We start from the raw sequence: 115,343 nt of genomic DNA, 5'->3' as shown, positions 1-115,343 counted from the left end.
AAAATTGTAATTTTTTTATGGAATGATGAAACCGTAAGACTTCCTTAATCGTCTAAGGTTCATGAAGATACATAACGCGAACCCCCAGGCGCAGAGGTGAAATCATGGCCTGTGAGTACAAACCAGACGTCTTGCGGTCATCAAGCTATCGCCTGGCATATGAAAACAACAGAACGGGAAACATCCGGCTAATCACAGTAGTTGCCATGCTCGGATTGGTAGCAATTGGATGGCGCATGTCGCCTTACCGGTTTGGTATTGTTGTTGGCGACTCGATGACGCCGTCACTCAAGCCTAACCATCCATTTCTTATGGAAATACGTTCCTATAAGCATTACCCGCCTGCAAAAGGCGACGTAGTTGTCTTCGAATGGAACGGGGAAATGTGCATCAAGCGCGTAGTTGGTAGCCCAGGCGAAACATTATGGCTCCTTGAATACCCCAAGGATAAAAGTCCGTTGCATACCAGGTATGTGATTCCAGCTTCGGAGCTGTACCAGCTTCAAGAACTTTATGGCAAGCTTCCAAATGTGGCAAAATTCAAGAAAGTGCGTGTACCGCAGGGATGCGTCTATGTTGTCGGAGATGCTCAGGGGCTTTCACTTGACAGCCGATACTTCGGTCCTGTTGAGACGGAAAAGATTATTGGCAAAGTGCTCCTGCCAACGACAAGAAAGATTCCTTCGCTAATTGGGCGCGAACAATTAATGGCAGAAAATTCACGCACGTAACATTCTCGCGAATACCCTCTGTATGAATCCTTCAAATCATGGTATAATCCCATTCGTTCACTATTCCTAAGGGCTATGTTGCAACTGCAATGAATATTGTGCGTTATACAGAAAACCCATTAATCACACCTGAAGACGTGCCTCCATCGAGGTCTGATTTCGAAGTTGTATGCGTATTCAACGCGGGCGTGGCGGAGTATAAAGATGAGATAATACTTTTGCTGAGAGTCGCCGAGCGTGCAGTTGGAGACGAAAATACCGTCCGCGTGCCAATTTTGAAATGCAAGGACGAAAACACATGCATCGAGATTCTCGAGTTTAACCGCAACGATTCGAAATATGACTTCTCGGACCCCCGGGTCATACGCAGCTCAGAGCAAGTGTTTTTAACAACTATATCGCACCTTCGCATCGCAAGAAGCAAAGATGGCAAGCGCTTTACTGTGGATGCCAAGCCTGCAATTTTTCCAGATCGGCCTTCAGAAGTTTACGGTGTAGAAGACCCAAGAATTACAGAAATTGATGGTTTATACTACATTGCCTATAAAAGTGTCTCTCCAACAGGGATATGCACAAGCTTGGCGGTAACTCAAGACTTCGAACATTTCGAAAAGAAAGGCATAATATTCTGCCCTGAGAATTTAGACGTCTGTATCTTTCCAGAAAAAATTGGCGGCAAGTATGTTGCGCTTCACAGACCTGTGCCGCGATATATCGGCACACCAAATATTTGGCTTGCGCACTCACACGATCTTCTCCATTGGGGAGACCATCGCTTCCTTCTTGGCGTGCAGCGCGGCAGCTGGGACAGCGGACGCGTCGGCGGTGGAGCCATACCCATTCGAACAGAGCACGGTTGGCTAGAAATATATCATGCGGCAACCGAAAACCATTATTATTGCCTTGGAGCACTCCTCCTAGATCTTGACAAGCCGTATAAGATTCTTGCAAAAAGCGTCGAGCCCATCATGCGTCCGGAGGCGCCCTATGAAACACAAGGCTTCATGCCAAACGTGGTTTTCACATGTGGAGCACTAGCAAGGGGCGACACCTTAAGCATTTACTATGGCGCCGCCGATACCGTTGTTGCCGGTGCTGATGTGAGCATTAGCGATATACTCAATAGCCTTCAGCCGGTTTAAATGACTCAAGGCTAGGTTTAACAAGTATTTGCTTCTATTCTCAAAACGCCCAATCCAAACGAGCAGCAGCAAAGTTTTCAGTTACATCCAAACCGGCACCTCCTCCATTATCTACTTTTCGGTGGGAGTATTCAAGCTGGAGCATCAAATCATGCTCAATATGCTGCCTCATACCGATAGTTATGCGGCTTATGTCATGGTTATCCGACGATGGAGTGTTTACCCAATCATAACGGAGAAAATGCGCAGAACCCATCTGATAGTGATTTAGTTGGAGGAAACCGCCTGAGAATTTGTAGTCTCCAGTTCCCACCAAGTTAAAGGCGGAACCGTCTCGCCCTTGAAGATATTGAAATAATACATTCCACTGCCCTTTGTTTAGGTTCGCATCGAAGCCCACGCGACTAAAACTTTCTCTTTTATCTGTCAAGTTAGCATTATCCGTAGGCCTTGCTTTTCCAAAATAGGCAATCGCCCCAAACCGTTGGCCTGAACTCTGACCCATGCCAGGACCCAAAATGTACGCACCCCTGATGTACACATCTGCAGGCGATTGGTCATTTAGATTGGTACGTGAGCCGTTGACCCAACCAAAGGCATACTGCCACGGCTTCTTACCATAGCCTACTATCTCAATTCCATCTGTTGTACTTGCCAATGAAAACCGATTGGCCGAGCCCAAGCCACCATCAAACTCATATATCTCATATGGAGAAATAGTAATTGACCGAAGCACAGAAAATGGCAAAACTGCCGTTTCAAAACGACCGACTCTGACATTTAGCCACGTAGAACGCAGATAACTGAAGACCACGTTTGCCTGTTCTACTTCTGCATCCTGGGCTTCCACACCGTTAGTGGGCTCAATCCGCGGCAAATACGCAACGAAAAAACCTTTCCTAAAGCCGAGAACACCGCCTCCCAAAACATCGAGTCCGTTTATTTGAAACTGATTGACTTCGTCTCCAGCCCCGTTTGGTGAGAATGAATCTATTGTATAGCCAGCCATCGTCCTAAAAGCAATTGGTGGTCCTCCCAACTCCCATAAAGTTTTCTCCAAGTTCTCCTGCCCTGGTATGTTATAACCATTCCATCGAAACTTTTGTCCAAAATCGTTTAGTGCGGGCCATGAAACATGGCACATCTCGCAATTGAAACCATATTTGCGGGCGAAAGCAGGGATGCCAAAAGAGGGAGTCATAGCAATTAATATGAGGAACGCCAAAATTGTTGTTATTGTCCAACATCGCCGACTGCTCATTTAGTAGCCCCTTTCCACATTTCCCTAAGTTGCTGTGCAGTAATATTTGGATTTGGTAGCGCAGGCTGTTCCATTACGGGGTAAGGCCCAGTAAGCGCTTTCATAAACTCAATCAAATCTTCCTTCTCTTGCACTGTTAGACCGAGCGGCACCATTGCCGGGTCGAGATTTGGATTCGGTATTCCGCCCTTATTGTAAAGCTCAATCACAGCCTCCAGGGTCGGTTCCGAACCGTCGTGCATATAGGGAGGTGTGAGTGCAACAGCCCTAAGCTTCGGCGTAAGGAACGCACCCATATCCTTTGGATCGTTTGTGACGCCGTATCTACCTACATCCTTAAACTTTCCGTTTACATAACCGACCCCAAGGTTGTGGAAACGTGAATCACTGAAAGCTGGGCCGCTGTGACAAACATTGCAATGTCCCTTGCCATTAAACAGCTCCATACCTCGGATTGCAGACTTGCTCATTGCCGATTTGTCACCGGCGAGGTACTTGTCATATGGCGACTCACCTGTGACAATCGTGCGCTCAAACGAAGCAATGGCTTTTGCTAACAAGTCAATTGTTGGTTTGGCACCAAACACTTCCTCAAATTGAGTTACATAACCTGGTATGTGGTTCAGCCGGAACTCAATCTCTTCTTTGGTAAGATCCATTTCGATTGGATTTTGAACAGGCCCGACGGCCTGTTTTTCCAGATGCAATGCTCGCCCATCCCAAAATTGAGGGATAACATACGCTGTGTTTATAATTGAGGGTGAATTTCGCATCCCCTTCTGATGTGCCACTCCCTCAGAAACAGGAGTAGTATCCGCCCAAGCCTTGTCCGGACGGTGGCAGCTCGCACAGCTAATTGTCCCATCCGACGAGAGCCTTGCGTCGAAATATAATTGAGCCCCAAGCCTAATCTTTGCATCCGTCTGCGGATTGTCTGGAGGAATTGGCACTGCCGGTAAAAAACCATTTGCATAGATTTGTCCTATCTCGCACACCGCTGGCATACTAATTACTGCCAAAATCACAAGCAATACACCAATCCGCATGTTTTCTGGCCCCTTCCCATGAGAACGCATTACAGCACTAAGTGCAAGCAAATATACAAAACCCAAAATACCCAATACATTCAACTTTCAAACACGGAAAAAGCTGTAAAGCGGTATTTATGCTGCAAATGGGGAGGGAGAGGCCTTGCATATGTAATTATTGCGTCTACGCGGACACTTTCGCAAGGCCCCAGCACTTTTAGCTAGAAATTCACCTACTCAATTCAACTATCGCTTGCCTTCATACACAGGCTCATTGGGCCTCGGAAGGCGGTCTTCTACCGGCGGAAGCTCAGGCCCGCCACGCTTGGGTTTAGTTAGATAGTAGTACGCAGTGCTCGAATAGTCATTGCTTAACTTGTTTGCATGTCCATGCTCAATCGTCACCAAAATGCTCTTCCTAAATCGGATGGGGTCTTCTATGTAATAACGATAAACTGTGTTCTTCCCTTTCCAGCGCCAATTCTCATTTCCACTATAGAGGATAATCCCATGATATGGCGCATTATACTCCTGGGTTGGGCAATATGCGCAGTTAAACCAATCTTCCGTGCCTGTTCCATGAAGCGATGGCGGCCATTTTTCGCCATCGATGAAGACCATATCGTCTCCCTCGCCATACCAATCGTTGGGATTTCTTTGAAAGCAGTCAATATCGAGATGGGCGCCGCAGTAGATGCCATCGCCTTCGACGTCGCAAATGACATAGTTACCCTCAGCACTCGGATGCTTCATTCGAGGAGTCTCCGCATAATCCTCGCGCCTCAAACCCTCCTCGAACGCCCAACCATGTGTATCAGCCTCCCGCCGCCACTGAACATGAAAATATGCAAGACCTTCGACCGCTTCCTCCGATGGGTATTTTTCGTAGTCAATGTAAAAATAATGACTGTATGTTTCTGGCGATTGATTCTCAACCTCAATTATTCCCTTTTTCTTAAACGGCATTGGCCACCAAGAATTGAATCCCTTTCCATTCTGGGGACTCATTTGAAGTGGGAGGGTAACAAAGTTCTTGCGCATCCCATGTCCCATACCAAAAAAGTCACCAATTGGGCACTCAACGCTCGGCTCTGGGCAGTCATCCCAATACATGCGCAGCACTATCCGGCGAACGTAATCTTCTTGTTTGATGCCCAATGTCATCCATATGTGCTTAATGCACGCTGGTCCCTCGATTTCGGCTAGAATTCTCTTCTCCCCAGCGTCAATGCGCCACATGTCGGCATTTCCACCAGTTGTATCCCAACTTGATATGCGGTGGCTTGTATAATCACGCAGCCTTGGCAAGGAAGCTAGACTTGTCAGACCAATCATTGGCTAACCCTCCTAAAATCTCACAAATTCTTGCCAATAGGGTATTTCAGAGAAAGCAAAGCCAATTCCTGCAATAAAAAGTGGGCGGAGGCCGAGGCCTCCGCCCACCAAAAGCCCTAGAGATTTAGATTAATGGGTGTGCGGGGTTACGCCATAGTGGCTCTGCGTTCCATGCAGGTAAGCAATGCCTGCATAATCCTGATATGTCGAGCTTATGAGTTTGTTGCGGTCGGCGGTGTTGGTTATGAACGCAACCTCGCCCAGAATTGCAGGCATCGTTGTCCCGGTCAGCACTGTGAACGAAGCTGTCTTTACACCCCTATTTACCGTTCCCATATGGGAAACGAGTTCAGGGTTAACCTTGTTACGCAGGTCATAGGAATAGGTGCTGCAACCAGGGCAGCAGTAGGTCTCCGTGCCGTTAGCCGAGCTGTCGCTGAAAGCATTGCAGTGGGTGCTTTCGAACCTATTTGCTCCCCATGTGTTGGCTATCGAGCACCTGCTTGAGAGGGAAACGTAGACATCGCTTGTCCTTGTCATTTTTGTTGAAGCCGCATCATTAATGAAGCGGACATTCATCCTGTTACCAATTGCAAGGTTGATGTCTTCCTCTTCATAACCGCCACTTACTGCGCCTGGGTCCGAGCCACCATGACCCGGGTCAATGCAGATTTTCTTGCCCGTAAGGTGGGCGCTGACGCCGGAAGCAAGACAAATCACCAGCGACAGCATGCAAATTACAGTTAGCATCTTTCTCATTTACAAATTCCTCCTTTCCAGTTTTCCGTAAAATAGGTGCAGTGTGCCCTACATACGTTCTTTTAACTCATAGACCACCTCCTTTGCGTACATAGCTCCAAACCCCTTAGGGTTGGATTGGAGCAATATATACAACGCCGTCAACTACATAGGCGATGTACTTTCCATCTGGCGACCAGCTTGGCCACGATTCAATCCCGGGCGTGTTAGTGAGCTGATATCGCTCAAGTCCATCAACGCTTGAAACCCACAGGTCGGATGAAAGAATGGAATGGCCATCGTCAGATGTAACTTCATAAATTAAGTATCTTCCATCCGGCGACCATGAGGGATTACTTCCCGGACCTAGGTCAACTGGCAATCCGCCCTTCTTATCAACAACGTATATCTTGCCACCAAAACCTTCAACCGCGTACTTATCCCCATCGGGCGACTCCACCGGCGTGTTGAAGCCTGCTTCATCCTCACCCTCGAGTAACTTCTTGCGATTGCCGTTTTCATCAATAGCCCAAAGCTGGTTGTCAGAATCAACATACACTCCCACTGGAGGCTTTACTTCCGCCTGCTCCACGCTTAAAAGGGACCCATAAGCAGCGAAAGTAGCCCCTGTTACATCCATAAGCATGAATGTGCCAAAGATGTTTACGATTTTCGATAACAACCCCCGACCTTGCGTAAGGCTGTACGTGCTCTTAACATTTCCATCCTTATCAACCGTAACAAGTTCGTCACCTGAGCGATATGTTAAGCCATCCTTGCCCCACTTCGGCGGTAGTAAATCGTTTTCCCAAGGAGAAACCTGCTGAACTTTCCCATCCATGCCAGCTACCATAGCAGCCATTGCTACATCGTCATCACCCTGCCGCATTCTATACGCAAGCGCCTGGCCATCAGGCGACCAGGAGAATTTCCATCCCGAAAGCGATGCATCGGAGATTACCTTTAGATTGCCCATCAAATCAGTATAGTAAAGCCCTTGAAACCTGTCTCCGGCCAAAGCAAGACCTTCGCCGGTTGGCGACCAAACAGGGCTGACAAACTGACCTTGCAGGGGAAGTGCAACTCCAGTACCAAGCTGAAAAGCGCTAGCAGGTAATACAACCAAGCAAATCGCCAGACCAAGCATTAAAACTGCATGCATTGCTCTCATTCTTTTTCCTCCAAGTTTATGGGAAGCTCAGGATCAAATTTGGAAACCAATACATATTTGATGTTGAGGTCATGCCGCTCGTCGGCGGAACCTTCGTTATTTAGGGCAGATGTGGAATTGTTCTTATCCGACTCGTTACCTTCAGATTTAATATCGGCGATAAGTGTTATAGTAGCTTGCGCGCGCATTACTTTGCCTTCCTCATACGCAAAATGGGTCACATGCTCCCCTTTTTCAGTGCCAACAAGAAATCTCTTTGGCGCCTCTTTTGTAGAAGAACTTTTGGCTTCAGAATTTTCACTCTTCTTCATCTCAAACTTGAATGGCACTTCAAATGTGCTCTCAATTTTTGCGCAATCTACCCCATCAACCCGTTCAAAACCAACCAACTTTGAGACCGTCTTCACTGTTACCGACTGGTCAAGCGCCTCAATAGGGTATTCCTGTTCCCAAGTATCCCCGACGTGAAGTTCTTTTTGTGGTAAACCAAGAAACTTCAGCTGGCTTAGGATATTTTCTATAGTTCTATCCTTTGGCAAGCCGCTGGTTTTCAGCTCTTCGATGCCCTTAATTTTTCGAACTTGCCCATATTTATCTACTTCTAGGTCGAGTGGCGGGAAGGTCATCAAAGTTTCGCCAAAGTTAGGAATTGAAAGGGTTGCACTGAGAACATCCAATTCAAGCTTCCAAACATCTTCTTTTGGAAGGTAAGCCGTTGCATGTTGTATAACAGTCAGCCAAGTGTGCGTTTCAAACTCCGTCTCATTCGTCCCCTTCGGCAACGCAAAAACACCCGAGGCGTCTATCGTCATGTTGTATCTGCGCATCTCGCCTACCTTGAATTTGTACTCAAGGTTGACGCTAGCCGGTGGATTCTCCACCTTTTCTATCTTTTCATTTTTTGCACCAGTGTCTTCGGCTCTGATTGGAAGCAATGCAGCCGAAAGGAGGCAAAGTAACAATGTGCAAAAAATTGCGATAGCTCTTTTCACCTTTTATATCCCTCCTCTCAGCTTAAGTTATACGTGTAACTTATAAACTTATATTTTTAACACGTCCATGTGTTTTGGGTTCGCATCCAAGCTAATTGCCTCCCAGCAATTGAAGCCTAACCCTTTTAGCACTACTGCTTGCCTTAGGGTTCAATTGGAGCAATATAAATCTTGCCGTCCAAAATATAAGCAATATACTTACCGTCGGGCGACCAAGATGGGTCCGCCTCGATGCCAGGCGTACTAGTAAGCTGAAATCTTTGGCTACCGTCTATGCTAGCAATCCAAAGGTCCGATGAAGTAATTATATGCCCATCATCCGTTGTTACCTCAAAAATTACATATCTGCCATCCGGCGACCACGATGGGTTATGCCCTTCTCCTAAATTAACTGGGGTGCCTCCCCTTGGATCAACTACATAAAGGTTGCCACTATATCCCTCTACACAATATTTGTCTCCTTGCGGTGACTCAGTCGGAGGACAGTACCCTGGTTCGCCTTCGACGTCGATAAGCTTTCGACGGTTACCATTTTCATCAACAATCCATATCTGGCTCTCAGAATCCACATAGACACCGCTTCCTGGTTTGCCGTCTGCCGCCTCGCTGGAAAGCGCACAAGCAAAACTAGTGAAAGTCGCCCCCGTGATTCTGCCAAGCATAAGATTTGCCGCCACGCTCATAACCCGTGACATAACACCTCGTCCCTGGGACAAACTGTGGACTGAGATTACGTTGCCTTCCTCGTCTATTGTGATGAGCTCGTCGCCCGACCTATAGGTTATCCCATCCTTTCCACATCTTGGTGGAAACAAATCGTTCAGAAAAGGAGTGAGCTGCTTTGAACCAGCCTCTCCTCTTTTCGCCTGCATTAGTGCTAAACCCATCCCATCTTCGCTACGAATCCTATATATCAAGCTTTGGCCATCGGGAGACCATTGATAGCGCCATCCCGCAAGCTTCGCATCAGATATCACCGAGACGTTGCCAGCCAGGTCTGTGTAATATAAACCAGTATAGCGTTCGCCTGTGAATGCTAAGCCGCTTCCATCTGGCGCCCACTTTGGCACGTTGAACAAGCCTGGAACCGGCACCGGAAGAGCAACACCCTCACCCAGCTGAAATGCAAAAACCGGCACAGCCATGAAAACAAACAAACATAAAATTGGTAAAATTAAATTGCGCTTATAGACAGGCTCACTTCTCATTTTTTGTTTGCTCCTCCTCTTTATCGTCTTCAGGCACAAGCAAGCATACCGTCAAGTATCTCAAGTCTACATCGTGCTCTATTTTGTGGGTATCTGGAGATTCATCCCCTACTGGCACAATTGCTCTGCTGTCAATGGGTTTAACTGCGGTTGATTCTTCGTCATCTTGGATGTCTGCATGCAAGTCTACTTGTGCATAAACTTGAACTGTGAAGCCCTCTTTATATGCAAAGTAGGTCCAGACACTGCCTGTCTCCGTTCCAGAAATAATCTGCGGCTTTTCTGGCTGTTTATTCTCAGATTCGTTGGTTAATTTTTCTTCAGACTTGTCTTTTATTTCCGAAGTTTTTGCAGCCCTATCAGATTTTCGAAGCTTGCTCAAATCTAGAGTGAATGGTGCTTCGTAGGTGGTTTCAATTTTGGCACAATCGAAGTTTCGAATTCTCTCAAAGCCCATAAGCCTTGATTTTACCTTTATCCTAGTAGCTTGCTGACCTGGAATCTGAATCTCATACAAGTCTTCCCAAGTTTCATCGGGCTTTACTTCCTTCCGAGGAAATCCTCCAAAAGGCAGTTGGTTAAGAACATTGCCTAAGGTTTTCTGCTGAGGCAGTCCAGGGCAAACGGCAAGTTCGTCAAGGCCCTTTAGCTTTTTAACCTTACCATATTTATCCGCCTCATATTCGATATGTGGAACAGTCATAAATATCTCGCCGAACTCTGGTATGAGCAGTGTGGCTTTAATTGTATCCCACTCAATACGCCAGCCCCCATCTGAAGGGAGTTGAGCAATCACATGTTGAACGGCTCTCATTGTTGTTCGAGCTTCCAGCTTCGATTGTTCGTCTTGGCCTGGCAGCCTCATCATGCCTTCGCCATCAATGTTGATGTCATACTTTCGAACATCACCTACTTTGAACTTGTATTCAAGCTGGAGGCTCTCAGGCGGATTCTCGACAGCACCACCCTCTTCTTTGAGAAGCTCTACCCTTTGAGCACATGAGGGCATAATGAAAACATAAGTCAAACAACTTACTATCAAAAATAACCGTAAATATTTCATGCAAATCTCCCGCTTTTTGATTGGCGGCATATAAACTTTCGTCATTTTGCCGATTCTTTCCGCCCTAACCGATTTTGTAACATGCCCTATTCCGCTCCAGACAGAGTAGCCATGCAGATTAGGTTATGTCTTTTATGTGGGGGCAAGACAAAGCCTGCCCCCACAAGGCCCGGTCAAACTAGACTAGTTCTTATGCCACTTAATGGCGTCTGCTATAACAACATAGCCGGTGGATGCCCAGCAAGACTTCTTGACCCAATAACCGCCTGTTCCGAGGTCAAACGAGCCGAGCGAGTTCCACTGGCCGCCGTTGGTCTGCTGGTTTACGTAAACATTGACGGCGCCACTCGTCGTGTTTATCTGATAAGCCGAGTTTGGCGACCTGTTGGTGCCAGCTGTCCACCATGCATAAACCGTCCAGCTGCCTGCTACAGGTATGTTAGGCGTCCAAGTAGCTGGATCGCTGGTCGCAGCTGTGCTTCTCCAGCGATAGTCGCTTCCATACTTGTCTGCGGCGCTTGTGCCGGTAGCCCAATTGGCTGAACAGGAGAACGAGCCGGAGCTATTGTCAATTATAATATCGCTCACTGGGTCGTGCGGCACTTCGCCATAGTGGCTCTGCGTGCCATGCAGGTATGCCCGTGCGGCTTCCTGTCGCCATGTTCCGCTCGCAAGCTTAGCATTGTCTGCGGCGTTGGTTATGAAGGCCACCTCGCCCAGGATTGCCGGCATATTGGTATTTACAAGCACATAGAAGTCGGCAGTCTTCACACCTCTGTTGACGGTCTGCATATGGGAAACCAACTCCGGATTAACCTTATTCCGGAGATCATATGACGTGGCGCTACATCCTGCACAGCAGAAAGTCTCTGTGCCATTTGCGCTACTATCACTGGCAGCATTGCAATGGGTGGAAATGAACCTGTTCGCACCATTGTTGTTGGCGATGTCGCAGCGGCCCTGCAGCGACACATATACGTCTGACGTTCGGGTCATAATGACCGTAGCGCCGTCAAGCTGGAATAGATTCCGAGCCCTGAGGCCAATATCAAGATTGACATCCTCTTCCTCTAGCCCGAATCCTACAGCACCTGGGTCCGAGCCGCCATGGCCCGGGTCAATGCAGATTTTCTGCCCAGCAACGCCGGCAAATGCCACCGACGAGCAAAGCAGAGCGAAACAAATGATGCAAAGTGTCCTCATTTCTCAAATCCTCCTTCTAATTTCTTTTTGTTGAAATTACGTTTACTTTACAATTAATATCCCTTCTTCTCTAAACACCACCTCCTCTCCTTCCGGCTGTTAGCCGAGTGCATGATATTTCAATTTATTTCAAAGGCTTCGCCAGATTTGAAACCTAATTACCTCCGCTTTCAAACTGCTTGAAAAATAAGCTGCTCAGCGCAGAACCATTCGTACAGCATCTCCAATAACAACGTAGCCTGTTGTAGTCCAGCAGGAAAGCTTCACCTGATTGCTCCCGCTAGCGAACTCCCAAGCACCCAAGCTGTTCCACGTGCCGCCATTTGTTTGCTGATTCTTAACCACAGTCTGCGAGCCACCGCTGTAGTACACAATGTAAGGCGCAGTAGCCGACCTATTAGTGCCTGCCGACCACCAAGCATACACCTCATATCTTCCAGACACTGGCAGGCTGAACGTCCAAGTCGCTGGGTCACTCGTAGCTTGCGTTTGCCTAAATCTATAGTTTGGACCATATTTGTCCTTCGCTATCGTTCCAGTGCTCCAGTTGGCTGACGCACTAAATCCGGCATCTGAGTTATCAACTATGAGGTCTACGGGCTGAAGGCACATAAATCGCATTGCGTCGGCCATAACGACTTTGCTCGACTCGCCTGTGCCATTGCCAACTTTCACATAGCCATTTGTCCCTGTGGCGAATGGCTTGGAGCTCACCAAAACGTTCCAGCGTCCGCCATTGGTTGTTTGGTTAATGTTCACTGTTTGGGAGCCGCCGTTCCAATACACGGTATGCGGTACCGCAGCAGACCTATTACTGCCCTGAGAATGCCATGCGTAGACATCATAGTTGCCCGCCATAGTGATGTTTGGCCGCCAAATTGCAGTTGCCGTTTCACTCGGCGCTGTGGTTGCATACCGGTAATCCGAACCATATTTATCAGTGGCCAATGTTCCCGTATACCATGTACCGGTGAAAGTAGCGGATGGATTATCTACGATAAACTCAAGATTTCCCCAGGTACCCGCAGCATACCGCTGGTCGACCGCCTGCTGAAAAGCAGTGAATAGGTCGCGCGAATCTCCACTAGGGAAACCATGGTCCTTCCAATACTCAATTGCCCAATTGTTCCAACCACCACTAGCCTGCTGATTGCAATCGTAAACAAACCATGTCATGCCGATTATATCTCGATTACCTGGCGTCTGGTTCCATGCGTTTACGTCCGCAAATGCATCTCTAACAAATTGGGCGCTGTTCTGCTCATCGTTGTCATCGATGGTATACCGCCCAAATTCCGTAATCCAAATGGGTTTGTTGCCAAAGCCTTTTTGGTCAATGATTCGAATTTGGGTGCGATATTGGTCTTGAAACTCCGATAGGGTCCAACCATAAGCATGAAGAGCAAACCCATCCACTTCGTTTGGGGAGAGATTGTCGAGAGTTTGGGCAAGATAATCCTTGCCCGCCATCCACCGCACGCCCTCCACAGGACCATAGCTGGGTCCCGCGAGCAAAACTATATGCTGTCCAGGAGGACCAACGCTTGCGCTCTGGTGTATCGCATTCCGAACACTGCGGTATACCTGGGCATACTGCGCTGGCTGAATCTTCCTATCAGGCCACAAGCTTCCCTCTGCACACAGGATATTCGGTTCATTACCTACTATCCAGATATGGCACTGGTTTTTAAGCACATTAACCACGTTATTTACAACTACCAACGGCCAGCTAGAATAATTAGGGTCGCTTGGCGCAGGAATGGTATCATTCCAGGTATAATCAACCCTTGTAATTAAGCTCACGTTCCACCCATAGAGGGTAGAATAAAGATCAGCGAAATACGAAGGTCCCCACCAGTAATCGCTGTGAGTGAGAACGGTCTCTGTATCCCAAGCTGAATACGTCGGCACATCCAACAGGCTCCTTGGAGCAGTATCTACACCTATTCCTTGGGTATGTCCCCACCAATGAATTCCAAAAAGTTTATTAGCATCAGCTCCCAATCCAGCATTACCACACAAGCAAACAAATGCCGCCATCAACCACAGCGAAAAAACAACTTTCAAGGACTTGTTCCTATACATACTTGTCCTCCTTATTCCCGGGGCAGATCGCATGGAGTGGGGCATGCGATCTGCCCCTCGCGCCGTGCCGAGTACTCGGCGTTTATTCAACCTTAGTCCAACGGACAGCGTCAGCCATGACAACCTTTGAGCTTTCTCCGGTTCCATTGCCTAGCTTTACATAGCCTGTTGTACCAGTTGCGAAGCTCTTTGTAGTTATCAGATTCCACTTGCCGCCGTTGGTAGTCTGGTTTACCTGAATTGTCACGTTTCCGCCACTATAGTAAACCGTGTACGGTGCCTTGGTTGAACGGTTGCTACCTTGCGGATACCAGACATAGACATTATAGCTACCCGCTGAATTGACGGTTGGAGTCCATTTCGCAGTAGCGGTTTCGCTTGAAGCAGTAGAAGCATATCGATAGTCAGACCCATACTTATCGGTTGACGATGTTCCGGTCGTCCATGTGCCAGTATAGGTAGCCGATGGATTATCCAAGATAATCCATGTGGTAGCCGTGTCACTATTGCTAGCGGCCGACTCGTTGCCGGCAGCGTCATAAGCCTTCACATAATAGGTATAAGACGTACCTGCCGACAAACCCGTGTTGGAGTAGCTTGTTCCGGTTACAGAAGTTAAGTACGAACCATTGCGGTAAATCTTGTAACCGGTTACCCCAACATTATCCGTTGATGCTGTCCAACTCAGGTCAATCTGGCTTGTTGATGCCGACACAGCATTTAGATTAGTCGGAGCACTAGGCGGCTGAACATCTATCGCACCTGTGTAGACGAACTTAACCGCATCGGCGATGACCACCCGAGAGCTTTCACTTGTGCCATTGCCTAGTTTCACATACTGAGCGGTGCCTGGGTCGAATCTCTTGTTGCTCGAAATTAGATTCCACGTACCGCCGTTAGTCTGTTGATTAACGCTCACCGACTGAGAACCACCATAATAGTAGACGGTGTATGGAGCCATCGTAGACCGGTTAGTGCCTTGGGAGTACCACACATAGGTGTTGTAAGTTCCACGCACCAACACATTAGGTGTCCACTTAGCCCATCTTGTTTCACTGGTCGCCGTGCTGCAGTAGTAATAGTCAGAGCCATACTTGTCGGTCGCCGAGGTGCCCGTATACCATGAGCCGTATAACTCACAAGCCGGGTTATCTACAATGATATCATCAACAACCTCAGACGCAGCGGTAGCAAATGTGTAATCTCCTGAAACCGCCTGGTTGTTAGCACCATCTTTGGACTTGACCCTGTAGTGATAAGTCGTGCTCGGCGTTAGCCCAGTCAGTTGTACAATATGCGATGTAACTAGGGTCATGTTCTCGGTCGTTTGATAACCATATGTGGAGGTTGGCCCATACTCTACCTGGCTGGTAGAAGCTTCATCGGTGTCCCAAAGCACCTGCGCAATTGTTGCACGAACGTCATTTGTGCGAACGTTCGAGATTATCGGCGGCGCTGAATCTACACCAAGCGTGAGGTCTAATGTCGATACCTGTCCAGCAGTGATGGTTACCTGACCTTGGCCGTTTGTGTAGCCTGGGCTGCTCGCAACAACCGTATAGGTACCCGGGTCAAGGTCAACAAACCCATAAAAACCTGCCCCGCTATTCTTCGTGGACACGTTTGCCCCAAGGACGGTAACAGTTGCAGGATAAACAGGAACACCGCTTGAATTCTTTACAAAACCTTTGAGCATCCCCTTAGTCGGACTGCTAATCCACGACATTGTCGGGACACTTTGGTAAGTCGAGAACGGTCCTGAAAGCAACGCGTTCTTGAAGCCTTCCCTATCAACAGTGCCACTATTTGTCACACGGTAGCAGTAGCACTGCACGCCCGGGAAGCCCATACTCTGGACCGAACTTATCTGGGTCATAGAGTTGCTAATAGTATTAAGGTATGAACCTTGAGCAATATAAACATGCCGTCCGTACTGCCGTGTGATATTGTCCTGATTTTCGGCGTTGAACTGGTTATTATCCGTCAAGTAATTCATAGGAGCCGCATAATCGAGGAAATGGCTTGACATCCAAAGGTCCCAGTTCTGGAAATAATATGTATTTGCGGTTGAGGCAGTGCTCCATACTGCTGCACCTACCTTAATGCTAGGCCTAATTGCCTTAGCCTCCAGATAGGTTCTCTTGACAATGTTTGTTACCTGGTCACGCCGCCAGTTGGACCATTGGGTGTCATTTGGAGACGGATTTCCCTGCAGTCCATATTCGGCATTGTACCTAGCAACCGCGGTAGGGTTGTAGCCCCAGTTAGTGCCAGCGTATCGAATATAGTCAAGGCATATGCCATCTATATTGTAATTCTGTACAATTTCCTTAAACACATTGCTGTAATGATTCTCGACCTCTGGATGACCTGGGTCGGTCCAACTACAGCCGTCTTCCTGGAACATCGAACCTGAATCGGTCAGCGAGAACCATTCAGGATGCGCATTGAAAATATGCTGTGGGGTAGTTGAAGGCGGCGGTGTAGTGCTTGTCCACGCTCTGTTGACCACTACCCAAGCATGCACTTCTAAACCTGCATCATGTCCCTTCGTAACTATATCTGCCAGGGGGTCGTAGCCAGCTTGAGGTGTAATGCTCCAACCAATCGGCTCATAAGACGATGTATAATATGCATCTGCACGCTTTCGCACTTCTACTAGAACGACATTACAATTACAAGCATCAACGTAATTGATCATTGCCGTGGTGGCGGTTGGATTCTCGAATCCAGAACCCCAAGCATCGACCCAGAAAGCACGATGTTCTGCTGCAAAACCCTGCCCCGGATTAAAGAGCAGAATAGCAAATAAAAAGAGTATAGATGTTTTTAAAACTACGTTTGAGCATCCTTTCATCTCCATCACCTTCTCTCTTAACTGCCTGCTAGAGGAGCCTATCCATAGGCTCCTCTAGCAATTAGAGTGTTTCTTACTGCTTAACCCACTTCACGGCATCTGCAATAACCACATAACCCGTGGTGGTCCAACAAGACAATTGAGTCGGATAGCCTGTTCCGGTACCAAAAGTCTTAGTGGTCAAAAGGTTCCATTGACCACCGCTCGACTGTTGGTTTTTGTAGACGGTGGTGCTACCGCCGCTGTAGTAAACAATATAGGGTGCACTCGAAGACCTATTTGTTCCCTGACTCCACCATGCGTACACTGCCCAAGTACCAGAGCTAGGAATATTGGGAGTCCAAGTTGCAGGATCACTCGTCGCCGCAGTGCTCCTATAGCGATAATTCGTCCCATACTTGTCCGTGGCAGACGTACCAGTCGACCAATTGCTAGAACAAGAGAAACCACCGTCTGAGTTATCAATAATGATCTCCGTGCCACCTCCACTAGGAGTTAGCGTAAAGTCAACGGTCTTTACCTGGCCGGCGACGATAGTTACATTCGCACTGGCGGTGTTGTATCCTGTTGCACTAGCGGTAACTGTGTAAGTTCCAGTTGACAAATCAACGAAGCCATAGAAGCCCGTGCCGCTATTCTTAGTGCTCTTACCTTGAATAGTAACAGTTGCGGGATAGATGGGATTGCCACCCGAATCCTTCACCTTACCCTTTAGCATGCCATAGGTCGGGCTGCTAATCCACGACATCGTTGGAACTGACTCATAGGTTGCAAACGGCCCTGAAAGCAACGCGCTCTTGAAGCCTTCCCTATCAACAGTGCCGCTGTTCGTTACTCGATAGCTGTAACACTCTACACCAGGCATAGGCTTATTCTGGACATAGTTAATCTGGGTCATTGAGTTGCTTATTGTGTTAAGATACGACCCCTGTGCAACGTAGATGTGCCGACCATATTGCTGGTTGTAATAGGTGTTCACCCACGAGTTGAAGGTTGTGTTGCTTGATGTATAAGCCATTGGGCTGGCATAATCCAACCAGTGGTTGCTCATCCACAAATCCCAATCCTGGAAGTAGCTATTTTTTCCTGTGGTCGAAGAGTTCCAAACAGCCGCACCAATTTTTATGGAGGGCTTAAGTGCTTTAGCCTCCAGGTAGACCCTCTTTACCATGTTTGTTACCTGGTCGCATCGCCAATTGCACCATGTGGTATCCGACGTAGAGGGCGTGCCCGTCCTTCCATACTCGGCATTGAAGCGAGCAACAGCCGTCGGATTGTAACCCCAGGTCGTTCCAGCATAGCGGATGTAGTCTAAAACAAAGCCATCAATATTGTAGTTGTTGATTATTTCCCTGAAGACGCTCCAGTTGTAGTCCTCAACACTTGGATGGCCTGGATCTAGGAAGCTGTTATTTTCTGCATCGAATTTGGACCCCGAATAGGTAAGGGAGAACCATTCTGGGTGGGTGTTAAAAACGTGGTTCGGATCGGTCGTTGGCGGAGGAGTAGTGCTGGTCCACGCCCTGTAGACTACCACCCAAGCATGAACCTCGAGCCCCGCGTTATGCGCCTTGGTCACGATATCTGCCAAGCAGTCATAACCAGCTTGAGGCGTAACACTTGTACCGGTAGGCTCGTAGCTGGAAGTATAGTATGCATCACAACGCTTTCTTACCTCCGGAATAACCGCATTGCAGTTACATGCGTCAACGTAATTTATCATATTCGTTGTCGCTGTTGGGTTCTCGAAGCCTGAACCCCACGCATCTACCCAAAATGCTCGAAACTTTGCAGCATCTGTTGGTATTTGAGATGCCACCGCAAAAAGAACAATTAGGGTTAACATTAATAACGCTGTTTTCCTCAAAATATCTTCTCCTTTCAATTTCTAAAATTGATTCAGGCAAAACCCTTTTTGCCCTTTTAGACCCGTTTAGGACGGGTTATTTAAAACCAAACGCCCTAATGCATTTCCCACCTCCTTTTATTGCCGATAGGTCTTCGGTGGCCAACCGCCGCCTTCGTCCTAGTCCCAAAGAGCACGGTCCTAGTAGAGCGGCCGGGTTTTGAACAATTAACATTTTTCTTAATAAGAGTTTTGTCTGGCAAATGCTCCCGTCCTTGGCCCACGCGCTAAACCAAATGTTTTGTTTTACTAACGCATGGGCCAAGGACGGCAACCGGCTAGTAAGCCGAACTGCCAACTCCCAGCAAGGCGAGGATTCCCCCGCCTTAGCGTTAACGCTTAGTTCTTATGCCACTTTATGGCATCAGCAATTACCACATAGCCAGTGGTTGCCCAGCAGGACTTCTTTACCGGATAACCTGTGCCTGTGCCTAGATTCTGCGTGGTTAGCACGTTCCACTTGCCTCCGTTAGTCTGCTGGTTCACGTAGACATTGGTGCTTCCACCACTGTAGTACACCTGGTAGGCTGAGTTCGGCGACCTATTGGTGCCAGCTGTCCACCATGCGTAAATAGTCCAGCTGCCTGCAGTCGGAATGTTCGGAGTCCAGGTGGCAGGGTCGCTGGTGGCAGCGGTGCTTCTATAGCGGTAATTGGTGCCATACTTGTCGGTGGCCATAGTGCCGGTGGCCCAGTTTGCCGAGCATGAAAAGCCAGCATCTGTGTTGTCTATAATGATGTCTGGCGAAGGATACGGGTCATAACCATACTGCTGGCACACACCAACGTAAAGACCCTCTGCATAAAGATTTCTGCCGTTCGATGTCTTCAGCAACTGGCAGTCTTCGTAATTGGTGTGGAACAGACCCTCAATCAACACCGAGTTCATGTCGGGCGTATGAGAAAGCACATACAGGTTATACGTTCCGTAGAAGCAGTAGTCGCCATAGTAACCTGCCCCCCACTTGGCACCTCGGCCGGCGGTGGCAAACTGTGCAATGCAGTTGTCGACGCACTTAATGCAGAGGCTGCGGTCAATAGCATCATACTGGCAGCTACTGTTGCAGTAATACAAACCCATCGTGCCATGGTTGGAATCCCAACCTCCACTGCCAGCCGCATTGGTATGCTCGGATATGAAGCAGTTTGGGTTCCAAGCATCTGCATCACTGCACGCAGCAGAAAGGCTCAGCCAGTCGCTGTCTCTTGTTGAGAAGCCACGATTCGCGCACTTCGCGCAGAACAGGTCCGACACGCTCTGCATTGAGTAGCCTTCGTTGTAGGTCCCGTCAGGGCTCACGTTGTTAGTCTGGATACTCGGATTTGAGTAGACTTTCAGCGCATAGGTAGGAGCGGCTATAAGAGCCACTGCCAACACCAATAAAACAATGCTGAATCTCTTCACTTATTTTTCCTCCTCAACTTATGTATCACATTCGTGAATAAGTGGCCTATGAGCAATCGAATACCAATTCATCACCTCCTTCTTCCAGGTGCCAGTTTCCGGCTATTTGCTGCAGGGGTACCTTGGAGCCGGCTTCAAAACAAGTCGGCTCCAAGGCACAAGCCTGGCCCGCATCCAAAGCCAGGCCTAGCACCCTTATGGTGCCCAGCAGGGACGGCCACCAAGCCCCTGCTAGGCCCACCCTATCATCGCTATCCGATGATAGGTAAACTTGTATTCTTTTCAAAGATCTTTTTATTTAGCAGCGTTATTTTTGGCTTTAAGCCTTTCAAGTGCTTTCTCTGCTTCTTTGTTTTCAAAAGCACAAGCGTTGGTGTAAGCCTCTATCGCCTCTGACGTCTTGCCAACTTTCTCCAAAAGCTGTCCTAGCAAGTAATAGTTTTCAGCGTCGTGCCCGGATTTGCCAACAACCTTCTGCAAATGCTGAATTGCCAGAGCGTTTTGGCCAGAGGCGGCATAGAGCTGAGCTAACTTACATCTTTGCTCTATTGCCTCAGGGTCGGCCTCAAGGAGAGCTTCCAACGATTGGATTAAAAGCTCTTCAAGCTTATTTCGCTCACAGTAATCCACAAGCTCAAAGGCAACAGTTTTGTTTTTGGGACACTGCTCTTGGACTTTGCGTACTTTTGCGGCTATTTCCGAAGGCTTCAACCCTTGGAGCTCATAGGCGCCAATGAGCGCTTCAACAGCGGCCTCCCGCTCCAAGCCACTGTTCAACCGCTCGGTGAGATATTTAACTGCCTCACCAATACTGCCACGCTGCATTTCCAAATTCACAATCTCCGAGTACAGCTTATCGGCGTCTGGAAACCTCTCAAGTACCCATTTGTAACCAGCAATAGCCTCGTCCAGTTTGCCCTGTTTTGCCTTAACAGCAGATATGCGACTTGTTGCCCAGGCTTGAGCTTCTAAGTTCTTTTGGGGAGAATTCTGGTAGATTTTGATAGCTTCATCCAATTGCCCCAATTGCTCATAAGCTTCGGCAAGGCGCACATAGATTCCCAGATTTTCCTTGTCCTTCTCGAGAAGTTTCTGGCATTCGGCAATAGCATCCTGTGGCTTTCCAGCTAGCAACAAAAGCCGCGATATGTTCAGCCCAATCTGAACATTGTCTGGGTCAAGCATTTCCATGCTGCGCAATATGTCAACCGCCGCGGCATAATCCTTTTTCTCTTCGTAAATCTCGACCATCATCCTTTTCACAACGGGGTCCATTGGAAAGAACCTCGCTGCATCTTTTAACTCTCGAAGAGCGTTATCTAGCTGACCAAGGTCTTTCCAATAGATTTCCGCAATTGCTAAATAAGGATCTACGCTACCCTGTTCTGCCCCTTTGCTCCTTTCGTGCGCCCGCAACGCATCCTTGAACCGCTTTTGCTCCCTATAAATAGCTGCTTTTAGACGATATGGAGCCGCAGTGTTTGGATCGCTAGCTATCCACCTATCGGCTTCCTGAAGTGCTTTTTCAATCTGGCCCAAGTCCCTATATGTATTCACAAGGTTGGTCCACGCGCGTTCGTCTTTTGGGTCCTCCTTTACCAATTGCTCATATACTTTGGCTGCTTTGTCAAATTGCCTGTGTCTATGATAGAAGTTGCCAATTGCATTCTCGCCATCCCTGTTGCCAGGATTCTGCCGCACAAATCCCCTAAACGCCTCCAAAGCTTCATCCAAACGACCGCGTTCCTCGTAGAACTGTGCCAAGAGCTCCGTAGCATACAAATCTCCTGGATTGTCAGCCGCATATTTCTTTAAAGCCGCCTCAGCTTTCGGACCATTTTTCATTTCTAAGTAAATCTGCACAAGTGTCTTAACAGGAACCGGGTCTGATGGGTTGTTCTCCGCAATCTTTTCAAAAAGATTTGCTGCCTCCTCATAGCGTCCCATATTAAGCCACGCATATGCCAACCGCGATCTGATATCGGCGTTGTCTGGTTGGGCTGTAAATACAACTGCAAAATGCTCTGCGGCCTCCTTAAATTGCCCCCTTGCCTCACACAACAAACCAAGGCCGTAGTGAGCATCAACACATTTCGGGTCAACCGAAAGCGCCCTGTTGTACATAGCCTCTGCTTCATTGGACTGTTTTGCCAATGCGTAGGCTTTGGCGGCTTTAATTATTAGCTGGGTATTGTTGGGCTCAGTGGCAAGGGCTGTCTGGTAGTACCCAATGGCATCAGCGAATTTGCCTGCTTGGTAGGCTTTATCTGCGAAGTAAACGTTAGCCTCTACGTTTCCGGGGTCGTCTTTCAAAACCCGCTCATAAAAAGCGGTTTTCCCTTCGTCTTCTGCCCTTTCTGCGCCAATTACAAAGCCTTGCAGAGCACAAACAACTGCTGCACTTAAGATGAGTATAAATACTACTAAACGCAACTGCTAGACAACCTTCCTTACTACAACTTCCTATAAAATAGACCGATACCGAATTTTCAGTTTCCTTTGGATTATTTACTGTCAGACTAGCTTAAACTAAGCATTCACCAGCCCAGCGAATTTTGTCTCTGATTAGCCAGCAATCACTGGCCGGGCTGAAGAATTAACTCACCAACAACCTTGTTTTTATGCAACACCTCTCCGCTTTGGTAGCTTAGAATGTCTAAGTGGGGTGGGCTTTGTAACCCACCCCACGAATTACTACCAGGACTCAATTCCAAATTGGACAAAATCGGCCGAGCATGAAAAGCTAGACTTAACACCGCCGACATACTGCCGCAGCCTTATTTCACCACTTGACGAGATATAATTAGAAGGAGAAGTGGTGCTCCAATTAATCGTAACATCACTAGTACCGACAGTTCTGCTGTCGATTTGCGTCCATGAAGAGGTAGACCAGTTCCACAGATGCAAGCTTTGCGTCTGTGAGCTTGATAACTTGCCATCATAAGTGATGGTTAGCTTGCTTACATGGCTTGGAACCTCAGAGATAAAGACATTGCTGTACCAGTCCGTATAATACTTATTGCTGACTCTTTGTGAGTTGATTACCAAGTAAGAAGCATCGTTCGTTGCCAAGTTGCTCACCGAGCCAGATGCTACTGTGCCTCTTGTCAAGGTTATCGACGAAGGCGCGTAATTTCGATTTTGAATTGCGGGTGTAGAAACGACCGCAGGACTGCTCTGTGCTGATTCGTTTTGCGCTTCGTCGTAGGCACTCACTGTATATGTGTAGGTAGTGCCAGCCGTGCAGGTCGTATCCGAATAGCTAGTCGCAGTAATGGAGCCAATCTGGCTGCCATTGCGATACACTTTGTAACCAGCTACTCCTACGTTATCAGTGGAAGCTGTCCAAGATAGGTCGACTCTGGTGGGCGAAACCGCATTACCCGCAAGATTCGTTGGCACACTTGGTGGCTGAGTATCAGCACCAGCTGCAAATACGTACTTAACAGCATCCGCCATCACGTTAAGCGACGTTTCACCCGTGCCGTTCCCGAGTTTGGTATATTGCGTTGTCCCAATTACATGCGGCTTAGAGGTGACCAGCAGATTCCATTGGCCGCCGTTAATCTGCTGATTAACTTCAATCAACTGTGATCCGCCGTTCCAATACACGGTATATGGCGCCCTCGTCGAGCGGTTACTCCCCTGGGGATACCAGCAGTACACATCATAATTGCCAGCGACGAGAATGTTCGGCCGCCATTTTGCCCATTTGGTTTCGCTAGTGGCGGTCGTGCAGTAGTAGTAGTTCGTTCCATATTTGTCAGTTGAAGAAGTGCCTGTAGACCAAGAGCCATACAACTCACATTGCGGATTGTCAATGATAATATCATCTACAACTTCGGAAGAGGCTGTCACGAACGTATAGTCACCAGATACTGCCTGGTTGTTTGCAGCATCCTTCGACTTCACTCGGTAATGATACAAAGTGCTGGGCACTAGGCCGGTAAGTTGTACGGTATGAGAAGTGACGAGAGTCATATCCTCGCTCGTTTGATATCCATAAGTTGAGGTAGGCCCATATTCCACTTGGCTGGTAGCAACTTCGTCTGTATCCCATAGAATCTTGGCGATTGTTGCTCGAACATCCGAGGTACGTACGTTGGAAATTATGGGCGGTGCGGTATCTGAGCCGAGGGTTATATCTAGCGTGGCAACCTGGCCCGCTGTAATGGTGACCTGGCCTGAGCCATTAGTATAACCCGGGGCACTTGCAGTTGCCGTGTACGTTCCCGGAGTAAGGTCTACGAAGCCGTAGAAGCCTGTGCCGCTATTTTTTGTGCTCTTGCCTTGAATTGTGACAGTAGCCGGGTAAACGACTTCGCCACTGCTGTTTTTAACGAAGCCTTTTAGCATGCCATAAGTTGGACTGCTAATCCAGCTCATAGTTGGAGGATCCTGATAAGTAGCAAATGGACCGGCAAGCAGAGCACTCTTGAACGCTTCTCTATCAACGGTGCCGCTATTTGTAACGCGGTAGCAGTACAAGTGGACTCCTGGCATTGGTTTGTTTTGTACATAACTTATCTGGGTCATTGAGTTGCTAATTGTGTTAATATATGAGCCCTGGATTACATACAGATGGTGGCCATATTGCTGGTTATAGTATGTATCCACCCAGGAGTTGAACGTCGTATTGCTAGAGGAATAAGCCATTGGAGCGCCATAGTCCAGCCAATGGTTTTGCATCCAGAGATCCCAGTCCTGGAAATAAGTGTTTCGGCCTGTGGTCGAACTATTCCAAATTGCGGCGCCTATCTTGATGTTCGGCTTAACTGCTTTCGCCTCAAGATATATCCTCTTCACCATATTAGTTACTTGGTCTCGCCGCCAATCCGACCACTGAGAATCGTTGGCTGGAGGGTTGCCCGAGAGGCCGTATTCGGCGTTATAACGTGCTACAGCGGTGGGGTTATAACCCCAGTTCGAACCAGCATAGCGGATGTAATCAAGGCAAAAACCATCAATATCGTAGTTGGTGATGATTTCCATAAACACGTTCTTATGGTAATTTTCGACTTCAGGGTGGCCGGGATCCAGCCAACTTCCGTTGCTGGAATCATACATTTCGCCTGTGTCGGTTAGAGAGAACCACTCGGGGTGAGCGTTGTATACGTGTGGTGGAGTCGTCTCCGGAGGTGGGGTTGTGAAAGTCCAAACGCGGTTGACTACAACCCACGCATGTACTTCGAGCCCACGGGCATGGGCTTTCGGAACTATATCAGCAAGACAATCATATCCTGGGTCTGGGGTTACGTTCCACCCCGTCGGTTCGTAAGAAGACGTGTAATAGGCATCACCACGTTTTCGCATCTCGACTATGACGGCGTTGCAGTTGCATGCATCGACATAGTCGAGCATCGCCGTTGTAACCGACGGGCTTTCGAAACCTGAGCCCCATGCATCTACCCAAAAGGCGCGGTGCTCAGCAGACAGCACCGCTTGGGGTGCCCACAGTGCTGCTAACACAAACACTGTGAGAAGGATTAGTGAAATCCGTGACATCTCTGAAAATCTCCCTTCCTAGCGTTTGGCATGCAAACCTTCGGTAACTGACTTTGATGATTTGTTTTGCATTGATAACCTCGCCAAGCACCTCCTTCGACGGCAACTATTTTGATTTAAGAAAGCTTTATGAATTATGAATTATTGCACCAACGGGGGGTGGCCGTTTTCAAATAGTGCTTGGCATGTCATACCTAAGGCTGCATCCACCTAGGAAGGCATTCAGGATGTCATGCTGTGCGTATTACATAGTTCGTCTCCTTTCAAATAAAAGACTGCCGATATGGGGCTTTTATTCGAGTATAATAGTAAACGTTTTCACATAAAGAGCGTTGACCATCATTCGTTACTTTCTGGTGGAATCAAGAAATACTTTTGGTAGCTGCTGTTTGTTACGGTTGCCTTTCTAAAATGCCCCAGATTGCAAAAATGATGAGAGTGAACTTTGCTTCTACTGCGCGAATACATACCAACCATCATACTATGTCTGGCATGTCCAAGCTGTCATAGACAGCCGTTTGCATAGGAAGCATACGGTTTTATAGGGTCCCTCTACCTAAATGCTAATCGGAAAGGCGAACTTTGTCAAGTATTTTTAAAAATTTTTTTTGCAATTGCTTGACAAAATTCCTCCTCCTGAATGCTTGCGAAAAATACTTTAGCCAATGTATAGGGCCGCTTCGAAGTAGTGTATGACATGTCATAGACATCAATATTTTAAAAAGACGAAATAATATTTCATCTAAAAGGGAGTATATGCGTTTAGTTCATCCTCAATTTGACCCATTATTTCTAAAAACGTTCAACCTGCCGAACAACCGCTACTTGTAAAAAATACCAGTTTATCGCCATAAGGCACCTATCTTGAAGACAAATCTGGTACACTCCCTAGGAAATCATTGGCCGCTATTAGGGAATAGAAATCTTGACGGTAATGCGAGATTGGGCTGGTCTGTTGCACTATCATATGGGACAGGACACATGGGGATTTCATAGTTTTTGCGCATCTTCTTAGGAAAGTCTGGTTCAGCGGCCAAGCCATCCAGTCGCAAGCTAGACAATCCTAAGTTCTGGTGGCCTGTCTCTCGCGTGACAGCAGGTGAGGCAGGCCACTACATTTCTGTACAACGTTGTCATGCTTAGAAATTTCAAAACTCTTGAAAACCAGGAGGTAATCAATGAGATTCATAGGGATAACGCTTATACTACTCCTCTTGCCTATGCTTATTAGTGCAGGTTTTTGCACCTCACAGCCTATTGTTCCAGGAGAAATTCTCGTCAAGTTTAAACCAGGAACTCCTTCATCGGAAATAGCAAGCATTCATCGCCAAAATGGATCGGTAATGCGCGGAAGTATCCCCAAACTCGGCATACAGATAGTCTCATCGCCAAAGGGGAGAGAAATCAACCACGCAGCAAAGTATAAAACTAACAGGTTTGTGGAGTATGCAGAGCCCAACTACCTAGCTCAGGCGACATCGCTTAACCCAAACGATCCTTATTTTACAACAAATCAGTGGACCCTTTTCAAAATTAAGGCACCAGCAGCCTGGGAGATGAACGTCGGAGAAAGCTCGGTAATAGTTGCCGTTCTCGATACGGGCGTTGATTACAAGCACCCAGACCTGGAAGGCAAAATAATAAATGGATATGACTTTGTAAACCGAGATTCCGATGCCATGGACGACAATGGCCATGGAACTGCAGTGGCGGGCATTATTGGTGCGTGCGCAAATAATGGGATTGGCGTAGCAGGCATTACATGGGCGTGTAAGATTATGGCAATTAAGGTTGCAGATGCAACTGGTTATGCCTCGTACTCAAATATAGCATCTGGCATTACTTACGCGACGGACTACGGTGCGCGCGTTATCAACATAAGCATTGCAGGAGCATCACCAAGCAGTACGCTTCAGAGCGCTGTTGATTATGCATATAAGCGCGGCTGTCTGGTCATAGCAAGCAGCGGGAATAATGGCACAAATACTGTTTATTATCCTGCTGCATGCTCAAACGCCGTAGCAGTAGGCGCGACTGACCAATATGACCAGGTTGCCAGCTTCTCAAATTATGGCTCAGCGCTCGACTTCGTATCGCCATGCAATGCATATACCACTCTTAGAGGCGGTGGTTACGGCGGATTTGGCGGGACATCAGGTTCTGCACCGCATGTTGCAGGAGTTGCCGCACTCATAATATCTGCCAACCCCACTTTCAACTGTGCTCAAGTCTATGAGCTACTAAAATCGGGGGCAGAAGATTTAGGAACAGTTGGCTGGGATGAAAAATCCGGCTGGGGTCGGATTAATGCTTATAATTCACTATCCACAGTTACAGCTCCTTTACAAGATACATCACCCCCGACTGTTGCCATAATATCGCCAGCCGCAGGCTCTACAATCTCAGGTACAGTCATAGTTAGCGCTAATGCCGTCGACAATTCTGGCGTAGCCAAAGTAGAGTTTTTTGTCGACGGAGTTTCAAAAGCGGTTACATGGGGACCATTTACTTGGAATTGGGACACAACAAGCATAGCAAACGGTTTGCATACCATTGGAGCAAAAGCGTATGACATAGCAGGCAATGCCACCAGCCACACAATTAATGTGAATGTTAGCAACAACCTGTCCTCAATTGTTGTATTCTCTGGCTCGGTATCTACGAAAGTATCCAAATTGCATTTGTGGACAACAAACTCAACAACAGACATAAAGGCAAGCCTTTCCTGGAGTAGCACAGCCAGTCTCAAACTCCAACTTTATGATGCGCAAAATGTCTTAATCGCATCATCTACCTCCAGTACATCCCCTGCAACACTTTGCGTTACCGGGCTTCCTGCAGGTGAATACAATTTCAAGGTCTCTGCGGAGTCAGGCAAGACAAAGTATACGCTCACAGTAACCTCTACTCCTCATTAATGCAAACCCCAAAAGAAAGGGGCTATGCAATTGACATTTGCCGCAGCACAGTGCTACACTGAGCTGCGGCCTTCTTATTTAATTTTTAGGTCTGCTTAGCACAAACCGAACACCAGTTTGCTTGAAATGGTGCACGTAAAATATAAGCCTAAGATTCGCTAATAACTTAAACCCAAAATTAACGGGAGGTTATTCATGATACTCGTTACAGGCGGTGCTGGTTACATAGGTTCACATACAGTAAAGCTTTTGACTGAAAGAGGATATCAGACAATTACATTCGACAATATGGAGCTTGGTCATCCCGAAGCTGTAGTCGCCGGAATTATCGTTAAAGGTGACCTCGCTGATAGGGAAAAACTCGACAAAACCTTCCGTGAATTTCCAATTGATGCTGTTATGCACTTTGCTGCTTATGCATCAGTTGGAGACTCTGTAGCCAACCCCGATAAGTATTTTCGCAATAACATAGGGAATGGATTAAACCTTCTTGACGCAATGAGAAAACACGGCGTCAAGAAGTTTATATTCTCCTCAAGCGCCGCCACCTATGGTGAGCCAAAACACATACCAATAGAAGAAGACCACCCTCAGAACCCCACTAATCCTTATGGCGAGTCAAAGCTTATGTTCGAAAAGATACTCAAGTGGTATGACGTTGCATATGGTATTAAGTCAATCTCTCTGCGGTATTTTAACGCCGCTGGTGCTGACCCCGATGGAAAGATTGGCGAGGACCATAATCCTGAGGAGCATTTAATCCCCATTGTCCTCGAGGTAGCCCTTGGAAAGCGAGATAAGGTAAGAGTGTTCGGAACAGATTGGGATACACCAGACAGGACTTGCATTCGGGATTATATTCATGTTACCGATCTCGCTGATGCACACATTCTTGCCCTCCGCGCACTAGAGGAAGGGGCACAAACTACTGCATACAACCTTGGTAATGGAAACGGCCACTCCGTAATGCAAGTCATCCGAACAGCAGAGGAAGTTACAGGGCGAAAGATTACTTGGGAACCAGCTCCAAGGAGACCAGGCGATCCCGCTCGTTTGGTCGCAAGTTCTGACCGCATAAAGAAAGAACTTGGCTGGAAACCGAAGTATCCTGAGCTATCGGCGATTATAGAAACTGCTTGGCGTTGGCATTCCTCACACCCCAACGGATATAAGAAGTAGTAAGTAAAGAACATTTAGAACTGCAAACAATATCCCTGGCAACGACTGCTCCACAACTTGCAAGGGAAACAAGACCTTTATTTTCTTAAAGGATTTCTCGCTCCTTTAGTGTTATTATATTCTTCAGAGAGGAGATTAAAAACATGACACTTGAGGAACAATTCGCACGGCTGATAAAAACCCTTCAGCTAATAGAGAAAGAGCCATGGAAGTGGAACGTTGAGGCGCTGGAGGTGGAATTCGGAGTTGGAAGGGCTACAGTCGAGCGGGACATACGTATTCTGCGGCAGTGGGGCACAATCCAGCGGAAAAACGGCTATTTTGCCTTGAAGGAAATGAAATTTCTGCCCACAAGTTTTACCCCAAGCGAAGCCTTAGCATTAGTGCTTGCAGGAAACTTTGCCTGCGAACAGATTGGAATGCCGCAGGCAGATGCGATTCAAACAGCACTAAGAAAGATCAATACAACTCTTTCGGATCAAGTGGAGTCTTTGATAAAGAAGATGCGGAAGCGTATCTCGGTTGGCGTCAATCTAATTCGTGAATGCAATTCAGAAGTTTTGAACACCATCAGCCGTGCGATATCAAGCCATAATCCAATTGAGATAATGTACTACGCAGCCCATAGTGGCGAGACTACAAAGCGAAAAGTAGATCCTTATGGACTAACATTTCGCTTTGGAGCGTGGTATTTAATAGGGTTTTGTCACCTACGGGGAGACATTCGCACCTTTGGCGTAGATAGAATTCGATCAATCCGCGTGTTCAATGATCATTTTCGATACCCGGCAAATTTCGACCTAGAGGAATACCTAAGCCACGGCTGGCAGCTTCAGGCAGATGCGAAACCGGAAAGGATTATTCTCCGCTTTAGTCCAAGGATTACACGTTGGATATCAGGCTGTCGTTTCCACCCACATCAGAAAATCACAAAGGAACCGGATGGTTCGATACTTTTTGAAGTTACTGTTGCGGGCGTTGATGAAATCAAGCATTGGGTGCTGAGTTTTGGCGACAACGTGGAGGTTCTTGCTCCGCAAAGTCTCCGTGCGTCTATAGCCCAAACTGCACGTGCAATGGCGGAGAAATACTCAGGCGCCCGTTTGATTAAACAACTTTCAAGTGAGGATAAATCAAGAAAAAGATTTGAAAGAGAAAGGCTAACAGCCCGCTAAAAACAACTCCATTGCCTGCTCAGTATCCATGGCAAGAAGCTCACCCCTTGTGATTGTGCTTCAAGCAAATTCATCGACTCGTTGACAATGGAAAGTAGGGCAACAGCACCTCGGTTTAGACGTTCATATCCCTCGATCTCGATTCCGCTAGCCAGTACAATCACTGCCATACCTCTTAATCGCGCAATTTCCAAGACGCCGCCAATTGTTTTGCGTCGGAGCGCCTGAGCATCAACTCTACCCTCGCCCGTTATTACAAGTGCTGTTCCTACTATGCGCTCCGCAAATTGAGTTGCCTCAAGGACAATATCAATCCCAGCACGAATCTTGGCGCCAAAAACCGCCGATGGGCTCGGCAGGGCTAGCGCCGGACGATATCGCAGTCAGATGGCCGCTCAAGACAATGCCTATGCCCTCGACTTCTGACGCTTCGCCGTATCGCAACTTGCGTAGCTGATGAGCATCACCAGATTGGACTTCTGGAGCAGCTCAGCTACCCTCGAACCGCAGAGGTTCGACTGGGCTGAGTATGCGGGCTCGCAGCTTCTCCTGGGTCAACGGTAGAACAAGGTTACCTCTGAGAACCGCCGTGATGTCGACCCTGAATCCCATTATCGGTCCCATCTACGATGGCAGGGCTGTCTAAGAGTAATTCTCTGGTCGCCGTATCCACCCCACATTGGCGCAGCAGGAAGCTGGCTTTGTTCTGGCAAAGGCTTCTACCAAGGACGCGCGTCCTGGGACCGCACCGAAGCTATCCTTGTTGTATCAACCACACGGGGCCTAAAGAGCACAGCGTCCGCATACACGGGGCGCCAAGGTATGAGAGAAAACGTCCGAGCCCGGCTTGAGCGCAAGTCGGGCTCGGATTAATGACTGAGTAGCTCTCCCCATCAGCCGCATCACAAACTGTGAAAGGCTCACTTGGCAGCAGCACCCTGTACCCGTGAGGCGAACCTTCTGGGAGACTCCGGCTCCCAAGGAAGCACGAGAGCCATACTGGCTCGCCTCACGTATTCTTCCTTTTCGAGCTTGTAAATCTTAAACAGAACTTGCTTGCCGTCCGACCACCAACTCATGAACGAATACCAGTCCCATTCCGACATCGCGTCAGGCCCGTAGTGGAGCCCCCCAATTGCTGAGCTCCCATCTCTACTGATGCCGCTTCTGGTAGGTTTTGGAGCACTTTCTCCCTCAAACACCGGCAGATTCAACACCATCGAAGCCACTTGCTCCACAAATGCACCCACGTCGGCAAGCTCCCTATGGAAACGAGAAGGAGGACTAACGAGCAGGTAAAGCGCTTTTCCATCCTGAATGCGAATATGAATGCCTGACTTCGTCGTATATTCAAGCAATACATAGTCGCTTCCATCATTCCATAGGTCAACTAGACCAATACGCTTCTGTTTGACTTTCGCCTCCGATGGGATACAATCTTCCCGAAGAACTCTTCGGAGGATTTTGAGTAGATCAGCAACCTCCACGTCCAGGTTTCCATCGTACTTCTTGGCTCTAATCGTCTCCTCCGTGGGCCAGCAGGCGTGTCTTGCAAATAAAATGGATGGTTTAGACAGTACCTTTTTAATGTCCAAGGTGCCAGGCACGACGAACCCGTCTAGTTGTGCACACTGGGCATGTCCTGGGAAAAAGCCTCCTAGCAAAATAGCAACAAGGATTGTACTTGCTAGTCTCATTTCCGCTACCCTCTCTTTCTTGGTTATATTCCGTCTTTCTACTCAGCAAGAGATCTGAGTCTTCCACGTGCCACATCCGCCCATTGACTCTTGGGAAGCTCTTTGACGAGTTGCCGCAACGTCGCCATTCCTTCGTCCTTACTGCCCAACCGGATTTGACAATCACCTAGAATGTACATGATGTACGCCTTCCAGGAGGCCGGCGGCTGCTCGGAGAGAAGCGACTTGCACTGCGCGACAACGTCCGCATAGCGCTTCTCCGGTAGGTATCCGGTAGCCAGCTCTGCCTTCATCCACCATGTGAAGTAGTTATGGGGCAGGTTGCGGATAGCGTCTTCCAGGATCTCCCGACCTCGGGCCGGGTTGTTGCGCAAACGTTCGTTCTGAACGTTGCGACCCTCATGGATGTAGAAGAGGCCTAGCCTAAATCGCGACCAGGCGACGCCCTTCGTCTCCTTCGGAAACTGCTGCTGCACACTTTCCAGAGTGGTTATTGCCGCCTCCAGTTCGGCCTCGTCCCTGGTTTTGTACCACTTCTGCAGGTGCGCCATGCCCTCCAAAGCGGCGGCCTCGGCCCTAACCTCGATAGCAGCCTTAGGATTCTCCTTGACAGCCTTGAAGTTCTCGCATGCCAAGTCCAGTTCGCCAGTGGCGGTCTGAAGTCGGGCTACTCTGAACCTGGCTAGCTCCGCCTCGGGTGTACCCGGGTAGCGAAACGTAACCTGGAGGAACCAATCCAGAGCGTCTGCCCGCCCAGCTTTTTTTTGCCAGGTAGGCCAGGCGAAGTAAAGAGTCGGGCGCTCTCGGGCTAGATGGATGATTGTCCACAACCCACGAAAAGCGCTGTTCGGCGAGGGGGAGGTCACCCTCTTTGATGGCGATGAAGCCGAGCTTCCAACTAGCCTCGGCTGCCTGTAGGGTCTGCGGGTACTGGGAGATACACTGACCAAAGAGATTCTTGGCTGCGGCAAGGTCCCCACGGGCTACCGCCTCATGCCCTGCAGCAAGAAGTTCCTCTGCTGTCGCCGCGCCACAGGGACCCGCTGCCAGCACCGCAAACGCACTCCCTATTAGGAGCACGCAGTGGACGACCTTGCGAAACTGAATCATAGGTTCACACCCCCTCTGCGGAGGGGTTACGCGACGCGAGGCGTCCGTGGCGTAACCACTGCGCTAATTTATATTGCTAGTTTAGCAGAAAAAAAAGAGCCTGGCAAGTATTTTAATTTTTTTATTTTTGGCATTTTATTATAGTTCTAAAATTCTTTTACCCCGATTTCCCTGGCCGACATCCGTGAAGAAATACGATGGTCGGCAGTAGAACTCATCAGTGGATTGAAGACGCATTCCCTCCAGTACGGCTACGGAGGTGTTTCCACGGCGATACGAACTCTTGTCCTCATGCTCATCGTGCAGCTTCATCTCAGCCGTGCTTGGAAGGTGAGCTGGCAATAAACCCGAGTTCTCGCCCACTTGCATCCCTAAAACTCCCTTTAACTGCCTGGGTCGCCACAACTCTACCACCGGTTGCCTTTGCAAGCGCCTCTATGGTACCTTCTCCACCATCAGCAAGAGGAATAAGTATACACTCAGCCTGAGGGAACGCAGCATGTACCCCTTTTGTGCGCTTAAATTGCCTTCGAAAGAATCCGGAGCAACGATGACTTTCATATTCATTAATGGGTCTACCCAATTCAAACACATAGCAAGCCTCATAATAAAGGATTAACAACTTATCGCACTGGGAATATAAAAGCAACAGTTTGCATGATTAAAGCGCAAAATATAGCTAAGAGTAAATTTGGAGGCGATCATAATGGAAATACGAATTGGCCGCGTAACACATTACTTTTCACGGCTTGGCGTAGCAGGAGTACATATAGAAGCAGATGGGCTGAAAATAGGAGATATAATCCGCATAAAGGGGCACACGACCGACCTTACACAACCGGTTGAGTCAATGCAGCTAGAACATGAAACCATTCAGGAAGCCAAACCTGGAATGGATATCGGACTGAAAGTTCAAGACCACGTGCGCGAACATGATATTGTATTCAAGATAGTTCAGTCGTAAGTTTGCTTACCACAAAATAAAAATGGTGGGCGATAGTGGACTTGAACCACTGACCTCCTCGGTGTCAACGAGGCGTTCTCCCCCTGAACTAACCGCCCACTCGACGTAATTTGTTTGATGTTAGCCCGATATAAGTTCAATCAGCAAGGTAACATTATACAAAAATATCATGAAATTGTAAAGCCTTTTTATCCTGGACTAACAGCTTCTTTCTCGGCAACTTGTTTGCAAGAAGTAATCCGTAGATTTCATATTAAGGAATTCGCTGATTGCACAAGCGAATAACGCTAGCAATCGTCCAACGCCTCAAATTAAAGGACAAGTGCCACATAGGTTGCTATTATTTTGCTTCTTCAAGTTTGCCCTCGCGATGCGCTGAAAGGTATCCGGCGCAGAACTCGTCCTTCCCCAAAATTGCCTCCGATGCATATATTAATGCCATAAGTTGGCGATCGAGCGGGTCAATTATCGCAGCGTCAATTCCTGCTTCAAGACACATCACCGTAAAAGCTTGGTTTAGGAATTTTCGCGCAGGTAAACCGTGAGAAACGTTGCTGATGCCAGCTATCGTCTGAACATCAGGGCGCTCCGCCTTGACTGTGCGTATTGTGTCGAGAACCGCTTTCCCATATTGCGGACCCGTAGCTACTGGGTATACAAGTGGGTCTATATAGATATCCTCCGGCTTTATCCCAGCGCTCGTAAGTTTCTCAATCAATACACTTGCAATGCGGATGCGGCCCTCATAATCATGAGGTATGCCAGCATCATCCATGCAAAGCGCAACAATTTTTGCGCCGAATTCTTTTATCAGCGGTATGGTGCTTTCTAGGCGGGCGGTCTCCGCAGTAACAGAATTAATGAATGCTTGACCCTTGTGAACCTTAAGGGCACGCTGAACAGCTTCAAGGTTAGGGCTGTCAATTGAGAGCGGCACATCGAGTGCATTTTGAATTGTTGTAACAAGCCACTCCAGCGCCTCAGGTTCACCTTCGGTAAGCGTGCCTGCATTTACATCAATGTATGTTGCGCCTGCTTCTTTTTGCTTGCGTGCAAGGTCAATTATATACTCAGCGTCTCTTTCTTTTACAGCTTTTTCAATAACTGGCTCTCCTTTAATCTTGCGACTAGTGTTAATTCTTTCTCCGATGATAAGCATTTGTTAATCCTCCGACAGTTTTTGTTATTTGTAAAAATCTAGCTTTTCGAGAATCGAATGCTATCCCAACTTCAATTTAGACGCCAACAAAAGCCCACAGATACTTTTGGCATCTAAAATAGCACCTCTGCAAATCATTTCGACTGCGTCTTTGAGATTAATGGTAACAACTTCTAAAAATTCGTCGAAATCCCTTTTCTCCGAAACTTTCTGCAAATCCTCTGCAAGAAAAGTGTGAAGCATTTCGGTTGAATAGCCAGGCGACAGGTAAGAGTGAAACATCTCTGTCAGCTTCCCAGGATAGTATCCAATCTCCTCAACCAATTCTCGGCGGGCGCAATCGGCGGGGTCTTCACCGTCCTCAAGCGTACCTGCAGGAATTTCAAGTAGCTCCGACCCGACAGGCTGCCGAAACTGCCTGACCATCACAACCTTTTCGTGGTCGAGCATTGGAACAACCGCCACGGCACCCTTGTGTTCTACTACCTCTCGCGTCGTTCGCCGCCCATTCGGCAGTTCAATCGTATCAACGCGCAGGCTTACAATTCGACCCTCGAAGATCCGCTTAGACTCTATGGTTTTCTCTTTTATATTCATGATTCACCAAGAATTTCAGCCGCCACAACGCCCGCGGCTGATGCTGCAAGGAAAAACTCCATATCTTCATCAATCGACCGACCCATCGTTCTAACGTTGATTCCCAGCCTCTTAAGTTCCTCAACACCTACCTCGGCGTTAACTATGCGAAGCTCGTGTCCGACCTTCGAAAGCGCTGGTTCAATTGCCTTGCGGACGATTGCAAGGCGTTCAAGTGACATTTCTGGCAGTGGCACAAGTGCTTTGGTGAGAGCAATTTCACCGAGAACGGTCGCCGTGTGGTGGCTAAGTCCGCGGTGGCGTTCCCTGGTGTCGGCAAAACTAACCCGAGGCACAGCGATTGCTATCCCGCCAAGTATATTACACGCATTGATTGCCTCTCCCTGCTCGATTCCTGAAAAACCATATTTGCTACTTGTGCCCGCATTGCCAGGGCCCTGGCTGACGATTGCAACATCAGCCTCAGCCACTTGCTTGGCTATTATCAATGCCGTGAAGATATTAATTGCCTCGAAGTCGCCTCCAAACGCTTGCCCACAGGTAATTGTAACATCGAGCAGACCCTTGTCCTTCAATTCCGCCACCAGCCTACTCAGCGCAATTGGTATAGCGGCGCCATCTGTCATTACATAGGCAAGACGCATATTATAAGCCGTCTGTGCTTTAAAAGCAGCAGCAGCCGGTGCAATTTGACTGTGAAGCTCACAGCAGATAACTGGCATTCTTCCCAAAGTTTTGAACGCAAGAATGCGCTCACGGATATTAGGGTCATCCTCCTCGGCAGCGACTACAGAAAGTTGATGAGGCGTATATCGAAGCTTCATGACCCTGCCAGGCGAGATTACCTCTTCTTGCTCAGGACGGGTCAAGTTGCAAATAATGAAGTGAAATCCGCCTGTGCCAAGGTTTAAATCTACAGCTGTGGTATTAACCAGAACCTCATCGCCCGGTAAGACACGGCCAACTAGGTCGGGATAGCATATAGCTTTTTCATGCCTGCCGCCAATTTCGACGAGAAGCTCAACTGCTCCCTTGCGCTCAGAAATAACCTCAAGGACCCTGGCTTTTCTTCTATTCAGCATGGGTTAGTACTTTTAATCTCCGTTAGGCTTAAGAAAGTGCCATTATTATTTGGCAATCAAGCACCAGCCGCTACCTCAATAAGTGCAACCGTCATCTCAGCGGACTTTACAAAATCTGAAATATCGATGTATTCTTCAACGCTATGGGCTTTGTCATAGCCGATCCCTATGACAGTTGCTGGCAACCCGTGAGCGTTAAATATATTCGCATCGCTTCCGCCACCGGTTTCATGCATCTCAGGCTCAATTCCGACCCTACGCGCTGCTGTAACCGCGAGCCTTACCACTTCGTCATCGTGCGAAAGCCTGTAAGAATGATAAGAGCGGTCTATTTCAATTTCAATTCCTGCACCCATTTCCGCCGCTGCTTCGTGAAATGCCTCAACCATATGCTGAACTTGTGCATCCAACTTCTTCTCGTTTCGACTGCGAGCCTCGGCTTTAACCTCGCAATATTCTGGCACGATATTTCGAGCGGTTCCACCGCTAATAACACCAACGTTAGCTGTAGTCTCGAAGTCGATGCGCCCTATCCGCATATTGGCAATAGCCTTGCTTGCCGCTACTATAGCGTTGATTCCATCTTCAGGCCGAGCCCCGGCATGCGAAGCACGACCGTAAACCTTAGCAAGAATATTATCGTGCGAAGGTGCAGCTATCGTTACGCATCCGACAGGCTTCCCCATGTCATAGACGAAAACACATCTTGAGGATATGGCACTATAGTCTAAGTACTTCGCGCCCAAAAGGCCAATCTCCTCGCCGATAGTGAACGCTATTTGGAGGTCTCCATGAGGGATTTTTCTCTCATTTACAACATGCAAGCCCTCAAGAATTGCGGCAATTCCAGCTTTATCGTCAGCTCCAAGAATGGTTTTGCCATTCGAGCGGATGGTATCACCATCCATAATATATCCCCAGTTTTCAGTTGGGGAAACGGTATCCATGTGCGCGCTGAACATAATTGGCACAGCGCCTTCAACCGAACCTTTCTTTGTTGCAATTACGTTGCCGGTATTGCCTCCTACTTTCTCACCTGCTTTATCAAGCATAACCTCAAAGCCGAGACTCTTCAGCTCTTCGGTTAACACATCCGCCAGAGCTTTTTCATGCTTTGCTGGGCTACTGATTGCTGCAAGGCTCAGAAATTTGTTCACCAGCCGCTCTCTGTTTACCATTTGACTCCTCCGATTTCACTTCTTTCTCCGTCAAGCCACAATGAAGGAAACCTATTTGACGCTATGTCACATTTTTATATGTTTTAAATTTTGGGCGTTCGCTCTACATATCACGCATTGATTTACATAGTCCGCGTTACTTTGCTTAAGCCACGTGGGTTGTCGGGGTTATAGCCCTTCGCTAATGAAAGATACTGCGCAAATAGCTGGCCCGCAACTATATAAACAAGCGGACTAAAAACCTCATTTACGCTTATTGGCAACTTGATTGGTGTTTTTGCCTTTTCGAGAATCTCATCTTCTGTGGAAACAACAATCATTTCGGCTTTCTTCTCTACCAGCTTCTCCGATAGCTCAAACATCGAATCGTAGCCCCTGCCTTGCGGCGCATAAAGGAACACCGGAAATCCTTCTTCGATAACAGCAATTGGGCCGTGCATAATCTCTGCTGCGGACAAAGGATTAGCCACGACGTAGCATGTCTCCTCAAGCTTCAAGGCAGCTTCCTGGCACGTTGCTTGGTTTAATCCACGCGCTGTTACCATGCACTCAGACATATACCTATATCGCTCAACACACTTGGCGATGTCCCCTTCTATGGAAAATACAGATGCCATGGCAACCGCCGCAGACCGAAGCCCATCGAGCATTTCATGTTTTTCACCTAAAGCACTCGATATCAAATAGATTAATGCCAGAGTTGACGTGTAGGTCTTAGTTGCTGCTATGCTTTTTTCCTCACCCGCACGACATAGGAGGCAATAATCTGAAACATTAGCAAGACTCGACCCCTCGGCGTTGGTTATACCAGCGGTGAGTGCACCCATTTCTCGCGCCTGCCTCAATACTTCAACAACATCGGTTGACTCACCAGACTGTGAGATGCCAAGGATAAGATACCGAGATAGGTCGAGCTTTGAGCGATAGAGTGTAAAAACTGATGGAGCAATCAAGGCAACCAAAACGCCATTAACTATTTCGAACACATATTTTGCAAGGGTAGCCGCATTGTCCGATGTACCGCGTGAAGCGATGCCAATAGCATTGATGCCTCGTTCTTTCATTGCGCGGCAAAGGCCAAAGGCGTTATTAAGCTCCGAGCCAATAACCCTTTCGATAATTGCCGGCTGCTCATGGATTTCGTCGAGCATATAAGACATGGCGTTGACTCCTAGAAATGATCTGGCCCCCAAAACACTGGTTTTTGCTTTGGAAAGAGGGTTGAAATAATCTTATGTGCCTCCAAAGTAGTTTCAATTTGTAATTCATCCACCGATTTAAATCCAAAAATCAGGCTAAACAAGTCCTCTTGAGAAATTTGCACATGCATGGGGTCATATGCTCCGAGATTTACTTGACTGTCGCTTACCGTAAGCTCAAGGCTACCAAATTCAGTATCCAAGCTAATAGCCCCCGAAGAAAGCATATTGTTTCGAACACGCAGATTTAACTCGTGCATTAGTCGCGCCCCTAGCGAACGAATATCAATTAGCCGATACATTCCACTGTGATATTCTCGCACCTGTAAATCGTCTGAAACTCTCCGAAGAGCCTTTAGAATACGGGGTTCTTGTGGAACATTACACCATAAACCTTGAGCACCCATGTCTCTTGCTCTAGCCGCCGCACACGTGATTAGAAGGTCGAAGCATGCCTCCTGTCCTGGAAGGCAGCCTATCTCGCTGATTCTAAAAGTATCCTTGTCTGATGGAGAAAACACATAACCGATGATTGTTCCCCCTCTTTCGGCTACTATCGTATTATCCGGCTGCCCAAACCTAGGCTGAACATATCCTTTCCAATAATTTGTTGGCCGCCTAACGGTTAGCGGTCGAGCGTTATTGTAAGCTTGGTAAACCGCCTGAATGCCAGGGAAATCATCATCAGTACGTTGGCGTACGACATAGCCACGTACCTCCAACGGCTTGATATTCTGCTTTAGCTTGCCCATTAGGTAAGGCATCGGCATGGATTTCCAGCCAAGTCGCTCATAGAAGGGCTGGATGCCCGTAAATAACAATGAGAAGTCAAAGCCACAGCGTCTCATTACGCGTATAGAATCTTTGAGAAGTCGCGAGCTATACCCTTTTCCTCTATATTCAGGCAGTGTCGCCACATTAGCAATTCCACCCATAACAATATCTGCGACTCCGACGCTGACTAATCGCTCACATATCTGAACCGCACTCACTAGTTTCCCATCGACGACGCACACCCTTGTGTATTCTAGCTTGAACCAGGGGTCTCCATAGAAGTAGGGAAGGAAATAATTCCGCCCAACGCGCTCAAAAACTGTTGCCCATAAATTCAAGCACTCATCAAATTCATCTGGGCGAATTGCTCTGAACTCCTCAGGCATTATTTAACCTCTGCTTTGGGCGGCCATTCTCCTGATTTGATGATGTCCAGCCACTCGCGAATCATTCCAGCAAGTTCAGAACTTGGTTCAATGGCGCAAACAGAACGAAAGACTTGATCCAAGCCTTCTTCCTGAATCATTTTCTGGAGCTTTAGTGCCGCTTCGTCATCAGGATGGTCATATAACAATGCTGCCGCTGTGGCTAGACAAATATTATCGGGTTTAATCTTATACTCCATGCAGAGCTTGGCACTGCCAATCAATCGGTCGTCGGGGCCAAGCTTTCTAATTGGGTCGCGGGCTACACGTGCCACCTGGTCTCCAAGTGTGACATTTGAAAACCGACGAAGGAGATCATCAATGTGCTCCTTATGCTCCTCAGGCGTAAAACCATGTCTCTTGATTAACGCCTCACCTGTTTCCGCAAGCGCGCCTTCAACGACTTTCCGAACGATAGGGTCGTTCATAGATTGATAGATATACTCAAATCCTCTCAAATAGCCCAGGTAAGCAGATGCGGCGTGTCCGAGGTTATGGGTAAAAAGCTTTCTTTCGACGTAAGCCTCGAAGTTGTCATAGGGCTGCAAACCAACTATTGCTGGTATTTCGCCGACAAAACCTTTGCGGTCAACGGGCAGCTTTTTATATTCCTCCACAACAACAAGCAAAGGGTCGCGCTGTCGCTGCTCTTCAGTCATTACCGGAACCATTCTGCTAACTACCGACTCCACAAACCCCACGTGTTCTCGTACATAATCGGCATATGCAGAAGGCAGCTCCTCAAGGATATATCCTCTTAGGACGTCGGAGGCATGCAGGAGGTTCTCGCAGATAATAATATTCAGCGAATCGTTAACTTTGGCATCGGCTCGAAGCTTGATACCTTTGGCAATTGAAGGAGCGACATGGCGCAAGACATTAACGCCAACCGCTGTACAAACAATTGATGCATCGAAAATTTCACGAGCAACAGCCTCTCGATTGTTCCCATGAACTGCGCGAACATTGCGGATTATTACAGTCTCTGGATGGTCGCTAGCTATTTCGATGGGATACCAGCCGCGTTCGTTAATAAGATGAACGATTTCATCTACGACGTCTACAAATACTACCTCATAGCCTGACTCGGTAAATAATTGGCCTGTGAAACCCCTGCCGATGTTCCCTGCGCCAAACTGGACAGCCTTCTTTGCCATCTACCTACGCTCCCGCTTGTGCTTGATGGCTAGCTTGGCAGAGGAAGCAATGTCCGATGAAGTCATGCAGTACTTCGCCAAAAGTTCATGCGGTTTCCCAGACTCCCCGAAGGTGTCTGGGAGGCCAACACGCTCAAGGGGAACTGGGAAGGCATCAATCAATACCTCAGCAATTGCACTGCCAAGTCCCCCAATGACGCTGTGCTCTTCAGCAGCCACAGCGCATTCGGTCTTGCGAACTGAGCCGAGAATGGTCTCGGTATCAAGGGGTTTTATCGTGCTAACGTTCACAACTTCGGCAGAGATGCCCTCCAGCGCCAAACTTTCCGCCGCCTCCAAAGCCTCTGCTAGCATAATACCACATGCAAATATTGAAACATCATCGCCTGGGCGAACTACCACTGACTCACCGATTTGAAAGTCATAACTATCGTCAAACACCACCGGCACGGCAGACCGTCCAAGTCTCATATATACTGGCCCTTCAAAATCAGCGACTGCCATTACAGCCTTTTTTGTCTCAACAGCGTCCGCTGGAACAATAACCGTAATGTTTGGTAATGCCCGCATGATGGCAATGTCCTCATTAGCTTGGTGGGACGCCCCATCCTCTCCGACAGTGATTCCACCGTGGGTGGCGACGATTTTAACATTAAGTTCGGGGTAGCACACCGACATTCTGACTTGGTCCCAAACACGCCCACTTGCAAAAACAGCAAACGTACTTGCAAATGGAATCTTTCCACACGTTGCAAGGCCAGCCGCGGTTGAGATCATATTTGCTTCGGCAACACCCATATTGAAATGCCGATTGGGAAAAGCCTTGGCAAAAAGATTTGTTTTTGTAGATTTTGACAAATCAGCGTCAAGAACAACAACATTGGGGTTCTTTTTGCCCAATTCTACGAGCGCCTCTCCATATGCATCTCTTGTGGCGATTTTTTCAGGCATTTGTTTCTCCCTACTCTTTCATTACTCTAAAATCAATAGTTGACCTTAGAACTAAAAACACTGCAACTATAGTTTGAAAGCATGTGGCAAGAGATTCGCAAGAGTATAAGCCTCAACTCCTTCATCTGACACTAGGTAAACGTCCACATCCCCTTCAGCAGGCACAAATTCGGCGATTACCTGGCGGCATGCCCCGCATGGGAAAGCCCGTCTGCCAGCTGAATTTGCAACCGCAATTGCTTTAATTGTCTTTTCGCCTTCGGAAATTGCCTTCAGGACGGCAACTCTTTCCGCGCAAATAGTGAGCCCAAACGATGCGTTCTCCACGTTAGAACCGGCATAAACCCTGCCGCTTTCACCTAGGACTGCGGCTCCGACTTGAAATTTGCTATAGGGTGCATATGCCGTGTTTATGGCAGCTCTGGCTGCCTCTATCAACTTTTCACGAAGCATGTTTGAATTATTCAGCGTCTCCAGCCTCCAATTCGGCGAGGGCTTGGCGAACTTGTTCTTCGTTTGGGGCTTTGCCATGCCAATCACACACGTTCTCCATAAAGCTTACGCCTTTGCCTTTGATTGTGCGCGCAATAATCATTGTAGGCTTGCCATCTACTCGAGTATCAGGGGAGAGTGCATCCAAAATCTGCGTGAAGTCGTGGCCATCTATCTCAACTACATTCCAACCGAACGCTCGCCATTTATCAGGTAGCGGATTAACGTCCATTACCTCGCAATTAAAGCCGTCTATCTGCAAGCCATTAAAATCCGTAATGGCAGTGAGGTTGTCCAGTTTGTAATGGGCGGCTGCCATTGCTGCCTCCCATATTTGGCCCTCCTGGGACTCACCATCGCCAATCATACAGAAAACGCGATAGTCTTTCCCGTCAAGTTTTCCAGCTAGCGCCATGCCGTTTGCTCCTGAGAGTCCCTGGCCAAGCGAACCAGAGGTAAATTCTACTCCCGGCAGCTTACCCAAAGCGGGATGCCCTTGGAGTCGGCTGTTGATATTGCGAAAAGTGATAATTTCTTCTTTTGGAAAGTAGCCGCTTTCGGCGAGCGCGGCATAGAGCACTGGGCATGCATGGCCCTTACTGAGCACAAAGCGGTCGCGGTCCGGCCAATGTGGATTCTTCGGATCATGGCGCATGACATGGAAATAAAGCGCCGTTACTATGTCAGCAGCTGAAAGTGAGCCACCCGGGTGTCCTGACTGTGCTGCGCCTATCATTACTATGATATCTTTGCGAATCTCTCGAGCCTGATTTTTTAACTTACGAATTAAATCTTCAGGATAATTTCCCATTCAAATTGACTCCTTCTCACAGCTTTTTCTTATAGTGCTACTTTTCACGAAGTTTGACTATGGTTGCGCCCGTACCGCCTTCATCTTGTTCGCCAAGACGAAATGATTCCACCGCATGATGATTCGCCAAAAATTCCCAAACTGCCTTCCTTAATGCGCCGGTTCCTTTGCCATGAATTATTCGAACCGACGCCAAGCCAGCTAGATAGGCGTCGTCAAGATACTTGTCAAGATTTATAAGTGCTTGCTCAACCCTCTGGGCAATAAGCTTAAGCTCAGGCGAAATTTGGCCAACCTTCTCTGCTGAGATTTGAACTGCACCTGTTGCTTCCTCGATTTTCTTTGATATGCTCTTAGCTGGTCTAAGCGCACTGAACGGAACGCTCACTTTCATGCTACCCACCATGACCAATGCTTCTCCCTCTCCCGGGTCATTTAACAACTCGCCATCAACATTAAATGTAGTTACCCTGACCTGGTCCCCGGCTTTTAGAACGAATGGCTCCTCTGGCTCTTCCTTTTCTTCCGGAAGCAGTTCTTCCAATTCATCTCGGATTTCCTTTACCCGTTGCTTAAATTTCTTCCTATTTTCATCAAGTTTCTTCGGCTGACTACCAGTGCGCTTTAGATCCTGAATTATCTGCTCTAATTCTTCAATCTTCTTGCGCACATGTCGGTCAATTTCCTCAGCGAGCTGTTGGCGTATTTCCCGACGAAGGATTTCAAGTTCCTCAAGGCGCTTTTCGTAGCGCCTTTTCAGCTCCTCAACGTCCCTCGAAATCCGCTCTGCGATTTGCTCACGCTCCGCAGCAGCACGGTGGGTTTGCTCAATCTTGCGAATGATTTCCTCTGATGATTCCCTGCCGCCAATCATCTCGCGTGCTTCCTGGACAATTTGAGGCGGAAGGCCAAGGCGAGATGCAATTGCTAGAGCATTGCTGCTCCCAGGAACACCAATCATCAGTCTATATGTAGGCTGAAGAGTTTGGATATCGAACTCAACACTCGCATTTTCTATCCCTTTGCGAACAAAAGCAAATTCTTTAAGTTCGCCGTAGTGAGTGGTAGCTACAACCCTTACACCCTTCTCCATTAGATTATCAAGTATTGCCTTTGCAAGTGCGGCCCCCTCCGCCGGGTCGGTTCCTGCACCAATCTCATCAAGTAACACAAGTGAATTCTGGCTGAGATTGCGAATAATGTTCACGATGTTCCCCATATGCGACGAGAACGTGCTAAGGGACTGCTGAATGCTTTGCTCGTCACCTATATCTGCAAAGACCTTATCGAAGACCGCCAATTCGCTACCGGGATTTGCAGGAATGTGTAGGCCGCTTTGCGCCATCAGAGTGAGTAGTCCTATAGTCTTAAGCGCAACCGTCTTTCCACCAGTGTTTGGACCTGTGATGAGAAGAGCGGTAAAATCCTTGCCAAGACGAACATCTATTGGCACGACCTCGCCTTTTAATAGCGGATGGCGCGCCTTCGTTATGTCAAGGCGACCTTCTTTGTTAAGCAGAGGCTCGGTTGCATTCATATCGCAACTCAGCTTTGCCTTTGCAGATATAAAATCGAGTCTCCCCAACGCGCCAAGTGTTACTGTAATCTCTGATGCACTAGACTTTACCATGCCAGATAGCCGTCGGAGAATTCTCTCAATCTCATGCTGCTCTTTTGACGCCAACTCCTTTAGCTCATTCCCCATCTCCACGACCGACGCAGGTTCCATGAAAACAGTTGCTCCGCTTGCACTGCTATCGTGAACAATACCGGGGAAATGAGGACGGTGCTCGGCTTTGATAGGAATGCAGTACCGGTCGCCGCGTTGTATAATCACCGGGTCTTGTATCATTGTACGGAATTCGGCTGAGTGGATAATCGAATGAAGCCTATCTGTGAGGCGAGCATGAACGGCTTTCAATCTGCTTCGAATTCTGGCAAGGTCTGGGCTAGCAGTGTCACGTATTTCCCCGCTTTCGCTAATGCACTCGCCGACAGCCTGCTCAATTCGAGGGAATACACCGATATTTGCCGCAACCTCGGCTAGCTTCGGAAACATCTCTTGGCGTTTCTGAATGAAGCCCTTTAGTCTGCGGCCAGCCGCAAGTGTTTCAGCAACTTCAAGTAGGTCAGATGGACCGAGAACTCCGTCCATTGCCGCCTTACTTACATGAGGACGTATATCGTGAATACCGCCAAGAGGAAGCGGACCTTCTTCTTGAAGGATTCTCTTTGCCTCTGTTGTTTCCCTTTGGCCCTCTGTGATGGCAAGGAAGTCGTTAGTGGGCTCAAGCTGACGCGCGACATCATCCCCGAGTGCGCACGCAGTTCGCTCTCGGAGCATACAGATTATATCGCTGAACTCGAGAACCTTGAGGGTGTGGGCATCCATTGCCGCTCAATTCTAACAAAAACACCGCGCGACGACAAGCTTTGACGAATGCCTAAAGAGAGCTAAGAAGCCTGCAATCAATTTGCCCACATAATCGTCTTACCATTGCTTTGGATTGCAGCTGAGTTGTCCGCTCCTCGTTCGAATGAAACTATTACTGAATACATTCCCCAACCTTCTAAGTCTGCAATGCAAAAATCAGGTTCTTCGACGACTCCAAGGTCGAAAATATCGCGCCATCTAAAAGCCTCAATATACTTCGAACCGTTCCACTTATGAACTAGAATAATCATCCGCCCAGGTTCTCCTTGTTTCTCTCGCTCTCCGATTACCGTGAACAGTTCCGGTATAAGATCTCCATCCATATCTACGGGCACCATGAGGTGAATATAGCCAGCCTTTCCCAATGTCAGCGATTGCCTAACCGCTTTCTGGCCGTCAATGAGTTTCATTCTAACTTCGGAGGAAGGTGGAGTTGGTGGATTGGCAATTTGATTTTGGACTCTTCTTAATCTTTGGATTTTAAAGTCAGCTAATTCAGCGTAAGTAACATCCGGTGCAGAGCTTTCGTTAAAAGCATTTTGCTCACCATGCATCTTTTTCAGGAAACCCCACGTGTCAATAGCGAGTTGGAACTTCCCCATGCGTTCTCGAACACGAGCAAGCTGCTCAATGGCGTATGCTTGGTCTTTACTCTCTTTTTCAACTTCAGCTTTCCAATACTCTTCCTCTTTCTCAAAATCCACAGCCAGACAAGGCAGTAAAACAAATAAGATGGATACTATAGTAATAATCAAGATAAAAGCCTTAAGCCTCACGACAATCCCCTCCAATAAAGGTTTGATTGCTTATGCTTCTATATCTTACACCAATTTTGCATATATTTTACTCGAGCATTCGTTCCTGCCTCTATATGACGCAGAAAGCGTAGACGGTATTCGGATTTACTCGATGGATACTAAAGTGCTTGGGGAGCGAAGGTGAGAAGGAAGATTTCGGACCATTTCGCGCGCACCGGCTGAATTTGGCTCGTGAATACGTCTAGCAACCAAAGTCGCACCAAGAAGAAACAACGCCGATGTATAGAATGTGCATCTTAGGTCTGCATTAATCCCTAACGACTTCAACCAGCCAGGGAGATGACCACCGATTGTTGGCATCGGAGAGACCAATAGCAGAATGACGACGGAATAAATAGCAAATTGCATTGCCCTACCCGAACTTGGAGTAACTTTGTAAAGGAGTGCACTCAGAGCTACCGAAACCCCTGCCGCCGTAAACCCAGCTAAGATGTTGATTGCTGGAATTACAAAGTACACTGCTTTGGCGCTAGTTAACCATATCCACACGAGTGGCGCTGGTGTGATAGCAGCGGTGCACGCGATAAGCACTGGCCGTGAGCCATACATATCCACAACTTTCCCCCAAAACGACGATGAAAGAAGAACGGTTACTGTGGATACGCCAGTTAAAACACCGATACCCAAAAAAGACATTTTAAGGTCACGCAGCATGTACGTAGCGTAGAACGGCGCAGCTAAGGACTGCATTGACCATACAAGGCCATAAAGCATAACCATCATCAAACTGCGGTTCGAAAATGTATCGCGGATTAAGCGGAAATATTTCGTTTCCGAACCTTTGCTTTCGACTCTAACGTCAGGCTGAGGTACAAAAAGCAACACATTTAGCAGTCCAAAAACCATCCCAAAAAGGAAAAGCCAGTTGAAAGCAGCTATTCCGCGGCTTTTGATGTGGTCCAACACTGTTCCCTCAATTAGAGCCAGAACCGCTCCAACAATCCCCGCATACATCATAACTCGCCCAAAGAATATGCCCATTGTTCGCGCAGGAATTATGTCACCCACCCAGCTCGCCCTAGCATTTCCTGAAATATATGCAAACGCTGTGTTGAGAGTAATAATAGCAATGAGTGCGGCAATCTTTGCGTCAGAAGAAGCATTTTTTAAAATATGGGGAATTAGTATTATTAGCGCCCATCCAGCAACATTGAGTATTGAAGCGCTGATTGTCAACAAACGGCGGCTAAACCCACGCTCGACCAGTAGCGCCGAAAACAATTGTACGACAACACACAGCATTGGGACTGTGCTCATCAAACCAATCTGGACATTATCGGCGCCCAATTTGAGAGCATATCCAATTATAAACATTCCGCCTGTAGAGGCGCTGTAGACTGCGCCGAGCATTGACTGAATATACGACAAGCGAACCGACCGCTTTACCAAATGCTCTGGCAGTTTACTATGCGAATCACCTGTCTCATTGCCCTGCGGAGAATCATCCTGCCTTGCCACTCAAACCACCCGCCAAAGACTGCTTTTACATAATTCCCTTCAGCAATTCTGTTGCCTCTGCTATTGATTCGTCAAATATTTCCGCGACAACATCGAGTTGATCTTCATCAATAATCAACGGCGGCTCAAAACGAATTACTTTCGGGTTGTTAAGTGTATATGCTGCAATTACGCCGCGCCTCGCCAAGCCACCGATTACCAGCTCACCAATATCCTCATGAGTAAATTCCGCCCCAATCATCAAGCCGAGGCCCCTAACATCTGCAAGCGCATCAGGATGCTTTGCCTGCACTTCTCTAAGCTTGCCAAGGAAACGTTCGCCAAGTCGTGCGGCACGCCCTGGAAGGTCGTCAGCTCTTGTAACGTGAATTGCCGCAATAGCCGCTCTGCATGCCAGAGGGTTTCCGCCAAACGTTGAAGTATGCATAAGAGGGTTCTCACGAAACATCGCATCCCAGATTTCGGGAGTGCCTATAAAAGCACCAATTGGCATCACACCGCCGCCAAGCGCTTTTGCCAAAGTCATGATGTCTGGTTCAACACCCCAGTGCTCCACAGCAAACATCTTCCCAGTTCGTCCCAAACCCGTTTGCACTTCATCAACAATAAGTAAGGCACCATTTTGCGTACACAGCTCACGTAAACCAGGCAAATAATCTTCTGGCGGTATGTGGATTCCTCCCTCACCCTGGATTGGTTCAACTATTACAGCGGCTGTCTTTTCTGAAATGACTTCTGCCACTGCGCTGATATCGCCAAATGGAACATGGATAAACCCTGGGACAAGTGGCTGGAAAGGTTCACGGTAAATCTCGCGTCCTGTAGCGCTAAGCGAACCCAAACTCTTGCCGTGAAAACCGCCAAGGGTGCATATGAACTCCGAACGTTTTGTATAAATTCGTGCAGCCTTGATTGCACCCTCAATTGCTTCTGTTCCACTATTGCAGATGAAGCTATACTGCAGTCTGCCCGGCGTAATCTCTGCCAGCAGCTCACACAAATCCGCGAGTGGTTTGTTGAAGAATATCTTAGAGGATAATGGCATTGAGTTTAGTTGCTCTTCCACCGCCGCCACAACTGTAGGATGGCGATGGCCAAGACTGAAAACGCCGTATCCGCCTAAGCAGTCAATATAACGGTTGCCTGAGTAATCGGTAACATAAATGCCTTTTGCACTCGCCTCAACATCTCCAAACCCAGCAAATCGCATTAGATTTGCCAATGTCGGATTTACATAAGCAACATATTTCTCGATTGTTTCCTCAATAATCTGCTCGCCCTCGGACAATCCCGGTGTTTGCTCCATTTTGTTCATCCTCCCAGAGCTTTGCAATTAATCACGAACATGTCCATAAGAATTCCGTACCCATGTACATTCACACTAACCCAGGGGATTTTCCTTCAATTTTTGCCAACTTTCTTAAATTGAAGGAAACTTGCGTGAAGCTTGTTCAATGCTTCAGATGTTGCGCGAGGTTCTTGAATATTTCAATGCCATCAGAAGAGCCATGCCAAGGGAGCGTAGCACGTTCAGGATGAGGCATAAGGCCGAAGATTAAGCCAGTCGAGTCACGTATTCCAGCAATTCCTTTTGGAGACCCGCTTGGACAATAAGGATACTCTTCGGTTGGCTGGTTGTTTTTTGAATAACAAACCACGGGATGGATAATGTCATCGTTTTCCCAATAAAGGCGGCCCTCGCCATGAGCAACGGGCATCCGGAGAATGCGTCCGTGCAACCCTTTGGTCCAAATGCTTTTATCGTCTGTAACTATTAGCTCTACCCACCGACTTTCAAAGCGCGCAGACTTGTTTTGAAGCAGCGCTGCCTGACGCTCGCCAACAGTGCCCGCCGGAAGAAGACCTGTTTCGACAAGTATTTGGAAACCATTGCAAATTCCTAGTATCGGCTTACCTGTTTCCACAAGTTCACGAAGCTGGTCTGCAACACATGCGATCAGGTGCAAGCCAAAGATGCGCCCTGAACCAAGGTGGTCGCCCCATGAAAAGCCGCCGGGAATCACTATTGCCTGATATCTAGTCAAGCGCTCCTCGCCTGTCAGGATATCCTGAAAGTTGACGATTTTGGCATTAAGGCCCGCTTGCTCGATTGCAAATGCAGTTTCTTCGTGGCAATTAATGCCAGGGCCATACAGGACTGCCACGACAGCGGAGGTGTTTGGCGTGTGAATTCCAAAATTAAGAGCGTTTCTTTCCATTACCCAACTACCTCCGTGAAAGGTTTCTCCCAAATTTTTACTAGGTCACTTATTGAAACTTTGAGAAGCGTTTCCTGGGAGTCATTAATGACAAGTTCAGGGGTATCAATAACCTCGCCAATCTCGAACCACGGCAAACCTCCAAAAAGATCCATAGGCTCGACGTCCGGTGGCAACTCCAGCAGAATCGCCCCAACAGCCTCGCTAAAAAGTGCTCCATCTTTCCGTCCAGCAGGAAAATTGGAAAGGTCTACACGAGCGCCGAGTCCCGAACCCATTGCACCCTCGAAAAGGCGGAAGAGCACTCCACCTTCAGCAATTGCCGAGGCTGATTTTACTGGGTTGTCGTTCCAATAGAACTTGTGCAGGCGGCGGTAGGTAATGACGAGGTCCTTCGCCCATTCGTTCCCCCAATCGGAAAGCTTATCTCCTCGCTCACCAAACGCATCAAGATAAACCGACCCACCTAGTCGCTCTGGGTCTAGCTTGCCAAGAATAACAAGTTTATTCCCAGGCGTCTTGAAATTCTTTGTGACGATGCTCCTGACGTCGGGTATTCGGCATAGTGTTGAGACTACAAGAGTATAAGGCACATCAATTAGTTCGCCGGTCTCCGCCTTGAAAGTGCCAGAACTCGAATCTTTGCCAGATATAAAAGGCGTCCCAAATATCTCCGAGAGCTCAGCGACAGTCTCGACCATAGCCTTCAGTTCCCATGCAACTTCAGGGCGAATCTTCGGCGTGTAGAAATTGTCACACAATACGATATCATCTAAGCCTGCACCTACCGCCACTGCCTTTGCAATGGCTTCTATTACTGAAAGCCTTGCCGCCCCCGCGGGATCAACATCGGGATAGAATGGGTTGAACGCCACAGTAGTTACGACTCCGCAGGGCTTTCCTCGAATGGGAGCAGCAACCCAGGCATCGTTCCTCATTCTACCGTTCAAACCACCGTATGGACCCAGCACAGTACGTCCTTGAACGGTGGAGTCAAACTGCATGCCGGCTGCAGATTGGTCGCAACAATGATAGTGAGAAATTACTTTTTCCACGGCTTCTTTCCACTCTTTTGGGGTGGATGGCTGGGGCCGCTGGATGGGTTTTAGATTTCTTTTGGGTTTGACTATCTCGATTTCATCAATCGGACATTCACGCCACAAGAAAGACATATCAATGTCGGCAACCAGCGTCTCACCATGATATGCAGTAAGCCTGTGAGTATCTGTAAATTCGCCGATTACGGCATATTCCACGTCGTACCTTTGAAGAATTTTCAGAGCTTCGTCTAGCTTCTCGGCGGGGATGGCGGCTAGCATTCGCTCCTGGGACTCAGAGAGCAGGATTTCCCACGGCGCAAGGCTTTCGTCTTTGAGTGGAACTTTCGCAAGGTCAATGCGAACGCCGGTCTTCGAGCCCATCTCCCCAACAGCGCAGGAGATGCCGCCCGCCCCAAGATCCGTTATCGAGCGAATACATCCTGCATCGCGGAGAATCGGTACGGCAGTCATGAATTTCCGTTCGGTGATTGGGTGGCCTATTTGAACTGCGGCCGCATCCTTATGTATCGTTTCGCCAGTCATTTCTGCCGAGCTTGCTGTTGCCCCATGAATGCCATCGCGACCCGTCCGCCCACCGAACAGAACTACTTTGTCGCCAGGAATGGGATCAAGTTTGAGAGCATATTCTTCAGGAATTATGCCAACTGTATGACCCAATGCAAAGCACTTTGGATAGCCAGGATGTATACGATATACAGGATGCATCATTGGAATGCCCATAGGATTGCAATAGTATGCTGTCCCACGTATTGACTCCGTAACAATTATCCTGGGGTGTAGCGCTCCAGCAGGAACTTCGGAGTCTGAAATCCTTGGGTCCATTGTGCCCATTATAGTGGAGCCGCCGATGGGATATCCGCCTCGTCCAAAACCAATGGCGTCACGAATTACACCGCCATGTTTGGTCGCAATTCCACCAAAAGTGGCAATGGAAGACGGGAAGTTGTGGGTCTCACCTTTAATGAGGATAACCTGACCATCGTAAAACTTCATTCCGCCCGCATTATCTTTGAAGACAGAAACTACGAGCGGATGATTGATTCTCGCCGTTGCCGCCTGAAGCTTCTCTAATAGCTTCAGACTCCGCCATGTTGTATGGTAGCAGTGGTCGGACCACGACTGCACTATAATTTCTATCTCGGCATCCGTCAGCGGTCTGCCTATTTTTTGCTCGTAACCTTGGAGAGCCTTCAACTGCGACAAAGGGGCATACCAAGAATGTTTTTCGCTAAGCTCGAGCAATTCTTCATCAGTAAGCCCAGTCAGTCGAATATGCTTTACAGGCTCTGGCTCTCCATGGGGCCTTAACGAATCCCATGGTTGTTCGATGATTGTTTGTACGATTGGGTTATATAAGTTCTCTTTTACAATGCGCAGGGCCTCTTCGGTTGTTGCACCTATAAATTGGTATCTCTGGCTAAGGCGTGCCCATTGGAGACCTTCGACCCCCAGCGCCCGTGCGCCATCAAAGATGCTGGGAGTCTCAGGGTCTGTCACGGCTCGCTGATAGCCAATCTCAACTATTGGCCCATCTAATGGTGAAAGCCTCGAATTATAAGAGTACGTTTGATAAAGAGGATTCACAAAAAGGGGTTTGAGTTTCTCCAAATCACAATTGCCCTCAAGGCGAATGACTCTCTCAATGCGAAGTCCTTCCAATTTGTAGCCTAGTTCTTTTAAATGTCCTAGTAAATTATCAGCCTCAGGGTCTTGTTTGAATTGAATATAAACGCTGGAAATTGCCATGCCATGCCTCCCAAATACATTCTACTGGATATATGGCGGCCTTCGCAAGCAATTTCCAAAGTTGCTCATGGAGCAAGTTATCTTGCATTCAGCTGATTCTTTGAATTTCCTCAAGGACTGAGGTGGCGTACTCAAAAAACATTTTGTACGAGCTACAGAAGTAGCTCGGGTCGGAGGGGGAGCCGCCAAGGATGATGCGGTGTTTGATGCATCCACCATAACAAAATCTAAGCCAGGGGCACTCACGACAGGCATCGGAAAGCATAGTTTTCTGTTCGCCAAACTCCCTCAGTTTTGGTGAAAACCTCAATTCCGACAGCGGCGTCTCATTTAAGTTTCCCAGTTTCCATTTTGGGAGGACAAAGAAGTCGCAAGGGAACACATCGCCTGTATGTTCAACAAGCATATATCCCCCGCATCTCGGCTGGGTAATGCACGTATTCGATGGTTGGCCTTGGAGCATTAGCATAAGGTCGTCAAAATCGCGTACTGAGATGTCCATTGGGCTGTCCAGCCATCGGTCAAATATCCTGCAAAGAAATTCCCCGTATTGCTCCGGAGTGATAGAGTAGAAAGCCGGCATTCCTCCTGGCCCTGGTTCAAGACACGGCACGAATTGGAAGTATTTTACACCTGTTTCAAGCAAAGCGTCATAGACTCGATCGGGCTCACGAACATTACGGTCATTTAGCAACACAAGAATATTCACCTCTGCGCCTGCTTCGAGCAACATTCGAATGCTTTGAATCACACGCGCATAGCTACCGGTTTTCTTACTGTCTCGACGGTAGTGGTCATGGAATATTGCAGGCCCATCTAGGCTAACTCCAACAAGAAAATTATAAGCTGCCAGAAATTCCGCCCACTTGTTGTCCAAAAGCGTTGCGTTCGTCTGCAAAGCATTAGTTACAATTTGGCCCTCACGAAGATTCGCTGCCTGAAGCTCAACCACGCGCTTGAAGAAGTCGAGTCCCATCAGCGTTGGCTCTCCGCCTTGCCAAGAAAACTGGGCTAGGTCGCGTCCAGCTTCCATGCCTTGCTCGATTAACCGCTCAAGGGTTGATGCTTTCATCCGGTGCTCCTTTACACCAGGGAACATATCCGATTTTTGACGATAAAAGCAGTATGTGCAACGAAGATTGCAATCTGGGCCGGCAGGCTTAATTAGAAGCGAAATAACAGACGGGTTTACTGGCATCGGCAACTCCTTCTCTTCCAGGGAACATATGTATCTATATCATACGTCCCGCTAAATAAAAGGTCAAACACCATGGCTTGTTGCTTTAAATTGGTAACCTAATAGAAGCAAGGAGCCACATGACCAAACATCCGAAGTTTATAGAAAGCAGGAATAAAAAGAAACGCCGCTGAAGTGAATTTTGATTGGAATATTCGCTATGTCCAAATAAGTTCTTTTTCCCCCGAAGGTGAGTTATGAGGAGACTTCTGCCTATAATTTTACTGATAGCCTTGGCCATCTTAGGCATAAACCTTGGCAAGCGAATTCCGCAACCGCCAGAACGATTTCGGCGAGAGGGACAGCTGACCGTCCATTTTATTGACGTGGGCCAGGGAGATTGCACCCTGATTCGAACGCCAGATGGAAGAAATCTTTTAATAGACGGAGGAGACCAAAATGCCGCCGATAAAGTAATCCGATACCTAAGTCAACAAGGTATCAGGCGGATTGATTTGCTTATCATAAGCCATCCGCATGCAGACCATATTGGTGGACTGCCAGCAGTGCTCGACAATTTTGGCATATCGTGTGTTGTTGACCCTGGTTGTGAACATGGAAGCCCAATCTACGAAATGGTACTCAGAAAGATCGAAGAACGCCGAATTGATTACAGGCTAGTTGGCAAAGACCAGATGCCAATTATAAGCAAAGATATCCATCTTGATTTGTTTTGCACTGAATTTGGCGGGGATACAGATTCCGAATTAAACAATAGCTCAGTCGTCGCTCTCATCCGATACAAAAATGTGGGCGTGCTTCTAACCGGCGACATTCAATATCAAGCAGAGGCACAACTTCTAGCTGCTCATCGCAACCTAAAAGCCGACATACTTAAGGTTGCTCATCATGGTAGTGCAGACAGCACATCGAATGAGTTCCTAGAGGTGGTCAAGCCGGCTTATGCAGTTATATCCGTTGGCAGTGAAAACGAATATGGCCACCCCGCAAGAAGTACGCTTCGGCGACTGAATGCAGCAGGGGTAAAAGTCTTTCGCACGGACAGGGACGGCGATGTAATCTTTTCGACCGATGGCGAATGGATTGATGTGGTGACAAGCCGATGAGTAGCAGTGAGATTCAGGCTTTTGTAGACCGGATTGAGGGAGATAAGGCAGTTCTCTTAGTTGGGGAAAAAGCAGAAGCAGTCATTATACCTGCAAAATACCTACCCAAAGAGGCTGGCGAAGGAGCTGTTCTAACCATTGAAATCAGATTTGATGCTGAAAAGACAGCCGAGGCGTCGGAAAACATCAAATCAATCATCCAAAGACTTACTAAAAAGAACAAGTAATTAGCTACCAGGTCATTGCCAAATCATAGGTAGTTCTATCCAAGGGCAGGTGCAAATAATGGAGGAATTGTACAAGAGACCGCTTGGCGATATTCTCATACGAAAGAAGATAATAACTCCGGAACAACTCGAAATAGCTCTGGCGGAACAGCAGCGAACACATAAAAAGTTGGGAGAGGTACTTATCTCGCTCGAATTTGCCACAGAAGAACAGATAACCGAGGCGAGAGCTCAGCAGTTAGACGTAGGATATGTTAATCTTCAAGAGTTCCAATTTGACCCACAAGTCCTCTCTCTGGTTTCCGAATCAATATGTCGCACCTACCAGCTTATACCTCTAAAAAAATCTCACAACAAACTTACGCTGGCAATGGCTAACCCTTTGGATGTTGAAGCAATTGACCTCATTCAGTTTGAAACCAAGCTGAGGGCAGAACCCGTGCTCGCCACCGAATGGCGAATCCGAGAGGCAATAGATAGGAATTATGGTCAGTATGAAGCAGAAGAGCTTAAGGATTTTGTTCAGCAAGCAACGAGTGACCTCGAACTAACAAGCGTTGATGAAGATGAACATGAGGATATTGACGAAGTCAGGCGGCAAAGCCATCGGGCGCCGATAATTCGGATGGTCAATATGCTCCTTACGCAGGCTGTGCGGAAGAAAGCAAGCGATATCCACATTGAACCTCGAAGAAACACTGTTGACATTCGATATCGGATTGATGGTGACCTTCACTTAGTAAGAAGCTTACCTAAGTCGTTACATCCCGCTATTTCTTCGCGAATTAAAATTATGTCCGAGCTAGACATTGCGGAGCGGCGACTACCGCAAGATGGACGCATTACTCTCCGCCTAGATGGCAGAAATATTGACATACGAGTATCCACAAGCCCAACCTTATATGGCGAGCGAATCGTCCTTAGAATTTTAGATAGAAGCGAAGGCTTAATCCCCCTGGAAAAGCTTGGGTTTTCACCGCGTGACCTTGAAGTGTTCAAGTCGCTTATTAGCCAGCCTCATGGCATCATTTTGGTAACAGGACCGACAGGTAGCGGCAAGACGACAACGCTATACGCAGCGTTGAATGAACTAAAATCGGAACACACAAATATAATGACCGTTGAGGATCCAATAGAGTATGAACTTGATGGAATCAACCAGACAAATGTACATCATCGAATCGGTCTCACATTCGCAAACCAACTCAGGGCAATACTAAGACAGGATCCAGACATAGTATTTGTCGGCGAGATTCGAGATGCAGAAACCGCCGACGTGGCATTTCGGGCGGCGCTCACTGGTCACTTGGTCTTCTCGACACTGCATGCCAATGATGCACCTAGCTCAATTACTCGGTTGATAGATATGGATGTCGAACCCTTCCTAGTTAGCTCTGCGATAATAGGCGTTCTTGCTCAGCGTTTGGTAAGGGTGCTTTGCCCTGACTGCAAACAGCCATACGAAGCAGACGCACAAACAAAAGAACTGCTAGGTTTAAAACCGGACGAAAAAGTAAAAATATATCGCGCGGTGGGATGCAGAAGTTGCGATGGCACCGGATACAAAGGAAGAACTAGTATACGAGAGACAATGATAATGACAGACGAAATTCGCAGGTTGACAATAAACAAAGCTTCCGCAAATGAAATCCGACGCGCAGCCCTTGCCTCAGGCATGATTACAATGCGGCAAGATGGCGCAAACAAGGTGATTGCAGGGATTACCACAATTGACGAAGTTCAACGCAAGATTTTCGTCGAGACAGACTTGCTCTTCTTTGGAGCCGCTGAGGCAAAAGCCGCCTAAAACAAGAAAAACAGATTTTGGGTATTATGGGTGTGGGGTGAAGGAATATCCCACACTCGTTTTGTATTTGGAAACCGTGCGAAGCAGAGACAGGCTTATAGAAAAACCACATCTTTTGGGAATGACCTCGTCGGAGCTCGAAGAGTTAGCGGAGTCATTGGGGGAGCCAAAATTCCGAGGCCGCCAGATTGCAAAATGGCTCTACAAGCACAATGCCACTAGCCTTGATGAAATGACCGACCTTCCATTATCCTTGCGAGAACGACTGAAAGAAGCCGCCGTTCTCTATCGCGCTCGGATTGTTAACAGAAGTGTATCTCGCGACGGAACTACTAAGCTCCTTTTGGAGCTGGAAGATGGCCAAACAATAGAAAGCGTCCTTATTCCCTATGAAGACCGAGTCTCGGTTTGTGTCTCCACCCAAGTGGGATGCGTCGTAAGATGCATCTTCTGCGCAACAGGAATATCAGGCTTCGCACGTAATCTAACAGCAGGCGAAATTGTGGATGAAGTGCTTACATGCCAAAAAGAAACGCCACGTCGAGTCAGCCACGTAGTCTATATGGGAATGGGGGAACCCCTACTTAACCACGAAAATGTGCTAAAAAGCATCCAAATCCTAAATAAGGAAGTTGGAATCTCAATGAGGCACATCACTATCTCCACAATCGGTATAACTCCCCAGATAAGGAGACTGGCAGAAGAGAAACTACAACTAACGCTTGCAGTTTCGCTCCATGCGCCAGATGATATGCTACGCCGTCAGATAATCCCCTTTGCTGCTCGGTATCCGCTCCAAGATTTAATCGAAGCATGCAAGGAATATGCTGAAACCACTGGCAGACGTATAACCTTTGAGTACCTGCTAATACGAAACATTAATGACAGCATTTCCCATGCGCGAAAACTTGCAAATCTCCTCAAAGGTATCCTGTGTAATGTTAACCTTATTCCCTACAACGCAGTTGAAGGTCTGGAGCTCGACCGCCCTTCTCAAGCTCGCGTTCGTGCCTTCCGTTCGGTCCTTGAAGAATCAGGTATTACAGTAACCCAACGAGTTGAGAGGGGTCATGCTATATCAGCTGCATGCGGACAACTTCGACGAAGGTCACAACTGCCCAATTAACTTATGCGTTTGAGGGATAACGCGGACGTCGCGCAGATAGCGCTTGCAAAGCAATTGCCATTCGAGCATTTGTCTGGGCGACGGCGGCATTATCCCGCCAGTTGCTGTTACTGGCTGAAGGACAACCGGAATCTCATGGCGAACATCTGCTACCATTCTCGCCGCCTCCTCGATTTCTTCGGTCTTAGTACTATCAGCGACGACAATCTTCACGTGAATTGGCTTTGCAGACGCACATTGTAAAAATTGAGCGTGCTCTTGCATAAGGTTTGGCCCGCCTGTCGAGCTCGGAAGCTTTATGTCCATGGCAATTTCATCTAGGAACGGCAAGATATCTGGAAGAGCATTGGGGAGTGAACCATTAGTCTCCAGCATGATTGGAAAACCGGCAGAGTGCAACTCTGAGGCAAGGCTGGAGCAAAATTCAGGCTGGGCAAGCGGCTCCCCGCCGGTTAAAGCAACTGAGTGATGCAAACCACGAGGAACGTCGAGCCGATTGACAAACCGCAGAGCATCGTGGGTTCCTACGGGATTGCTCAGAACCTCGAATTTTCTAGAGCCGGGTTCAACTTCTGCGCGGAATGTCCCTTGCATTATGCGTGCATCTTGGGTGTCGCAGTACCTACAATTAAGATTGCAGACAGAAAATCTCACGAAAACCTGACGAGAGCCAACTAAGAGACCTTCCCCTTGGATTCCAGAGAATACCTCAAAAAGCCAACCTTCTGACGCTAGTTTACTCATTTGACATTCTGCCTATACGTGCTTCTTCATGCAGTAAATAAAATGCCGCTACTTTTGCCAAAACCGTCGCCTCATGCCCAAAAAGGAAACTTGAATTCCAGATTTTGATTCACTTATTTGCCAATGGAGTAGTAATTAGAAAACGAGGGCTAAGCTTCTTCCCAATAGCATGCGCTGGACGTTGGCGATTCCCAAATAGTGACTTTGTAGACACTTTCGCCGAGGAGCAGTCGCATCTTTTCAAATACCACTTTTGCAATTAACTCGGCGGTAGGATTCTGGTTTTGAAATTCGGGCAGTTCGTTCAGATAGCGGTGGTCAAGGTAAGAAACGACCTCAGCTAGTGCCGTTTTAATGCGACGAAAGTCGAGGAGTATTCCCATCTCGTTTAGTTTTTTGCCGCGAACACAAACCTGCACTTTGTATGTATGGCCATGCAGGTTCTCGCACGGCCCCTGATATTTACGAAGATTATGGGCAGAATCGAACTGAGATTCCACGCAAAGTTCGAACATTCGCCGCCTCCCAATGCCGCCTCATTATACTAACCTACCAACACAGCTGTCAACGAAGTGAGCCAGCTTATAACCACCAGCCGTATAACTGCCGCGTATAAAATGCTTACAATTCAGAGTTCATTTTACCCGAGGTTTGCGCCTTGTTCGCGAAGCCTGGATTGAAGAATGGAAACATCAAGATTGCGAGGCGAGACGCTGCTTGTAGCGCATAGTGCTGCTGCAGTACCTGCCGCCTGACCAATGGCAATGCAGATTGGCATGATTCTGAGCGAGGAATGGGCTTCATGGGTCGCTGAGATTGGCCTTCCTGCGATTAGGAGATTTTCGATGCCAAGCGGAACAATACAACGATAAGGAATGTCATACGACTCTCCTCGTGGGAGGTGCTTTATGACGGTGCCTGCACCAGTTGGATTGTGAATATCTATTGAATACGAGCCGCGTGCAATGCAATCATCAAACTTCTTTGCCCCAAGCACATCTTCTGCGGTGAGTATATACTCGCCTATAACGCGTCGAGTTTCTCGAACGCCGACTTGAGGACCACTAATGAGAATCTCCGCCTTCTCAAAACCAGGAACATCTTTTCTCAAGAATTCAAGGAATTCCCATGCTTGACGCCTACCCTCGATTTCAGCGCGAGTTAAATCCTCGGAAGAAGTGCCGTCGACATGGGTAATGCGAGTTTGGTTAAAATGGATTTCTCCTTCTCTGGTTGTATAGAAAAAGAGAACATTCTCGCGAGGGCACGTCAGCCTTCCCTCCGCCTTCGCTTTTTCATATAAACGATTGAATTCATCACCTCTAGAAGGCATCCGCGACTGGTCCACATTTACAACCCTAAAGTTGAGCGTCATTGGCTGTGTTAGCCCATCCTCCGGCCTCCCTTTTTCGCACCTGGCACCTGCAAGAAAAGCGAGGTCGGCATCCCCTGTGCCATCAACGTAAATTTTCGCTTTTGCCAGGAGTTTGCCTGACTTGCCGCAAGTCTCAACAAAGGTAATATATGAGGAATCAACCTCTGCATCGCTTAGGAAAGTATGGAGGAGCACACGCACGCCAGCTTCTTCACACATGCGGTCAGCAACAAACTTGTATGCTTCTGGGTCGAACGCTGTCCGGCTACCCTTGCCGTATGCGCCTAGGGCGGTAAGGCGGTCAATGATTTCCTGGTGGATGCCATGGATAATTTGCTCTTCTCCTGCCCAGTACGTCATATATGGATTTACTAGGCCTGCAGTTGCCATGCCACCGAGAAAGCCATATCTCTCAATCAGAAGGGTATCTGCGCCGTTTCGGGCGGAAGCAATTGCAGCAGCCAATCCTCCTGGGCCTCCACCGGCGACAAGTACATCACATTCAAGTATTGATAGTGGAGTTTTCATATTTCAAAAAGCCCAAAGTCATTCGCCAGCAAGGGATAAGCCAAAATAAAAACTTCGCAGCTCAAAGCTGCTTTATCTTTCTGATAAGCGCTGAGCAAGGAGCTTGTTGACAAGCTGCGGGTTTGCGCGGCCTTGGGTATACTTCATTACCTGACCCACGAGGAAGCCCATTGGCTTTTGATCGCCGCCTTTTATTTTCGCAACAACATCAGGATTTTCGTCGAGCACGCGGTCAATCACGGGAATGAGCTCTTCCTCGCCAGTAATCTGGGTCATTCCCCTAGCTTGCACGATTTCTTTCGGCGACTTACCGGTCGCAAACATTTCCTCAAAGACTGTTTTTGCAATTTTGCCGCTAATAGTACCATCGGAGATCATTTTAAGCAAAGTGGCAAGGTCTGAAGGCTTGACTTTGGACTCTTGTATCTCAATCCCAGCGGCGTTTAACATGCGAGTGAAGTCGCCCATAATCCAATTGCTGACAGTTTTGGGTTCGGGAAACATCTTCACAGTCTCCTCGAAATACTCTGCCATTTCGCGCGTATCGGTGAGGATTTCAGCATCATAAGCTGGAAGGCCGAATTCTTCCATAAACCGAGATTTCTTTTGGTCAGGAAGCTCCGGCAGAGCCCTCCTTTGCTCCTCAATGAACTCTGGGGAAAAGTACATTGGCACAAGGTCAGGCTCTGGGAAGTATCGGTATTCTTGTTCGTATTCCTTGCCTCGCATTACAGTTGTAATGCCTTGTTCGTCATCCCAGCGCCGGGTTTCGTGAACTATCTTACCGCCTTCTTTTAGTACCTCAATCTGGCGTTTTATTTCGTAATCCACACCACGATAAACTGCACGGAACGAGTTTAAATTTTTGAGCTCGGTGCGCGTGCCAAGCATCTCAGTACCTTTGGGACGGACAGATATGTTTGGCTCACACCGCATATGGCCCTCTTCCATCTTGGCATCGCTTACGCCAAGATAGGTCAGTATCGCACGAAGACGAACCAGATACTCCCGTGCCTCTTCAGCAGAATGTATGTCAGCCTCGCTAACAATTTCCATGAGGGGAACACCGCTTCGGTTGTAGTCTACGAAGCTTTCATTTCCGCCCGCGTGAATCAGCTTGCCAGTATCCTCTTCGAGGTGAACACGCCGAATGCGAATGCGCTTTGTAACGCCGTTGACTGTTATGTCGATGTGTCCCCTTCGCCCAATTGGATAATCATATTGAGATATCTGGTAATTCTTCACTAAGTCAGGGTAGAAGTAATTTTTCCGATGGAAAATGCTGTAATTGGATACTTCGCAATTAAGCGCAAGGGCTGTTCGAATGACGAATTCCACCGCCTTCTTGTTCGCAACGGGAAGCGATCCAGGGAGCCCCAGGCACACGGGGCAGGTCCGCGAATTCGGCTCTCCGGCAAAGGCATTCGGACAGTTGCAAAACATCTTGCTTTCGGTTAGCAGTTCGGCATGAACTTCCAAGCCGATTACAGGTTCGTACTCTATTGTCATGATGACTTCTTACTCCTATTTCTAAAGGAGTGGCTTCTTTGTATGGTACTCAGTATTCTGCTCAAAAGTATACGCTACGCGCAGAATGGTTTCTTCATCAAATGGTCTGCCCATAATCTGCATTCCGATAGGCAAACCCTCACTAAAGCCACACGGCACTGAGATTGCTGGAATTCCTGCCAAATTTATGGGTATTGTGCAAACATCCGCCAACTTCATTTCAAGTGGGTCATCAACCTTTTCACCAATTCCAAATGCAACTGTCGGCGAAGTTGGGCTGATTAACACATCGAATTCTTTGAACGCCTCGTCATATGCTTGGCGCACAAGAGTGCGAACTTTCTGCGCTTTCAGGTAGTATGCATCATAATAGCCGGCGCTTAAGACATAGGTACCAATCATTATCCTTTGCTTAACTTCGGCACCGAAACCCTCTTGCCTTGTCTTTGCAAACATAGTGAGCACATCAGGCGAGTGCTCGCTTCGATAGCCATACCGGACGCCGTCATAACGGGCAAGGTTCGAGCTCGCCTCCGCAGGCGCAAGGATGTAGTAGGTTGGGAGAGTATACTCCATTATTGGCATGGATAGTTCACGAAAATCGGCGCCTAGGCTGCACAATAACTCTACGCCTTTCATCACCGCATCTGCAATCTCGGAGCGAACCCCCTGCGCAAAAAATTCCTTAGGGACGCCAATTTTGAGTCCCTTAACGTCGTTTCTCAGTGCCTTTGTAAAATCGGGTACAGGCAAATCAACCGACGTTGAGTCAAGCGGATCTTTACCGCAGATAGCATTGAGTAGAATTGCAGTATCGGTGACATCCTTTGTCATAGGGCCAATTTGATCAAGAGACGAAGCGAAAGCTACTAAACCATAGCGAGAAACCCTGCCATAAGTTGGCTTCATTCCAACAATGCCACAGAAAGAAGCCGGCTGCCGTATAGAACCGCCCGTATCAGAGCCAAGAGCTAGAATCGCTTCATCGGCTGAGACTGCCGCTGCCGACCCTCCACTTGATCCGCCAGGAACTTTGGAAAGATTCCATGGGTTCCTTGTTGCAAAAAAAGCGGAATTCTCCGTCGAAGAACCCATTGCAAACTCATCGAGGTTCGTTTTACCGATTACAACTGCACCGCTGTCAATCAGGCGCTTAACAACGGTAGCGCTGTATGGCGGAATGTAGTTGTAGAGGATTTTAGAGGAACATGTTGTGAGGACCCCTGCGGTACACATGTTATCTTTGATAGCAGTAGGGATGCCAGCAAGTGGGCTAATCTCTTCGCCGCGAGCGATTTTCTCGTCAACAGCATTCGCCGCCTCGAGCGCCGATTCGCCAACAATTGTTACATATGCCTTAACTTTATCTTCAACCGCCGAGATGCGTTCCAATACTGCCCGAGCGAGCTCAACTGAGCTTACCTTTCGGGCTTTAAGCATTTCGTGCAACTCATGTGCTGTTAGAGTATGTAGGTGCAAATCGCTTTCCTCCTGTGTAGTACCGCTAGCTCTATGCCTCAAGCTGTCTTTATTTTGCATAGAAACTTTGGCTACACTTACGTCTCTACAACTTGTGGGACGACGAAATAATCATCGCGAGCCTCAGGAGCATTTGAAAGAGCCTGGTCCGCAGACAAACACTGTCCAACAACGTCCTCACGATATACATTCTGCACAGGTATTGAGTGCGACGTGGGAGCCACCTCATTGGTATCCAATTGTTGGAGCTTTTCGAAGTGGACCATAATCTCGTTAAGATGCCCTGTGAGCCGCTGTTTTTCCTCATCGGAAAGCTCAAGCCGCGCAAGCCAGGCAACATGTTCAACTTCTGCCTTGCTTAGCCTCATAACTTCGCCTCCTCACGAATGCGCCCATCCGCTACTTACGGACGGGCAGACGCGTGAATTATACCACTTGCCAACAGTACATGCAAGACCAGGAAGAAGGATTCATGAGACATCATTTAACAAAAAAAAATTAGTAAAATGCCTAGATATATCTAACTGCCGCTACCTACGTTGCCTTCCTGACAAATGCAATCTATAATGCAAATAAGGGGAATGAAATGATTGGGATATTAATGGGGGTGGCGATATTGGCAGCCTTACAGTCGGCAAGCGGGGCGCATATTACGCCTAGCGAGATTGCAACCGCACATCGCTGGGCGACAGCGAAGTTCCAAGGCATTGTAGAAAAAGCAAACAGTGGGCCTGGTTTGCTTGTTCTTGCAAACCATGATCCAGTGCAGAGAAATGCCAGAGCGGGCCGCCCTTTGAACATTGCTGGAACCCAGTACAGCCGAGGCCTTTATTGTCATGCTATTAGCAAGGTTGTTGTCCGCCTTCCTGGTCCAGGAGCAAACTTCACAGCATTTGTCGGAGTTGATAGTAACGAGCAAACCAGCGGCGGCCGTGGAAGCATAATATTCTCCGTTAAAGCAAACGAGAAAGAACTATTCAATTCTGGTGTCATGCGGGAGGGCCATAATTCTATCGCTGTCAATGTACCCTTAAATGGCTCAACTGAGTTCACGCTGGAGGTTAGCGACGCCGGCGATGGAATAGCTTGCGACCAAGCAGACTGGGCCGATGCAAAAGCCACCCTGGAGGATGGGTCCGAAGTATGGTTAGGTGATTTACCAATTGTAGGAAATGACCAGGCTCAAATGTTTAACTCAGAGCCTTCGTTCTCCTTTACCTATGATGGCAAGCCTTCCTCGGAATTCCTCAATACGTGGGCCGTTGAGCGAAAGTCCAAGAATCTCGACAATCACAAGGTTGAGCATACGACCGTCTATAGAGATGAAAAAACTGGTCTGGTCGTTCGGGTTGCGGCAGTAGAATATAAGCATTTTCCTATTGTTGAATGGACAATCTACTTTAAAAATACCGGCTCAGCCGACACGCCCATTATTGCAGACGTGAAAGCATTAGATTGTCCATTTATCAGAAGTGACAGTGAGGAATTTGTCCTCCATCATCACGTTGGAAGCCCATGCCTTCCCAACGATTATCAGCCGCTTGCTGATATACTCCCAGCTGGTGCGCATAAGCACATCGCTACCTCAGGTGGACGCTCATCTAATAGCGATCTGCCTTACTTCAACATTCAATCAGGCTCCGATGGAGTAATAATGGCAATAGGCTGGCCTGGACAATGGGCGGCGGATTTCATACGCGAAAGCGAAAATTGTCTTCGAGCAAAGGCGGGCCAGGAGCTAACGCACTTCAAGCTCCATCCTGGCGAGGAGGTTCGCACGCCTTTAATTGTACTCCAATTTTGGCAAGGTGACCGCCTTCGCGCTCACAACATTTGGCGTCGGTGGATGCTCGAACACAACCTTCCCAAACCTTATGGCAAACAGGTTCAGCCTCAGATGGCTGGATGCAGTTCCCACCAATACGGTGAAATGGTGCATGCAGACAGCGAAAGCCAGAAGTTTTTCATCGACCGCTACATAGAGGAAGGCATTCAAATTGATTATTGGTGGATGGACGCCGGGTGGTACGTAAACGAAACCGACTGGCCTAACACTGGCACTTGGGAAGTGGATACTAAGCGATTTCCAGGAGGGCTCCGGCCAATTAGCGATCATGCTCATGCTAAGGGTGTTAAAACAATAGTTTGGTTTGAACCTGAGCGCGTAACACCTGGAACATGGCTTTATGAGAAGCATCTTGAGTGGCTTCTAGGTCCCGATGGTAATCAGAAGCTCCTAAATCTTGGCAACCCTGAGGCTTTAAGATGGCTCACGGAACATGTGGATAAGCTTATTGTCGAGCAAGGAATTGATTTGTATCGAAACGACTTTAATATTGACCCACTGCCCTATTGGCGAGGAAATGATTCCGAAGATAGACAAGGCATAACTGAAATTAAATATGTAGAGGGATTTCTTGCATTTTGGGACGAGCTGCGGCGGCGGCATCCAAACATGCTAATTGACACTTGCGCATCTGGCGGACGAAGGAACGACCTAGAGACCCTACGGCGGTCCGTGCCCCTCCTCCGAAGTGACTATATTTTGGAGCCAATTGGTCAGCAATGCCACACGTATGGAATTTCGTTCTGGATTCCTTTCTACGGAACAGGTGTAAACCAGTTTGACGCTTACAGCTTCAGAAGTGCCATATGCCCTCATATAACAGGATGTTGGGATATGCGAGTAAAGGATTCTGACTACAAAATTGTCAGAAAGCTTGTCGAGCAATGGCGAAAAGTTGCACCGTATATGCTCGGAGATTACTATCCGCTAACATCCTACAGCTTAAATACCGATGTATGGATAGCTTGGCAATTCGACCGCCCCGACCTTGGCGAAGGTATGGTTCAAGCATTTCGTCGTCCAGCTAGCCCTTATGAATCCGCAAGATTCAAGCTTCATGGACTTGATCCAAACTCTGAATATATCATTACAAACCTGGATACAAAGCAATCATCAATTGAAAGAGGATGCGACCTTACTGAAAGGGGCTTGCAAATCTTTCTGAAAAACCAGCCAGATTCGGCAATTGTTCTATACAAGCGCAAATCTTCAAAATGAACGTTAAATCAAAGTTGGTTAGTATAATTTCTCAGAAAGTTTACGGTTAACACCTGAAGGAGGCTTTCCCTAATGGAAGACAAAAGAAGGCGAGTACAGGAAATTCTAGAAATCCTAAAACGCACCCACCCAAAGCCTGAAGTAATGCTTAACTTCACGACACCCTTCGAGCTGCTGGTCGCCACAATCCTTGCCGCCCAGAGTACCGACGTGAAGGTCAACGAGGTGACTGCAAGGTTATTTAAAAAGTACAGGTCGCCCGAAGACTTTGCAAACGCCGATCCAAAAGAGCTTGAAGCAGACATCCACGAGACTGGATTTTTTCGCCAAAAAGCCAAATCAATAATAGAAGCCTCCAAGGAAATCGTTAGCCGCTATGGCGGAAAAGTACCCGACACCATTGAGGAACTGACAAAGCTTCCTGGTGTAGGGCGCAAGACGGCAAACGTCATTCTAGCGCGTGCTTACGGTAAGCCGGCAATAATAGTAGACACCCATGTCCTGCGTGTCTCAGCACGATTGGGGCTGGTGGACCCCATACTAGCCGAGAAAAAGGAAGCGGACAAGGTTGAAATGGCGCTACGGGAAATAGTCCCCGAAGAGGATTGGGTTGCATTCAGCGATGCAATCGTAGCTTTAGGGCGTACAATCTGCACAGCCCGGTCGCCAAAACATAGCATTTGTCCCATTTTGCATCTCTGTCCCACTGGCCAAGCCGAGATTAAAGCGAAGAAGGATTGTAAGTGAGCTTTAGCCTTTTATTCTCTCCAAAAATAGGCGCATGAATCGGTGAGCGTCTACTTCAGTGCATATTCGTGCATTAGGCGGATTCTCAACCAAAGGTTGGGGACGAAGATCGCAAACAGTCATGCCCGTAGTGATATTTCCTGCCGTCTCAATCTGGACAAAACCCTCTCTCATCCCAACAATTGTCGGGTCAATTGCCACTCCAACAGCAAGCGGATCGTGAAGATAGCAACCAGGGAAACCCTCGGTCTTCATGTGATATTGGATATATTCCCTTGTCAAATCCGAAAGAAATTCAGACAACCTAGTGCCAAGCGGCTTTATTTCACGAGTAACGTGGCCCATTTCAAGGCAAACTTGCTCCGTAACGTCGAGCGGCACAAAGGTAATTGGAACACCTACATCAAGCACAACTTCAGCCGCGTGAGGATCAACAAAAATATTGAACTCGGCAACCGTCGTAGTATTTCCATAAACGCGAAAAGCACCGCCCATAATAATGATTTCCTTTAACGAAGCCATCGCCACTGGCTTGTCGAGGATTGCTTTTGCAACATTTGTCAGCGGGCCTAAAGTAATTAGTGTTAATTCGCCCGCATACTTTTCTGCAAGCTCAGGAAGCAATTGTACAGCTGGAGTTGAAATTGCCGTTCTAGAGGGCTTTGGATACTTATATTCACCAGTTTTGGCTATTAACGAATGAAGACCGCCAAGCCCATCTACTCCGTGGACTTCTGGCGCGGTTACCAGGCGCTTTACCAATGGCTCGGCCTCTCCCTTTGAGACAGGAGGAGGCTCATCTAGCTCTAGAACATCCAGCACGCGCAAGACGTTCTCAGTACAAAGATCAACATGGACATTGCCGCTCACCGTTGTTATTGCCTCAACGCAAAGCTCGGGGGATTTAAGTGCAAGTATGAGGGCTAAGGCGTCGTCGACCCCAGCATCTGTATCAATAATTACTCGCTTCATTTGAGAAGATGTTCTATGGTAGCCGGGGTTTGTCCTGCACCAATGAAGCAAAACCATTAGGTAGCAAAAATAAGGGCCCTGTGGCATTCCCCAGGGCCCTTGGAGACTTTCTGCCAGTTGGGAGACTATACCCAACCTCTTAGTTTCATTGCTTCTGCAACTCGCTGGATTGCAACCATGTAGGCCGCCGTGCGCATATCCACCTTACGCTCCAGCGATACAGTCAGCGTATCGTGGAACGCCTTCGTCATCTTTTTATCTAGCCGCTCGTGGATGTACTCCTCTTCCCAATAGTCGCCTGTAATATTCTGCACCCATTCGAAGTAAGATACAGTTACACCGCCGGCATTGCAAAGAAAATCGGGGATAACAAAACGGCCATTTTTATATAGTATATCGTCTGCTTCTGGGGTTGTAGGACCATTCGCCAACTCACCGATAATCTTTGCCTTAATTCGCTCGGCATTCTCGCCGGTAATCACGTTTTCCAAAGCACTTGGAAGAAGGACATCAACGTCTAACTCTAAGAGACCTTCGTTTGAAACCGGCTGGGTGCCAGGGAATCCGACTACGGAACCAGTCTTATTTTTATGGTCGAGCACTGCCCGCGCACTAAGGCCATCGGGCTTATAGATGCCCCCACGGGAATCGCTTACGGCGACAATCTTTGAACCGAACATCTCCTCGGCAAGGATTGCCGCGAAGGAGCCTGCGTTCCCAAACCCTTGGATTGCAACGGTTGCTTTTGAAAGATCAATGCCTAGGAATTTCGCAGCTTCACGAAGCGTATACATTCCGCCGCGTGCTGTGGCATCGCCCCTTCCCTCTGAGCCACCAAGTTCCAGTGGCTTGCCAGTTATGACGCCAGGACAATAGTAGCCCCTCAACTTGCTAAACTCATCCATCATCCATGCCATAGTCTGCGGATTTGTATAGACATCTGGCGCTGGAATATCCTTCTCGGGGCCAAGAATTCTGCCGACAGCATCGATATACGCTCTGCTAAGCTGTTCGAGCTCACGCTGAGACATTTCTTTGGGATTGCAAACAACGCCGCCCTTGCCGCCGCCAAGGGGAATATCTACAATTGCACACTTCCAAGTCATCCATGCCGCCAATGCACGGACGGTATCTATGGTTTCATCAGGATGAAATCGAATACCGCCCTTGTTTGGACCACGGGCGTCGTTGTACTGAACCCGGAAGCCTTTAAAAACCTTAGTGGTTCCGTCATCCATTTTAACAGGGAGGCTCACATGCAATTCACGCATGGGCTCCCGCAGCATTGCGTGTACCCCAGGCTCAAGGTTTAGCAACTTTGCTGCACGATCAAGTTGAGCCTGAGCAATTTCAAACGGATTTCGTTCCGCCATCCACTGCCTCCTGTTATTAAAGTTTAAAAATATCAAAAATTCTTCAGCTAGAATTGTATAAGCATGCTACGCGCAACCACCTCCTCAAACATTTGTGAAACACTAAACCACAGCACAAACAAAAAGCCCGCACGATTGCAATCGTGCGGGCTCCAGCGCCAACTATAGTAGGGATGCGGCTTTGCATCCTTCACCATGCCAACTTCGGCATCGGGATTATAACAAAACTTCAATTCTAAGTCAAGGCAGTGCTTACCATCCGGAAGGCCTGGTTAATAAAAACTCAACGCTTAGTTATAAACAACATAACTAGTGCGCCAAAGACGGTAATACTTTATGTAAAATTGGGCTTCAGAAACTTACTATTTTTTAATTCTGATAGCCCTTTGCTCTTGACGAAAAGAAAACTGTTTTTGTATAATGCGTTTGTCGAAATAATTACAGGGCATTGATGCCCCTAGAAAAATCACAGAAAGATTTTTTCACGCAGAAGTGGTCGCAGAGACACCAAGTGGTGTATCCGCGGCTTTTTTATTTTTTAGCCAAGAAAGGAGATTAAAATGAGCAAGAACGACAAAGAATCCGTACTAAGAATGGCAAAGGAACGTAATGTGAAGTTCATAAGGTTTTGGTTTACCGACATTCTCGGATTCCTAAAGAGCTTTGCCATTACGTTCAACGAACTAGAAACAGCACTTGAAGAGGGAATGGGCTTTGATGGCTCGTCCATCGAGGGATTCGTGCGCATTGATGAAAGCGATATGATTGCAATGCCCGATATCAGTACTTTCCAGCTTCTGCCTTGGAGGACAAAACCCGACATTGGCGTCGCACGCGTTTTCTGCGATATCTATCTGCCGGATGGAACGCCTTACGAAGGTGACCCTCGGTATGTGCTCAAGAAGGTATTAGAACGAGCCAGCAAAATGGGCTATACCTTCTACGTCGGTCCGGAGCTAGAATACTTCTACTTCAAAAACAACAAAGGCACGCCAGAGGGACTCGACGAAGGTGGTTATTTCGACCTGACTCCTGCTGACGTTGCTAGCGATCTTCGGCGGGAAACTGTAATGACGCTTGAGGAAATGGGCATTCAGGTCGAGTTTAGCCATCATGAAGTTGCCCCTAGCCAACACGAAATTGACCTTAGGTATACGGATGCACTCACGATGGCCGATAACGCAATGACCTATCGGTTGGTCGTCAAGGAAATCGCCATGAAATATGGCGTATATGCAACATTCATGCCCAAGCCAATTTTCGGCATGAATGGTAGCGGAATGCATACTCATCAATCGCTATTCAAGGGCTCGAGGAATGCATTCTTTGACCCAAATGATAAGTACCATCTTTCTAAAATAGCAAAGCATTACATCGCAGGTCTCCTAAGACACGCTCCTGAGATTACCCTTGTAACGAATCAATGGGTGAATTCATACAAAAGACTTATTCCGGGCTATGAAGCGCCAGTTTATATTTCATGGGCAGTGCGCAATCGATCAGACTTGATTCGAGTACCAGCCTATAAACCAGGCAAGGAAAAGGCAACTCGAATTGAGTATAGGGCACCAGATCCAGCCTGCAACCCATATCTTGCGTTTGCTGTCATGCTCGCAGCAGGTCTCGAGGGAATCGAAAATGAATACCCGCTCCCTGAGCCAGTCGAGCGCAACGTCTACGAAATGAACGATGAAGAACGAAGGGCACTGGGAATTGGCCAACTACCTGAGAACCTACACGATGCGATTGTCTGCGCAGAAAAAAGCGAACTCCTGCGAAAAACGCTAGGGGACCATGTATTCACAAAATTGATTCAAAACAAAAAAGTTGAATGGAATAGGTTCAAAGCTCAGGTAACGCAGTTCGAATTAGATGAATATCTGCCCGTGCTATAAAGCCTTCTTTGCCTAAGCAGTTAGTCGGTATGTTGGTTGGCAAGTTGCCGAAAGTCATTGCAGATGCACTCTTGCTTTCTAACATACTGACTAACTGCCCTTTACATTCGCCTCAACCGCGCTCCCAAAAGAAAGCTCTACAAAGAACTTCTACTCCTCCCTGCTTGAATATTCTCAGCTTCCCTTTGTAGAATTAGAACGCTAACATGGAGGCTGAGGAGAAATGCTTAGACTGTTTGTACTACTCATACTAGTAACAGCAGGGTGTATTACGATGGTGCGCGCCGATTTGACAATACAACAGATCCCAGGCCAAGCAGAACTTGGGACAGTCGAGATTTTAGGCGTAGGATCTGATAAGTTTCGTCCAAAGCTTTGGAAAAAAGGAAACCTAAATTTTGTGCCCGATATTCGCCATCCTCTTATCGAACCTAGAAAGAGGGGATTGTTTCGCAATATTTACGCTCCTTCAGTAGTTGAGACTCCTAATGGCTGGCGTATTTTCTATGGGGCATGGGACGGCGTTGATTCGGGCAATGATAGGATTTACTCTGTGTTCACCCAGGATTTTCTTGATTTCCAAGACCGTCAAACAATTATTGAACATGGAAGATTCATACATGTCTGCAATGTAAGCGCCATCAGACTACCATCAGGTGAGTACCGCTTGATGTGCACTGTATACCCGGACGCAAAAAAGTTAAATAAGCCAGCTACTTTTCACAGTTATGATGGCATCTATTGGAATGGAAAACGTATGCCTTACCATGCCCAGCTGTCGGATATAATCTCAATTGACGGCTATGACAAGTACGCCGAAGCAGATATAAACGGAATGAATGTGCTTCTTTATGAGAATAAACTTTTTCGCTTGTACTTCAACAATTTCAAGGACTTCGGCAAGGTATACCGAGCAACATCACGAGATGGGAAACATTTCGAATTCGATGGAGCCGTGCTTGAAATACCTGCAGTTGTGAATGATGTCAAGAAGTTTGCTGTTGGTAAGCGAGTCTACTATCTAATGGGGCTCCATATGAACACCGACAAGCTATGGTATAGCCTATCTCGTGATGGCATTAACTTTGAACCAGCAAGAGTTCTCGCACAGAACTTAGGTGATTCCGATAGATATATAGTTGCAATTGGATGGGTTGTGAAGGGGCAGCGTGTCCTAGGCTTCCTTTACGGCGCAGGCGCAGTTCCGAGTCTGAACCGCAATCGTATATTTGCGCGCTGGTTGCAAAAGAAAGTTGTTTTTATCGCAGAAGATGGAACTAAATACGAACCATCTGGAGCACTCGGCCCGGACCGAGCAATAATTAAAGTTCCTGCCGACAAACAAGTAAACGGGCATTTTACGGTTTATGATGAGGATGGTTTCAAAATAATTGTCAGCAAGGCGCCTGCTAAACTGATATCCGGTGCAGTCTACGTTTTAAAGAACGACGACTAGCAGAGAATTCCCTTACTAACGGAGAAATTTATCTATCCTCAAGACCATTCCTAGCTACCGTCCTGGGATTACCTGCACTAGAACATTTCGACTTCGGGGGCCATCGAACTCGCAAAAATATATTCCTTGCCAGGTGCCCAAGGCAAGGCGAGAATTTTCTATAAAAACGCTAGCCGAGAATCCCATCAAACTAGCTTTCACATGTGAGTCGGCATTTCCCTCAATATGGCGGTATCTTGCATCGCGGGGAACTAATCGCTCGAGAGTATCGATTATGTCGCGAACTACGTCGGGATCACCATTTTCGTTAATTGTAATGCCGGCAGTCGTGTGAGGAACGTAAACAATGCAAAGTCCGTCTGAGACCCCGCTTGACTTAACTACATCTTGAACTTCTCGCGTTATGTCAACAAACTCTGTTCGGGCCGATGTACGCACGCTGATGCGTTGAATCATACTGCCTGCCTCCTTTTTCGGTTTTGCAGAGTCAAAAGTTAATCTGGGCTGCAAGCTACCTTCGGCCCCCATTGTAGCAAGTTTATCCGCTTGCTTATTTCTTTCTCGGCTGACCTGATTTATTGATACATGTTCGAATTTTGACAGAAGATCAAGCGCCTTACTAAAAAGTGGCGTTATGCTTTCCGACCTAACGCGATATTCACCTTTGATTTGCTTGGCAAGTAGCTCACTATCCGTGGTGATTTCGACATCCCGAAAGCCTAGTTTTAAGACTTCCTCAAGCCCCCTAATCAAGGCAGTATATTCAGCAAAATTATTGGTTGCTATGCCAATGTGCTCGCTAATCTCGCACAGCACATTGCCTGTTTCGTCGGCGATGACGACTCCGATGCCTGCAGGGCCAGGATTGCCTTTTGCTGCTCCATCAATGGCAACGGTGGCACGTTTCATCTGCTACTCTTCCAAAAACAGCAAGCGGCCGCAGTTCTCGCACGTTCTGGACTCGTCGCCTGCCTTTATTTCGCGAAGGACACCCTCCATAATCTGCATACGGCATGCAGAGCATAAAGAATCTTCCACCTTGCTAATATATACGCCACCGAATCTTCCGCGCATAGCCTCATATTTCTTAAGGAGTGCTGGGTCTACCTGACCAACTGCCCTTTCCCGTTCGGCAGTGAGCGCTTCGATGCGAGCAGTAAGAGAAGCATTATCCTGCTTTATCTTCTCCAAAAGAGCCGCTAGCTCAGATTCTTCTTGTTCGAGAGCAGCCTTAGCGTTTCTTGCAGCAGCTTTGCGTTCCTCAACTAAGTCCATAAGCTCGAGAATGTTTTCTTCGAGCTTGTCTTTTTGGCGGCCTAGCATTTCGATTTCCTTTTCCATGCTTTCCAGCTCCTTTGGATTTGTTACCATGCCGCCATAGAGTTTATCGCGAAACATCTTCTGCTTGGCTTCGACGCTTTTCAAATTTAGTTCTTTGTCTTGAAGTTCGGCCGATGTTTGATGCAAGAGCTTATCTGCTTGTTCGAAAGCACGCCTAGCGCTCTCAACCTTTTGCTTTTTTGCGGAACCATCATCGAGCGAAGCTTTCGCTTTTTGCGCCCTCGCCAATTCGAGATCTATATTTTGCAGTTCAAAAAGCGCTTTCAATCGTGCGCTCATGATTTTGTCCCTTTCAGCCAAGTATTGCGTTCATCCGATTGCGTAATTCTAGCATCAGTGGCATCATGTGTCAAACACGAAGCTACTTATAAGATATTGAAAAAGGCTCAGGCCCGGATCCGAAGACCCGGGCCTGATGCATTGCGCCAACCGGGGGACCAGTACCCCGGTCTAAGGTAGTCTAATTAATGGATGGTGATGTTGCCTCCACCCAGTTTGCCGCCTTTCTGGTAGCCAGTGTCTAGCAGGATATTGAACACGTCATCCGAACCTGGCTCGCCATTGTCAGTCACGTCAATCCTGAACCAGTGTCCAGGCTGATTATCAATTTCGCATGTGCCATAAATCCAAGCGCGATTGCCAACGATACCCATGGCAACTAGAGAAATACTCTTTACAGTCATGCCGGTGTCATGGTCCTGGTAGGTCACGCTGCCAGCAGGAGCGGCAGAACCTTCTACATATTCGGAAACAAACCCACATGTCGCTTTCTTGCCTTCCAACTCAATCCACCCACCAGCAGTCGTCTTGCCAATGCTGTTGACAACATTGAACGTCACCGTTTGCGTGGCTGTGTTGCCAAAGATATCGCTAGCGGTCACAGTCAGGGTATGTGCACCAAGCGCCAAGCCGTAAATGTTCTGGCCGCTCGTTACAGGTTCGCCGTCTATATCCGCTGTAATGCTCGCAACCGAGCTTAGTTCATCGGTGGCACTGAACTCCACTTTAATGCAGCCATACGGGTAATCAGCCGGCGCAGGAGATGCTATTGTGATTACAGGTGGATCGGCATCAACCTGAATTTGGGCCGTGGCGACCTGGCCAAATGCCCCGCCAAATGCGCCATCGTTTACCATCCGCCATTCGGTAGTATATAGCCCCGTAGTGGCAGGACTCGTCAGTTTAATCTTAAAGGTTGCCAACTGACCAGGGTAGATTGGTTCTGCATCTGTAATTGGAATCTTGTCGCCGCCAAGTTGGTTATTAGCAGTCGGGGCGAGCTTCCACACGGTATATGGGAAGTAGACTTTATTCACCCATTTGTTGCCCCAACACCATGCCTGGCCTTCGTTTCGCATAACCACGGTGCCTTCAATTGGAGCATTTGGTCCGACCAGCGTTGGGAAGCTAACAGACTGAACAGTCGCTGCCAACCTAGGTTTCGGCGTAACACCAAAGTAATTGCAGATGCCTTCGTACATACCCCATGCCACAGTTGCCGAGAAAATTCGGTCAAGTGAAAACACATGGTCAGGATAAAACTTCCAGTCGTCATGGAAGAGTAATTCGGTGAGAACTGCTGGCATCAAAGCTTCGCGAATCTCACCAAAGTTTGAGGTTTTTACGCCTCTATTAGCCCACTGTCTTGAAGGAGGCGAAGTCTGCGCATATCCAACCCAGTTACCAACGCCGGAAGGCCATTCTGGTGGATTCGCTCCGGTGTATCCATACATTTGAGGATCTTCAGCCCAATAGCCATCGTACTTAGTTCGAATTGCGTTTACAATAGCTGTGTTAAACGCATTTGCCAATGCGACGGCCTTGGTCTGAAGCCACGGATATTTAGAAGTGTACCAATATGTTTCAGTACCCCTTCCCTGGCCACTGCCAGCTGCGTTAGTGTGGAGGTGAATAGACACCCAATTCTCCCACAGACCTGGGTTGTTTCTCACCTGTTCTATTTCCTCAGGGGTGAGCGGCCACTTACCAATCATGTTGTAGTTTGTCCAGTAGGGCCGTGCGCGAATATCCTTATCGGATTCGGACGTCAACGTTGGCTCATTCCACACTGCCTCAGGAGCACCAATTTCCTGCAAATGATACTTTGCCGCCGTTATCCACTTATACAGTGGGAATGAACAATTTGGATAGCCGTACTTGTTGTAGTCGAAGAATCCGGCATTTTTGTCGAGATTCCTTCCACAACACACTATCGCCCCTGAGGATTTTAGGTATGCCCTCAGGAATCGGATTTCTTGGTCCGTACGATAATCTTCATAATAGGAGCCCCACTGGAAGCCTCTTGTCCAATAATAATAGTTGCTAGGCTGGTATACGCTACCGCTCCATCCTGGCGGACGAGGTGGCTCAGGGTTTGGACCACACAAGGTTCTCATAGCTGGCCGCCAGTACCTATACTGCGAACGCTCATCCCAATAAGCTCCATGGCTGTTGTAAAGACCGACGCCCTTGCCTGCTAATTCGGTAGTCAGAACAGGAATGTCAGCACCTTCGCCGCCGCCACCACCGCGGTCCGGAATTTCAGTAATAATCCCTCCAATCCCCGACAGCGTACCAGCGGTGGAGAGTGTCTGCGCGCTAGCTGTGGAAGCAGCTCCAGCAACGGTCTGGGGCAGATATGTCCATAGTGGTTGACCACCAACAGTAATTTCCAATGCAGTGATGCCGAAGTCGTTTAACGCATTGTTTAAAGCTAGAGACATGGCATCAGCAACTTCTTCGCCCAGTCCATTCAATGCATCGGCACTCAACTCAACGGTTACTGACTCTCCGTCAACAATGGTGCTCACTACCGTTGTGCCAGCGGGAAATACGCCGCTGTTAGCCACACAGTCAGCCACTACTTCCTCTATTGTAGCCTGAGCCCAAGCGGAACCCCAAACAAGCACAAGGCACAAAACCAAAAGTGCCATTAGGTGTTTGCTTGCCAATTTATTTACCTCCTTCGTTACATAATCTTCGCCCACTTTGTCCGGGCTTGAACTGGAAAAGTTAATTATTCTTCTGGCGCATCACTCCTTTCAATCCATCGGGGGGTAACTTTGGGGTAAACAACATTATGAATGGGCGCAAAAACGCCGAACGTCGGTGCTGCTGGGCCAATCTCGATGCAGAAAGTGCATCGATTAATGTCTTCGCTTAGCTCGAGGCGATGCATATTCCTATACCTCGACTACAAGCTACCTTCCGATGCAGGCTACTTTCGGAAAGTAGATTTTTGCACCAACCTAAAGAATGGTTTGTGGCTTCTTCCGCTACAGCAGGTAGGGGATTAATACTTGCCCATTTACTAATCCTAGTATAAATGCCAGGTTCTATTTGTCAAGCAATTTTCTAAAAACAAGTATTTTTACTTGCATTAAAATCTGAAACAAAAAACCCGCATAGTTACTAGCATAAAAACCAGCACTATCACGAGGGAAAATATTACCATGTGGTATGTTTAGTGCAGCTGTCCTTTATTGAAGAAATAAGAGAGGAGGTATTCGGCATGAATCGACATGGACTATTGGTGTTTGCCGTGGCCCTCCTAGCATACTTTCAATGCACATACGTTTCAGCTGACAATATAAGCTACCTCCAAGCCTACTGGAATGAGAATCGCATAAACGTTGTCTTTGTCAACCTTCAATCTCCTGATTTGAAAGTTACTGCTGCGGTTGCAAAACGCGGACCTGGTTCATCTGAACCATTCCAATCAATGATATCTCGTGTGCGCCCCTCAGCAGCGATAACAGGCACATTCTTCTGCACCCGCAGTCTGCGCCCAACAGGTGACATTGTGATTGATGGTAAGCTAGTGAACACTGGCAGCGTTGGCACAGCTGTATGCATTACCTATGACAACCAAATTGACTTCATCCCTCTCAAGCGCCTTCGAAACATAGGTTGGAAAGGCTACGAGACTGTATTATGTGCCGGACCAACTCTCATTAGGGAAGGTACAATTGCCCTCTCACCAAAGGCGGAGGGGTTCTACGATTCAGGGATATATTGCAAGAAACGACGCGCGGCATTGGGGGTAACTCGAAACAACAAATTGATGCTAGTAACTGTTGACAAACCGATATACCTTCGGACCCTAGCCAAAATAATGCTCCACCTGGGAGCAAAGGATGCCGTTAATCTAGATGGCGGATCATCCGCCGCCTTATATTATAACGGTAAAGTAATCAGTAGCCCTGGGCGCAGGTTAACCAATCTAATCGTTGTCTATGACAGCATTGAGTCATATCTAGCCCACCGGCATGCCCTTGCGCCAGGTCTTGAGAAGCCTTTGTTTGAAGCCGAGACTATTGCTCTTAAACCATACTCACAAGGAGGCATAGCGCCAGCACCAACCAAAACAAAACCCCATGGTTCAGCACCGGACGATATGATGCCTAAAGCTAATCTTCTATTGCCAGACACCAAACATGACGGATATTTCATAACGACCAGCAGGCCGTGAATTCGGCTTAGGAGTAGCTTTCACGAGTAGCACTTGCGAAATTCAAAAGCCCAATTGATAAAGATGCTGGGACAAACCTCTAAAGCATTTTTTGCCGCAAAACTTTATCCGATGCCCATTTTTAGTGTAGTATTTGAAATAAGGATTTAACAAAACAACCAAGCGTAAAAAAACAAAAAGGGCGAGCATATTATTAGCTCGCCCATTAGCTTATATCGGCTATTCTAACGTTTAGCTCACCAGCTCCGGCTCTATCACAGGGGTGAAAACAAACTCGCCGTCCGTATAGTCTACCTTCACGTGCTCACCCTCGCGAATTTCGCCGGAGAGTATCTTCATTGCAAGCGGATCCTGTATGCGCTTTTGGATTGTCCTCTTAAGTGGCCTTGCGCCATATACTGGGTCGAACCCCTCAGATGCAAGCGCTTCCTTAGCCGCTTCCGTCAGTTCGATAGAAAGATGCTTCTCAGCCAGTCGCTTCTTTAGATGCTCTATTTGGATATTCACTATTTGCTTGATTTCCTCACGGCCTAGTGGATTGAAGATAATTATTTCATCTATTCTATTCAAGAACTCCGGCCGGAATTGTTCGCGGAGCGCATCCATAACGTTTTTCTTAAACTCGGAATCATCTTGGAGGATATTCCCCCGTCGGAAGCCGAGCGTGTGCTCATGGATGTACGCTGAACCAACGTTTGACGTCATTATAATGACGGTGTTCTTGAAATCAACTGTGCGACCCTGGCCGTCGGTCATGCGCCCTTCATCAAGTATCTGCAGGAGCGCATTGAATACGTCTGGATGAGCCTTTTCGATTTCATCGAAAAGAATTACGCTGTAGGGCCGCCTGCGGACCATCTCGGTAAGCTGCCCACCTTCTTCATAACCAACATAACCAGGCGGCGCACCAATCATTCGAGCAACCGAGTGTTTCTCCATATACTCTGACATATCCAGCCTAATTAAAGCCTTCTCATCGTCGAAGAGAAACTCGGCTAGTGCCCTTGCAAGCTCGGTCTTACCAACCCCTGTGGGTCCGAGGAATATAAAGCTTCCTATAGGCCTGTTGGGATCCTGCAAGCCAGCCCTTGCTCGGCGCACTGCATTCGATACCGCCTGAATGGCTTCATCCTGACCTATTACTCGGAGTTTCAATCGCTCCTCCATATGAACGAGCTTTTGCATCTCGCCTTCAAGCATTCTTGACACAGGAATGCCAGTCCACTTGCTTACAACCTCGGCGATATCCTCTGCGTCAACTTCCTCCTTGAGCATCTTTTGGTCCTTCTGGACTTCCGCTAGGCGCGCAGTCTGTGCCTCAAGTTCCTTTTCCAAATTGAGAATGACGCCATATCGAAGTTCTGCGGCTCTTTGAAGGTCTGCATCTCGCTCGGCAGCTTGCAGTTCCGTCTTCGCCTGTTCAATTTGCTCCTTGATTTGCCGAATTCTCTGCACAATTTCTTTTTCCGTCTGCCAATGAGCCTTCATTTCAGCAGACTGTTCGCGGAGATTAGCCAACTCCTGCTCCAGCTTTTCTAGTCGTTCCCTTGCAGACTTATCGGTTTCCTTCTTAAGGGCTTCACGTTCAATTTCAAGCTGGCGGATTCGTCGCTCGATAACATCTATTTCGGTGGGCATGCTGTCAATCTCCATGCGCAGACGTGCACATGCCTCATCGATTAAATCAATTGCCTTGTCTGGCAGGAATCGGTCGGCGATATATCTATGTGAAAGCGTCGCTGCCGCCACAATCGCAGAGTCATTTATCTTAACGCCATGGTGAACTTCATAGCGTTCCTTGAGACCCCTAAGTATGGCGATTGTATCCTCCACGTTTGGCTCGGAAACAAGTATTGGCTGGAAACGACGTTCAAGGGCGGCGTCCTTTTCTATGTGCTTGCGGTATTCGTCGAGTGTAGTTGCACCAACGCACCGTAGCTCGCCTCGAGCAAGCATTGGCTTTAGCATATTAGATGCATCCACAGCACCTTCAGCTGCGCCTGCACCCACAACTGTGTGCAACTCGTCAATAAATAGAATGATTTCGCCCTCAGATTCGGCAATCTCGCGAAGTACCGCCTTCATGCGTTCCTCGAATTCGCCTCGGAACTTCGTACCGGCAACCATGCCGCCGATGTCAAGTGCGATAATGCGCTTGTCCTTAAGTCCTTCTGGAACATCACCCGAAACAATGCGTTGAGCAAGCCCCTCGACAATAGCAGTTTTGCCAACGCCTGGCTCGCCTATAAGCACAGGGTTGTTTTTCGTCCGCCTGGAAAGAACCTGAATCACGCGGCGAATCTCCTCATCACGGCCAATAACTGGGTCAAGCTTACCTTTTCGTGCTGCTTCGGTGAGGTCGCGCCCATACCGCTCTAGTGCTTGGTATTTCTCCTCAGGACTTTGGTCGGTAACACGAGCACTGCCGCGAACCTCAGCCAGAGCCCTGTATATGTTATCCTTTGTTGCACCAAAGCGGCGGAGTATATTGCCAGCCTCGCCCTGCGATTCAGAAAGTGCCACAAGCATGTGTTCTGTGCTAATATACTCATCCTTCATTCGTTGGGCCTCGTCCCACGCTTTATCCAAAACAGTCTTGAGCGTAGGCGAGATATACTGAGTCCCTGTAACACCACCAACCTTGGGCATTCTATCCAGCACGCCCTCGATTTGGAGCTGAACGGCTTTTGGATTCACTCCAATCTTTTGCAAAATAGGCGTGACAATACCTTCTCCTTGCCTGAGAAGTGCAAGGAGGAGATGTTCTGCTCCTATTTCCTGGTGGCCGTTTTCATCTGCAATACTCTGCGCTTCTTGGAGCGCTTCCTGAGCCTTCAGAGTAAACTTGTCTAATCTCATAGTTTTCTCTCCCTCGACTTGCTTGTGTTTGTATTATACCACTTGAGTGTAGTATTGTCAAGTGATTTTTCATCACTTATGAAAATTATCCCATCATAATTTTTGCCAAGTGAGCGCTTATATAAACGCTAAGAAATAACCTAGCTTAGGATACAATTCCTAAAAAATATGTTATTATAGCATTCAAAGCTTCCCTTGAGGTTTTGCTTGAGAGTGATATTGATATCCTAATTGCTATATTCTTCATAGGTGTAGCAAACCTCCTAAAAGGAGCTGATTCGAAAATGTGATGTGCACAACTTGTGGCGACGACATTGGGCTAAGCAATTGCTTGGGTTACTTCAAGCGGTCGCTGGAGAGTTCTGAGCTCTAGCAATCGCAAAGAAAATGCTCGACAAGCAGCAGTGGAGTATTATAACTTTTATCTTAAAAAGATAATATACCAAACCAGGAGATAGACAACCATGAAGGTTTTGCTCCTCAATCCACCAATGGATGGCAAGGAACCACCTACCCGGCACACCGAGAGCCTCGGGATGGGATATATCGCCGCTGTGCTCCGCCGGGATGGGCATGATGTTGAAATGTTAGATGCATACCTCAGGCGAATGAAGCTGGGTGAAACCATCGCCGAGGTGGTCTCTCGCGACTTCGATTGCCTTGGAATCACCGCATATGATGTCCACAGGCATAATCTACTCACCATCGCAAAACAAGTACGGAAAAAGAAAAAGAACGCCATCATCTGCGCAGGTGGCTATCTTCCGACATTCTCAGCCGAAAAAATCTTGACCGCATGTCCTGAGTTCGACTTCCTCGTAAGAGGTGAAGGTGAGATAACAGCAAGCGAAGTATTTGGGCGGATTTCGCGAGGCGAGGACTGGCACGACACTCCAGGAATAGCTTATCTCAACGGCAACAAGCCAGTGCTAAACCCTATGCCGCCATTAGTCCAAGACCTCGACAGCCTGCCGTTTCCTGCGCGTGACGAGCTTGCGCGGATGACACCGAAAATGCCTGCGCTAATCTCCGGAAGCCGTGGATGCTACCACCGTTGTGCCTTTTGCTCAATCCACAGCTTCTATGGGCTGCATGGTGGTCGTGCTCCAAGATACAGGAGCGCCGCTAACATCTTAGACGAAATTGAAAAAGTAATTAATGAGACAGGCGTTCGGGAGTTCGTGTTCTCGGACGACAACTTCATTGGCCCAGGAGCAAAGAATAAGGAAAGGGTACTTCGAATTATTGACGAGATGAAAGCGCGTAAGCTCGACTTCACCTTTACAATTGAATGCCGAGTAGATGAGGCAGATGAGGGAATTCTCCGAAAACTCAAAGAAGTTGGTCTTACAAGGGTATTTCTCGGAGTCGAATCCGGCGTCCAGCGCCAGCTGGATACGTATAATAAGAAAATAACGGTCGAGCAAAGCCGGCGCGCCATAGAGCTTGTAAGAAAACTAGGAATCAATATACATGCTGGGTTGATTATGCTTGACCCTTACGTAACTTTAAATGAGCTACTCCAAAATATAGACTTTATTCGGGAGATGAAGCTTCAAGATAGCTTCTCAAAATTACCTTTCTTATATACCACTAAACTCACTCTTTACGGCGGGGTACCTCTAATTGAGAAACTCCGAGAGGAAGGCTTGCTTCGCGAAAAAGGCTTGGACATGGACTATGTATTTAAGGACAAGTGGTTTAGGCTAATCTACGGCATAACCAATGCCATAGGAAAAACCATCGGCTTAGTCAATCGATTCCGTAATTAGTAGTTGACTTGAAAAACAAAAGCATCGCTTGACCAAATCGAGTAAATCTGGTAGACTAACGCGGGTTTGCCTGTACATTTTTCAGATGGTGTTAGCGAACCTGCGGAACCACCCTCGACAGACGGTGGAAGCTAAATTTGCAACGCATATATCACTTCAGGAGAAGCCTTATGGCAGTTAATGTTAACGACAAACTAAAGAAAATGCCCGAGACCAAGGAACCCTGCTGGCGGGAACTTCCTGAGGCAGGATTGGTTACCGAAAGTGGCACAGCGGCAAAATACAAGACAGGTGATTGGCGTACTCAGCGCCCAGTTTGGGATGCAGAAAAATGCATTCACTGCTTAATCTGCTGGGCATATTGTCCCGACAGCGCAATTCTCGTGAACGAAGAAGGCAAAATTACAGGAATAGACCTAGACCACTGCAAGGGATGTGGAATCTGCGCTGAGGAGTGTCCACCAAAGGTAAAGGCATACAAAATGGTTCCAGAAGCCGAGTTTAGAGGGAAGTAGCGCGGTCTTCCTTCATTGCTTGAGGGCCACCCGAGGCCGGTTCAGCCGGACCCGGCTGGCCCTTTTCTTTTAAAATAAAAAGGATTCCCTATTCCGCCGGAGAAAATTCTTAGGGTGACGTTACCATGGTTATAAGAAGGATTGTTTTACCTGTCTGCATACTACTTGCGCTTGCCGCATTCAACATTCGCGCCGAAGGGGTGGAAAAAATGCCTGCAGAACCCATATTAAAAGTCTGGACAGTGGATTCATTGATAAAAATATTTCCGAATACTCCCGCATCGGATGCCCCAGCCGCGGTAAAAGTAGATGCTGTTCGCAACGAATACGAATCCGCACAGTTGGTTGTCACGCCAGATAGGAACATAGATAACCTCACTGTAAAAGTCTCGCAACTCACCGGTCCGTCGAAGGTAGCTCCACGCGTTGAAACACACTTCTTAGGCTACGTGCACATCGAGAAAGGTACTCCTGAAACGCCACCTGAATATCTCATTACTCAAGCGCCGTCAGACATACCAGATGTTCTCCTCGAAGCAAAATCGGTCTCGGTCAAAGCAAGCCAAAATCAGCCAATTTGGTTCACGATTTATGTTCCGAAGAACGCCGAGCCGGGAATTTATAAGGGCGAAATAACAATCGAAGCAGATTCCACCAAATCCAACGTCCCCCTAGAAGTCAAAGTTTACCCTGCAACACTGCCTGACGAACGAACGCTGTACCTCACCAACTGGTTTTCTCACGGCAATATTGCTAAGTTTCACGGGCTGGAAATGTGGAGTGAGCCATATTGGAAGATGCTTGAGGCTTATGCAAGATGCATGGCCGAACATCGCCAGAACGTAGTTATTACCCCAATCATGGATCTGATTGCTGTGCACTATGACAGTAGCGGCAACCGAACACTTGATTTCTCACGCTTTGACAGTTGGGTCGAGCTTTTTAAGAAAGCTGGAGTCATCGGAACAATCGAGGGTGGTCACCTCGGTGGGAGGAGCGAATGGGAGGCAACAGACTTTGATGCTCATTGGCCTCGGATTTATAACCCAGATGGTTCAATTAAGCCAAATCCTAAAATTAAAACTACATCCGAAGAGGAGCGACAGTTCCTTTCTTGGTTCATGCCCGCGCTTCAAAAGCATTTGGAAGAAAAAGGATGGATTGGCATTTACATTCAGCACCTTGCCGATGAACCAATCCCAGCTAATGCGGAAAGTTACAAAAAATTATCATCTTGGGTACGGGAATTTGCACCCAAGCTTAGAATCATCGACGCATGCATGGCGAATGAAATTGCTGGCGCAATTGACATATGGGTACCGCTCCCTCAACACTTCGAAAGCCACATGAAGTTTTTCCGCGAAAGGCAAGCATTAGGCGAGGAAGTATGGTTTTACACCTGTCTTACCCCAAAGGGCAAGTATATGAATCGTTTGCTTGATTTTCAGCTCATCAGAACGCGGCTGCTCCATTGGTTGAACTTCAAGTACGGTCTTACCGGCTATCTACACTGGGGGTTCAACTACTGGCGTGGTGATCCGTATACTGACTGGCAATCGGACTGGCTGCCGCCCGGGGATTCACACATCGTATATCCAGGGAAGCGAGGACCTATGAGTTCAATCAGACTTGAGGCGCTCCGCGATGGAGTTGAGGATTTCGAGCTTCTGAAGTTGCTAGAGAAAAAGCACCCTCGGAAAGCACGACAAATTTGCAATTCCGTCGTCCGAACCATGACCGACTACACACTCGACCCATCAGAGTTTCGCGAAGCTCGCAAGCGATTGATTGAGGAAGTAAGCAAGTAAAACCTAAATGCTTGACCTAAGTCTGTTCGCGCTTCAACACCATTAGAGCAATATCATCCTGTAGAACACCTTGAGAAAAGTCAATTATGCTTTCGTAAATGGCATCAGCAATCTGGTTTGGGCTCTCATTCTTATGGTCTGCTATCACGCTTGCTAATCTCTCGATGCTGAACTGCTCACCATCGCGTCTGGCTTCTATTATTCCATCGGTATAGCATACGAGTATCTCATCTGGCAAAATATCCAATGTTTCATCAACATACTTAATATCGGGGAAGATGCCGAGGGGAGGTTGGCGGTCTCCTGCGGGTAGCATTACAATCTCGCCAGACTCGCGAGCAAGTATTGCAGGTGGGTGACCAGCATTAGAATAAACTAACTGGCCATTTTCCACATCGAGTATGCCATGAAACATCGTGACAAATCCCCACTCCTGGGTTGTTCGAACCAAAGCATTGTTAGTGCGAGTAAGCGCTGAACTAGGAAAGTTCTCTTCGGACAAGAACGCTCGGAGCGTATACTTACCCATTGCTGTGTATACAGCGGCCTCAAGCCCTTTGCCCGCCACGTCCGCGATAACTAGTCCCATCCGACCCCCTGGGAGTGCCAACAAATCATAAAAATCCCCTCCAAGCTCGGCTTCCTCTAAAGCAGGATAGTAGCGGCAGGCTAAACTAAAAACCCCAATGCTAGAAGGAATTGTCGGAAGCATACTGCTTTGAAGCGCCTCGGCTATATTGCGCTGCTTTTGGGAAGCCATTGCATGTTCAATAGCAATAGCGGCAAGATCTGCAAGCTGCCTGGCACCGTCTAGTATTTGTTGGTCTAAAATTGGCACCTCTCCCGGATTATCAAGGAATGCAATGCCAACCACATGATGCCTTCTCACTAGCGGGAGCAACAGCCCCCCTTTTAAATTCACACTATTAATAAATTCGATAGGCAAAACACCGCAGTTGGTAATATCCTCAATGATGACCGGCTTCCCCGCTAATATGGCTTCTTGTTCCAATTGAGCCGATTCTGAAAGATCTATCGTAATTCCATGTACCAACTCAGGATGAATTAATCCCCACCCAGCGCTGGCTATCAACCTGTCGCCACGCCTGAGAAAAATAGTACAACGTTTAAGTTTACAAAAAGATGCTAGAGATCTCGCAATAATTTCCAGGCGTTCACTAAGATTTGCAGCAACTATTAGTCCTTGGGCTACAGTATACAAAGTAGATGTCTCGGCAGTACGGCCCTGCTCTGACCGCAAAGCTTCGTGCAACTCGTTTGTGCGCTCCTGGAGCGTCGCCGCCATTTCGTTAAAGCTCTGCCCCAAAAGCTGTATCTCGTCGCCGGTACGAACATCTGCTCGCACGCTCATATCGCCTGCCTGAAAAGCCCGTGCCGCCTCGACCAAATCAAGCAAAGGCTTGCTTAATAAATTACCCAGATAACCCGTAACACCCAGGGCAATCCCAACAAACAGCAGGGTAAGTAATAACCACACTGCAGCTTTGCGGCGCACAGGACCAACAACGTCTTCCCTAGGATAAAACACTCCTACCGCCCAATTAAACTCCCGAATTGGCTCCACCGCTCCAAGCACTACCGGACCCGAAGGCATCCGAAACTTTTCAACCATCACCGACCTACCTCTAAGTGCCTCGCGTATAGGAGGTAAATGCAACCAGCATTGGCGACCAGGGAAATTTCTCCCAATGTTATTCTTAACAGCTATCACACCTTTGGAATCCGTAATAACAACCATCCCAGAGTTCATCATGCGTCCCACTATAGACTGCTTGATCGATTCCTCATCCACCAATGCGCTAATTACGCAAGAGAGCCGTCTATTTTTATCTTGAACTGGAAAAGAAATAGCAAAAACCTCAGCATTTAAAGGTTTCATATAAAAAGAACTACTAAGTAAGACTTTGCGTGCAGGCTCTTGCTTTATTTCCAGAAATTGGAAGATATTCATGCCTTCCATTTGCGGGATGTTACTAGCAATTACCCTACCATTTGGGTCAGCCACGGCTATGTGCTTCACCTTTGGGCAAAAGAGTACAATATCCAGCAGGTTGTGCCGGAGTTGGGATGGAGAAATTCCAGGTTGTTCGGTTATCCTTTCGCCGAGAATACTCTCCAATACTAATATTTCTTCCACGTAGCTAGAATATGCTTGTGCGATATCACCTGCAACTTCTTGCTGGTCCTTAATTGCATTATTGACTTCTTCTTTGAAGTGGAATATCTGGATGAGGATAATGCAAACAACAAACGGTGTTGCAATCAATAAACCAGTTAAAAAAAGTTTATTGCGAAGTCTGCTGATGTGCATTTAATTGCGTCCTTGCAAGTTAGGAATATTTTTATTAGTAGTTGCCTCGGAGGTTTGACTAGGCATTTGCAACTATCGGTTATAAATTCGTTAAAAAAATCACAAATAAAGTACCCAATTAAACTGCTTTTATACCGATTTACTTGAGGGGTTTTGACTTGCGTTAAATGGCAAAACTATAATACCTAGGAAGGAGCTAAATATCGTTGCGCGAAAACCGGACGCCAAGAATTAGTAAAACAGTAATAACGCTAGGCCTTGTCAGTCTTCTAACGGATATATCCAGCGAGGGGATATACCCTCTTATACCATTATTCCTTACCGAAACCCTCCATGCGAGAGTTTTGGCTGTGGGGCTGATAGAAGGAGTCGCCGAAAGTACAGCAAGCCTCCTAAGAATAGTTTCCGGCTGGCTAAGCGATGTGCTACGTAACCGAAAATGGCTCACTGTTGCTGGATACTCTCTGTCGGCGCTTAGTAAACCCTTGCTTGCTCTTGCTACCTCTTGGCACTTTGTCTTTGGCATCAGGTTTATGGACCGCCTCGGAAAGGGTATTCGCACTGCACCCAGGGACGCACTAATTGCGGATGTTGCGGCTGCCGAGGCTCGCGGAATCTCATTTGGCTTACACAGAGCAATGGATAGCCTTGGAGCAACACTTGGTCCACTGATTGCTTTTCTATTAATTTTGTATGGCATCAATAACTACCGCCAGTTATTTTTGCTCGCGTTTATTCCTGCTGCGACTGCAGTGCTTATCCTCATCGCCTTCGTCCGCGAAGCCAGGCGGGAAACTTTCGAAAAAGTAGATATGCCTTCTCTGCGGATTGGTAGGTTTAGCCGCCCATTCAAGTTGTTTTTATTAATTACAACACTTTTCTCTATTGGCAACTCAAGCGACGCATTCCTTATATTGCGAGCAAAAAACGTGGGGGTTACGGCGGCCTCAACCCTCTTAGTATATGTCCTCTTTAATTCTGTTGATTCAATCTTCGCAACAGCGGCAGGAGCACTTTCAGATAAAATCGGGCGGAGAAATGTAGTATTATCAGGATATCTACTATTCGCCTTAGTCTATACTGGGTTCGCCCTTGCAAGAAGCCCTATGACAATTTGGCTACTTTTTGCAATGTACGGCCTATACAACGCCTTGACACATGGGGTACAGAAAGCCTTCGCATCCGACCTAATTGAAGCGGGAGTCCGAGGGACGGGCATGGGAGCATACAATATGCTGACGGGATTGGCGCTATTTCCTGCCAGCCTAATCGCGGGTTATTTATGGGACAGCATCAGCCCATCGGCACCTTTTTACTATGGCGCGGCAACCGCACTCCTCTCTGCGCTATTACTGGCAATCTGCTTCCGAAGCTCCGATGTCATTTATAGCGGTAGGTAATGCGGCCACGGGTAAGGTCATAAGGCGACAGCTCAACTTGTACTCTATCCCCTGGAAGTATTCTTATAAAATGCATGCGCATCTTGCCAGAAATGTGCGCAAGTACCTCATGACCATTGTCAAGCCTGACCTTAAACATAGCGTTTGGAAGCGCCTCTTCTACGACGCCGTCCACACGAATGCCTTCCTCTTTTGCCATACTTCAAATCACCTCCTCGCTAGAAAAAATAAACCAATTCGAGAATTACTATCAATTCATTTACCCTGCTTTGTCGGCGGCGATGACATGTTCAACACCAACCAGCCCTTCTCCTCCCAAATAACTTAATATTTTGGCATCTTGACGTTGAAACTGCATGAATGATGTAATCTATTAGGATTGGGAATATAAACTTTCGAGGCACAAAAATGTTCAGAATTGTCACATACAACATAAAAGCTGGGCTCGGCATGGATGGAATTCGCTCCATACGCCGTATTGGAGATGTTTTGGCACATCTCAGGGCGGACGTGATTTGCCTGCAGGAGGTAGACCAACACATAGCCAGAAGCTGGCTGGCAAACCAACCAAAGCTCCTCGGCATTCGCCTCGACATGCATCCTGTATTCCAACGCAACCTTAGGCTGGATTCCGGCTGGTACGGAAACTGCATACTTGTAAAGCCACCAGTCATCCACTGCCGCTTTCACCAACTTCCTGGAGGAGGAGAACCTCGCGGTCTCCTTGAGGTGACTACATCCCTCGATGGCTCAGAGGTTACAATTTTTTGCACACACCTTTCCACCGAAGAACCAGTCAGAGTGGAGCAGGCTCTCAAAGCGGCGGAAATCACACGTTCTGTCCACAGACCCAAAATACTTTGCGGCGATATGAACGACGTGAGAGGCTCAAAGACATTGGCTAATTTGCTTAGCGATCCAGTTCTACGGGATGTTGCCCTTGAATTTGAGCAAGATCATGCCGCAACTCTAATTGGACCAATCCCTTCTCGAATTGACTTCATTCTAGCAGACTTAAGGTTTAAAGTGGAATCTTATTTTGTTGTTGATTCTAATGCTTCCGACCACCGACCGGTGGTTGCCGACTTGACACTTGCTTAGAAGCCCAATTCGTGGACCTAGAATATCATTACGAGATGGCTATAGTGGTGAGTTTACTAACCGAAAGCTAACCTGGCACTGGTATAAGCATCAACTTACGCTAGTTAGCCATAAGCAAATAGGAAAGGCTAGGGATGCCCTAGCCTTTCTACATACCAATCACAATTGCTTTGATATTAGCTAAGTCCTATAATCACCGCCCTGCTGGTTCTGGAACTTTCTCTTCCTTTTCAAGCTCCTTTTCTATTTCCTCTACGCTTTCGATTCCGCCGCGCTTGCTCCAAAGAACTGCACCCGCCAGGGCGATCGCTGTTATTATCACAATTGCAGTTCGAACACCACTGCTTATGTTGGTAATAGCTATGGGAGCAATTAGAATCGCCACCAGGTTCATAACTTTAATCATCGGGTTAAGCGCTGGACCAGCCGTATCTTTGAATGGGTCACCAACGGTATCGCCAACGACTGCCGCTTTGTGCTCTGCTGTGCCCTTACCACCAAACATACCATCTTCAATCTTCTTTTTTGCGTTATCCCAGAGGCCGCCGGTGTTCGCAAGCAATACCGCCATAAGCTGGCCGGTAAGTATTGCACCAGCTAAGAAACCGCCAAGCGCTGCAGCACCTCTCAAGGGGTCTCCGTAACCCAAGCCAAACGCAACGAGAATCGGGGCACTCACCGCCAAGATTGCCGGACTCATAAGCTCTTTTTGTGCTGCCGCTGTTGAGATAGCAACACATCTCTGATAATCAGGCTTGCCCTTGTCAGACCCACTCCGCGGGTCGTAATCCATAATACCTGGGATTTCGCGAAATTGCCGCCGAACCTCCTCAACTAGCATGAATGCCGCACGGCTAACCGCATTGATAGCAAATGAACAGAATAGGAATGGCACAGCACCGCCTATCAAAAGCCCAATGAAGACTTGCGTGAAATCAACACGGATGCCTATATGAAGCAAACCAGCATCAGCCATAAAAGAGCGGAAAAGTGCCGTCGCCGCTATCACTGCCGTGGCAATCGCAAGCCCCTTGGTTAGAGCCTTGGTTGTATTACCTACCGCGTCTAGTTTGGCGACAATTTTATGGGCATTGCTCTCTTCTCCTACGTCTTTCAGCGCCCCAGACATTTCGAAAATGCCGTTGGCATTGTCGGAAATCGGGCCATAGGTGTCCATTGCCAGCATGAAACCGGTAGTTGAAAGCAAACCAAGTCCTGCGAGCGCAATTCCATAGGCGGAAAATTCGGGATTGCCCTTAAATAGAAGCATAGCCGCAAGAATTGAAAGGCAGATAGCCACTATACCCCACACGCTTGATTCAAGACCAGAGGCAAATCCGCTCAATATTATTGTCGCCGGACCTGTCTTCGCCGCTCTGGCGGTCTCAGTGACGGGTTTCTTATCTATGGCAGTGAAGTACTCGGTCAACTTATCAATAATTAATGCCAGGATGATGCCGCTAAGGTTGGCAGCTGCAAATCGCCACCATTCAAATCCAGCAATCGGAACCTTAACTGCGAAAATATAGTAGGAGATACCAAAGAACCCTATGGTTGCGAATAAGGCGGACATAAAGAACCCGACATTAATTGGATGCATCGGGTTCATTGCCATGTCATCTCTTCCCCGAACGGTATACACACCTATGATTGAGGCGATAACGCCCACTGCACGGATGAGCAATGGATAAACAACGAGCGCCAACACAGCTGCAACCGCGTTCAGTCCTGGCACTGTTTGCAAGAAGGGATATGCCGCCGCACCCAGGATGATTGCTGCAACAAGTGTAACTTCATAGGATTCGAAGACGTCGGCCGCCATTCCGGCGCAGTCACCTACATTGTCGCCCACGTTGTCGGCTATCGTGGCTGCGTTCCTGGGGTCATCCTCAGGGATGCCTTTCTCAACCTTACCGACGAGGTCAGCGCCAACGTCGGCAGCTTTGGTGTAAATACCACCGCCAATTCTCATAAACAGTGCCGCCAAACATCCGCCAAACCCGAAGCCAATCAGCACCTTCATGGACTGCTCGCGGAACATGAAGAATACCAGACATGCTCCAAGAAGCCCAAGCCCCACTGTTGCCATTCCGGAAACGCCGCCCGCGCGAAATGCAACATAGAGCGCACGCTTAAAGCTAGATAAGGCGGCATTTGCGACGCGGACATTTGCTCTAACGGCCATCATCATGCCAACTAAACCAGCTAGATACGATGCAGCCACACCCATAATGAAAGCTATGCCAACGCCAACATATACGGGAATACCGCCTGCCCCTTTATATTGAAATTCTGGCAGTCCTTTGTACAGAAATATAAGTCCAATGGCGATGATGATAACAAACCAAATCATTGTCTTTATCTGCCGCTTCAAATAAGCCCATGCGCCCTCTTGTACAGCCCTAGATACAGCTATCATTCCTTGCGAGCCTGGACTCTCTCTCATAATTGCGGCAAACCACCATGCGCCGAAGAGTAGGCCTATAATCGCGCAAATAAACACGGCCCAAACAGAAGGCCAAACGAGCTCAAGTTCGTTAAATTCTGGCAACTCGATTGCCTCAGCTGCTTGGGCAACGATGCTCAAACTCAGACCTACAAGCACCAATACTGCAAGCAAGCTAAGCTTCCTGAGCATTTTCAATGCTCGCTCAGAATTACGAAGCATTTTGATGAATCCCCTTTCCTAATAATAGCTACTCAGCATATGTTAAAAACCCTTCAGATTATAGTGAGCCATTACCCGATTGTCAACCTTTCCCCTGCCTCGGGAAAGAATCCAAATCAGCTTGGCGCTACATTGCTCTTCCAACTGCAATTATGCGGGGTTCAGGCGGGTAGTAGTTTCGCGAAATTAATTCCCTCCGCACAATTTTGCCGCCGACCTTGATAACGCGATATACCTCCACGCGATGTCCTTCTCTACCAGGTTGTTCTACAACGCTTTCGCCTGGCTTTAATCGGCTTTCTTGACGCTCATGGACATCTGGAGGTATTAATTTGTGCCCTGACGTGAGAATTTCTACTTGTTGGTTGCTCCTCTTGCCAAAAATGTTTATAGTTACGCGGCCATTTTCTGCGAATGCTGATATGTATATCGGAACGTTAGTAGTGTTCTCAAACTTTAGGTCAAGCAATCCATATTCCACCGTTGCATCACGCCCAAGAGGAACATAAGCAACGGGCCGAGAATGATGGCTCCTTTCTCGAATTTTCAGGTTCGCAAGTAATGCCGCGTTATATAATGTAGTCGAAACTTGACATACACCTCCGCCTGTACCTTCTACTATCTTACCCCTTACGAACTGCGGCGCATCCAAATAGCCATTCTTGCGCAACCTTGGGCCAACCACAGCATTGTAGCTGAACACTCTTCCAGGCTTTAGCAGAAATCCGTCAATCGCACGGCACGCTCTTTTTATATTGTGTGCCCTAGATCGTTCCCAAGTCTTATAGGAGGTCGAATAAGAGGCGATAATGCCATCTATTCCACGGAAGTCTGAGGCCTTAAGCCTTGGGGGCACTACCTCAGTTATTAGCCGAATATAAGTGGCGCCGGAATTTATCTCTTTTTTGATATGAGATGCATTTTCCGCTAAATCTAGACGCAAGCCTGGCTGTTCTGGTACCACTCGCACCGAACCTGAATTGAAGCTGAGTCGAGCATCTACCGGTGGACGGTTAATTCTCCTAGCGATGGGGGTAAGGTAAGATAAAAGCACTGTATCATCAAAAGAAAAGACAAGGGGCAAATCCCTGCCTTTATGTTTAGCAGAAATTATTTCTTTGAGTCGCTGAATTATGTTCCCGCGTCTTCCAACCGCAAGGGCCGCCCGGACGCATGCATCAACATCCAACCTGCCACCTAGTTCACCAATGGTGGCGGTCCTTTCTAGGTCTTTAAACGCAAGCACCAGCCTTGCTGAGGCAATCTCTTCATTCCTCCGAGAAAGTGCATCTCGTGCCTGCTGGGCTGTGCAGCCGCCTAAATCTAATCCTGCAACACTAACACCAGAATAGACCACCTGGCTTCTGAGCTGAAGCACAGCCCATGCCGCTCCCAATACCGCCAGCACAATTACAAATAAGCAGAATAAAAACCCAACCCTCAGCCTTGCCAACTTCATTGTAGAAAGAAAAGACCCTTCGCCGTTCTATACGGAGAAAGGTCTTTAGTTTTTAAAGCTATTCAAAATATACCAGAATTTCCGCTTCGCTACAAGAAAGTCAAACTATACAAGATTACAAACGCCTCCAGCTCAAAATTTGCGCAGTTACTATTCGGATATCACCACCTGGCATGCCAGGCGGTAAATTTCTTGATAACGCAGGTACTTGGTAGATGTCGGGAACATTTGTGCCCATATCAAAATAGTTTGCAACATACGTACCTGCAAACTGGCTTTGCTTGGCGCTCACAATCTTACGCTGAGCAAACCATGCGCCTGCGGCATAAAGCTGCGCCTCGCCTATACCAGTGGCGAAGTTTATATCACGCCCAGCAATACAACCTAACGCCGAGGTTGTGGGGAAAGTACCTAGCGGAAGCACGCTGCCATGTACCATAATGTCATTTTCAACAAACAAAGTCCCTTTACCATCAAATATAACCACGCCATCTTTCCTGCTCAAATCCAGATTGCCATTGATGCGGACTATTCCGGTGATGTTGAGTCGTCTTGAAATTGGATCCCAAGAAATGGAATTAGTCCCGTCTGAAAATGAAAAAGCTGGTACCGTCGAATCTATTTTATTTATTGGTATAGTGAGGGATTTTGCTCTTAGATAGTCGGCATATGTAGTATAAGAAATGCCAGTATTAGGGTCAGTATAAGGATCCAACAAGCTTGGAAATGAAACCCTGTCGCCAAGGTCATAGCGCTGACTAGATCCATTATCAGAGTAAACATTCGCCGCCCCAGCGGTTCCACCCCATCCATCGGATACGTACGTGCCGTCTATGGTCTCTTTAACGGAATTTCCAAAAATATTGGGATTTCCAATTGTCGCTGTGCCCGAAAGGTTTATCCTACCATGCTTGACCCTGACTTCCGCGTTTAATGTATACACCATCTCGCCAGCAACTGGTTCAGGAGTTAGCGGAGGAATCTTGGATTGAAGAAGCACTGGCATGCCAGCATAGTTATTCCCTATGAACGCTCGCCCACTTAAATCGCCAGCCAAATCGGTCACGGTCAGTGGCTGATCATATACGCCATTTAGGTTGTTATCTTGGAATGGCTCGGCATCACTCCATATTCCATTGCCATCGGCATCTACAAAAGGCTCACCCGCGTCATACTTTCCGTTTCCATTATCATCTGTAAAAGTTTCAGCCGAATCCCACTGACCGTTGCCATTAAGGTCGGAGAACGGCTCTCCGTCGCCTAAGATGTGGACGGAACCGCGAATATCAACATTTCCATTGATGCCCCTGCCTGACTGGCCAATTCCTGCAAATATAGCGTTGTCCCAGACGCCAACCGAACGGATTTTTACTCTAACGCGAATCGTTTCTGTAATCCCACGATATGTTGCACTGGAAGTTATCGTAGCATATGTATTCAGTCCAGCATCCGGAACTACGTTTATAACGCCTGTTGCACCACTAACAAGTTCCGACAGAATAGGCGTGCTGTTGTAGTTCACTTTTGCGACAATTGTACCACCGTTTGTCTGAGCCTCGCTGATTATCTTCTCTATCATGTAGTCTAAGCCAGCCTCAGCTAAATGGAAAGCCGTGGCACGCCGCTCATCGCGACCGGCACGAACAAGGTTTGTGGTAGTGAGAGCAATATATGAAATTCCAAGCATTGATACCAGCATCATTACTATGATACTGGTCATCAACGCACTCCCTTTGTTTGATTTAAAAACTGCAGAGATAAGGTGCATTACTTACCGACCCCTCGCCTATGAAAATTCATCCGTTTCGCAGCTTTACACTTTGCTGAAGAAGGTTCGGACTGACAGCTCCGCCTTCTTGATCTCTCCCCGTAATTGTAATTCGAACGAGTTTATTTGCTGTAACCGAAACAACCATACTTTCGACATTTCGTGCGAGGCGAGTCTTTGTGCTCCCCACCTGTTTCCAAAGATAGGTACCGCTTGATTCGCTACCGGTTGGACCTGAAATATAGTAGGTCGCTGTAACCCCACTGAGACCCTTTATATACTGGCCAGTGGCAGTACTGTAATATGGGAAGTTTACAACCAAATTGCCGTTTACCACCTGTGCACTACTGCCTTCTTGTATATCCAAAACAAGCCTGCGCATTGCCAGGCTGGCATACATGTTCGCTCCGGTCCCGCTTGAACCTTTCATCCAGAGGCTCAGCATGGTGTTTAACAAACTCAGTGTTGAAATTAGAGCTGCACTGAGCAACCCTGTTGCTATGAGCACCTCAAGCATTGTCATTCCGTTACGTTTGGAAGGAACAAACTTTCTCATTGTTATCCTCAGCTATGGTCAGATATTAGCGTAACCAAGTTCGTGCTACCTTGAACTTGGCGATACCCTCCCCACGTAATACTTACCTCAATCTTTTTTATATTTGGAGCATATTGGCTGACCGTGATGCGCTGAACACCATTAGGAAGCTCTGGTAAAGGAGTTTCAACGGTTGGGCTTACGAGAACTCCGCTGTAACCTGCAGACCGAAGCTCCTCTACCTTCTGATGTGCCAAGCTGACAGCATAAGAAAGATGTGCAGCTTTAATTCTAGAAACCTGCGAGGATGGAAACACCGCTGCAAGAATTAGGGCTGTCAGAGCTAGGACAAAAATAACGAGAAGCACCTCTACCAATGTGAAGCCGTCTTGCTTGCACAATCTCCGTTTCAACGCTCTTTTAATCACGGAATTACCTCCAATCAAGCGAATGTCTCCCGCCGATTGAACATGTTGGGTCTTCATTCACAGCGCCAATAGTATATGTCCCACCCGCTGGGCATTCGGGCTTACTTTTGAGATAGGTTGGATAAAGGTCATCGAAAGACGGCATGTCATCTGCTCTCTTATGGTTATCCATAGCCCAGCTTTCCTTTGCATATTTAATCTCTCTAAGCTGGCCCTGGCATGTTCGTGCGTATGATCTTTCTCGTGCACCTAACCACGATGGCACTGCAACTGCCAAGATAACACCTATAATCAAAACAACAATCATAATCTCAACAAGCGTAAAGCCCGTCCGCCCGCGGATTGTTTTAAAATTTGCGGTCATGATCTAACCCCCTTAATGGAAGGCAGAGGCGGTAGATTTAGTAGAATTAAGATTGCAAAGCCCCCGGAAACGGGTGACGCTGCCAAAAGTCCACCGTAACCGCGGGCGCCGGTTGATTTGGCGAGATTGAAGGGTAGGGGTCCATGCAAACCCCTACCCGACTTGTGATCCTTATGGCAAGACGTGCGGCGGAGTTGATGAAGCACCGATGCTGCATGTCGGGTCGGTGCCGATTGGATTGCATGAGTATGTGCCGCCTGACGGACACGTGGGCTCGTTACCCTTGATGTATTTGTCAGGACCCACCAAATCATTTGGCCATGCCGGCTCGTCGCCAGTCGTCTTCTTGTTGTCCATAGCCCACTGCTCTTTGGCAGCGTCAATCTGCTTTAGATTTGCAATGCAGCTCTTCGCCCGGGAGGTTTCCCTCGCCTTGATGAAGTTCGGAACTGCTATCGCAAGCAAAATTCCGATGATCAGGACTACGATCATAATCTCAATTAGTGTGAAGCCCTTCTCACCACGTTTCATCTTTCTGAGTGCCTTCATGTACTTTCGTACACCTCCTTGAAATTTTTAGTTCTCGCCAATCAGATACCGGCTGCGGCTCCTGACAAAAAGGAACGTCCCTTGCCGGAGGCCCGCAAATCTCCGCTTCTACAGGTTTATTCCATACATTTGCCACGCCTTTCACACAATTTGTTTGCGGCAAATGGTTGGAGATAACGCCTGCTATTCTGATTATCGGCAATATGGGGTGATTTTCTCTAGAAAAGTTAATAACTTTATGGCCAGAAGGCGTAAGTCTGAACATGAAGGGCAATGCCTATGATTGTCCACAGGCTACCCATCACGCATTCGCCGAGGATAACTCCGAGGAAAAGGGGAACGGCTTGGCGGTAAAGCCTCAAACCACCATAACGCAAGAGGATTAGCTTAATCGCCCATGCGATGAACATGCACATCCACAGCTGATTCATCGACCAACTACTAGATACTGCATAGCCGACAGGATGAAATGGGAACCAAGGCAACCGCATTCTTAAAGAGTTTAATATTATAGTTAAAAGAAGCCCAATTGTAATTGCCCAAGCAATATTTCCGCTTGGTGGCGGCGCACCTTTCAGCCATGCATCTAAGCGATTATATGGTTCGCCCCCGAAAATTAAGGGTACGTTTGGAGGACCCATCTTGGCACCTGCGCCAACCTTATAGTAAATATGCAATTCAGACCAAAACGCGGCAATAGCTCCAAACAAAGTGGCTAGTATAATAGCTCCAAAAAGCCTTCGGTAACTCATTGACGCACGCTCTGCCATCTTGAACCCCTCAAGCTGAATTGGCATTGGATGTGACCGGTAAGCACGGTTAAACCAAAACATCATCGAGAGAACAACGAGATTTGGAGTGCCAAGCTTGGAAGGCCCGATAATTGATGGCAGAATTGTATCTGGCCCAGCGGCGTGCAGGTCGTGAGCAGGTGGACCTAGTTCAGCCCGCATGCGGGTGATGGCAATAGACATCGCAAAATATATTAGGAAGAAAGCGACAATAAGCCACCACGACATCCCCATTGCTCGGACAAATATCATCAAAACAGCTAGTCCGATAAGTGCGCCGATGCTAGCTGTGCGGTACCTGAGCGGCTCTCCTTCATCATCCACTTCCTTTTTAAAAAAGAGACTCGACAGAACGCTGGCAACATGCTTTCTGCTAGCCCATATTGCGAATAAGCAAATGCCCATGTATGCGCCAAACGACTGTTCATTGATATAAGGAAATCTAGGAATCTGGTTCCACCCAAATGCCGCCGCCGCAACTATTTGCATTTTCCAAAAAAGGAAGAAAAACCACGACGAGAAAGAAAGGTCGAGGGGAAGCAGGGTTCCTAGACCAATGCCGAACGGGTAGAAATGCATAGGTGTCCAGCCTATGGCATTCCAAGGAGGGTTTACAATGTATTCTCCGAGGTTAATGCCCTTTATTCGCAACCCAGGAATTGATGGATATAACACGTGGAGGCCTTGGAGCATATCAATAGCGACTGCTACCGCCACCCCTGCCCAAAAAAGCTTGTTGCGAAAGAAGCTTGTTTTCTCGGTTGTAAGATCCATTGGGAGGTGCACAAGAGGATAAGTCAGCTTCTCACGCTCAGTCCATTGCTTTCGAAGCAGAACAGTAAGGCAAAGCATAACCCATATTAAAGCCATCAGGAAAAGCAACCACATCGTCACTGGAACTGCCCAAGCTAGAAGGGTCTTCTTTGTATATAGAGTGCTTGCTCCCTGATAGAATCCATTTAGCACTTCTTTATCGCTAACCGACAGCCACTTTGGTATTTTGTCGAGAAAAAGACTTGCCCAGCGGTTCTCTGGCGTGGCAAACCTGAATGGGTAACTCATGCCCGGAACAAGAACCTGGATCATGTCGTGGCTTGCCATAGCGGAAGCAAGGTTTATCATCACGTAGATTGTCAGTAGCTCTCCTTGCGAGAAAACCCAGCGGGGGATGAATCGTCTGAGGAGCATGTTCAAACCAACGAGCACCAGGAGAAGAAACACAGCGTTATAGAAAAGCGATATGGTTGTTGGGTGGCCTGCATAGCGGACGATTTCGGTGAGGAAAATCCAGTAATTATTAAAAGGAATGAGAATCAGCGCAATAATGACTGCCCTAAGGGTGACTCCTGAGAGATATTTCTCCGGCCGCCGCTTTTCCAACCTATGTTCTACCTCCCCGCCACCATCATTTCGGCGATCTTGAAGGTAGGGCTAGCTATATTTGATATGAATCGAATATCGTTAGCAACTTCTTCTATATTGAGCATCATTTCAAGCATGTTTCCAGCAATCGTTACCTCCTGAACAGGAAAGGCAAGCTCTCCATCAGATATCCATATTCCCGTTGCTCCTACGGAAAAGTCGCCCGTAACAATATTTGCTCCTCTGCCGATGGTATCGGTAACATAAAAGCCCTTTTTTATTCCACGAATAATCTCGTCTCTGGATTTCTCGCCTGGCTGGAGATAGAAATTGCTAGGAGATATATGTGGTGTTCCTGAGTAGCCTCGCCTGGTATTCCCGGTAGGCTGTTTCCCATATTTACGCGCGGTCCGCGTATCATAAAAATACATTTGAAGCACGCCATTTTCAATAACAATCTTGCGGGATGTGAGTATCCCTTCGCCATCGAAAGGCATTGAGCCCACGCCGCCAGGCATGAGTGGATCATCCACGACGCAAACTACCGGCGATGCAATTCGCTTTCCAAGCTTTTTCTTGAGGAAGGAAATGCCCTTGTGAACCGAATCCCCGTCTAGTGCAGAGAAAATAGGGCCCCAAAGGTCAGGGCCAACCATTCTATCGAATACAACCGGCACCTTTTGCGTCTCAACCTTTCGTGCGCCTAATTTTTCGACAGCTTTCTGAGCTGCTTCGCGTCCAACTTCCTCTGGCGAGGCCAGCTCGGCAAGAAACCGTCTGCTAGAGTATGCTCCTCCAATTTGTTTCTTGCCATCTTCCTCCGCAACCGGCGCTACCGATATCGAACAGTGTGTGCTGGAATAGGTGTATGCTATGCCGTTTGAATTTGCTAGGACTCTGTTGCCTGAATATGCTTCGAAGCCTGCTCCATAACTGCTTGTCACCCGTGGGTCGAACTCGAAGGATGCCTTTTCGGCTTCCCTTGCCATCCTGATCCGTTCATCAATTGGCAACGCTGCTAGAGCCGGGTCGAAGAGTTTTAAGTCGGGAACGGCCCCAGGACCGACATCAGGAAGGCCGTTGTATTTATCTTTATTTGCCGCCTTTGCAAGCTGGACGGTCGTCTTGATTAAATCGCTGACAACTGGCATATGGAGATCGGTTGTGCTTGCAAAAGCCATTCGCTTATCAACAAAGACACGAAGTCCGAGACCCTTCGAAGATGCCTGTGTTAGCTCTTCAATTTCGCCGAGTCTGACCTCTACTTCAAAGTCATCGCCAGTTTGAATATACACATCCACTTCGTGCGCACCAGCACGAATTGCTTGCTTGACGACATCTTGTGCGAATGAGACGTAATCCATAGCTAGAATCCTATCGAACGACGTGTCTTGCCTACTCCTCAGTCCCACCAACCGTGAGTTCGGAGATCTTTACGGTTGGCATGCCGACGCCAGTTGGAACGCCCTGGCCGTTTTTCCCGCAGGTTCCTATTCCTGGGTCGAGTGCAAGATCCGATCCTACCATCTCTAATTTATTTAGTATTTCGGGGCCATTGCCGATTAGAGTTGCGCCCCGGATAGGTCGAGTTATCTTGCCCTTCTCAATCATATAACCCTCAGTTATGGTAAAAACAAAATTGCCGCTCGTTGTATCAACCTGACCGCCGCTGAAGTTCTTTGCAAAAACGCCCCGTTCCACGGAGTTAATGATTTCCTCTGGGTCCGAGTCTCCCGCTTCCATTAGGAAGTTCGTCATTCGAGGCAATGGGATGTATTGGTAACTCTGCCTGCGTCCGTTGCCGGTCAGCGGGAGGCCCATGAGCCGTCCGTTGAGGTGGTCGGTCATATAGGCTTTTAAAACGCCCTTTTCTATAAGGACTGTCCTTTGGCCAGGCGTGCCTTCGTCGTCTATATTGATTGAGCCGCGGCGGTTCGGTATTGTCGCATCATCAACGAGGGTACAAAGAGGTGAGCTAACCTGCTCACCAAGACGGCCCGCATATGTCGATACTCCCTTTCTAACAAGATCGGCTTCGAGGCCGTGGCCTACTGCCTCATGTAGAAGTACTCCACCCCATCCCCTGTGAATAACCACTGGCATCATCCCAGCAGGTGCAGGACCAGCTTCGAGCTGGATTATAGCAACCCTTGCAGCCTCTTGAGCGATGTCCTCCGGCGATACCCCCTGGAAATACTCCATGCCAATTCGCCCACCGCCGCCGTACGAGCTGCTTCGCGTAACTTTGCCTTCACGAGCCAAACAAAATACGAAGAACCTTAGCATTGGCTGGTTATCCGAAACCCACAGCCCCTCCGAGTTTGCAACAACAATCTCGGTATCGACATTCGAATAGCTTACTTCCACCTGTTTGATTCGATGGTCATATGCGTAAGCAGCTTTGCTCGCACGCTTTAGGAGCGCTGTTTTCTCAGCTATAGGTTTCGAATCAGGGTCAATCTTGATGGTGTAATACTGTGGAGTTGGTTCGGGGGTAATACGGATGGGTTTCTCTGTTCCCGGCCCCTCAGCAATTTGTGCCGCAACTTTAGCAGCCTCAACAAGGCTGTGCATATCAAAAGTGTCCGAATAAGCAAACCCTGTTTTCTCGCCCGAAGTTACTCGGATTCCGACGCCCTGGTAGATTCTTATTTGAGCAGAGCGAATTTTTCTCTCTTCGAGGGGGATATCCATGCTTTTGGAACGCTGGATGTAAACATCGGCGAAATCTCCGCCTCGACTCAGGGCAGTCGAAAGCAGTCGCTCAATCGAATCCTTGGGAAGCAGACTTGAGATGTCAGTTTCGGGTGAGATATCGTATGGCGGTCCGCCTACTAATTCCATATCATGTACCTTAAGTGTGTGACTACGTTAATTTACATGCGAAATGGTATCAGAAATACCATGAGTACGTCAATAATCCAAGCTGGCCTTGTAAATTTTGATAGGAAGATGCTTTTACGGTCAGTACCTAGCAGGAAAACATCGTCTCACCCTGCCAGCGTCCACCAGGCTCAAGCGTAACAGGGTCGGCAATTCTGCCTGTCTCAACGCATACCATTCGAAGGTATTCATCATCCCCGAAGTCTGCCAGCCGACGTGACTTTTCGACCCAGGGATTCCACACCACAACGTCAGGCATATTGCTCTTCTCAATGGTTATTATGCGACCATTCCCGCCATCGCTGATTTGAAGTCTATCTGGTGCATTTATGTAAACGCGGTCCGTCTCCCCTCCAAAGCGTATTTCGGGGGCGAACTCGACGGCCTCAGCTAGGTCCTGAAGAGCATCCTTATAGGTAACCCCACGGAGGCCAGTAATAGCGGTTTTTTTGATATCTGCCACACTAAAATAAGTATGGAGCGCTGCCTGGAAATCAAAAGGTTCCTTACCAGTATTCACAACCTCAAGCGCAAGAGTTAATGTCCTCACATCAAGAAGTATTTTAAGCCTCAGAATAAAGTTGTGAGGCCATATAGCTAACGTCTCTGGTGTTTCGCTAAGCTGAAGCTCGACTACTATGACGTTATTGCCTAAAGTTTCGCGCCGAACCACCTCCCAGTCGCTTATGCGGGCAAATCCATGAGCCGGCAGTGTTCCGTGGCTTCCAAATTGGGGGAAGCATATTGGTATTCCGCCTCTGATTGGCTTTCCCATGGCAAAAAGTGATTCACGGCTAAGAAAGAAAAGCTCTCCTTTCCCTGGCACACTCCATCTGGTAACGTGTCCGCCGTGGAGATAAACCTCCGCACATGAGTTCGACTCATGAGAAAGGATTATTTTCGGTAAATTGTTATTTCCTGCCACAATGCTGATTGATTTATCCATTTCGAATTTGCAATTCAATGATTCAGCCATATATTCCCCCTAGTGCAAAAAAACTATTCCAATTGCTTCCGCAAGGCTTTGGCAAATGGAACCATTTCGCCCTGCGGGAAGCGAGAAACCAATTCTCTAATCGCTTCTTTCGCCCCATTTGCATCTTTGTAAGTGTTCCACAAACATAGGGCGCATCTGTATAGAGCCGTCTCAGCCTCAGGTTCGTTTGCCCAGGTGTCGGCAATCAACCTATAAATCTTAATAGCCCAGTCTGTATTTCCAAGGTCGTTGAGCAAACCTGCTAAGTGAAGAAGATGTACTGGCTTATATATGTTTGCATTCCCTCCAAACTCTAACAGGTAGTATGCCACAATTAGTGGGTCTTTATCTATCAGCGAAGGACCGGCTTGCGCCATTGCAGTATCTATTATGTCCCTGCGGCCTCGTTTGATAGCTGGTTTGATAGCAGCCCGAATCAGCTCTGGAACTCCAACTTCTTCTTGGAGCATAATTTCAAGGGCATATAGCGGCATGTTTTCAAGGTCACGCGTATCGGCTTCGACAGCCTTAGCTTCGGACAATTCTTCCGTGTCTCTCTTTGCGCGAAAAAGCCAGCATAAAAGTATGCCTGCTATTCCACCGCCAACATGCGCAAAGTTCGCAACAGCGCCGCTTATTCCTGCCACACCGTAAAACAACCCTTGAGCAAAATCAATAAGAATATACAATCCTATGACCCAAATTGCACTCACTTCCCATATGTCATACCAGGGACTCTCTCCCCATCCGCCACGCCAGCAACAGGAAAAAAAGCTAAAAACGCAAACTTTGCTCCAAGGGAAAAGATACAAATAGGCGCCAGCCACGCCTAGAATACACCCCGATGCTCCAATAGTTGGTCTCACAAAGCCATAAAAGAACAATCCAAGGATGCCTTGGAATATTTCACCTATAAAGCCTGTTGTAAAAAATAATAGTAGGTAACGCTTGATGCCAAGTCTTTCTTCAACAGACGGCCCAAAGAGCCAAAGGAAGAACATATTGCCAACAAGGTGTAATATATTCGCATGAAGAAACACCGATGCAATTGCATTGATTAATGGTGAAGTAAAAAGTGCAAATCCATAGGTCTCAAGGACATCGGAGCGTATTTCTTGAAAGTTCTTTGTTGTAAATGCATAGACAATGACATTCGCCCCAATGATTCCAAGGGTGATGAACGGAAATCTTCTGACAGGGTTCTTTACTCGATATGGTATGAACACGCCGCATTCCCTCTAATTGGACAAACCAAAGACCTGAAATTAGTTTTCAGCACTCGGCTTCTTCTTTATCCCAATTTCTTGCTCCTTTTACCGACTTATAAAGAGCAAAAATCTTGAGGGCAATATGTTTATACTCGCGGAGAACGCGCTCCTGGTTCGAGGCAACCCAGCGCACATCCTCGGCAAGTTGATTAAGAAGATCTGCATATTTCCGAACATCTTCTGGGTGGTTGTATAGGATGTGTTTAATTTCCTCCGCGGCACTCGAAGCCATCTTTGGATCAGGAGCATGAGGAATATTCATGCATGCGGATACAACATCGGTAATGAATTTCCGATATTCATCTTCACGCTTGCTCATTCGCGAGATCATATAGAGCGCATCATCCAACAATTGGTCAAATTTATGTGGGTCGCCGATTAGAGAGTCAGGATTATCACGCAAAATTCCCTTTATCTCATCCACACAGCCGCACACATCACGATGCTTAGTTGTCTGCCCTATTTGCGTGGCTTCAGGCGCGGATACTAGCTGCATCCCTCGGTATGTGTTCTCATAGCGAGCTTTGGGGAGCTCAATTACACCACCATCCTCGAAGACAAGCAAGGGAGCCTCACCATGTCCGCGGTTCTCAATATGCGCGGAGCCCTTCTGCACAGCCTCGATGACTTTAGAAAGATGTGGCTCGGGCGGCAGCCACTTCCGATTTACGTTAAGTATTTCTTCTGGCGCGATATTGTTTTCAGGCATTATACCTTCCCCCAATCTTCATTATTTAAAATTATTAGCCAATAAATAACGTTGCTCCTTTTACAGCACAATATTTCCGCAGAAAGAAATGATTGCCTCTCATCCTCGCTGAATTTACAAGGAAAGTTGCACTGCCATAAGCAATCAAGCTTTTCATCAAATGCTTTGGTTCTCCACGCCACTAACATTTGTAAATTATTTATTGCTTATCCCACTTCAAGCGCAGAAAATAAGCTAATGAAAACAATCTTGTCGGGCGGGGGAAGGGTAGAAGCGATAAAAAACAAATGGTGTTGCCAATTCCTGCTTTTGATATGAGGCAATGGTGCATTAGCAGGTATTACACCCCAATCACTTTGCGAGCTTTTTGCATGACCCGTCTTGCAAACGTCTGAGAAGGAACCTTATTGCGGCAAGCACTAAAAAATTGATAACTACCCATATTCTTAAGAGTACGCATGCGCATTTCTTCAGCGCTCGCTCTATCAATGCTGAGTTCAGCGAATGCCTCACAATAACCGCACTTATCGCAATCACCGGTGCAGTGGTTCGGGTCATTGTAAAACGGAGCTATAAATCCTTCGAGCTTGCTATTATCAACATATGGTTGATAAGTATTCTTTGCAATATAAGGCATAAACATGTTGATGAGCCCAAAGAGATCACCGGAGTAGCTACCTCTCATATATGCCTCAACCGTCCTAAGAGGGTCACCTTCCAAAACAGCCTGGCGTCCTTGAATTTTGAAACGCCTAACACCAACACTCTCGTAATATCCAAGGTCCTCCGGCCTTATCCAATTTAATCTAATTGGGTTTGTCCAGTCATCGGCTTTGTTTAAAAAACACCTTCGCTCGTAAAATTTCTGTTCATCCTGATTTACTATTGGAAAATGTGACTCATGGTTATAATGGAACATTTTGTAAGGGCAATTCTTTAAGCAAGCACTGTTTGCTATTATTTCCACGCCATCTCCCACAATTTGGCTGATTTGACGGATTCGCCGAAAGTCGCGGGTAATGTCCTCGTCAATCACTATCCTGTCTATCCCTTGTCTTTTCCAAAAAGCAGCCTTGTCTGGCGAATTTACCTGGCAGATGGTGGAGAGTTTGATTTCGAACGGATATCCAGAGTCTTGGACTAGCAATATTAGCTGGGGAAGCGTAACGGTAAGCCGGCGAACTCCAGCATCCCATAGGCTCCCTAGAAAATGATTAACACTTTCGAAACCTGATTTCGTGAACTCAATATTTCCAAGGCAAGAAGCATTAAAGGTATAGTTGAATTCAATCCCGCGGTCCGCTGAGTAGGAGATATAATGCGCTAAGCTTGTGAGGTTTGCATTTGGAAGTTTACATGAACCACGGCCCGAGCCTGTTAGGAGTCCACCGGTGATTTGGCCATAGGTTTCTTCTACTTTTGCATTCTCATAGCGCGAATTTAGCTCATGATATTTATCAATTGTGCTCTCTTGGAAATCTGCAGGTACGCTGAACAACCTCATTGCTTTGTGCTCTTTCCAGCAAGCTTGGTCTTATGTGACAATCAAATGTAAAGTTTTTATACCCTTGCGATTGGATATTTACACGCATTTGTAAGCAAAAAACGAATCTAGAAAGTAGTCAAAGGAGAACCTAATATTGCAAAAATTCGCATAAATCAAAAAAATCCGTGGGATGTTTGCAATCCCACGGAAAGAATTTTAAAAACCTTACAGAAATGCCACAGCACAGCTAATTCAAACGCAGCCCTATTTTGGGCCGCAGGGTCAGCGCAGGTAAGAATCAGCCATATCAGCCATCTGCGGCATCCCCAGACGCCGTGCTAATAATCATTAAGCTTCTGTATTAACTTACTGCTCCTCTATCATTTGGTCATAGAATGATACATAATCGTCGGGGTCGTTACCGGCACGCATTTTTATTGCCGCACGTGGGTGAATATTCAACTGTCCGGTAATCATGTAGGGTATTCGATAGCCCCATTCCATCGTGCCTTCCTTTTCAAGTGGAAGAAAGACTTCCTGAATACATTTCAGAACCGGCCTAAGTTGGAATTTTGGGTTTTTGAGGAATCCAATTAGTAATTCAAGAGGACAGTTACCTGCGCCGCGGCCCATTCCATTAATGGTGGCGTCCAGATAGTTTGCACCAACAATTAGCGCCTCGATTGTGTTCGCATAAGCAAGCATTTGGTTATTGTGTGCGTGGATGCCAACTTCGACACCCTTGCCCTCGACGGCCCTTAGATACTGGATAGTTAGGTCGCGAATTTGCTCCGAATAGTATGCACCAAAGCTGTCGACAATATAGATAGCACACGCACCCGAGTCTGCCATCAAGGTAAGAGCCTCTTCGAGTTCTCGTTCTTGGACCGTAGAGACCGCCATTAGGTTCAGGGTTGCACGATAGCCTTTGTCAACTGCATCTTTTACCATATCAAGCGCTGTGGGAAGTTGGTGGATATATGTGGCAACGCGAATGATATCTATTACGCTCTTATCCTTAGGCGGGATGTCATTATGGTAATCTGTCCGCTCAGCATCTGCCATTACGGCTAATAGAAGATTGGTAGGATTGTCGCCCACGATTCGGCGGACGTCGTCTTCATCACAGTATTTCCATTTACCAAATTGCGATGGGGCAAATATTTTCTTATCTGCCTTATAGCCAATCTCCATGACGTCAACGCCGGCTTCGACGCATGTGTTGTAAACTGCCTTAACGAAGTTATCGTCAAACTGGTGGTCATTGATTAAGCCGCCGTCGCGTATGGTGCAATCAATTACCTTAATTTCAGGCCGATAAGTGAGAAACGTGCCCTTTGCTAACTGGTCTTTTACGTGCACTATCATTTTAATTATTTCCTCCAAATCTAATCGCGGCAAGAATGCCGGTTCTGTTGAGAAATGGTGAGGTAATAATACCATCCAATGCTACCCAATTGTCAACTCTTATTAGCAAACCTTATGCAGTTTTTCGATTATTAATAAACAAGGGGCAGAGAACAATAGCCTCCGCCCCTTTGAGTCAGGAAATCGGCACTCGCGTGCCGTAACTAGCGGTCAGTCTAGCAATTAGTCACCGCTTATTTGTTGGAACCTAGCGCCATCAGCGACAACGATAAAACCAGTCGCACCCGTGCCATTGCCGAGCTTCAAGTAGCAGCTCGTTCCCGCAACGAAGTGCTTATTCCCGAGCAGCAGTCTCCACGCACCACCATTTGTCTGCTGATTCCAGGCGACAGTCTGCGAACCACCATCCCAGTAAAGGGTAAATGGCGCGTTGGTAGCTCTATTACTGCCCTGCGGATACCAAATATAAGTATCGTAGTTGCCGCTGTATGGAATGCTTGGAATCCACTTCGCTGTCTTGCCCTCGCTTACCGCGGTGCTCGCATAGGCATAGTCTGAACCATACTTATCGGTGGATGCGGTAGCTATCGTCCAGACTCCTGTGAACGTGCATGCAGGGTTGTCTACAATAACATTAGCATACCCAGGCGTCGTTGCCGATGCCCCACTACTCTGCGAGGACTCATTGCTAGCAGCGTCATATGCCGATATAGTGTAGGTATATGATGTGCTCGGTGAAAGTCCTCCGTCAGAGTAACTGGTGCTCGCTGTATAGCCTATGTAGCTACCATTCCTGTAGACCTTGTAGCCTGCTACTCCCACATTGTCTGTCGAAGCCGTCCAAGTGAGATTAATTCGCTGAGGACCGACAGCTGTTGCAGTTACACCGCTCGGAACACTAGGCGGAGTACCATCTAGGGTAGTACCAGTGGCTTGGGCGCTCTTTGCCGACTCGTTCCCCATAGCATCATAAGCCGACACCTCATATGTGTAGGTAGTTAGCTCACTAAGCCCTGTATCAGAGTAGGAAGTGCTAGCCGTCGTCGCCACCTGAACCCCATTGCGGTACACCTTGTATCCGCTAACTCCAACGTTATCTGTTGAAGCCGTCCAACTCACGTTGACCTGCGAAGCAGAGACCCCAACGGCTGACACATTGCTCGGCACGCTCGGCGGCGTCAGGTCGTCTGAAACTAGCAAGAATCGCACCGCGTCTGCCATGACGTTCAGCGACGCCTCGCCGGTGTTGTTGCTTAATTTGACGGACTGCCCTGTTCCTGCCAGGAACCTCTTGTTCGTAACAAGGGTGTTCCACATGCCGCCGTTAGTCTTCTGGTTAACTGCAACTGTTTGCGATCCGCCGTCCCAGTAGATAGTGTAAGGAGCAGCCGAAGACCTGTTGCTGCCCTGCGGCCACCAGGCATAAACCGTATAGTAACCGGAGATGTCAATGTCCGGCGTCCACGTGGCTGTTCGGCTCTCTACTGTGTCCGTCGTGCCATACCGGTAGTCTGACCCATACTTATCAGTGGCTGAAGTACCTGTAAACCAAGTGCCAACATATACAGCCACATTGTTGTCTAGGATTATGTCCGTGTAAGGCAATGTGGTTGCCGTTGCCTGGTTGCTTAGGCCCGACTCATTATTCGAACCATCGTATGCGCTTACCCTGTAAGTATAGGTTGTGTATGATTCGCAAGTCGTATCAGAGTAGCTAGTTGTGGTTGAAGTAGCAATCTGCGCACCATTGCGGTAAATCTTGTAACCTACTACGCCGACATTGTCCGTTGATGCCGTCCAGCTTAGGTTAATTTGCGTCTGAGAAACAGCGCTCGCCTGGAGATTCGTTGGCACACTCGGCGCAATAGTGTCAGGCGTGACTACCGTCGCAGGCGCGCTCTTAGCTGACTCGTTCGATGCTGCATCATACGCAGATACCTCATAGGTGTAACTAGTAGCCGGCACACACCCTGTGTCAGAGTAACTCGTGCCTGTACTAGTACCTACTTGTACACCGTTCCTGTATACCTTGTAACCTACTACACCGACATTATCCGTAGATGCCGTCCAGCTTAAGTTTACCTGGGTCCCCGAAACAGCTGTCGCACTCAAGTTCGTTGGCACACTAGGCGCAATCGTGTCAGGCGTGACTACTGTCGCAGGTGTGCTCTTAGCTGACTCATTCGACGCTGCATCATACGCAGATACCTCGTAGGTGTAACTAGTAGCTGGCACACACCCTGTGTCAGAGTAACTCGTGCCTGTACTAGTACCTACTTGTACGCCGTTCCTGTATACCTTGTAGCCAACTACACCTACGTTGTCCGTAGATGCCGTCCAGCTTAAGTCTACCTGGGTCCCTGAAACAGCTGTCGCACTCAAGTTCGTCGGTACACTAGGGGCAATCGTATCAGGCGTGACTACTGTCGCAGGCGTGCTCTTCGCTGACTCATTCGACGCTGCATCATACGCAGATACCTCATAGGTGTAGCTAGTAGCTGGCACACACCCCGTGTCAGAGTAACTCGTGCCTACACTAGTACCTACCTGTACGCCGTTCCTGTATACCTTGTAACCTACTACACCGACATTATCCGTAGATGCCGTCCAGCTCAAGTCTACCTGGGTCCCTGAAACAGCTGTCGCACTCAAGTTCGTCGGTACACTAGGCGCAATCGTGTCAACGCCAGGAGTAGTTACCACTGCAGGTGTGCTTTTAGCAGATTCATTGCTAGCAGCATCATATGCCGACACCTCGTAGGTGTAACTCTGGCCAGGACTGCAGGTAGTGTCCGAATATGAAGTGCTCGAACTAGTGCCAATTTGGCTACCATTTCTATAGATTTTATAGCCTGCTACACCAATGTTGTCTGTTGAAGCAGTCCAAGTCAAATCTACCTGGGTACCGGAAACTGCATTGGCACTCAGGTTGGTTGGCACGCTAGGTGCAGTCGTATCACCAGGTGTGGTTGCAGCAACTTGGCTACTTTGTGCTGACTCATTGCCAGCTGTGTCGTACGCACTTACACGGTAGGTATAAGTCGTGCCCGGTGAACAATCGGTGTCGGAATAACTAGTTGCGGCACTTGTCCCAACCTGCACGCCATTCCGGTAAATCTTATAACCGCCGATGGCGACGTTATCCGTCGAAGCATTCCACGTTAAGTTTATCTGTGTACAAGACACCGGATTCGCCGCAACGTTTGTCGGAACGCTTGGCGCAACAGTGTCTACCGAAAGCGTTACCCAACGGACGGCGTCCGCCATGACGACATAACCCGTCTGGCCTGTGCCGTTGCTTAGCCTTACGTAGCCACCAGTACCCATGGCAAATGTCTTGCTGGAGACTAAGGAGTTCCATTGTCCACCATTGCTCTGCTGGTTCATTTGAACAACCTGCGAGCCGCCACTCCAAGCAACTGTGTATGGTGCATTCGGCGCTCGGTTCGTTCCAGCGGGCCACCAGGCGTAAACATCATAGCTTCCACCAAAAGCAAAGTTTGGCCGCCAAGTCGCAGTCTTGCCCTCGCTCACAGCGCTGCTTGCAAAATAATAATCTGCACCATACTTGTCAGTAGCTGAAGTTCCCGTACTCCATACGCCCGAAAGCTCGCATGATGGGTTATCAATAACTATCTCGCTTGGCGGCGTGGTAGCAAAGGCCGGACTACTCTGCCCAGACGTGTTCCCAGCCGCATCATAAGCCGCTACCGTGTAGGTGTAGCTTGCGTTCGCTGAACAGGACGAATCTACATAGCTCGTCGAAGCCGAGGTTCCGATTTGCCCGCCGTTGCGATAAATCTTGTAACCCGTAACACCTATGTTGTCTGTCGAAGCATTCCACGCCAAATCTATCCGGCTAGGCGATTTGACTGTTGCTGACAGGTTTGTAGGCACCGAAGGCGCTTGGCTATCGCTAGCAACAACATTAATGGTCTGCGAGCATGTGGCCCCGAACCAAGTAACGCCGTCGCGGACCATACGCCAGTCGGTGACATATTGTCCCGGTGTTGTCGGAGCAGTCAGGTTGAATGTCCATGTGTATGTCTGATTAGGCCCAACCTCGCCAGATATAGTGTGCCGTGTCTGAGTCGTGAACGGGTCGGAATCGCCTACTGCACCCAGCCTGATGGCTTTCGCCTCAGTCCACAAAACACCCCTGTTACGGAAGGTAATGTGGACGGTTCGCACCTCGCCAGTATTCATCTGCGTGGGTATATCATGGCTTACTAGCTCGTCAGAGTAGAAATCCCAAGTTGGAGTCTGACCAAAATACGCACAAACACCCTTG

General features: G+C 47.8%; 88 protein-coding genes, 1 tRNA gene and 1 pseudogene. 20 read left to right on the top strand and 70 right to left on the bottom strand.

The features are described from left to right. Window positions 1–104: 104 nt before the first annotated feature. Both lepB and QHH26_09135 read left to right on the top strand, forming a co-directional pair. On the top strand, window positions 105–731 hold the full coding sequence (gene lepB / locus QHH26_09140; protein ID MDH7482119.1) for a signal peptidase I: 627 nt from the start codon (window positions 105–107) through the stop codon (window positions 729–731). Between the two features lie 89 nt (window positions 732–820). Further along, entirely contained in the window at window positions 821–1,873 is a 1,053-nt protein-coding gene (locus QHH26_09135) for a glycoside hydrolase family 130 protein (GenBank protein ID MDH7482118.1), read from the top strand. A gap of 40 nt (window positions 1,874–1,913) precedes the next feature. On the opposite strand, the gene QHH26_09130 is transcribed toward QHH26_09135, so the two are convergent. The 15 genes from QHH26_09130 to QHH26_09060 all read right to left on the bottom strand — a co-directional run bounded on the left by QHH26_09130 (window position 1,914) and on the right by QHH26_09060 (window position 25,629). Further along, window positions 1,914–3,134: a hypothetical protein gene (locus tag QHH26_09130; GenBank protein MDH7482117.1), complete on the bottom strand. Its 1,221-nt coding sequence runs from the start codon at window positions 3,132–3,134 to the stop codon at window positions 1,914–1,916. Continuing rightward, window positions 3,131–4,180 (bottom strand): cytochrome c peroxidase, encoded by a 1,050-nt coding sequence (locus QHH26_09125; protein MDH7482116.1) that lies wholly within the window; start codon window positions 4,178–4,180, stop codon window positions 3,131–3,133. Before QHH26_09125 ends, QHH26_09130 begins: the two co-directional genes overlap by 4 nt. A 228-nt stretch (window positions 4,181–4,408) precedes the next feature. Continuing rightward, window positions 4,409–5,497, bottom strand: a complete 1,089-nt coding sequence (locus tag QHH26_09120; protein ID MDH7482115.1) for a DUF2961 domain-containing protein — start codon at window positions 5,495–5,497, stop codon at window positions 4,409–4,411. Window positions 5,498–5,626: 129 nt separating this feature from the next. Beyond that, window positions 5,627–6,256: an N-acetylmuramoyl-L-alanine amidase gene (locus QHH26_09115; protein MDH7482114.1), complete on the bottom strand. Its 630-nt coding sequence runs from the start codon at window positions 6,254–6,256 to the stop codon at window positions 5,627–5,629. A gap of 106 nt (window positions 6,257–6,362) precedes the next feature. Continuing rightward, a complete protein-coding gene (locus QHH26_09110) occupies window positions 6,363–7,406 on the bottom strand; it encodes a hypothetical protein (GenBank protein ID MDH7482113.1) in 1,044 nt (347 codons plus the stop codon). After that, window positions 7,403–8,398, bottom strand: coding sequence for a hypothetical protein (locus tag QHH26_09105; protein MDH7482112.1), 996 nt, complete (start codon window positions 8,396–8,398; stop codon window positions 7,403–7,405). Before QHH26_09105 ends, QHH26_09110 begins: the two co-directional genes overlap by 4 nt. Window positions 8,399–8,541: 143 nt before the next feature. After that, on the bottom strand, window positions 8,542–9,606 hold the full coding sequence (locus QHH26_09100; protein ID MDH7482111.1) for a hypothetical protein: 1,065 nt from the start codon (window positions 9,604–9,606) through the stop codon (window positions 8,542–8,544). Continuing rightward, on the bottom strand, window positions 9,596–10,669 hold the full coding sequence (locus QHH26_09095) for a hypothetical protein (protein MDH7482110.1): 1,074 nt from the start codon (window positions 10,667–10,669) through the stop codon (window positions 9,596–9,598). The genes QHH26_09100 and QHH26_09095 overlap by 11 nt, the downstream gene beginning before the upstream one ends. Before the next feature lie 183 nt (window positions 10,670–10,852). Beyond that, a complete protein-coding gene (locus QHH26_09090) occupies window positions 10,853–11,872 on the bottom strand; it encodes an N-acetylmuramoyl-L-alanine amidase (protein MDH7482109.1) in 1,020 nt (339 codons plus the stop codon). 195 nt (window positions 11,873–12,067) lie between these two features. Further along, window positions 12,068–13,957: a hypothetical protein gene (locus QHH26_09085; GenBank protein MDH7482108.1), complete on the bottom strand. Its 1,890-nt coding sequence runs from the start codon at window positions 13,955–13,957 to the stop codon at window positions 12,068–12,070. A gap of 82 nt (window positions 13,958–14,039) precedes the next feature. Then, window positions 14,040–16,820, bottom strand: coding sequence for a family 10 glycosylhydrolase (locus tag QHH26_09080; protein ID MDH7482107.1), 2,781 nt, complete (start codon window positions 16,818–16,820; stop codon window positions 14,040–14,042). A 67-nt stretch (window positions 16,821–16,887) separates the two neighbouring features. Beyond that, window positions 16,888–18,681, bottom strand: coding sequence for a family 10 glycosylhydrolase (locus QHH26_09075; protein MDH7482106.1), 1,794 nt, complete (start codon window positions 18,679–18,681; stop codon window positions 16,888–16,890). A gap of 378 nt (window positions 18,682–19,059) precedes the next feature. Beyond that, a complete protein-coding gene (locus QHH26_09070; GenBank protein ID MDH7482105.1) occupies window positions 19,060–20,124 on the bottom strand; it encodes an N-acetylmuramoyl-L-alanine amidase in 1,065 nt (354 codons plus the stop codon). Window positions 20,125–20,418: 294 nt separating this feature from the next. Beyond that, complete coding sequence (locus QHH26_09065; protein ID MDH7482104.1) at window positions 20,419–22,557, bottom strand: tetratricopeptide repeat protein; 2,139 nt, start codon at window positions 22,555–22,557, stop codon at window positions 20,419–20,421. Between the two features lie 261 nt (window positions 22,558–22,818). After that, complete coding sequence (locus QHH26_09060) at window positions 22,819–25,629, bottom strand: family 10 glycosylhydrolase (GenBank protein ID MDH7482103.1); 2,811 nt, start codon at window positions 25,627–25,629, stop codon at window positions 22,819–22,821. A gap of 1,178 nt (window positions 25,630–26,807) precedes the next feature. Between QHH26_09060 and QHH26_09055 the strand changes: the two genes are divergently transcribed. The 3 genes from QHH26_09055 (at window position 26,808) to QHH26_09045 (ending at window position 30,901) form a co-directional block, all read left to right on the top strand. Further along, the gene (locus QHH26_09055; GenBank protein MDH7482102.1) at window positions 26,808–28,547 is read left to right on the top strand and encodes a S8 family serine peptidase; all 1,740 of its coding nucleotides are present in this window, start codon (window positions 26,808–26,810) and stop codon (window positions 28,545–28,547) included. Between the two features lie 195 nt (window positions 28,548–28,742). Continuing rightward, window positions 28,743–29,726, top strand: coding sequence for a UDP-glucose 4-epimerase GalE (gene galE, locus QHH26_09050; protein MDH7482101.1), 984 nt, complete (start codon window positions 28,743–28,745; stop codon window positions 29,724–29,726). Between the two features lie 143 nt (window positions 29,727–29,869). Continuing rightward, entirely contained in the window at window positions 29,870–30,901 is a 1,032-nt protein-coding gene (locus tag QHH26_09045) for a WYL domain-containing protein (GenBank protein MDH7482100.1), read from the top strand. On the opposite strand, the gene QHH26_09040 is transcribed toward QHH26_09045, so the two are convergent. The 5 genes from QHH26_09040 to QHH26_09020 form a co-directional block, all read right to left on the bottom strand. Further along, window positions 30,898–31,260 (bottom strand): glycerate kinase, encoded by a 363-nt coding sequence (locus QHH26_09040; GenBank protein MDH7482099.1) that lies wholly within the window; start codon window positions 31,258–31,260, stop codon window positions 30,898–30,900. The genes QHH26_09045 and QHH26_09040 overlap by 4 nt on opposite strands. A gap of 561 nt (window positions 31,261–31,821) precedes the next feature. Next, window positions 31,822–32,598: a hypothetical protein gene (locus tag QHH26_09035; GenBank protein MDH7482098.1), complete on the bottom strand. Its 777-nt coding sequence runs from the start codon at window positions 32,596–32,598 to the stop codon at window positions 31,822–31,824. 38 nt (window positions 32,599–32,636) lie between these two features. Further along, window positions 32,637–33,233 (bottom strand): tetratricopeptide repeat protein, encoded by a 597-nt coding sequence (locus QHH26_09030; GenBank protein MDH7482097.1) that lies wholly within the window; start codon window positions 33,231–33,233, stop codon window positions 32,637–32,639. Then, the gene (locus QHH26_09025; protein MDH7482096.1) at window positions 33,193–33,708 is read right to left on the bottom strand and encodes a tetratricopeptide repeat protein; all 516 of its coding nucleotides are present in this window, start codon (window positions 33,706–33,708) and stop codon (window positions 33,193–33,195) included. The genes QHH26_09030 and QHH26_09025 overlap by 41 nt, the downstream gene beginning before the upstream one ends. A gap of 138 nt (window positions 33,709–33,846) precedes the next feature. Beyond that, a complete protein-coding gene (locus tag QHH26_09020; protein ID MDH7482095.1) occupies window positions 33,847–34,077 on the bottom strand; it encodes a hypothetical protein in 231 nt (76 codons plus the stop codon). Window positions 34,078–34,414: 337 nt separating this feature from the next. Between QHH26_09020 and QHH26_09015 the strand changes: the two genes are divergently transcribed. Continuing rightward, window positions 34,415–34,672: a hypothetical protein gene (locus QHH26_09015; protein MDH7482094.1), complete on the top strand. Its 258-nt coding sequence runs from the start codon at window positions 34,415–34,417 to the stop codon at window positions 34,670–34,672. A 23-nt stretch (window positions 34,673–34,695) separates the two neighbouring features. Here the strand turns inward: QHH26_09015 and QHH26_09010 are convergent. The 18 genes from QHH26_09010 to QHH26_08925 all read right to left on the bottom strand — a co-directional run bounded on the left by QHH26_09010 (window position 34,696) and on the right by QHH26_08925 (window position 55,431). Next, window positions 34,696–34,770 (bottom strand) — tRNA-Val (locus tag QHH26_09010). 242 nt (window positions 34,771–35,012) lie between these two features. Further along, complete coding sequence (locus QHH26_09005) at window positions 35,013–35,831, bottom strand: methyltetrahydrofolate cobalamin methyltransferase (protein ID MDH7482093.1); 819 nt, start codon at window positions 35,829–35,831, stop codon at window positions 35,013–35,015. Between the two features lie 60 nt (window positions 35,832–35,891). Next, complete coding sequence (locus tag QHH26_09000; GenBank protein ID MDH7482092.1) at window positions 35,892–36,428, bottom strand: NUDIX hydrolase; 537 nt, start codon at window positions 36,426–36,428, stop codon at window positions 35,892–35,894. Further along, complete coding sequence (locus tag QHH26_08995; protein MDH7482091.1) at window positions 36,425–37,510, bottom strand: DUF3866 family protein; 1,086 nt, start codon at window positions 37,508–37,510, stop codon at window positions 36,425–36,427. Before QHH26_08995 ends, QHH26_09000 begins: the two co-directional genes overlap by 4 nt. Before the next feature lie 56 nt (window positions 37,511–37,566). Continuing rightward, window positions 37,567–38,688, bottom strand: coding sequence for a M20/M25/M40 family metallo-hydrolase (locus tag QHH26_08990; GenBank protein MDH7482090.1), 1,122 nt, complete (start codon window positions 38,686–38,688; stop codon window positions 37,567–37,569). Between the two features lie 122 nt (window positions 38,689–38,810). Then, window positions 38,811–39,848 (bottom strand): SIS domain-containing protein, encoded by a 1,038-nt coding sequence (locus QHH26_08985; GenBank protein MDH7482089.1) that lies wholly within the window; start codon window positions 39,846–39,848, stop codon window positions 38,811–38,813. Window positions 39,849–39,859: 11 nt separating this feature from the next. Further along, complete coding sequence (locus QHH26_08980) at window positions 39,860–41,047, bottom strand: GNAT family N-acetyltransferase (GenBank protein MDH7482088.1); 1,188 nt, start codon at window positions 41,045–41,047, stop codon at window positions 39,860–39,862. Beyond that, on the bottom strand, window positions 41,047–42,243 hold the full coding sequence (locus QHH26_08975) for a mannitol-1-phosphate 5-dehydrogenase (protein MDH7482087.1): 1,197 nt from the start codon (window positions 42,241–42,243) through the stop codon (window positions 41,047–41,049). Before QHH26_08975 ends, QHH26_08980 begins: the two co-directional genes overlap by 1 nt. Beyond that, the gene (locus QHH26_08970) at window positions 42,244–43,194 is read right to left on the bottom strand and encodes a transketolase family protein (protein MDH7482086.1); all 951 of its coding nucleotides are present in this window, start codon (window positions 43,192–43,194) and stop codon (window positions 42,244–42,246) included. 66 nt (window positions 43,195–43,260) lie between these two features. Next, on the bottom strand, window positions 43,261–43,647 hold the full coding sequence (gene cdd / locus QHH26_08965) for a cytidine deaminase (protein ID MDH7482085.1): 387 nt from the start codon (window positions 43,645–43,647) through the stop codon (window positions 43,261–43,263). 7 nt (window positions 43,648–43,654) lie between these two features. Further along, window positions 43,655–44,497: a transketolase gene (locus QHH26_08960; GenBank protein ID MDH7482084.1), complete on the bottom strand. Its 843-nt coding sequence runs from the start codon at window positions 44,495–44,497 to the stop codon at window positions 43,655–43,657. A gap of 37 nt (window positions 44,498–44,534) precedes the next feature. Beyond that, the gene (locus QHH26_08955; protein ID MDH7482083.1) at window positions 44,535–46,889 is read right to left on the bottom strand and encodes an endonuclease MutS2; all 2,355 of its coding nucleotides are present in this window, start codon (window positions 46,887–46,889) and stop codon (window positions 44,535–44,537) included. A 77-nt stretch (window positions 46,890–46,966) separates the two neighbouring features. After that, a complete protein-coding gene (locus QHH26_08950; GenBank protein MDH7482082.1) occupies window positions 46,967–47,707 on the bottom strand; it encodes a hypothetical protein in 741 nt (246 codons plus the stop codon). Window positions 47,708–47,833: 126 nt separating this feature from the next. Continuing rightward, window positions 47,834–49,207 carry an MFS transporter gene (locus QHH26_08945; protein ID MDH7482081.1) on the bottom strand — a complete coding sequence of 458 codons (1,374 nt, stop codon included), beginning with the start codon at window positions 49,205–49,207 and terminating at the stop codon, window positions 47,834–47,836. A gap of 25 nt (window positions 49,208–49,232) precedes the next feature. After that, window positions 49,233–50,513 (bottom strand): aminotransferase class III-fold pyridoxal phosphate-dependent enzyme, encoded by a 1,281-nt coding sequence (locus tag QHH26_08940; GenBank protein MDH7482080.1) that lies wholly within the window; start codon window positions 50,511–50,513, stop codon window positions 49,233–49,235. Window positions 50,514–50,658: 145 nt separating this feature from the next. Then, window positions 50,659–51,426 (bottom strand): phosphoribosylformylglycinamidine synthase I, encoded by a 768-nt coding sequence (gene purQ / locus QHH26_08935; protein ID MDH7482079.1) that lies wholly within the window; start codon window positions 51,424–51,426, stop codon window positions 50,659–50,661. Next, window positions 51,426–54,233: an AIR synthase-related protein gene (locus QHH26_08930; protein ID MDH7482078.1), complete on the bottom strand. Its 2,808-nt coding sequence runs from the start codon at window positions 54,231–54,233 to the stop codon at window positions 51,426–51,428. The genes purQ and QHH26_08930 overlap by 1 nt, the downstream gene beginning before the upstream one ends. A gap of 88 nt (window positions 54,234–54,321) precedes the next feature. Continuing rightward, window positions 54,322–55,431 (bottom strand): anaerobic sulfatase maturase, encoded by a 1,110-nt coding sequence (locus tag QHH26_08925; GenBank protein MDH7482077.1) that lies wholly within the window; start codon window positions 55,429–55,431, stop codon window positions 54,322–54,324. Window positions 55,432–55,667: 236 nt separating this feature from the next. On the opposite strand from QHH26_08925, the gene QHH26_08920 reads away from it, so the two are divergent. The 4 genes from QHH26_08920 to rlmN are packed head-to-tail and all read left to right on the top strand — an operon-like array spanning window position 55,668 to window position 59,697. After that, window positions 55,668–56,537 (top strand): ComEC/Rec2 family competence protein, encoded by an 870-nt coding sequence (locus tag QHH26_08920; protein MDH7482076.1) that lies wholly within the window; start codon window positions 55,668–55,670, stop codon window positions 56,535–56,537. Continuing rightward, the gene (locus QHH26_08915) at window positions 56,534–56,764 is read left to right on the top strand and encodes a DUF3006 domain-containing protein (protein ID MDH7482075.1); all 231 of its coding nucleotides are present in this window, start codon (window positions 56,534–56,536) and stop codon (window positions 56,762–56,764) included. Before QHH26_08920 ends, QHH26_08915 begins: the two co-directional genes overlap by 4 nt. Window positions 56,765–56,822: 58 nt before the next feature. Then, a complete protein-coding gene (gspE, locus tag QHH26_08910; GenBank protein ID MDH7482074.1) occupies window positions 56,823–58,571 on the top strand; it encodes a type II secretion system ATPase GspE in 1,749 nt (582 codons plus the stop codon). A 37-nt stretch (window positions 58,572–58,608) separates the two neighbouring features. Then, window positions 58,609–59,697: a 23S rRNA (adenine(2503)-C(2))-methyltransferase RlmN gene (rlmN, locus tag QHH26_08905; protein MDH7482073.1), complete on the top strand. Its 1,089-nt coding sequence runs from the start codon at window positions 58,609–58,611 to the stop codon at window positions 59,695–59,697. Here the strand turns inward: rlmN and QHH26_08900 are convergent. The 6 genes from QHH26_08900 to gatC form a co-directional block, all read right to left on the bottom strand. Continuing rightward, window positions 59,680–60,441 (bottom strand): 7-carboxy-7-deazaguanine synthase QueE, encoded by a 762-nt coding sequence (locus tag QHH26_08900; protein ID MDH7482072.1) that lies wholly within the window; start codon window positions 60,439–60,441, stop codon window positions 59,680–59,682. The two genes, rlmN and QHH26_08900, sit on opposite strands and share 18 nt — an antisense overlap. Window positions 60,442–60,590: 149 nt before the next feature. Further along, window positions 60,591–60,956, bottom strand: coding sequence for a 6-carboxytetrahydropterin synthase QueD (gene queD / locus QHH26_08895; GenBank protein MDH7482071.1), 366 nt, complete (start codon window positions 60,954–60,956; stop codon window positions 60,591–60,593). A gap of 125 nt (window positions 60,957–61,081) precedes the next feature. After that, window positions 61,082–62,344, bottom strand: a complete 1,263-nt coding sequence (locus tag QHH26_08890; protein ID MDH7482070.1) for an FAD-dependent oxidoreductase — start codon at window positions 62,342–62,344, stop codon at window positions 61,082–61,084. Between the two features lie 72 nt (window positions 62,345–62,416). Next, window positions 62,417–63,853, bottom strand: coding sequence for an Asp-tRNA(Asn)/Glu-tRNA(Gln) amidotransferase subunit GatB (gatB, locus tag QHH26_08885; GenBank protein ID MDH7482069.1), 1,437 nt, complete (start codon window positions 63,851–63,853; stop codon window positions 62,417–62,419). A 21-nt stretch (window positions 63,854–63,874) separates the two neighbouring features. Further along, window positions 63,875–65,293 (bottom strand): Asp-tRNA(Asn)/Glu-tRNA(Gln) amidotransferase subunit GatA, encoded by a 1,419-nt coding sequence (gene gatA, locus QHH26_08880; GenBank protein MDH7482068.1) that lies wholly within the window; start codon window positions 65,291–65,293, stop codon window positions 63,875–63,877. Between the two features lie 116 nt (window positions 65,294–65,409). Continuing rightward, window positions 65,410–65,700, bottom strand: a complete 291-nt coding sequence (gene gatC, locus QHH26_08875; GenBank protein ID MDH7482067.1) for an Asp-tRNA(Asn)/Glu-tRNA(Gln) amidotransferase subunit GatC — start codon at window positions 65,698–65,700, stop codon at window positions 65,410–65,412. A gap of 218 nt (window positions 65,701–65,918) precedes the next feature. On the opposite strand from gatC, the gene QHH26_08870 reads away from it, so the two are divergent. Then, window positions 65,919–68,396 (top strand): NPCBM/NEW2 domain-containing protein, encoded by a 2,478-nt coding sequence (locus tag QHH26_08870; GenBank protein MDH7482066.1) that lies wholly within the window; start codon window positions 65,919–65,921, stop codon window positions 68,394–68,396. Between the two features lie 72 nt (window positions 68,397–68,468). After that, on the top strand, window positions 68,469–69,143 hold the full coding sequence (gene nth / locus QHH26_08865; GenBank protein MDH7482065.1) for an endonuclease III: 675 nt from the start codon (window positions 68,469–68,471) through the stop codon (window positions 69,141–69,143). Between the two features lie 3 nt (window positions 69,144–69,146). Here nth and QHH26_08860 read toward each other — a convergent pair whose 3' ends face one another. Both QHH26_08860 and QHH26_08855 read right to left on the bottom strand, forming a co-directional pair. Next, window positions 69,147–70,115 (bottom strand): nucleoside hydrolase, encoded by a 969-nt coding sequence (locus tag QHH26_08860; protein ID MDH7482064.1) that lies wholly within the window; start codon window positions 70,113–70,115, stop codon window positions 69,147–69,149. 125 nt (window positions 70,116–70,240) lie between these two features. Beyond that, the gene (locus QHH26_08855) at window positions 70,241–71,488 is read right to left on the bottom strand and encodes a Glu/Leu/Phe/Val dehydrogenase (protein MDH7482063.1); all 1,248 of its coding nucleotides are present in this window, start codon (window positions 71,486–71,488) and stop codon (window positions 70,241–70,243) included. Between the two features lie 560 nt (window positions 71,489–72,048). On the opposite strand from QHH26_08855, the gene QHH26_08850 reads away from it, so the two are divergent. Beyond that, a complete protein-coding gene (locus tag QHH26_08850; protein ID MDH7482062.1) occupies window positions 72,049–73,383 on the top strand; it encodes a glutamine synthetase family protein in 1,335 nt (444 codons plus the stop codon). 223 nt (window positions 73,384–73,606) lie between these two features. Then, entirely contained in the window at window positions 73,607–74,839 is a 1,233-nt protein-coding gene (locus QHH26_08845) for a hypothetical protein (protein MDH7482061.1), read from the top strand. A 54-nt stretch (window positions 74,840–74,893) separates the two neighbouring features. Here the strand turns inward: QHH26_08845 and QHH26_08840 are convergent, their stop codons facing one another. The 5 genes and pseudogenes from QHH26_08840 to QHH26_08820 form a co-directional block, all read right to left on the bottom strand. Further along, on the bottom strand, window positions 74,894–75,295 hold the full coding sequence (locus QHH26_08840) for a secondary thiamine-phosphate synthase enzyme YjbQ (GenBank protein MDH7482060.1): 402 nt from the start codon (window positions 75,293–75,295) through the stop codon (window positions 74,894–74,896). A 75-nt stretch (window positions 75,296–75,370) separates the two neighbouring features. Beyond that, a pseudogene (locus tag QHH26_08835) lies at window positions 75,371–75,748 on the bottom strand (ribonuclease HI family protein). A 3-nt stretch (window positions 75,749–75,751) separates the two neighbouring features. Continuing rightward, on the bottom strand, window positions 75,752–76,459 hold the full coding sequence (locus QHH26_08830) for a C4-type zinc ribbon domain-containing protein (GenBank protein ID MDH7482059.1): 708 nt from the start codon (window positions 76,457–76,459) through the stop codon (window positions 75,752–75,754). A 185-nt stretch (window positions 76,460–76,644) separates the two neighbouring features. Next, complete coding sequence (locus tag QHH26_08825) at window positions 76,645–79,131, bottom strand: post-COAP-1 domain-containing protein (protein ID MDH7482058.1); 2,487 nt, start codon at window positions 79,129–79,131, stop codon at window positions 76,645–76,647. Between the two features lie 65 nt (window positions 79,132–79,196). Further along, window positions 79,197–79,358, bottom strand: coding sequence for a hypothetical protein (locus tag QHH26_08820; GenBank protein ID MDH7482057.1), 162 nt, complete (start codon window positions 79,356–79,358; stop codon window positions 79,197–79,199). Window positions 79,359–79,691: 333 nt separating this feature from the next. On the opposite strand from QHH26_08820, the gene QHH26_08815 reads away from it, so the two are divergent. Further along, on the top strand, window positions 79,692–80,651 hold the full coding sequence (locus QHH26_08815; protein MDH7482056.1) for a phosphodiester glycosidase family protein: 960 nt from the start codon (window positions 79,692–79,694) through the stop codon (window positions 80,649–80,651). A 231-nt stretch (window positions 80,652–80,882) separates the two neighbouring features. On the opposite strand, the gene clpB is transcribed toward QHH26_08815, so the two are convergent. Next, window positions 80,883–83,510 (bottom strand): ATP-dependent chaperone ClpB, encoded by a 2,628-nt coding sequence (clpB, locus tag QHH26_08810; GenBank protein MDH7482055.1) that lies wholly within the window; start codon window positions 83,508–83,510, stop codon window positions 80,883–80,885. Between the two features lie 464 nt (window positions 83,511–83,974). Between clpB and QHH26_08805 the strand changes: the two genes are divergently transcribed. The 3 genes from QHH26_08805 to QHH26_08795 all read left to right on the top strand — a co-directional run bounded on the left by QHH26_08805 (window position 83,975) and on the right by QHH26_08795 (window position 87,605). After that, window positions 83,975–85,282 carry a radical SAM protein gene (locus tag QHH26_08805; protein MDH7482054.1) on the top strand — a complete coding sequence of 436 codons (1,308 nt, stop codon included), beginning with the start codon at window positions 83,975–83,977 and terminating at the stop codon, window positions 85,280–85,282. A 170-nt stretch (window positions 85,283–85,452) separates the two neighbouring features. Continuing rightward, window positions 85,453–85,797 carry a 4Fe-4S binding protein gene (locus QHH26_08800; protein MDH7482053.1) on the top strand — a complete coding sequence of 115 codons (345 nt, stop codon included), beginning with the start codon at window positions 85,453–85,455 and terminating at the stop codon, window positions 85,795–85,797. A gap of 125 nt (window positions 85,798–85,922) precedes the next feature. Further along, window positions 85,923–87,605 (top strand): DUF6067 family protein, encoded by a 1,683-nt coding sequence (locus QHH26_08795; GenBank protein MDH7482052.1) that lies wholly within the window; start codon window positions 85,923–85,925, stop codon window positions 87,603–87,605. 16 nt (window positions 87,606–87,621) lie between these two features. Here the strand turns inward: QHH26_08795 and QHH26_08790 are convergent, their stop codons facing one another. Next, window positions 87,622–89,937, bottom strand: a complete 2,316-nt coding sequence (locus tag QHH26_08790) for a SpoIIE family protein phosphatase (GenBank protein ID MDH7482051.1) — start codon at window positions 89,935–89,937, stop codon at window positions 87,622–87,624. Window positions 89,938–90,143: 206 nt separating this feature from the next. Between QHH26_08790 and QHH26_08785 the strand changes: the two genes are divergently transcribed. After that, entirely contained in the window at window positions 90,144–91,337 is a 1,194-nt protein-coding gene (locus QHH26_08785; protein MDH7482050.1) for an MFS transporter, read from the top strand. On the opposite strand, the gene infA is transcribed toward QHH26_08785, so the two are convergent. After that, on the bottom strand, window positions 91,318–91,536 hold the full coding sequence (gene infA / locus QHH26_08780) for a translation initiation factor IF-1 (protein MDH7482049.1): 219 nt from the start codon (window positions 91,534–91,536) through the stop codon (window positions 91,318–91,320). The two genes, QHH26_08785 and infA, sit on opposite strands and share 20 nt — an antisense overlap. A 209-nt stretch (window positions 91,537–91,745) precedes the next feature. Here infA and QHH26_08775 point away from each other — a divergent pair, with 209 nt between their 5' ends. Then, on the top strand, window positions 91,746–92,438 hold the full coding sequence (locus QHH26_08775) for an endonuclease/exonuclease/phosphatase family protein (GenBank protein ID MDH7482048.1): 693 nt from the start codon (window positions 91,746–91,748) through the stop codon (window positions 92,436–92,438). A gap of 193 nt (window positions 92,439–92,631) precedes the next feature. On the opposite strand, the gene QHH26_08770 is transcribed toward QHH26_08775, so the two are convergent. The 16 genes from QHH26_08770 to QHH26_08695 all read right to left on the bottom strand — a co-directional run. Beyond that, window positions 92,632–95,106 carry a sodium-translocating pyrophosphatase gene (locus tag QHH26_08770; GenBank protein ID MDH7482047.1) on the bottom strand — a complete coding sequence of 825 codons (2,475 nt, stop codon included), beginning with the start codon at window positions 95,104–95,106 and terminating at the stop codon, window positions 92,632–92,634. Between the two features lie 127 nt (window positions 95,107–95,233). Next, window positions 95,234–96,565 carry a VanW family protein gene (locus QHH26_08765; GenBank protein ID MDH7482046.1) on the bottom strand — a complete coding sequence of 444 codons (1,332 nt, stop codon included), beginning with the start codon at window positions 96,563–96,565 and terminating at the stop codon, window positions 95,234–95,236. Between the two features lie 115 nt (window positions 96,566–96,680). Beyond that, window positions 96,681–98,285 (bottom strand): hypothetical protein, encoded by a 1,605-nt coding sequence (locus QHH26_08760; protein ID MDH7482045.1) that lies wholly within the window; start codon window positions 98,283–98,285, stop codon window positions 96,681–96,683. Between the two features lie 76 nt (window positions 98,286–98,361). After that, window positions 98,362–98,889: a hypothetical protein gene (locus QHH26_08755; GenBank protein MDH7482044.1), complete on the bottom strand. Its 528-nt coding sequence runs from the start codon at window positions 98,887–98,889 to the stop codon at window positions 98,362–98,364. 8 nt (window positions 98,890–98,897) lie between these two features. Further along, entirely contained in the window at window positions 98,898–99,296 is a 399-nt protein-coding gene (locus QHH26_08750) for a prepilin-type N-terminal cleavage/methylation domain-containing protein (GenBank protein ID MDH7482043.1), read from the bottom strand. A gap of 4 nt (window positions 99,297–99,300) precedes the next feature. Further along, a complete protein-coding gene (locus QHH26_08745; protein ID MDH7482042.1) occupies window positions 99,301–99,660 on the bottom strand; it encodes a prepilin-type N-terminal cleavage/methylation domain-containing protein in 360 nt (119 codons plus the stop codon). A gap of 171 nt (window positions 99,661–99,831) precedes the next feature. Further along, window positions 99,832–100,209, bottom strand: coding sequence for a prepilin-type N-terminal cleavage/methylation domain-containing protein (locus QHH26_08740; GenBank protein MDH7482041.1), 378 nt, complete (start codon window positions 100,207–100,209; stop codon window positions 99,832–99,834). A 236-nt stretch (window positions 100,210–100,445) separates the two neighbouring features. Then, complete coding sequence (locus tag QHH26_08735) at window positions 100,446–102,380, bottom strand: hypothetical protein (protein ID MDH7482040.1); 1,935 nt, start codon at window positions 102,378–102,380, stop codon at window positions 100,446–100,448. A gap of 8 nt (window positions 102,381–102,388) precedes the next feature. Further along, window positions 102,389–103,726, bottom strand: coding sequence for a TldD/PmbA family protein (locus QHH26_08730; protein ID MDH7482039.1), 1,338 nt, complete (start codon window positions 103,724–103,726; stop codon window positions 102,389–102,391). A 31-nt stretch (window positions 103,727–103,757) separates the two neighbouring features. Continuing rightward, window positions 103,758–105,206, bottom strand: coding sequence for a metallopeptidase TldD-related protein (locus QHH26_08725; GenBank protein ID MDH7482038.1), 1,449 nt, complete (start codon window positions 105,204–105,206; stop codon window positions 103,758–103,760). Between the two features lie 127 nt (window positions 105,207–105,333). Further along, window positions 105,334–106,221, bottom strand: a complete 888-nt coding sequence (locus QHH26_08720) for a D-hexose-6-phosphate mutarotase (GenBank protein MDH7482037.1) — start codon at window positions 106,219–106,221, stop codon at window positions 105,334–105,336. A gap of 23 nt (window positions 106,222–106,244) precedes the next feature. Further along, on the bottom strand, window positions 106,245–107,447 hold the full coding sequence (locus QHH26_08715) for a rhomboid family intramembrane serine protease (GenBank protein ID MDH7482036.1): 1,203 nt from the start codon (window positions 107,445–107,447) through the stop codon (window positions 106,245–106,247). A gap of 46 nt (window positions 107,448–107,493) precedes the next feature. After that, complete coding sequence (locus QHH26_08710) at window positions 107,494–108,198, bottom strand: hypothetical protein (protein ID MDH7482035.1); 705 nt, start codon at window positions 108,196–108,198, stop codon at window positions 107,494–107,496. 340 nt (window positions 108,199–108,538) lie between these two features. Continuing rightward, entirely contained in the window at window positions 108,539–109,702 is a 1,164-nt protein-coding gene (locus tag QHH26_08705; GenBank protein ID MDH7482034.1) for a U32 family peptidase, read from the bottom strand. 348 nt (window positions 109,703–110,050) lie between these two features. After that, entirely contained in the window at window positions 110,051–111,052 is a 1,002-nt protein-coding gene (locus QHH26_08700; protein MDH7482033.1) for an aldolase catalytic domain-containing protein, read from the bottom strand. A 222-nt stretch (window positions 111,053–111,274) separates the two neighbouring features. Then, window positions 111,275–115,343, bottom strand: a 4,069-nt coding sequence (locus QHH26_08695; protein ID MDH7482032.1) for a hypothetical protein, incomplete at its 5' end; no start/stop codon positions are given.

The sequence above is a fragment of the Armatimonadota bacterium genome (assembly GCA_029907255.1).
Lineage (GTDB): Bacteria > Armatimonadota > UBA5829 > DTJY01 > DTJY01 > JAIMAU01.
The sequence above is the reverse complement of the archived record's forward strand: the minus strand, read 5'-3'. Positions and strand labels throughout refer to the sequence as shown.

Bases quoted from the DNA above. Each gene is read 5' to 3' on its own strand.
- lepB (MDH7482119.1), top strand. From the start codon at position 105: ATGGCCTGTGAGTACAAACCAGACGTCTTGCGGTCATCAAGCTATCGC.
- QHH26_09135 (MDH7482118.1), top strand. From the start codon at position 821: ATGAATATTGTGCGTTATACAGAAAACCCATTAATCACACCTGAAGAC.
- QHH26_09130 (MDH7482117.1), bottom strand. From the start codon at position 3,134: ATGAGCAGTCGGCGATGTTGGACAATAACAACAATTTTGGCGTTCCTC.
- QHH26_09125 (MDH7482116.1), bottom strand. From the start codon at position 4,180: ATGCGGATTGGTGTATTGCTTGTGATTTTGGCAGTAATTAGTATGCCA.
- QHH26_09120 (MDH7482115.1), bottom strand. From the start codon at position 5,497: ATGATTGGTCTGACAAGTCTAGCTTCCTTGCCAAGGCTGCGTGATTAT.
- QHH26_09115 (MDH7482114.1), bottom strand. From the start codon at position 6,256: ATGAGAAAGATGCTAACTGTAATTTGCATGCTGTCGCTGGTGATTTGT.
- QHH26_09110 (MDH7482113.1), bottom strand. From the start codon at position 7,406: ATGAGAGCAATGCATGCAGTTTTAATGCTTGGTCTGGCGATTTGCTTG.
- QHH26_09100 (MDH7482111.1), bottom strand. From the start codon at position 9,606: ATGAGAAGTGAGCCTGTCTATAAGCGCAATTTAATTTTACCAATTTTA.
- QHH26_09095 (MDH7482110.1), bottom strand. From the start codon at position 10,669: ATGAAATATTTACGGTTATTTTTGATAGTAAGTTGTTTGACTTATGTT.
- QHH26_09090 (MDH7482109.1), bottom strand. From the start codon at position 11,872: ATGAGGACACTTTGCATCATTTGTTTCGCTCTGCTTTGCTCGTCGGTG.
- QHH26_09085 (MDH7482108.1), bottom strand. From the start codon at position 13,957: ATGTATAGGAACAAGTCCTTGAAAGTTGTTTTTTCGCTGTGGTTGATG.
- QHH26_09080 (MDH7482107.1), bottom strand. From the start codon at position 16,820: ATGGAGATGAAAGGATGCTCAAACGTAGTTTTAAAAACATCTATACTC.
- QHH26_09060 (MDH7482103.1), bottom strand. From the start codon at position 25,629: ATGTCACGGATTTCACTAATCCTTCTCACAGTGTTTGTGTTAGCAGCA.
- QHH26_09055 (MDH7482102.1), top strand. From the start codon at position 26,808: ATGAGATTCATAGGGATAACGCTTATACTACTCCTCTTGCCTATGCTT.
- galE (MDH7482101.1), top strand. From the start codon at position 28,743: ATGATACTCGTTACAGGCGGTGCTGGTTACATAGGTTCACATACAGTA.
- QHH26_09045 (MDH7482100.1), top strand. From the start codon at position 29,870: ATGACACTTGAGGAACAATTCGCACGGCTGATAAAAACCCTTCAGCTA.
- QHH26_09035 (MDH7482098.1), bottom strand. From the start codon at position 32,598: ATGAGACTAGCAAGTACAATCCTTGTTGCTATTTTGCTAGGAGGCTTT.
- QHH26_09025 (MDH7482096.1), bottom strand. From the start codon at position 33,708: ATGATTCAGTTTCGCAAGGTCGTCCACTGCGTGCTCCTAATAGGGAGT.
- QHH26_09020 (MDH7482095.1), bottom strand. From the start codon at position 34,077: ATGCAAGTGGGCGAGAACTCGGGTTTATTGCCAGCTCACCTTCCAAGC.
- QHH26_09015 (MDH7482094.1), top strand. From the start codon at position 34,415: ATGGAAATACGAATTGGCCGCGTAACACATTACTTTTCACGGCTTGGC.
- QHH26_09005 (MDH7482093.1), bottom strand. From the start codon at position 35,831: ATGCTTATCATCGGAGAAAGAATTAACACTAGTCGCAAGATTAAAGGA.
- QHH26_09000 (MDH7482092.1), bottom strand. From the start codon at position 36,428: ATGAATATAAAAGAGAAAACCATAGAGTCTAAGCGGATCTTCGAGGGT.
- QHH26_08995 (MDH7482091.1), bottom strand. From the start codon at position 37,510: ATGCTGAATAGAAGAAAAGCCAGGGTCCTTGAGGTTATTTCTGAGCGC.
- QHH26_08990 (MDH7482090.1), bottom strand. From the start codon at position 38,688: ATGGTAAACAGAGAGCGGCTGGTGAACAAATTTCTGAGCCTTGCAGCA.
- QHH26_08985 (MDH7482089.1), bottom strand. From the start codon at position 39,848: ATGTCTTATATGCTCGACGAAATCCATGAGCAGCCGGCAATTATCGAA.
- QHH26_08980 (MDH7482088.1), bottom strand. From the start codon at position 41,047: ATGCCTGAGGAGTTCAGAGCAATTCGCCCAGATGAATTTGATGAGTGC.
- QHH26_08975 (MDH7482087.1), bottom strand. From the start codon at position 42,243: ATGGCAAAGAAGGCTGTCCAGTTTGGCGCAGGGAACATCGGCAGGGGT.
- QHH26_08970 (MDH7482086.1), bottom strand. From the start codon at position 43,194: ATGCCTGAAAAAATCGCCACAAGAGATGCATATGGAGAGGCGCTCGTA.
- cdd (MDH7482085.1), bottom strand. From the start codon at position 43,647: ATGCTTCGTGAAAAGTTGATAGAGGCAGCCAGAGCTGCCATAAACACG.
- QHH26_08960 (MDH7482084.1), bottom strand. From the start codon at position 44,497: ATGGGAAATTATCCTGAAGATTTAATTCGTAAGTTAAAAAATCAGGCT.
- QHH26_08955 (MDH7482083.1), bottom strand. From the start codon at position 46,889: ATGGATGCCCACACCCTCAAGGTTCTCGAGTTCAGCGATATAATCTGT.
- QHH26_08940 (MDH7482080.1), bottom strand. From the start codon at position 50,513: ATGGAGCAAACACCGGGATTGTCCGAGGGCGAGCAGATTATTGAGGAA.
- purQ (MDH7482079.1), bottom strand. From the start codon at position 51,426: ATGGAAAGAAACGCTCTTAATTTTGGAATTCACACGCCAAACACCTCC.
- QHH26_08930 (MDH7482078.1), bottom strand. From the start codon at position 54,233: ATGGCAATTTCCAGCGTTTATATTCAATTCAAACAAGACCCTGAGGCT.
- QHH26_08925 (MDH7482077.1), bottom strand. From the start codon at position 55,431: ATGCCAGTAAACCCGTCTGTTATTTCGCTTCTAATTAAGCCTGCCGGC.
- QHH26_08920 (MDH7482076.1), top strand. From the start codon at position 55,668: ATGAGGAGACTTCTGCCTATAATTTTACTGATAGCCTTGGCCATCTTA.
- QHH26_08915 (MDH7482075.1), top strand. From the start codon at position 56,534: ATGAGTAGCAGTGAGATTCAGGCTTTTGTAGACCGGATTGAGGGAGAT.
- gspE (MDH7482074.1), top strand. From the start codon at position 56,823: ATGGAGGAATTGTACAAGAGACCGCTTGGCGATATTCTCATACGAAAG.
- QHH26_08900 (MDH7482072.1), bottom strand. From the start codon at position 60,441: ATGAGTAAACTAGCGTCAGAAGGTTGGCTTTTTGAGGTATTCTCTGGA.
- queD (MDH7482071.1), bottom strand. From the start codon at position 60,956: ATGTTCGAACTTTGCGTGGAATCTCAGTTCGATTCTGCCCATAATCTT.
- QHH26_08890 (MDH7482070.1), bottom strand. From the start codon at position 62,344: ATGAAAACTCCACTATCAATACTTGAATGTGATGTACTTGTCGCCGGT.
- gatB (MDH7482069.1), bottom strand. From the start codon at position 63,853: ATGACAATAGAGTACGAACCTGTAATCGGCTTGGAAGTTCATGCCGAA.
- gatA (MDH7482068.1), bottom strand. From the start codon at position 65,293: ATGCTTAAAGCCCGAAAGGTAAGCTCAGTTGAGCTCGCTCGGGCAGTA.
- gatC (MDH7482067.1), bottom strand. From the start codon at position 65,700: ATGAGGCTAAGCAAGGCAGAAGTTGAACATGTTGCCTGGCTTGCGCGG.
- QHH26_08870 (MDH7482066.1), top strand. From the start codon at position 65,919: ATGATTGGGATATTAATGGGGGTGGCGATATTGGCAGCCTTACAGTCG.
- nth (MDH7482065.1), top strand. From the start codon at position 68,469: ATGGAAGACAAAAGAAGGCGAGTACAGGAAATTCTAGAAATCCTAAAA.
- QHH26_08860 (MDH7482064.1), bottom strand. From the start codon at position 70,115: ATGAAGCGAGTAATTATTGATACAGATGCTGGGGTCGACGACGCCTTA.
- QHH26_08855 (MDH7482063.1), bottom strand. From the start codon at position 71,488: ATGGCGGAACGAAATCCGTTTGAAATTGCTCAGGCTCAACTTGATCGT.
- QHH26_08850 (MDH7482062.1), top strand. From the start codon at position 72,049: ATGAGCAAGAACGACAAAGAATCCGTACTAAGAATGGCAAAGGAACGT.
- QHH26_08845 (MDH7482061.1), top strand. From the start codon at position 73,607: ATGCTTAGACTGTTTGTACTACTCATACTAGTAACAGCAGGGTGTATT.
- QHH26_08840 (MDH7482060.1), bottom strand. From the start codon at position 75,295: ATGATTCAACGCATCAGCGTGCGTACATCGGCCCGAACAGAGTTTGTT.
- QHH26_08830 (MDH7482059.1), bottom strand. From the start codon at position 76,459: ATGAGCGCACGATTGAAAGCGCTTTTTGAACTGCAAAATATAGATCTC.
- QHH26_08820 (MDH7482057.1), bottom strand. From the start codon at position 79,358: ATGCATCGCCTCGAGCTAAGCGAAGACATTAATCGATGCACTTTCTGC.
- QHH26_08815 (MDH7482056.1), top strand. From the start codon at position 79,692: ATGAATCGACATGGACTATTGGTGTTTGCCGTGGCCCTCCTAGCATAC.
- clpB (MDH7482055.1), bottom strand. From the start codon at position 83,510: ATGAGATTAGACAAGTTTACTCTGAAGGCTCAGGAAGCGCTCCAAGAA.
- QHH26_08805 (MDH7482054.1), top strand. From the start codon at position 83,975: ATGAAGGTTTTGCTCCTCAATCCACCAATGGATGGCAAGGAACCACCT.
- QHH26_08800 (MDH7482053.1), top strand. From the start codon at position 85,453: ATGGCAGTTAATGTTAACGACAAACTAAAGAAAATGCCCGAGACCAAG.
- QHH26_08795 (MDH7482052.1), top strand. From the start codon at position 85,923: ATGGTTATAAGAAGGATTGTTTTACCTGTCTGCATACTACTTGCGCTT.
- QHH26_08790 (MDH7482051.1), bottom strand. From the start codon at position 89,937: ATGCACATCAGCAGACTTCGCAATAAACTTTTTTTAACTGGTTTATTG.
- infA (MDH7482049.1), bottom strand. From the start codon at position 91,536: ATGGCAAAAGAGGAAGGCATTCGTGTGGACGGCGTCGTAGAAGAGGCG.
- QHH26_08775 (MDH7482048.1), top strand. From the start codon at position 91,746: ATGTTCAGAATTGTCACATACAACATAAAAGCTGGGCTCGGCATGGAT.
- QHH26_08770 (MDH7482047.1), bottom strand. From the start codon at position 95,106: ATGCTTCGTAATTCTGAGCGAGCATTGAAAATGCTCAGGAAGCTTAGC.
- QHH26_08765 (MDH7482046.1), bottom strand. From the start codon at position 96,565: ATGAAGTTGGCAAGGCTGAGGGTTGGGTTTTTATTCTGCTTATTTGTA.
- QHH26_08760 (MDH7482045.1), bottom strand. From the start codon at position 98,285: ATGACCAGTATCATAGTAATGATGCTGGTATCAATGCTTGGAATTTCA.
- QHH26_08755 (MDH7482044.1), bottom strand. From the start codon at position 98,889: ATGAGAAAGTTTGTTCCTTCCAAACGTAACGGAATGACAATGCTTGAG.
- QHH26_08745 (MDH7482042.1), bottom strand. From the start codon at position 99,660: ATGACCGCAAATTTTAAAACAATCCGCGGGCGGACGGGCTTTACGCTT.
- QHH26_08740 (MDH7482041.1), bottom strand. From the start codon at position 100,209: ATGAAGGCACTCAGAAAGATGAAACGTGGTGAGAAGGGCTTCACACTA.
- QHH26_08730 (MDH7482039.1), bottom strand. From the start codon at position 103,726: ATGGATTACGTCTCATTCGCACAAGATGTCGTCAAGCAAGCAATTCGT.
- QHH26_08725 (MDH7482038.1), bottom strand. From the start codon at position 105,206: ATGGAATTAGTAGGCGGACCGCCATACGATATCTCACCCGAAACTGAC.
- QHH26_08720 (MDH7482037.1), bottom strand. From the start codon at position 106,221: ATGGCTGAATCATTGAATTGCAAATTCGAAATGGATAAATCAATCAGC.
- QHH26_08710 (MDH7482035.1), bottom strand. From the start codon at position 108,198: ATGCCTGAAAACAATATCGCGCCAGAAGAAATACTTAACGTAAATCGG.
- QHH26_08705 (MDH7482034.1), bottom strand. From the start codon at position 109,702: ATGAGGTTGTTCAGCGTACCTGCAGATTTCCAAGAGAGCACAATTGAT.
- QHH26_08700 (MDH7482033.1), bottom strand. From the start codon at position 111,052: ATGATAGTGCACGTAAAAGACCAGTTAGCAAAGGGCACGTTTCTCACT.